This is a genomic window from Dyella agri (genome assembly GCF_044904705.1).
Classification (GTDB): domain Bacteria; phylum Pseudomonadota; class Gammaproteobacteria; order Xanthomonadales; family Rhodanobacteraceae; genus Rhodanobacter_A; species Rhodanobacter_A agri.
Genome location: NZ_JADIKL010000009.1, coordinates 1 through 111,501, shown reverse-complemented (window position 1 = coordinate 111,501; position 111,501 = coordinate 1). Strand labels below are relative to the sequence as shown.

The 111,501-nt window shown below is 67.4% G+C and carries 107 protein-coding genes, 1 rRNA gene and 2 pseudogenes (1 of these 110 only partly in view); 25 read left to right on the top strand and 85 right to left on the bottom strand.

Annotated elements, in window-relative coordinates:
* The 7 genes from ISP14_RS15500 to ISP14_RS15470 form a co-directional block, all read right to left on the bottom strand.
* On the bottom strand, positions 1–386 hold the 5' portion of the coding sequence (locus tag ISP14_RS15500; protein WP_404541506.1) for an OmpH family outer membrane protein. The gene continues 226 nt to the left of window position 1, outside the view; the window shows 386 of its 612 coding nt (coding positions 1–386); it begins with the start codon at positions 384–386; its stop codon lies beyond the left edge, outside the window.
* Between the two features lie 180 nt (positions 387–566).
* Positions 567–1,358, bottom strand: a complete 792-nt coding sequence (locus ISP14_RS15495) for a hypothetical protein (protein ID WP_404541504.1) — start codon at positions 1,356–1,358, stop codon at positions 567–569.
* A 142-nt stretch (positions 1,359–1,500) separates the two neighbouring features.
* Complete coding sequence (locus tag ISP14_RS15490; protein ID WP_404541502.1) at positions 1,501–1,926, bottom strand: hypothetical protein; 426 nt, start codon at positions 1,924–1,926, stop codon at positions 1,501–1,503.
* Between the two features lie 524 nt (positions 1,927–2,450).
* Positions 2,451–2,753 (bottom strand): hypothetical protein, encoded by a 303-nt coding sequence (locus tag ISP14_RS15485; RefSeq protein WP_404541500.1) that lies wholly within the window; start codon positions 2,751–2,753, stop codon positions 2,451–2,453.
* A gap of 154 nt (positions 2,754–2,907) precedes the next feature.
* On the bottom strand, positions 2,908–4,074 hold the full coding sequence (locus tag ISP14_RS15480; RefSeq protein ID WP_404541498.1) for a M23 family metallopeptidase: 1,167 nt from the start codon (positions 4,072–4,074) through the stop codon (positions 2,908–2,910).
* Between the two features lie 292 nt (positions 4,075–4,366).
* The gene (locus ISP14_RS15475) at positions 4,367–4,642 is read right to left on the bottom strand and encodes a hypothetical protein (protein ID WP_404541497.1); all 276 of its coding nucleotides are present in this window, start codon (positions 4,640–4,642) and stop codon (positions 4,367–4,369) included.
* Between the two features lie 701 nt (positions 4,643–5,343).
* Positions 5,344–5,529 (bottom strand): hypothetical protein, encoded by a 186-nt coding sequence (locus ISP14_RS15470; RefSeq protein ID WP_404541496.1) that lies wholly within the window; start codon positions 5,527–5,529, stop codon positions 5,344–5,346.
* A 1,260-nt stretch (positions 5,530–6,789) separates the two neighbouring features.
* Here ISP14_RS15470 and ISP14_RS15465 point away from each other — a divergent pair.
* The 3 genes from ISP14_RS15465 to ISP14_RS15455 all read left to right on the top strand — a co-directional run bounded on the left by ISP14_RS15465 (position 6,790) and on the right by ISP14_RS15455 (position 8,974).
* A complete protein-coding gene (locus tag ISP14_RS15465; RefSeq protein ID WP_404541494.1) occupies positions 6,790–7,578 on the top strand; it encodes a hypothetical protein in 789 nt (262 codons plus the stop codon).
* 120 nt (positions 7,579–7,698) lie between these two features.
* A complete protein-coding gene (locus ISP14_RS15460; protein WP_404541493.1) occupies positions 7,699–8,457 on the top strand; it encodes a DUF4349 domain-containing protein in 759 nt (252 codons plus the stop codon).
* A 106-nt stretch (positions 8,458–8,563) separates the two neighbouring features.
* A complete protein-coding gene (locus ISP14_RS15455; RefSeq protein WP_404541491.1) occupies positions 8,564–8,974 on the top strand; it encodes a GFA family protein in 411 nt (136 codons plus the stop codon).
* An 85-nt stretch (positions 8,975–9,059) separates the two neighbouring features.
* Here the strand turns inward: ISP14_RS15455 and ISP14_RS15450 are convergent, their stop codons facing one another.
* Positions 9,060–9,314, bottom strand: a complete 255-nt coding sequence (locus tag ISP14_RS15450) for a helix-turn-helix domain-containing protein (protein ID WP_404541489.1) — start codon at positions 9,312–9,314, stop codon at positions 9,060–9,062.
* Positions 9,315–9,520: 206 nt separating this feature from the next.
* Between ISP14_RS15450 and ISP14_RS15445 the strand changes: the two genes are divergently transcribed.
* The gene (locus ISP14_RS15445) at positions 9,521–9,994 is read left to right on the top strand and encodes a hypothetical protein (protein ID WP_404541487.1); all 474 of its coding nucleotides are present in this window, start codon (positions 9,521–9,523) and stop codon (positions 9,992–9,994) included.
* Positions 9,995–10,077: 83 nt separating this feature from the next.
* Here the strand turns inward: ISP14_RS15445 and ISP14_RS15440 are convergent, their stop codons facing one another.
* Complete coding sequence (locus tag ISP14_RS15440) at positions 10,078–11,004, bottom strand: LysR family transcriptional regulator (RefSeq protein WP_404541485.1); 927 nt, start codon at positions 11,002–11,004, stop codon at positions 10,078–10,080.
* Between the two features lie 86 nt (positions 11,005–11,090).
* On the opposite strand from ISP14_RS15440, the pseudogene ISP14_RS15435 reads away from it, so the two are divergent.
* From ISP14_RS15435 to ISP14_RS15415, 5 genes and pseudogenes are all read left to right on the top strand, one after another.
* A pseudogene (locus ISP14_RS15435) lies at positions 11,091–11,747 on the top strand (SDR family oxidoreductase); the annotation flags it as partial.
* 210 nt (positions 11,748–11,957) lie between these two features.
* Positions 11,958–12,371: a VOC family protein gene (locus ISP14_RS15430; RefSeq protein ID WP_404541483.1), complete on the top strand. Its 414-nt coding sequence runs from the start codon at positions 11,958–11,960 to the stop codon at positions 12,369–12,371.
* A 27-nt stretch (positions 12,372–12,398) separates the two neighbouring features.
* A complete protein-coding gene (locus ISP14_RS15425; RefSeq protein WP_404541481.1) occupies positions 12,399–13,241 on the top strand; it encodes an SDR family NAD(P)-dependent oxidoreductase in 843 nt (280 codons plus the stop codon).
* 438 nt (positions 13,242–13,679) lie between these two features.
* Positions 13,680–14,240: pseudogene (locus ISP14_RS15420) on the top strand (SDR family NAD(P)-dependent oxidoreductase); the annotation flags it as partial.
* Complete coding sequence (locus ISP14_RS15415; protein WP_404541531.1) at positions 14,206–14,556, top strand: SDR family oxidoreductase; 351 nt, start codon at positions 14,206–14,208, stop codon at positions 14,554–14,556. The pseudogene ISP14_RS15420 and the gene ISP14_RS15415, both read left to right, overlap by 35 nt.
* 71 nt (positions 14,557–14,627) lie before the next feature.
* Here ISP14_RS15415 and ISP14_RS15410 read toward each other — a convergent pair whose 3' ends face one another.
* The 5 genes from ISP14_RS15410 to ISP14_RS15390 all read right to left on the bottom strand — a co-directional run bounded on the left by ISP14_RS15410 (position 14,628) and on the right by ISP14_RS15390 (position 21,882).
* Entirely contained in the window at positions 14,628–17,120 is a 2,493-nt protein-coding gene (locus ISP14_RS15410; protein WP_404541479.1) for a CocE/NonD family hydrolase, read from the bottom strand.
* A complete protein-coding gene (locus ISP14_RS15405) occupies positions 17,014–17,889 on the bottom strand; it encodes a LytR/AlgR family response regulator transcription factor (RefSeq protein WP_404541477.1) in 876 nt (291 codons plus the stop codon). The genes ISP14_RS15410 and ISP14_RS15405 overlap by 107 nt, the downstream gene beginning before the upstream one ends.
* Positions 17,890–18,152: 263 nt before the next feature.
* Positions 18,153–18,899, bottom strand: a complete 747-nt coding sequence (locus ISP14_RS15400) for a TSCPD domain-containing protein (protein WP_404541475.1) — start codon at positions 18,897–18,899, stop codon at positions 18,153–18,155.
* Positions 18,900–19,089: 190 nt separating this feature from the next.
* Positions 19,090–19,674, bottom strand: coding sequence for a hypothetical protein (locus ISP14_RS15395; RefSeq protein ID WP_404541473.1), 585 nt, complete (start codon positions 19,672–19,674; stop codon positions 19,090–19,092).
* Between the two features lie 45 nt (positions 19,675–19,719).
* Complete coding sequence (locus tag ISP14_RS15390) at positions 19,720–21,882, bottom strand: adenosylcobalamin-dependent ribonucleoside-diphosphate reductase (RefSeq protein ID WP_404541471.1); 2,163 nt, start codon at positions 21,880–21,882, stop codon at positions 19,720–19,722.
* Between the two features lie 347 nt (positions 21,883–22,229).
* On the opposite strand from ISP14_RS15390, the gene ISP14_RS15385 reads away from it, so the two are divergent.
* The 5 genes from ISP14_RS15385 to ISP14_RS15365 all read left to right on the top strand — a co-directional run bounded on the left by ISP14_RS15385 (position 22,230) and on the right by ISP14_RS15365 (position 29,329).
* Complete coding sequence (locus ISP14_RS15385) at positions 22,230–23,612, top strand: DegQ family serine endoprotease (RefSeq protein ID WP_404541469.1); 1,383 nt, start codon at positions 22,230–22,232, stop codon at positions 23,610–23,612.
* A 350-nt stretch (positions 23,613–23,962) separates the two neighbouring features.
* A complete protein-coding gene (locus tag ISP14_RS15380; RefSeq protein WP_404541467.1) occupies positions 23,963–25,180 on the top strand; it encodes a LysM peptidoglycan-binding domain-containing protein in 1,218 nt (405 codons plus the stop codon).
* A gap of 4 nt (positions 25,181–25,184) precedes the next feature.
* A complete protein-coding gene (locus ISP14_RS15375) occupies positions 25,185–25,886 on the top strand; it encodes an HAD family hydrolase (protein WP_404541465.1) in 702 nt (233 codons plus the stop codon).
* A 91-nt stretch (positions 25,887–25,977) separates the two neighbouring features.
* Positions 25,978–27,360, top strand: a complete 1,383-nt coding sequence (locus tag ISP14_RS15370; RefSeq protein ID WP_404541464.1) for a leucyl aminopeptidase family protein — start codon at positions 25,978–25,980, stop codon at positions 27,358–27,360.
* Positions 27,361–27,517: 157 nt separating this feature from the next.
* Positions 27,518–29,329, top strand: coding sequence for a M1 family metallopeptidase (locus ISP14_RS15365; protein WP_404541463.1), 1,812 nt, complete (start codon positions 27,518–27,520; stop codon positions 29,327–29,329).
* Between the two features lie 48 nt (positions 29,330–29,377).
* Here the strand turns inward: ISP14_RS15365 and ISP14_RS15360 are convergent, their stop codons facing one another.
* The 13 genes from ISP14_RS15360 to ISP14_RS15300 all read right to left on the bottom strand — a co-directional run bounded on the left by ISP14_RS15360 (position 29,378) and on the right by ISP14_RS15300 (position 43,755).
* Positions 29,378–29,986, bottom strand: a complete 609-nt coding sequence (locus ISP14_RS15360; protein WP_404541460.1) for a DUF4126 domain-containing protein — start codon at positions 29,984–29,986, stop codon at positions 29,378–29,380.
* A 152-nt stretch (positions 29,987–30,138) separates the two neighbouring features.
* Positions 30,139–32,388: a carboxy terminal-processing peptidase gene (locus ISP14_RS15355; RefSeq protein ID WP_404541458.1), complete on the bottom strand. Its 2,250-nt coding sequence runs from the start codon at positions 32,386–32,388 to the stop codon at positions 30,139–30,141.
* 8 nt (positions 32,389–32,396) lie between these two features.
* On the bottom strand, positions 32,397–33,404 hold the full coding sequence (gene lipA, locus ISP14_RS15350) for a lipoyl synthase (RefSeq protein ID WP_404541456.1): 1,008 nt from the start codon (positions 33,402–33,404) through the stop codon (positions 32,397–32,399).
* A 9-nt stretch (positions 33,405–33,413) separates the two neighbouring features.
* A complete protein-coding gene (gene lipB, locus ISP14_RS15345; protein ID WP_404541455.1) occupies positions 33,414–34,082 on the bottom strand; it encodes a lipoyl(octanoyl) transferase LipB in 669 nt (222 codons plus the stop codon).
* Positions 34,083–34,165: 83 nt separating this feature from the next.
* Complete coding sequence (locus ISP14_RS15340) at positions 34,166–34,456, bottom strand: DUF493 family protein (protein ID WP_404541453.1); 291 nt, start codon at positions 34,454–34,456, stop codon at positions 34,166–34,168.
* Positions 34,456–35,721: a D-alanyl-D-alanine carboxypeptidase family protein gene (locus ISP14_RS15335; RefSeq protein ID WP_404541451.1), complete on the bottom strand. Its 1,266-nt coding sequence runs from the start codon at positions 35,719–35,721 to the stop codon at positions 34,456–34,458. The genes ISP14_RS15340 and ISP14_RS15335 overlap by 1 nt, the downstream gene beginning before the upstream one ends.
* 65 nt (positions 35,722–35,786) lie before the next feature.
* Positions 35,787–36,713, bottom strand: a complete 927-nt coding sequence (locus ISP14_RS15330) for a septal ring lytic transglycosylase RlpA family protein (protein WP_404541449.1) — start codon at positions 36,711–36,713, stop codon at positions 35,787–35,789.
* Entirely contained in the window at positions 36,710–37,717 is a 1,008-nt protein-coding gene (gene mltB / locus ISP14_RS15325; protein ID WP_404541447.1) for a lytic murein transglycosylase B, read from the bottom strand. The genes ISP14_RS15330 and mltB overlap by 4 nt, the downstream gene beginning before the upstream one ends.
* 91 nt (positions 37,718–37,808) lie before the next feature.
* Positions 37,809–38,930 carry a rod shape-determining protein RodA gene (gene rodA, locus ISP14_RS15320; protein ID WP_404541445.1) on the bottom strand — a complete coding sequence of 374 codons (1,122 nt, stop codon included), beginning with the start codon at positions 38,928–38,930 and terminating at the stop codon, positions 37,809–37,811.
* On the bottom strand, positions 38,927–40,930 hold the full coding sequence (mrdA, locus tag ISP14_RS15315; protein ID WP_404541443.1) for a penicillin-binding protein 2: 2,004 nt from the start codon (positions 40,928–40,930) through the stop codon (positions 38,927–38,929). The genes rodA and mrdA overlap by 4 nt, the downstream gene beginning before the upstream one ends.
* 10 nt (positions 40,931–40,940) lie before the next feature.
* The gene (gene mreD, locus ISP14_RS15310) at positions 40,941–41,426 is read right to left on the bottom strand and encodes a rod shape-determining protein MreD (protein WP_404541441.1); all 486 of its coding nucleotides are present in this window, start codon (positions 41,424–41,426) and stop codon (positions 40,941–40,943) included.
* Positions 41,423–42,418 (bottom strand): rod shape-determining protein MreC, encoded by a 996-nt coding sequence (gene mreC / locus ISP14_RS15305; protein WP_404541439.1) that lies wholly within the window; start codon positions 42,416–42,418, stop codon positions 41,423–41,425. Before mreC ends, mreD begins: the two co-directional genes overlap by 4 nt.
* Before the next feature lie 290 nt (positions 42,419–42,708).
* Positions 42,709–43,755, bottom strand: coding sequence for a rod shape-determining protein (locus ISP14_RS15300; RefSeq protein WP_367846076.1), 1,047 nt, complete (start codon positions 43,753–43,755; stop codon positions 42,709–42,711).
* Positions 43,756–44,025: 270 nt separating this feature from the next.
* On the opposite strand from ISP14_RS15300, the gene ISP14_RS15295 reads away from it, so the two are divergent.
* Positions 44,026–44,961, top strand: coding sequence for a carbohydrate kinase family protein (locus ISP14_RS15295; RefSeq protein WP_404541437.1), 936 nt, complete (start codon positions 44,026–44,028; stop codon positions 44,959–44,961).
* A 98-nt stretch (positions 44,962–45,059) separates the two neighbouring features.
* On the opposite strand, the gene glpK is transcribed toward ISP14_RS15295, so the two are convergent.
* The 12 genes from glpK to ISP14_RS15235 form a co-directional block, all read right to left on the bottom strand.
* Positions 45,060–46,559, bottom strand: coding sequence for a glycerol kinase GlpK (glpK, locus tag ISP14_RS15290; RefSeq protein WP_404541435.1), 1,500 nt, complete (start codon positions 46,557–46,559; stop codon positions 45,060–45,062).
* A 103-nt stretch (positions 46,560–46,662) separates the two neighbouring features.
* Entirely contained in the window at positions 46,663–47,013 is a 351-nt protein-coding gene (locus ISP14_RS15285; RefSeq protein ID WP_404541433.1) for an FxLYD domain-containing protein, read from the bottom strand.
* A 121-nt stretch (positions 47,014–47,134) separates the two neighbouring features.
* A complete protein-coding gene (locus tag ISP14_RS15280; RefSeq protein ID WP_404541530.1) occupies positions 47,135–47,434 on the bottom strand; it encodes an STAS domain-containing protein in 300 nt (99 codons plus the stop codon).
* A gap of 147 nt (positions 47,435–47,581) precedes the next feature.
* On the bottom strand, positions 47,582–48,760 hold the full coding sequence (locus ISP14_RS15275; protein WP_404541431.1) for a methyl-accepting chemotaxis protein: 1,179 nt from the start codon (positions 48,758–48,760) through the stop codon (positions 47,582–47,584).
* Positions 48,761–48,909: 149 nt separating this feature from the next.
* The gene (locus ISP14_RS15270; RefSeq protein WP_404541429.1) at positions 48,910–50,028 is read right to left on the bottom strand and encodes a protein-glutamate methylesterase/protein-glutamine glutaminase; all 1,119 of its coding nucleotides are present in this window, start codon (positions 50,026–50,028) and stop codon (positions 48,910–48,912) included.
* 70 nt (positions 50,029–50,098) lie between these two features.
* Positions 50,099–50,749, bottom strand: a complete 651-nt coding sequence (cheD, locus tag ISP14_RS15265; RefSeq protein WP_404541428.1) for a chemoreceptor glutamine deamidase CheD — start codon at positions 50,747–50,749, stop codon at positions 50,099–50,101.
* Positions 50,749–51,633 (bottom strand): CheR family methyltransferase, encoded by an 885-nt coding sequence (locus ISP14_RS15260; RefSeq protein ID WP_404541426.1) that lies wholly within the window; start codon positions 51,631–51,633, stop codon positions 50,749–50,751. The genes cheD and ISP14_RS15260 overlap by 1 nt, the downstream gene beginning before the upstream one ends.
* Positions 51,634–51,635: 2 nt before the next feature.
* Positions 51,636–53,357 carry a methyl-accepting chemotaxis protein gene (locus ISP14_RS15255; protein WP_404541424.1) on the bottom strand — a complete coding sequence of 574 codons (1,722 nt, stop codon included), beginning with the start codon at positions 53,355–53,357 and terminating at the stop codon, positions 51,636–51,638.
* Between the two features lie 13 nt (positions 53,358–53,370).
* Entirely contained in the window at positions 53,371–53,877 is a 507-nt protein-coding gene (locus tag ISP14_RS15250; RefSeq protein ID WP_404541422.1) for a chemotaxis protein CheW, read from the bottom strand.
* A 144-nt stretch (positions 53,878–54,021) separates the two neighbouring features.
* On the bottom strand, positions 54,022–56,025 hold the full coding sequence (locus tag ISP14_RS15245) for a chemotaxis protein CheA (protein WP_404541420.1): 2,004 nt from the start codon (positions 56,023–56,025) through the stop codon (positions 54,022–54,024).
* Between the two features lie 30 nt (positions 56,026–56,055).
* Positions 56,056–56,418, bottom strand: coding sequence for a response regulator (locus tag ISP14_RS15240; protein WP_404541418.1), 363 nt, complete (start codon positions 56,416–56,418; stop codon positions 56,056–56,058).
* Positions 56,419–56,431: 13 nt separating this feature from the next.
* A complete protein-coding gene (locus ISP14_RS15235) occupies positions 56,432–56,761 on the bottom strand; it encodes an STAS domain-containing protein (protein WP_404541416.1) in 330 nt (109 codons plus the stop codon).
* A 178-nt stretch (positions 56,762–56,939) separates the two neighbouring features.
* Here ISP14_RS15235 and fliK point away from each other — a divergent pair, with 178 nt between their 5' ends.
* Complete coding sequence (gene fliK / locus ISP14_RS15230; protein WP_404541413.1) at positions 56,940–58,082, top strand: flagellar hook-length control protein FliK; 1,143 nt, start codon at positions 56,940–56,942, stop codon at positions 58,080–58,082.
* Positions 58,079–58,339 carry a flagellar biosynthesis protein gene (locus ISP14_RS15225; protein WP_404541411.1) on the top strand — a complete coding sequence of 87 codons (261 nt, stop codon included), beginning with the start codon at positions 58,079–58,081 and terminating at the stop codon, positions 58,337–58,339. The genes fliK and ISP14_RS15225 overlap by 4 nt, the downstream gene beginning before the upstream one ends.
* Before the next feature lie 32 nt (positions 58,340–58,371).
* On the opposite strand, the gene ISP14_RS15220 is transcribed toward ISP14_RS15225, so the two are convergent.
* From ISP14_RS15220 to ISP14_RS15065, 32 genes are all read right to left on the bottom strand, one after another.
* Complete coding sequence (locus ISP14_RS15220; protein WP_404541410.1) at positions 58,372–58,722, bottom strand: DUF2802 domain-containing protein; 351 nt, start codon at positions 58,720–58,722, stop codon at positions 58,372–58,374.
* Positions 58,712–59,191 (bottom strand): chemotaxis protein CheW, encoded by a 480-nt coding sequence (locus ISP14_RS15215; RefSeq protein ID WP_404541408.1) that lies wholly within the window; start codon positions 59,189–59,191, stop codon positions 58,712–58,714. Before ISP14_RS15215 ends, ISP14_RS15220 begins: the two co-directional genes overlap by 11 nt.
* Positions 59,192–59,219: 28 nt before the next feature.
* Positions 59,220–60,236 (bottom strand): flagellar motor protein MotD, encoded by a 1,017-nt coding sequence (gene motD, locus ISP14_RS15210; protein WP_404541406.1) that lies wholly within the window; start codon positions 60,234–60,236, stop codon positions 59,220–59,222.
* Positions 60,233–60,973 (bottom strand): flagellar motor protein, encoded by a 741-nt coding sequence (locus ISP14_RS15205; RefSeq protein ID WP_404541404.1) that lies wholly within the window; start codon positions 60,971–60,973, stop codon positions 60,233–60,235. Before ISP14_RS15205 ends, motD begins: the two co-directional genes overlap by 4 nt.
* Positions 60,974–60,977: 4 nt before the next feature.
* On the bottom strand, positions 60,978–62,957 hold the full coding sequence (locus ISP14_RS15200) for a chemotaxis protein CheA (RefSeq protein WP_404541402.1): 1,980 nt from the start codon (positions 62,955–62,957) through the stop codon (positions 60,978–60,980).
* 276 nt (positions 62,958–63,233) lie between these two features.
* Positions 63,234–63,875 carry a protein phosphatase CheZ gene (locus ISP14_RS15195; RefSeq protein WP_404541400.1) on the bottom strand — a complete coding sequence of 214 codons (642 nt, stop codon included), beginning with the start codon at positions 63,873–63,875 and terminating at the stop codon, positions 63,234–63,236.
* Entirely contained in the window at positions 63,872–64,279 is a 408-nt protein-coding gene (gene cheY, locus ISP14_RS15190; protein WP_404541398.1) for a chemotaxis response regulator CheY, read from the bottom strand. The genes ISP14_RS15195 and cheY overlap by 4 nt, the downstream gene beginning before the upstream one ends.
* 60 nt (positions 64,280–64,339) lie before the next feature.
* On the bottom strand, positions 64,340–65,068 hold the full coding sequence (locus ISP14_RS15185) for an RNA polymerase sigma factor FliA (RefSeq protein WP_404541396.1): 729 nt from the start codon (positions 65,066–65,068) through the stop codon (positions 64,340–64,342).
* The gene (locus ISP14_RS15180) at positions 65,065–66,000 is read right to left on the bottom strand and encodes a MinD/ParA family ATP-binding protein (protein WP_404541528.1); all 936 of its coding nucleotides are present in this window, start codon (positions 65,998–66,000) and stop codon (positions 65,065–65,067) included. The genes ISP14_RS15185 and ISP14_RS15180 overlap by 4 nt, the downstream gene beginning before the upstream one ends.
* 14 nt (positions 66,001–66,014) lie before the next feature.
* A complete protein-coding gene (gene flhF / locus ISP14_RS15175) occupies positions 66,015–67,298 on the bottom strand; it encodes a flagellar biosynthesis protein FlhF (RefSeq protein WP_404541394.1) in 1,284 nt (427 codons plus the stop codon).
* A 124-nt stretch (positions 67,299–67,422) separates the two neighbouring features.
* Entirely contained in the window at positions 67,423–69,513 is a 2,091-nt protein-coding gene (gene flhA / locus ISP14_RS15170) for a flagellar biosynthesis protein FlhA (protein ID WP_404541392.1), read from the bottom strand.
* A gap of 19 nt (positions 69,514–69,532) precedes the next feature.
* Positions 69,533–70,666, bottom strand: a complete 1,134-nt coding sequence (gene flhB / locus ISP14_RS15165) for a flagellar biosynthesis protein FlhB (RefSeq protein ID WP_404541390.1) — start codon at positions 70,664–70,666, stop codon at positions 69,533–69,535.
* 3 nt (positions 70,667–70,669) lie between these two features.
* Positions 70,670–71,437, bottom strand: a complete 768-nt coding sequence (gene fliR / locus ISP14_RS15160) for a flagellar biosynthetic protein FliR (protein ID WP_404541388.1) — start codon at positions 71,435–71,437, stop codon at positions 70,670–70,672.
* A complete protein-coding gene (gene fliQ, locus ISP14_RS15155) occupies positions 71,437–71,706 on the bottom strand; it encodes a flagellar biosynthesis protein FliQ (RefSeq protein WP_404541386.1) in 270 nt (89 codons plus the stop codon). The genes fliR and fliQ overlap by 1 nt, the downstream gene beginning before the upstream one ends.
* A gap of 421 nt (positions 71,707–72,127) precedes the next feature.
* Positions 72,128–72,955, bottom strand: a complete 828-nt coding sequence (gene fliP, locus ISP14_RS15150) for a flagellar type III secretion system pore protein FliP (protein WP_404541384.1) — start codon at positions 72,953–72,955, stop codon at positions 72,128–72,130.
* Entirely contained in the window at positions 72,952–73,350 is a 399-nt protein-coding gene (gene fliO, locus ISP14_RS15145; RefSeq protein WP_404541382.1) for a flagellar biosynthetic protein FliO, read from the bottom strand. The genes fliP and fliO overlap by 4 nt, the downstream gene beginning before the upstream one ends.
* Before the next feature lie 11 nt (positions 73,351–73,361).
* Positions 73,362–73,709, bottom strand: a complete 348-nt coding sequence (fliN, locus tag ISP14_RS15140; protein WP_404541380.1) for a flagellar motor switch protein FliN — start codon at positions 73,707–73,709, stop codon at positions 73,362–73,364.
* A complete protein-coding gene (gene fliM / locus ISP14_RS15135) occupies positions 73,706–74,722 on the bottom strand; it encodes a flagellar motor switch protein FliM (RefSeq protein ID WP_404541378.1) in 1,017 nt (338 codons plus the stop codon). Before fliM ends, fliN begins: the two co-directional genes overlap by 4 nt.
* Before the next feature lie 16 nt (positions 74,723–74,738).
* Complete coding sequence (locus ISP14_RS15130; protein ID WP_404541376.1) at positions 74,739–75,272, bottom strand: flagellar basal body-associated FliL family protein; 534 nt, start codon at positions 75,270–75,272, stop codon at positions 74,739–74,741.
* Between the two features lie 203 nt (positions 75,273–75,475).
* Positions 75,476–76,669, bottom strand: a complete 1,194-nt coding sequence (locus ISP14_RS15125; protein WP_404541374.1) for a flagellar hook-length control protein FliK — start codon at positions 76,667–76,669, stop codon at positions 75,476–75,478.
* A gap of 47 nt (positions 76,670–76,716) precedes the next feature.
* Positions 76,717–77,142 (bottom strand): flagellar export protein FliJ, encoded by a 426-nt coding sequence (gene fliJ, locus ISP14_RS15120; protein ID WP_404541372.1) that lies wholly within the window; start codon positions 77,140–77,142, stop codon positions 76,717–76,719.
* The gene (fliI, locus tag ISP14_RS15115) at positions 77,139–78,506 is read right to left on the bottom strand and encodes a flagellar protein export ATPase FliI (RefSeq protein WP_404541370.1); all 1,368 of its coding nucleotides are present in this window, start codon (positions 78,504–78,506) and stop codon (positions 77,139–77,141) included. Before fliI ends, fliJ begins: the two co-directional genes overlap by 4 nt.
* Positions 78,503–79,132: a FliH/SctL family protein gene (locus ISP14_RS15110; RefSeq protein WP_404541368.1), complete on the bottom strand. Its 630-nt coding sequence runs from the start codon at positions 79,130–79,132 to the stop codon at positions 78,503–78,505. The genes fliI and ISP14_RS15110 overlap by 4 nt, the downstream gene beginning before the upstream one ends.
* Positions 79,132–80,148: a flagellar motor switch protein FliG gene (gene fliG / locus ISP14_RS15105; RefSeq protein WP_404541366.1), complete on the bottom strand. Its 1,017-nt coding sequence runs from the start codon at positions 80,146–80,148 to the stop codon at positions 79,132–79,134. The genes ISP14_RS15110 and fliG overlap by 1 nt, the downstream gene beginning before the upstream one ends.
* Entirely contained in the window at positions 80,138–81,835 is a 1,698-nt protein-coding gene (gene fliF, locus ISP14_RS15100; RefSeq protein WP_404541364.1) for a flagellar basal-body MS-ring/collar protein FliF, read from the bottom strand. The genes fliG and fliF overlap by 11 nt, the downstream gene beginning before the upstream one ends.
* A gap of 46 nt (positions 81,836–81,881) precedes the next feature.
* Complete coding sequence (gene fliE / locus ISP14_RS15095) at positions 81,882–82,208, bottom strand: flagellar hook-basal body complex protein FliE (RefSeq protein ID WP_404541363.1); 327 nt, start codon at positions 82,206–82,208, stop codon at positions 81,882–81,884.
* A 109-nt stretch (positions 82,209–82,317) separates the two neighbouring features.
* On the bottom strand, positions 82,318–83,751 hold the full coding sequence (locus ISP14_RS15090) for a sigma-54 dependent transcriptional regulator (RefSeq protein ID WP_404541361.1): 1,434 nt from the start codon (positions 83,749–83,751) through the stop codon (positions 82,318–82,320).
* 344 nt (positions 83,752–84,095) lie between these two features.
* The gene (locus ISP14_RS15085) at positions 84,096–84,650 is read right to left on the bottom strand and encodes a PilZ domain-containing protein (RefSeq protein WP_404541359.1); all 555 of its coding nucleotides are present in this window, start codon (positions 84,648–84,650) and stop codon (positions 84,096–84,098) included.
* Positions 84,651–84,804: 154 nt separating this feature from the next.
* Complete coding sequence (locus ISP14_RS15080) at positions 84,805–85,101, bottom strand: flagellar protein FliT (RefSeq protein WP_404541357.1); 297 nt, start codon at positions 85,099–85,101, stop codon at positions 84,805–84,807.
* Positions 85,098–85,520: a flagellar export chaperone FliS gene (fliS, locus tag ISP14_RS15075; RefSeq protein WP_404541355.1), complete on the bottom strand. Its 423-nt coding sequence runs from the start codon at positions 85,518–85,520 to the stop codon at positions 85,098–85,100. Before fliS ends, ISP14_RS15080 begins: the two co-directional genes overlap by 4 nt.
* A 13-nt stretch (positions 85,521–85,533) precedes the next feature.
* Complete coding sequence (gene fliD / locus ISP14_RS15070) at positions 85,534–86,991, bottom strand: flagellar filament capping protein FliD (protein ID WP_404541354.1); 1,458 nt, start codon at positions 86,989–86,991, stop codon at positions 85,534–85,536.
* Between the two features lie 185 nt (positions 86,992–87,176).
* Positions 87,177–88,367, bottom strand: coding sequence for a flagellin N-terminal helical domain-containing protein (locus tag ISP14_RS15065; RefSeq protein ID WP_404541352.1), 1,191 nt, complete (start codon positions 88,365–88,367; stop codon positions 87,177–87,179).
* Between the two features lie 349 nt (positions 88,368–88,716).
* On the opposite strand from ISP14_RS15065, the gene ISP14_RS15060 reads away from it, so the two are divergent.
* From ISP14_RS15060 to ISP14_RS15050, 3 genes are read left to right on the top strand one after another with little or no spacing between them, the layout of a single operon-like run.
* Positions 88,717–88,977: a hypothetical protein gene (locus ISP14_RS15060; RefSeq protein WP_404541350.1), complete on the top strand. Its 261-nt coding sequence runs from the start codon at positions 88,717–88,719 to the stop codon at positions 88,975–88,977.
* A gap of 43 nt (positions 88,978–89,020) precedes the next feature.
* The gene (locus ISP14_RS15055) at positions 89,021–92,557 is read left to right on the top strand and encodes a glycosyltransferase (RefSeq protein WP_404541348.1); all 3,537 of its coding nucleotides are present in this window, start codon (positions 89,021–89,023) and stop codon (positions 92,555–92,557) included.
* 26 nt (positions 92,558–92,583) lie between these two features.
* Positions 92,584–93,678, top strand: a complete 1,095-nt coding sequence (locus ISP14_RS15050) for a WbqC family protein (protein WP_404541346.1) — start codon at positions 92,584–92,586, stop codon at positions 93,676–93,678.
* Positions 93,679–93,835: 157 nt separating this feature from the next.
* Here ISP14_RS15050 and ISP14_RS15045 read toward each other — a convergent pair whose 3' ends face one another.
* The 13 genes from ISP14_RS15045 to ISP14_RS14985 all read right to left on the bottom strand — a co-directional run bounded on the left by ISP14_RS15045 (position 93,836) and on the right by ISP14_RS14985 (position 106,671).
* A complete protein-coding gene (locus tag ISP14_RS15045) occupies positions 93,836–94,522 on the bottom strand; it encodes a class I SAM-dependent methyltransferase (protein ID WP_404541344.1) in 687 nt (228 codons plus the stop codon).
* 269 nt (positions 94,523–94,791) lie between these two features.
* The gene (gene flgL / locus ISP14_RS15040) at positions 94,792–96,006 is read right to left on the bottom strand and encodes a flagellar hook-associated protein FlgL (protein ID WP_404541342.1); all 1,215 of its coding nucleotides are present in this window, start codon (positions 96,004–96,006) and stop codon (positions 94,792–94,794) included.
* Between the two features lie 10 nt (positions 96,007–96,016).
* Positions 96,017–97,909 carry a flagellar hook-associated protein FlgK gene (gene flgK / locus ISP14_RS15035; protein WP_404541340.1) on the bottom strand — a complete coding sequence of 631 codons (1,893 nt, stop codon included), beginning with the start codon at positions 97,907–97,909 and terminating at the stop codon, positions 96,017–96,019.
* A gap of 21 nt (positions 97,910–97,930) precedes the next feature.
* On the bottom strand, positions 97,931–98,962 hold the full coding sequence (gene flgJ, locus ISP14_RS15030) for a flagellar assembly peptidoglycan hydrolase FlgJ (protein ID WP_404541338.1): 1,032 nt from the start codon (positions 98,960–98,962) through the stop codon (positions 97,931–97,933).
* Between the two features lie 2 nt (positions 98,963–98,964).
* Positions 98,965–100,059 carry a flagellar basal body P-ring protein FlgI gene (locus ISP14_RS15025; RefSeq protein ID WP_404541336.1) on the bottom strand — a complete coding sequence of 365 codons (1,095 nt, stop codon included), beginning with the start codon at positions 100,057–100,059 and terminating at the stop codon, positions 98,965–98,967.
* Positions 100,060–100,275: 216 nt separating this feature from the next.
* Positions 100,276–100,941, bottom strand: a complete 666-nt coding sequence (flgH, locus tag ISP14_RS15020; RefSeq protein WP_404541334.1) for a flagellar basal body L-ring protein FlgH — start codon at positions 100,939–100,941, stop codon at positions 100,276–100,278.
* 11 nt (positions 100,942–100,952) lie between these two features.
* Positions 100,953–101,738 (bottom strand): flagellar basal-body rod protein FlgG, encoded by a 786-nt coding sequence (gene flgG / locus ISP14_RS15015; protein ID WP_404541332.1) that lies wholly within the window; start codon positions 101,736–101,738, stop codon positions 100,953–100,955.
* Positions 101,739–101,765: 27 nt separating this feature from the next.
* Complete coding sequence (gene flgF, locus ISP14_RS15010) at positions 101,766–102,506, bottom strand: flagellar basal-body rod protein FlgF (RefSeq protein WP_404541330.1); 741 nt, start codon at positions 102,504–102,506, stop codon at positions 101,766–101,768.
* A 284-nt stretch (positions 102,507–102,790) separates the two neighbouring features.
* Positions 102,791–104,011: a flagellar hook protein FlgE gene (flgE, locus tag ISP14_RS15005; RefSeq protein ID WP_404541328.1), complete on the bottom strand. Its 1,221-nt coding sequence runs from the start codon at positions 104,009–104,011 to the stop codon at positions 102,791–102,793.
* Positions 104,012–104,045: 34 nt separating this feature from the next.
* Positions 104,046–104,741 (bottom strand): flagellar hook assembly protein FlgD, encoded by a 696-nt coding sequence (locus ISP14_RS15000; protein ID WP_404541326.1) that lies wholly within the window; start codon positions 104,739–104,741, stop codon positions 104,046–104,048.
* A 10-nt stretch (positions 104,742–104,751) separates the two neighbouring features.
* Entirely contained in the window at positions 104,752–105,171 is a 420-nt protein-coding gene (gene flgC / locus ISP14_RS14995; RefSeq protein ID WP_404541324.1) for a flagellar basal body rod protein FlgC, read from the bottom strand.
* The gene (gene flgB, locus ISP14_RS14990) at positions 105,171–105,584 is read right to left on the bottom strand and encodes a flagellar basal body rod protein FlgB (RefSeq protein WP_404541321.1); all 414 of its coding nucleotides are present in this window, start codon (positions 105,582–105,584) and stop codon (positions 105,171–105,173) included. The genes flgC and flgB overlap by 1 nt, the downstream gene beginning before the upstream one ends.
* A 154-nt stretch (positions 105,585–105,738) precedes the next feature.
* Positions 105,739–106,671, bottom strand: a complete 933-nt coding sequence (locus ISP14_RS14985; protein ID WP_404541319.1) for a chemotaxis protein — start codon at positions 106,669–106,671, stop codon at positions 105,739–105,741.
* A 197-nt stretch (positions 106,672–106,868) separates the two neighbouring features.
* Between ISP14_RS14985 and ISP14_RS14980 the strand changes: the two genes are divergently transcribed.
* The 5 genes from ISP14_RS14980 (at position 106,869) to ISP14_RS14960 (ending at position 111,113) form a co-directional block, all read left to right on the top strand.
* The gene (locus ISP14_RS14980) at positions 106,869–108,173 is read left to right on the top strand and encodes a methyl-accepting chemotaxis protein (RefSeq protein ID WP_404541318.1); all 1,305 of its coding nucleotides are present in this window, start codon (positions 106,869–106,871) and stop codon (positions 108,171–108,173) included.
* On the top strand, positions 108,170–108,877 hold the full coding sequence (gene flgA, locus ISP14_RS14975) for a flagellar basal body P-ring formation chaperone FlgA (protein ID WP_404541316.1): 708 nt from the start codon (positions 108,170–108,172) through the stop codon (positions 108,875–108,877). Before ISP14_RS14980 ends, flgA begins: the two co-directional genes overlap by 4 nt.
* 98 nt (positions 108,878–108,975) lie before the next feature.
* Positions 108,976–109,299 (top strand): flagellar biosynthesis anti-sigma factor FlgM, encoded by a 324-nt coding sequence (gene flgM, locus ISP14_RS14970; RefSeq protein WP_404541315.1) that lies wholly within the window; start codon positions 108,976–108,978, stop codon positions 109,297–109,299.
* Entirely contained in the window at positions 109,296–109,742 is a 447-nt protein-coding gene (locus ISP14_RS14965; protein ID WP_404541313.1) for a flagella synthesis protein FlgN, read from the top strand. Before flgM ends, ISP14_RS14965 begins: the two co-directional genes overlap by 4 nt.
* Before the next feature lie 99 nt (positions 109,743–109,841).
* Entirely contained in the window at positions 109,842–111,113 is a 1,272-nt protein-coding gene (locus ISP14_RS14960) for an EAL and HDOD domain-containing protein (protein ID WP_404541311.1), read from the top strand.
* Positions 111,114–111,405: 292 nt separating this feature from the next.
* On the opposite strand, the gene rrf is transcribed toward ISP14_RS14960, so the two are convergent.
* A 5S ribosomal RNA gene (gene rrf, locus ISP14_RS14955) occupies positions 111,406–111,501 on the bottom strand; the annotation flags it as partial.

The following is a 111,501-nucleotide window of genomic DNA, read 5'->3' as shown; positions in this document are numbered from 1 at the left end:
ATGCGCTGATCGAGCTGGTTCACCTGCTCCTGGAACCCCTGCATGCGCTGTTGCAGGGCCTGGCCCTGCTGCTGGCGCTGCGCCTCGGTGAGCGACGCCGCCTTCTGCTGGAACGCCTGGACCTCGGCATCCAGCGGCTTGCGCTGGCCCTCCAGCTGCGTCTGCTGCTGCTGCGCCAGCAGCTTCAGGTGGTCGCTGGCCGACTGCCCCACCTTGGACTGTGCGAACACTGCCTCGCGCGAAAGCATGCACAGGCCCGGCACCGGGTTGCCGCCTAGCGTATTGGCGGCAGGCGCGGTGGCGGCATGCGCCGGCGTCACGGGGGCGACGGAAAGGCCAGCGGCGGCGGCCAGGGCAGCAACAAGCAGGGAACGGTGCATGTTCATGTGGGGGTATCCGATGGCTAGACTTGAAGGTTCCGCAGGCCCCAATGGCTAGCGGCGAATCGCCAGCATACTAGCGACAAGCTGTCTGCTGAATGGCTGCCGGGGTGGGGCGGCGCGGCGCTGAAAGGGTGTGAGCTCGTCTCCCTCCATGCATCCGGCGGGCCGCCCACCTAGCGCTCGCTACTCCTCCTGAAAGGCTGTACCGGGCAAGGCATCACAGGATTCCACCTGCCTGGGCCGGAAGTCGTCGCTGGTGGTGATCCAGTGATCGCCGAGCACCGACCCGTAGCACACCGCCGTTGAGACATGCGCCCTGGCCCGGTCCAGCGCCTGCCACTGGTCAAGCGACGGCCCCTGGGCCGGCTTCTCCATCTGCAGAAAATAGAAGTGCTCCTTGGCCGAGACGGCACGTCCGTTGATGCCGCCGGTGATCAGATTGGCTTTCATCGCAAGGACATCGCCAGCATCCTTGGCGCAGCAGTGGCGCAACAGGTCGGACGTGTCCTTGATGGGCGTCCCCTGATAGCTCACGGTGAATTTATCGATCAAGGCCGGGCCGATACCGGCATTGCTGACACCCAGCAGGACCACGGCTTTGCCGCTGCTGCTGACGTTGCTGGATTCGTGCTGCAGATACGGCCACGAGTTGGCCATGACCAGCTGCTTCATGGCGTGATGGTTCTGGATGGCGATGATCATCGACACGACAGAGAGCACCAGCGCACTCAAGGCCAACATCATGTCGACCAGGCTATGCCCGGATTTGTGCGCATGTGCGTGTGTTTCGGGTTCCAGTTCCATAACCAACCTTTGTATTCCCGTGGGCGCTGCCGCGGCATCGAATGCGGCCGATTGAAGCGCCCGATCATCGCGACCGGCGATGGCGCGCGCAAGAGCCGGAAGACCCTGCGCCAGGCAGTTCAAGTTGGTGGCATGAGGGGCGAAGCAGCCTCGCCGCAGCACGATTCGCACAAACTTGGCAGACCCTTCACAGGGCAGCCCATACGCGCCTGCCAGCCCAACCCTGGCGCCCCCGGGCACGGGTGGAGGCCCGCTATCACGGACAGCGTAAGTGTCGCCTGGATTGACGCCCGACCTAAGCTCTCCGTCCAGCCTAGTCGCCTGACAACCCACCGTCCTCAAATTTCAAGATCGTCGCCGAAACCGTCTGTTCCTTGGTGGCCTTAGTCTGCATGGAGGGATTCGATGGGTACTTCGTCCCGTTGAAGCGCAACAGAACCGGGCCAACGCCACGACTGGTTACCAGCAATGTTTTCCATCCGCGCCTTCTCTCGTCAACGAAGCCAATAGGTTCGCTGCTGATGGTGGACGACGACACCAGCGCGAAACCGCCAGGGGAGCCTCGAAAGACAAGGAGGGTGCAACCACCAGAACCGCAGTAATCACCCTTCAACAACACAAGTGCGTCCGCCTGACCATCTCCGTTCAGGTCGACTTGCGCGTATCGATACGCTGGCGTGCCGGATTCCTTCGTAAAGGCCCGGACCGCGGCATTGAGCTGGCTCGGGCTATCCGCCATGCAGCAAAGGCTACTTCCGAGAAGGACGCTAGACAGCAGGATGGCACGCAATCTCATCGATCCAAGGCCCCGGTATGAGAGTGGAAGGAAGGGCCTGCTTCGGGTCGAAAGCGGACATTGGCACCGATGCAATATGTCGCCGATTTCGCAACTAATTCAACCCGAAAACGGTTGCTCCCGCTCGTTCCCCGTGTCGAAAAAAGAATCCAGATAAGCCCGTGGTGGAAGATCACTTTCCCGAAGCAAGGAGAAGACCTCAACGCCCGAAGCATTCACGGGCTCAAATAGCGCAAATGCTTGTGAGCATCCCAAATACCTGTCCGAGCCTGCAGCGTAGGACGCGGCCTCTGCCTCAGCCATATCGATGGCTAGCTCAATGCTTTCGGCCTGCCATAGAGTGACCCTTTCCTCGTACAGGTATCTGAGTTTTTGGTCACTGCGAGGTCCCCAAAGAAAGATGCATCGAACGGAGAAAGAATCCATGACGTGACCTGCTCTTGACTGCTTTGGGTCGAAAACGGACCTCAGCGCCTGACCTTCATCGTAGGTGGTTTTCCATCGAGCAAGATGTCGGCTCCCCGGTACCCCTCCGGCGTGGCCTCCGCCGTCATTACCGCCTTGGCGCAATCCAACCAATCAGGGAACACAGCCCCATCCATCGGTTCCTTACCGCCACTTTCCGTATCCCAAAGCGAAAGATCACCCAGCATTGCACCGAGTAGTACCGGCTTGTCTCTCAATTCGTAGTGGAGCCTTAGATAGGCATGCATGACAAGAAATGCCTGCCTCAGCGTGACCTTCGTCTCCATTGATATGTTGGTCGACATACAGCCAATTCTCCCTATGAATGCCTTTCGCGGATGTCCGCTCCGGGTCGAAAGCGAACATGAGACGCCCGGCCACACCTATGCCTGAAGCCAGCCATCTGTCTGAGTCGGGTTCGCGATATCCCCTCCTCCGAAAGACAGAAGATCTACGCAGTCACTGATCAGGAAATTCAATCACCACATCGTTGAGCGGCATCTCGTCGTGCCGTGCATCGGCTGCGGGATGTGTCCATGGCTTGCCTTGACCAAACAGCTGCGCCTCCGATTCGGGTCCGAGGAAGGCGAAGTGGTCAAAAACATAAGGAACGCCTTCCGATCCCTCGAACGTCGGGGCATTGGATAGCTGAAAATGCAGGTGCGGGGCGGCGGAGTTTCCGGACTGACCAAGATGTGCGAGGACTTGTCCGCGACGGACCCGGTCACCGGGTTTGACCTTGATGCTGCCGCGCTGCAGGTGCGCGTAGCTCGCAAACACGCCGGGAGCGATCTCCAGCACGACGTAGTTCCCGAAGAGTCCATTCGCCGTCAGCGATGTCGGCTCGGGCTGGGGACTGAGTGGCCGATGTTCCGCCTCGTGATCGCGCGTACTGCGCACGACTCCGTCAGCTACAGCAAGGACGTCGGCTCCATAGCCGACCCAGTCGGCATAGGTGGACTTCTGGATATCGCGCACGCCATCACGCACGACATGGCCCGCGGAATCGACGCCCACCAGATCCAGCGCATACCGCTGCGGGATGGTGAGCTGCCCGTTGACGGCCACCAAGCTTCCCCAATGATGAGATTGAGCCGCGCCGGGCCCTTCGTGCGCCAACCAACGGCCACCATGCAGCGGCGGCGAGATCGCGATAGCCGGCTCATCACGAACCGGCACGATGGCACCGTCGAGCACCGACACCGCCCCCTTTTCAGTGGCGAACTCGATGTGATGACGCAGCGCGCGCGGTACCGCCGCACTTGGTGGCAGCGTGATCCAGACAAAAATAACGGCACGCTTGCCCGACGCAATCGATGCCTTCTTGCCCTCAGGTGCCACCGGCTTGATCGTGTTCGACAAGTCCTTCGCCGTGAGCACAAGCAACGGCGTTTCGGAAGCATCGCCGAAAACACTGAGACCACGTGGCGTCAACGAGCCAGTGTCTCCGTAGAAGTTGGTGACATGCAGTTCGTAGGCGAGATGCTTCAGGCCATCGGTGCCGACAACGGGGCTGGGTGCGAACGGCACACGAGCCTCTACGGGAGCGAAGTTCTCTTCGGCCCGGAGGGATGCGAGGCTCGATATCAACACCAGCAGGAAAACCACTGCCACTTTGTGAGTCACTCAAAAACCTCCCTGGCACGCGCATGGATGCGCGCGAGTCATAGTCCGATTCGCTCAAAGTCAAGCTGGGCTGAACACGACTGCCCCAGCTTGCCGCAGGGAAAGCCTGTGCGCAATTGCGCCTAACCGTTCTCACGCACTTCGAGAAACCCTCCGCGTGTGAGCAGATGCCACCGAACGCTCAGCGCGCGTTGACTAACACCGCAGATCTCGCCGCTGGCGCCGCCTTCGATTCCATCTGCGCTCCTTTCCGGCCTCGCTGGGAGTGTCCGCTTTGGGTCGAAAGCGGACCTTATGGTTCCGACGGTAGCAGGCCATTTGTCGCGAGCAAACGCGCCAGAACGTAGTGGCCAAAGGCCGCTAACTCATCTTCGGGTAGATCCAGCGAGGACAGCGCCGCTCGTTCGTAATCCTTGAACGTTACGAGGACTTCGTGCTGCCACGGCCCCGAGTCACCCGGCGTTAGATTCCTGACATCGTCCAGCACAACCCGCAGGCGGCCATCGGGGAGCTTCAACAGGCTACAAGCCACGCCGCGATCACCCCGCTTCTTGTCGCTGCTATCCACACAATCTCCTTGTCTATGGCAGGGTCCGCTACGGGTCGAAAGCGGACACCCGACAACTCGGCTAAACGACGTGCAGGGCGCCCCCCCCCCTTTGATCTCTACCGTGAAACGATTGCCTGCCGAAGGATTCCCTTGGCTCTCCAACGTTTGTAGAACTCAGATCGCAGCATTTTTCCCTCGATACTGTAGGGCAGTAGCAGCTTATTGGCCCTTGCGCCGTTCAGCGGGGAAAAATGACCGTCTCCTCCCGGCGCTAGATAGTTAACGATGACGCTTGCGCCGTCGCTCACGTTCTGCAGCAGTTTAGACAGGGATACGGCTGGCACTGCGCTCACTCTGCGATAGGCATCTAGCTCAAGTTCGTTGGGTGCCGGATCTGGGTCAGAGTAAAAGCAGACTTGGAGTCCAAAGTGTTGCAGGGTGTCAGCCATGCAAACGGCAAAAGACCCAAATTTGTCCGTATAAGAGCATCGTTGGATGACTTCATCAGGATCAGCAACGATCCCGTGTCGTGCCAAGACAAGCCAAACAGAAATTGGCCCACATGGTCCCGACAGCTCAGCCAGCTTCTCTGGTATCTGACCTACATCGATGGTCGGAAACCTCATCCAATCACCCCCTTGCGATGCGCTGGCCCGTTTCCGTCTGTGGCCGGCCCCGACGGTCATCACCATGACTTCCAGACATCCGGCAGCAGCGCGCTATTGCCGGAAAAGCTCAATGAGACCCCAGCTTATCAGTAGGACAAAATAGCCAAAGAACCGCCAGACGCCGACACCCAACAGCGGATCGCCGGTCAAGCTCGAGATGGGGCTGAATCGATCGACAAAATATTCTGGGTAGATCAGCAGGGCCGCCGCAACCAGGGGCATGAACAGGACATACATGGCCCCGCTCCCTGCGCGGTAAGCTCTAGATGACGCTGCCACTTCCAGATTAGGAATGACCAGGCTTAGATGAAAGGTCAGCCATAGCCAAGCCGCGACAACTGCTCCGCCGATCAATCGATGAATCATCTGCACCCCACCTGATGTGATGATCCTTGCGCAAGTGTGATGTCCGCTATGGGTCGAAAGCGGACCTAAGCCGAGCCGTCAGATGCCATCCTGAATGTGAATCTTACCGTTTTTTTGTCTTTCGAGACAAACCAGTGAGACCCGACGTTTCTGTAGGCCGGCTTGGCCTCAAAAACGAAATAGATGCTGTCGTCGCAATCCCTTCCTCTTGAAATTTCAACGCGATCCAACGGGAAACGTCCAGATTTCGCGAACGCTTGCTTTATGGTTGGCAGGGCAGCATCGGAAGCGACCTTCGTCATCTTAGTGCAGCCATCCACATCGGCCAGACACGGCATTGATATTATGGCAGCTAGCGCTATGAGAACTGGGTAACTGGTTACCTTCATGTAGCCCTCCCTCGTTGGCACGGGCACGTGTTTTCGGATCGAAAACTGTCCGCTTTGGGTCGAAAGCGGACATTACTCTCAATTACGGACCACCACGCTCCTGCCTCAAGAGGGTGCCATTTCTAGAATAGATAAACAGGCGAGCACTATCCGGTGCGCAGCAGCGGTAGCTTTTTCCGGGGGTCCCAAGGTAGGGCCACGCGAACACGGTCCACTCACTACCGATAAGCGCCGCGTCTAACTCGCACCCATCGGCCGATTGATCCACGGGATGGCAGAAGGCGAAAGAGTCCTTCTCCGCCAGGGCGACGATGTCGCGTTCCCGTGGTGGATTATGCATAGGCCTGACGCTTTCAGCAGGACGTGGAGCCGACCTCTCTTGTAATAGCTCAGCGGCGTCATGGTCCTTCGAGCGTCTATGCAAATCGCCCAAAGCAGCGAGCGTTCCAAACGCACAAACCCACAACAGAACGATCTTCCAGTTCATTCACCCCTTCTCCTGGCCTTTCGTGTGGCGCTCGAAGAACCTAGAGCTGCAATGTCCGCTCCGCGTCGAAAGCGGACCCGTCCAGAATATAACCGTAAGCGCCCCTCACACTCGTGCCCAGAACCAGCGGGTGTTCGGCGCTTGCCGGAATCGATGATCAACTTGACCGGAATCCGTGCATGGGCAACGCTGAGCCGGTTTGCTGTGCCCTTCCGTAGCCTTTAGCGGTCGCACCATCACGGAGAGGATCAAGCGATGCGTACTGCCAGCGTAGGGCATGCCGTGTTTGCGGTGACACTGATTGCCCTCGGCATCCTCGGCCTGATCGAGGGTGGATTCACCGTGATATGGCAGCCGGTGTTCGACCATGTGCCGGCCGCAAGGCTGCTGGGCTATCTCTGCGCCGCGGTGTCGCTGGCGTGCGGCCTCGGCTCGTTCTGGCCGCGCTCGACGTCGCTGGCTGCGCGCGTGCTGTTTTTCTACGCCGCGTCATGGATGCTGGTGTTCAAGCTGCCGCTGATCGCCCAGGCGCCGCTCACGGAAGGCTCGTATCAATATTGCGGCGAAATGGCGGTCGTCGTGGCGGGCGTATGGGTGCTGCATGCATGGTTCGCCACCGACGCCGACGGGCGCCGGCTCGGGTTCGCCGTCGGCGACCAGGGCCTGCGCATGGCGCGCGTGCTCTACGGCCTGGCCTTGATCGCCTTCGGCTTCTCGCACTACGCCTATCTCAATCTCACTGCCCCGCTGATTCCCTACTGGCTGCATGCACCGGTGTTCTGGGCCTACCTGACCGGTGGCGCCTATCTCGCCGCGGGCGCGGCGATCGTCTTCAACGTACTCGCCCGGCTGGCCGCCACCCTGTCGGCCATGATGATGGGCTTGTTCCTGCTGCTGATCTGGCTACCCATGGTCGTCGCCGGCCATATCAGCGCCTTCCATTGGGGCGAGACGTATGCGACCTGGGTGCTGACGGCCGCAGCGTGGGTGGTGGCGGACTCGTATCGTGGGGTGCGTTGGCTCGGGCTTGGCAAGAAGGCCTGACCCGTTAGCAACCCTGCGCCCCGGCCTGCAGGATCTTGCACAAGAGGCGCCCGGCCTGTCATCTTTCCTCGCAGTCCTTCAACGGACGAAGGGGGAATCATGCTCAGAACACGGCATTGCATGCTGTTGGTCGCGCTGGCGCTGACGGCCACGGGATGTTCGAAGAAGCAGGAGGTCGCGCCGCTGCCGATCGCCGGCGAAACGGCGAAAGCGGGGGCGAAACTTGCCTACGAGCATCACCTGAACATCGAGCTGCAGAATGAGCAGATTGCCCCACGCATGGCCGCCGTGCGCGAGGCCTGCGAATCGGCACGCTTTGGCGCCTGCAATCTTCTGAGCCTCAAGCAGGATGAGCACAGCGGTTCGCTGACACTGCGTGTAGTGCCCTCCGGCGTCGAACCCCTCAGCCACATCGCCAGCCAGAACGGCAAGCTGGCCTGGCGCGAAACGAAGGCGGAAGACCTCGCCGACGCGGTCAACGACAACGCGCAGAAACAGAAACGACTGGAAGCCTACGCCGCACAGATAGAACAGTTGTCCCAACGCAAGGACCTCTCAACGAGCGACCTCATTGCGCTGGGACACGAGCGCGCACAGATACAGGTGGAGCGCGAAAATCTCCAGGGTGTTGCTGCCCAGCAACAGAGACGCATCGACACCAACCTGCTGCAGCTGGATTTCGCCGATGAAGCCAACGACCACCGTCGTGGCTTCTCCCTCGGCGACTGGACCGATCAACTGCTCGACGGCCTCAGCGACGCCATGTCGATGCTGGCCTACGGCATTCCGTTCCTGCTGCTGGCTTTTCCGCTGGCACTGGGGTGGCGATGGATCTGGCGCCGGGTGACGCGAAAATCCCGGGGGCGCGACGCAGGCTAGGCGAAGTGTCCCTGATGTCTTTTCGCTTTCGTCGCGAGAGCGGATCATGAGCGGGCTGTACCCCAGGCATGACGCAAGGTCGAAAACGCGGATCAGCGGAGGCTCGATGCTCAGGACCTACACCGGAAGCTGCCACTGCGGCGCCATCCGCTTTGAAGCGGATCTCGATATCAGCACCGGCACCGGCAAGTGCAACTGCACGATCTGCACCAAGATGCGCCTGTGGTCGATCAATGCCCTTCCCGACGCGTTCCGCCTGCTGGCAGGCGAGCACGACCTCACGGACTACCGGGGACGCGGGAATTCGGTCGCGCACCACCAGTTCTGCAAGCACTGCGGCGTAAGGGCGTTCGAGTGGATCGACATGCCGAACATGAGCGGCAGCAAGTACTACAACATCAACGTCATGTGCCTGGACGGCGTCGATATCGACGAGCTGATGCTGGCGCCGGTGACGTATTACGACGGGCTCAACGACAGCTGGGACGAAAGGCCTGCCGAGACGCGGCATCTGTAGGAAGGGTGCGCTCTGTATGGGGCCCTACCCTGCCCCTATCGCAGCGTTTGCGCGGCGAAAATGCTTCTGACGCCCCTCCGGTTACCTACGATGCTGCCAGGCGCTTGAGCAGATCAGCGTCCAGCAGGTCTCGCAAAGGCATGCCAAGCGCCTCCGCGAGCAGCCCCATGTTGTCGATGGAGATGTTCCGCGCCCCGCGCTCCACCTCGGAAACGTAGGTGCGGCTAAGTCCTGCCTGTAGCGCCAGCGCCTCCTGCGACAAATCCCTCAGGCGCCTGACCTGACGAAGGTTTCGCGCAAACACAAGGCGTGGCGTGGCTTGGGCGGATGCTTTCCTCATAGGACAAGCATCCGTGCGGTCGGCGTTGACTACTACAAACTATACGAGTATAAATGCAAACTATAGTAGACATTGCGTCTTTAGCAAAAGACAAAATGACGCCTATCGACATAGTGCAACTCGCGGCAACGTCATCGCTTTATCCATCGCTACCGCATGCATGTTCGAGAGGCGTGGACGTCGGCGTAGCTCTATGGAGAGAAGGTATGGCGAGCGGAACGCAAACCTCGACACCAGCCAACGGCGATGCCGACGTTGCCGAAGAAATCTTCGGCGACGTCGAGGCCACTGCCACTGGCCTCAGCGAACTGCTCCACCACTTGCTGGGCAGCGGCACCCACACCCTGGCCGACGCCGGCCTGTCGCGTTTCTGCGCACGACGCCTGTCGGCGATACAGAGCGGCGCCGAAGCGCAGGCGCTGGAATGCCTGCATGGCTTGCAGGGCATGGCTCATGTGTTGGGCGTGGCGTTGGGGCATCCGCAGGCGGACTTGCCCGCGTCCGTGCTCACCGACGTCATCTGGCATTTCCACGGGCAACTGCACGCCATCGAGCGCTGGCGCGAGCTGGCGACGAACGCTGCTGGCATGCTCGATAACCGGCGCGCGGCAAGCGATATCGCTAACCGTTATGCGGCGTGGGCGCGTTCCATTGGCGAGTGGCCCGACGCGGGCCCGTGAGGAAACAGGAAGCCGGACAAAGGGGACATCGGCAACTAGGCCAACTTGATTCCCTACGTCCCTTTACCGCTGGTACGCCCCCGTCATAGTGCGCGAACCACTTGATCTATCAAGTCCACCAGCCAACGCAGACCGCTGTCCCCCTGATGCGATGTCTTCCAAAGTGCGCTGATCTGATGCGCCGGGGACTCGAACGGCAAAGGGCTGATGCTTAACCCTAGACTGCGGCTCCAGATGCGGGCGATATAGTCGGGTACTGTGACAAGCACGGGATTGTCCCGTGCAATGAATGGCTGCGTGGCAAAGTGCGGGTTGGAAAAAATCACCCGCCGGCGTTCGCCAAGCGCCTCCAGCCGCTCGTCGATGAACCCCCGCAACTCCCCTTTGAATGAAGTGAGCAGATGCGGGTAGGCGAGATACTCGCGCATGCTCAATGTTTCGCCTTGGACCCGTACCAGCTCCGGGTTGTAAAGGCAGACAAAGCGCCAATCCAACAAGGGGTGATACTGCTGCCATTGCGGGTAATGGTTGAAGACACCCAGGGCAATCTCGATGTCGTTGCGCTCGAACATCGAGGACACGCGGTGGCAGTCCGTATCCACGGTGATGAGTTGTATGCCTGGCGCTTCGGACCCGAGCACTTTCAGCAGCGACGGGAACAGCGTGACCGCGATCGCCTCGGAGACGCCTATGCGGAATGTCCTGCTGGCATGTTTCGCATCAAACGGCTGGTGAACCCGCATGGCGTGGTGAAGGCCGACCAGCAGCGAGTCGATCTGCTGCGATAGCTCCAGCGCACGAGGTGTCGGCTCCATGCCTTGGCGTCCACGCACGAACAGCTCGTCGCCGAATGCCGCGCGAAGTCGCTTGAGCGCACCGCTTACCGCGGGCTGGCCGAGAAAAAGCCGCTCCGCCGCGCGCGTGACGTGGCGTTCTTGCATGAGCGCCCGGAAGACCAGAAGCAAATTGAGATCGAACTGACGAAGATCATGCTCGATGATGGAGGCCATTACGACAAATGATTGGAGTGATAGTGGTCTTAGCATGCACCATTTCACCCATCGCCGCGGAAGCGGCATGAAGGTGAGACGATGCAATGAGCAGCGGCGCAGGCAGTGTCGTCGTACTTGGCGGCTCGTCGGGCATTGGGTTGGCTACCGTCAGGCGATTGGCCAGCACAGGCTATGAGGTCATCGCCACCGGTCGCGATGCGGAAAAGTTGCGCGCGGCGATGGCAGGGGTCGACGGGGCGGTGCGGTTCGAGGCGTTTGACGGAACCCAGCGTGAGTCACTGGATCGATTCTTCAGCAACATCGGCACCATCGACCATCTGGTGATCGCACTCAGCGGTGGCGATGGCGCAGGCAACTTCCAGGAGCTCGACTTGCTGGCCTTGCGCCGCGGCTTCGAAGCCAAGTTCTGGCCGCACGTGCAAGCGGCGCAAGCTGCCTTGCCGGCGCTGCGCAAAGGGGGCAGCGTAACGTTCCTGACGGCGATCTCGGCGCGGATCGCCAACCCGGGCACCAGCGGCCTGGCCGCCATCAATGGGGCGATCGAGGCCATGGTACCCGTGCTTGCCCGCGAGCTTGCCCCACCCGGGTCAACGCCGTCTCCCCCGGCGTGGTGGAGACCCCCTGGTGGAACGCCATGCCCGACGATGTGCGGCGGCAGTTCTTTGCCAGCCACGCGAGTGAGTTGCCAGTGGCCCGCGTCGGCCAACCGGATGACGTGGCTCAGGCCGTCGCCTTCCTCATAGGGAACGGTTACACCACCGGAAGCATCCTCGAATGCGATGGCGGCCTGCACTTGCTCTAACGCGGAGAGCGCACGATCAACGCCTTGCGTGATGCAACATGCCCCAGTCCTGGCATCCCCGGCGGCCCCTGTTCCTGGTGCGCATACCGCCGTCCGGCATCGACCTGAAAGCCGCCGTCCCTTCTGAACCAAAAACAAAGGATATGCAGTGAGCAAGAAGATTTTCATCAACCTTCCCGTGAGCGACCTGAAGCGGTCGAAGGCCTTCTATGAGGCCGTCGACGCGGTCAATAACCCCGCCTTCAGTGACGACACCGCAGCGTGCATGGTGCTCTCCGATACGATCTACGTGATGCTTCTTACGCACGACAAGTGGCGTCAGTTCACCGACAAGCGGATCACCGACGCACACGTGGATGCACAGGTGCTTCTGTGCCTGTCGGCGGACAGTCGTGAGGAGGTGAGCCGCCTGGTCGACAAGGCGAGCGCCTCCGGAGGAAAACCGGACCCTACTCCCGTGCAGGATTTTGGCTTCATGTATGGCCGAAGCTTCGAGGATCCGGATGGCCATATCTGGGAAGTGATGTGGATGGATTCCAGCGCCACGCCTCCCCACGACTGAGCGCTCCTGCAGACAGAACGAGGGTTGATGCGCGCCCATCAAGGCGGCTGGCCTCTGTTATTTAGCGACCAAACCGCCATGGCTTCCCACGATACCCGGGCCCTTGGGCCTTTCACTCCATTGAATGGCACCCGCGTTCTTTTGACAGGTGCCACCAGCGGCCTTGGCGCCGCCATGGCCCGGGCGCTCGCCCAGGCGGGCGCCCGGGTCATGGTCACCGGCCGCGACGAGGAACGCGCCGCAGCCGCCGCGAGAGCGCTGGGCTCAAACGCCATCCCGTGCCCACTGGATGTGCGCGACGAGCGCTCGGTCGCGGACTGCGTGGCCCTGGCTTGCGACGCGTGGGGCGGCATCGACGTGCTGGTGAACAACGCCGGTATCGGCATGCGCACGGTCAATCCCCGTTTCCTGTCGGAAGCGCAGCCGTTCTGGCAGGTGAGCTATGGCGGGTTTCGCGATGTGCTGGACACCAAGGTGATCGGCTGTTTCCTGATGGCGCGGGCGGTCGTTCCCCTCATGCTCCGCAACGGCGGCGGAAGAGTCGTCAACATCTCGATGAACGAGCAAACCATGACCCGTCGCGGTTTCGTCCCGTACGGGCCGGCAGGCGCCGGTGTCGAAGCCTTGTCGCGAGTGATGGCCGCGGATCTTGCAGGGAGTTCGGTGGCCGTGAATACGCTGCTTCCCGGTGGCAACGGTACGCTGACCGGGATGGTTCCTGACGATGTTCCTGCTGAGATACGAGCCCGGCTTCAGGATCCGGCCGTGATGGGGCCACCTATCGTCTGGCTTGCTTCAAGCCCTGCCTCCGGGGTGCATGATCAGCGCTTTATCGCAACCGAATTCAATGCGGCACTGGCTGCGCCGTGACAACGGGGCACGTGACCAGGCCGAACACGATGACCCGACCCTCTGGACGATCCTGGGCGACTCTCCAGCCATCGCAGGTCGGTTCTCTTCTGTTTGAAAAAATCTAAAGGAATTGGTTATGCGACAGCACCGTATATGCCTCGTGGCATGGTTCATATGCTCGTGCGCGGCGGCGCAAAGCGCCGTACCACCGCCAGCGAACACAGACAGCTTCCGGCAGCCTGCCCCTGCATCGACCACCAGCACCGGCTCAAACTATCGAAGCGTGCTCGGTGCTGCCTTCAAGGACGCCATGCGCGCCGGCGCCCATGGCCAGTCGACACCTTCGTCAGATGACAGCTTCTTGCAAAAGAACGGCGTAAGTGTCCGGGTCCATGGCGACAACGGCCATGGCGGCCCGGGCTCCATCGGCTGTACCTCCACCGGACCCACGGGTTCATGCCTCTAGGCGTTCACTCCAACCGTGCCGGGCCATCCGACACGCGCGTTGAGGCCAAGGCCACTTTGAAGTTGGCACGGTCCCATCCATGCCCACCGCTCGGCCCTGTCGCGGGCGAATCGATGTCGCCCCCTTCCACATCACTACGGAGAAACCGCATGCAAGTTGTCGATAACCGCCGGGAACACGTGCTTGTCGTCGGAGGCAGTTCCGGCATGGGTTTGTCATTGGCGGCGTCACTGCTGGCCGATGGCGCAAGGGTCACCCTTGCGGGGCGTGACCAGAGCCGCCTGGAGGCAGCGCGGCACAGCCTTGCTGACCAGGAAAGAGTGACCCTCGTGGCGGCCGATATCACGAACGAAGACGATGTCGTCCAGCTGTTTGCAAAAGCCGGCCCTCTCGATCACATCGTCACCACTGCAGCGACGCTGGATGGCGTCTATCGCCTGCTTCCAGAGCTCGAGATGTCCGCCATCCGCCGTGCGATCGACTCGAAGCTGATCGGCCCACTGCTGCTCGCGAAATATGGCGTGTCATCCCTGTCGCAACGCGGGTCCATCACCTTCACGGCCGGCCGCGCGAGGCTCCGTGGTTGCCGCCGTCAATGGTGCGCTCGCATCGCTGGCGTACGCATTGGCCGTGGAACTCGCCCCGATACGCGTGAACGTCGTCTCGCCCGGCTGGGTCGACTCTCCGATCTGGGCATCGGTGGCCGGGGACAAGAAAGCCGAGATGCTCGAAGCCATGGCGAATCGGCTTCCGGTGGGGCGCGTGGGTGAGCCGGCGGACATTGCACAGGCCATCCAGTTCCTGATGCGCAATGGCTTCACCACCGGTAGCGTGCTCCACGTCGATGGTGGCCACCGCCTGGTGTGACGGCGCCACACCAGGCTTGCGCTCTACGCCCCCGACTGGACCGTTGAACGGTCCTTGGCGAAGAAACGATGTCAGCGGTCGCGCGCGAACTCGAGGCTTCCGCGCGTACCGAGCTCAAGATAGCTGCCCGCCAGCCAGCGGATCCGCAAGGGCTCGCCCGCATCGGCTGTCGATTCGGTGCTCACGTCGCGGCCCGTGCCGTAATTGATCTGGGCCTGGGGCGTCTTGGGCACGCCGACCACAGCCACGATGCGGCTTCCCGCCGGGAGCAGACGCGCGGTCGCCATCTGGCTCTGGAATGCGAGGGTGACCGGCTGGCCGGGCTGCAGCACATGCCGGTGGGTGCGGTCCTGCATGTAGCTCGCCCGGCCGAGGTAGGAGGCCAGGTCGAGGTACTTGCCGTCGGGTGTCAACGCGTAGAAGTTGACCGCCAGATCGAAGTCGCACTTGTTGATGACGACCTCGAATCGCCCTTGAAACAAACCGTCGATCTCCAGCGCTTTCGTCAGCGTTTGTGTTTCGAACACCAGGGCGTTGCGGATGTCGGGCGCGCCCGCCGGTGGACGGAAGTCCGCATCGCTGCGATCGGCGAAGTTCACGACAAGCTCGGGCGGGAGGGACTGCTTGCCCGGCGCGTCATCGAACAGCAACCGATCGGCTTCGCGACGCCCGGTGAGATACAAGCGCCGGTAGCTGGTGGCCATATCGGCGAGCGTGGACACGTGCCGCCAGCTGTTCGCACCCATCACTTCGAAGTTGACCCGGTCGCTGAGCAGGTCGGGCAACGGGGCGCCGCGGAACACGTGCTCGAACCACTTCAGCCGCACATCCTGGAGATCGAGCAGCGCCGCCTTGTCGACGACATAGCCGTCGATCTCGGACAGCACGCCGGTCTGCATGGCGGTGTGATGGTAAGGGCCGATCAGCATCCGGTCGTCGGCCGACGGGCGATACGTGAGATGTTGCTGGAAGTAATACAGCGCGCCCACCATGCCGCCGTCGTAGTAGCCGGTTTCCACGAAGACTGGAATGTCGATGTCGGCGAACTCGCGGCCGTAGGGAATCAGGCGCTGCCAGTAGGCGTCGTAGGACGGGTGCTTCAGCCAGGTATCGAAGATCGGATTGGGTCTGCCGTCGATCTTGTCCAGGTCGCGATAAGGCTTGCCGCTGACATACCACTGGCGCTGGAGCGCGACCCAATGGGCGCGATCGTCGAAGGCCCGGTCGTCCAGACCCTTGCTGTCGGTGGTGTAGAACGGCCAGTAGTAGATGAAGCTCTGGAACACGTTGCCTTGCATCGGCGTATCGATGCCCGGGGCATTGGTGGCGTGGGTGGCGATCGCCTTCAGCGCCGGCGGATGGTGCTTGGCGGCGGCCCATTGGGTGAAGCCGTTGTAGCTGCCGCTGAACATGCCGACGCGGCCGTCGCTCCAAGCTTGGCGCGCCAGCCATGCGATCACCGTCGCCGCGTCTTCGCCATCGTGGACGTAGGGCACCACGGCACCGGGGCTGCGGCCTTTGCCTCGCGTATAGGCGACCACGCCGGCATAGCCATGGGCAGCCATTTTCTTGGCGTCGTCCATGCTCCAGTCATCGTTGGCATAGATCGTGAAATTCAGCAGGGCGGTCAGCTTGGTCGATTGGGCGGAGCGCGGACGCACGAGGATCGCGGCGATCTTCGCGCCATCCGGCGTCGGGATCAGGATCTGGTCGTCGACCAGGAACCGGCGTTGCGTATCGGCCTCGCGCAGCGGCTTCAAGGCGGGCACCAGGTAGGTCCATGCGGCCAATCCCTGGCGGGCCGCAATCAGGCTTGCGGCGGAAGGACAATCCGCCAGCCGCATCCCGGCGCAGGCCTTCTCCTGCTCCGCCACCTTGGCGCGCACGGCATCCAGGTCGACTTCGTACCAGGGGCCGACGTCCACGGCCTGGTCGTCCGGAAGGGAACCGTAGAGTTCGGAAAACGCGCGACGCAAGGCGGCGGAAGGCTCGCTGCCGTTCGCCTCGTAAGCTTTCGCACGCGCATAGGTCTGCCAGGGCACGACCGAGGGAACCAGCCTGGGCTCGCTGGACCGGTAGGCGGCAGCCAGGCGATCGAGCGTCGCCTCGGCGTCGGCATAGCGTCCGGCGGCGAGCTGCAGCCGGTAGAGCACGATCAGTTCGGCCGGCGTGGCAGCCGAGGCATGACTTGCGATCAGCGTCGCCGCGGTACCGGGCAGCGCGACCTCCGCGGACGGGGCCACGCTGGCATGAGCAGCGGTGGCGACGAGGCCCCAGGCAAGCAGGATGGGCAGGGCGAAGACTTTCATGCCGTTCTTTCTCCGGATCATTCGGGCCAATAGCGGTTCGTCCCGGGCCAGGGGCCAGGACGGTGCGATCGTTGCGGGATCCGGAAGGGAAAGGCGGAAAAATCGGCGAATGGACACTTCGCCACGGCGAACGGGAACGGCGAGATGGTCAGATGACCCGGTTGCGCAGCAGCTTCGCCCCGTCGCGGCTGGTCGAGATGGTCTGGCCGTTTTCCATATGCAGCAGCAGGCGCCCGCCGCCGGCCGGCTCGGCACGGGCAATGCGATGGGTGTTCACGATCCACGAGCGATGGACGCGGACATATTTCGCCGGATCGAGCGACTTGGCGAATTCCGCCAGCGTCACGCGGACCAGGTGCTTGCCGCTCTGCGTACGCACTTCGGCGTAGTCATCCGCACCACCGATGCTTACCACCGTATCCATGTCCAGCGGCCTGAGCTCGTCGCCTATCCGGACGAAATAGCGGGAGAGACTGCCGTCGGTGCGCGCCTCGGACTCCGCTGCAGAGGCACCCAGCGACCCGGCCCGCCCCTCCTCCGCGGCGCTGGTCGGGGACGTCGCGATTGCGGTAGCCGCACCGTCTCCAGCCGACGCACGGCGCAGCGCGAGGTGAGCCCGGTCCGGGACCTGCAGGTAGGACACGGCGGCGATCAAGGCGTAGGTCGTCACGTTCTCCAGCGATTGCCAGGCCGCTCCGCTCAGCGAGAAAGGACGCACCACAAAACCATCGGGACCAGCGCCGTTGAACAGGCCGAGCAGCACGATCAGCAACAGATACGAAAGCGCCGTGAACGCGGCGCACAGCAACAGATGGGCGACAAGCTGGGTTCCGGCCGGGCGCCCGACCAGGCGCTGCGCAACGATGCGGCGCACGGCCACCCCGAAGATGACCACGGGAATCGTATTGGCAGCTCCGCCCAGCAGGCAGCCCGCAAGGTCGAGCCCCATGGCCAGCCGGATCGTGACCGTATAGGCCACGAAGACGCCAACGATCGCCAGGACATCGAAAGTGCGCTGCCTCATTCCCCGCCCAGCCTTTGTTCCAGTGCCCATCAGTAAAAGAAAGCCTGCCTGCAAGGCAAGCAAGGCTCCGGAGTCTGGCCTTCCATCATCCGGGCATATATACGAACACGCCGCTTCGGGACAGCCGCGAAGCCATCCGGTGGCGAAGCGGCCAAGCGACTCAACCGTACAACCGCAACCGGGCCGCAGCCACTTTTACGAAGCGCAAATAACAAGAGCGGCATCGCTGCCGCTCTTGTTCGATCTTCATCGAATACCGCCGCTTACCCGCATTTGCTATACCCACAATTCAAGCAAGTCTGGCATCCATCCATCAGCACCAGCGCCTGCGTATTGCACTTGTGGCACAGCGTGGCGCCGGGCGGGAAGCTGCCGTTGGATTCGGCGCCTTCCGCCGCTGAAGCCAGGCTCACGTCAGCGTTTTTTTTTGCCCCAGCCGCCTCGTAGGCAGCCCGCTTCTCGGCGATCAACGCCCGCTGGCTGTCACTCATCTCCGGATCGTGGATGAGGCCGATGTTCTTCATGTGCTGCTCGATCACCGCGCCGATCTCGGCGACGATGCTGGGCATGTAGACGCCGCCGGCCTTGAAGTAGCCGCCGCGCGGGTCGAACACGGCCTTCAGCTCTTCCACGATGAAGGTGACGTCGCCGCCCTTGCGGAACACGGCGGAGAGGATGCGGGTGAGCGCCACGATCCACTGGAAGTGGTCCATGTTCTTCGAGTTGATGAAGATCTCGAAGGGGCGGCGCTGTTCGTGTTTGGTGCCGGCGTTGAGCACGATGTCGTTGATGGTGACGTACAACGCGTGCTCGAACAGCGGCGACTTGATCTTGAAGGTGGAGCCGATGAGCTGCTCGGGGCGCTCCAGGCTCTCGTGCATCTGGATGACTTCGGCTTGGCGCGGTTCGGCGGCCTTGGCCTTGATTTCGGGTGCGGCGGCCGGCGCAGCCTTGTCCTCGGGCTTGACGACGTTGTAGCCCTTGATCTTCTTTTCGATCTTGATCGCCATGGCGGGGTGTTCTTCTCTGGATGGATGGCGGCGCGCGCAGCTATGGATCCGGCCTGCAAATGATTTCCGCTGATGTCCTTCGACTTCGCTTTGCTACGCTCAGGACGAACGGTGCACTCGTGGTTTGCGGGTCGATCGACAAGAGAAAAACAGCCGGCCCGGCGCGTGGCCGGGCCGGCTGTTTCGGGACTTACTTCTTGCGGGCGGCCTTCTTGGCGGGCTTCTTCGCCGCCTTGACGCTCGCCTTCTTGCTGGCAGTGGACCTCTTGACCGCCTTGGCGGCCTTCTTCACGGCAGCCTTCTTGGCTGTCTTCTTGGGGGCGGCTTTCTTCGCCGTCTTTTTGCTGCTGACCTTCTTTGCGGCTTTCTTGGCGACTTTCTTCGCCTTGCCGGCAACCTTTTTCGCGGCCTTCTTCACCGCTTTCTTCGCGACCTTCTTCGCCGTCTTCTTGGCGGCTGCCTTCTTCACGGCCTTCTTCGCCGTCTTCTTGGCAGCGGCCTTCTTCACGGCCTTCTTCGCCGTCTTCTTGGCGGCGGCCTTCTTCACGGCTTTCTTCGCCGTCTTCTTGGCAGCTGCCTTCTTCTTGGCCGGAGCCTTCTTCGCCGCCGCCTTCTTCGCGGCAGGCTTCTTCGCAGCCTTCTTCTTGGCCGGCTTCTTCGCGGCCTTCTTCGGTGCTGCGGCCGGCGCAGCGGCGACCGGGGCAGCAACCACCGGCGCCGCAGGGGCGTCAGACATTACAGGATCTTTCACTTCGAATTCGATATCGATGGACATGCGAGTGTTCCCCTCCGGCGGTGATCGTTGCTTGGTGGATACGGGTCAGAATTTGCCGTAATACCCTTCCTTCAAGGCATCGAACAGGTTGGCCGCGGTGTGCAGCTCGCCGTCGTATTCCACTTCTTCATTGCCTCGAAGTTCGATAACGCTACCGTCTTCCAGTTCGAAGTGGTAGAGGGTGTTGGCAAGGTCGGCCTCCTTCACCAGCACGCCCTGGAAGGCGGCGGGGTTGAAGCGGAAGGTGGTGCAACCTTTCAGCCCCTGTTTGTAGGCGTAGAAGTAGATGTCCTTGAAGTCTTCGTAGGGGTAGTCGGTGGGGACGTTCGCGGTCTTGGAGATCGACGAATCGACCCACTTCTGCGCGGCGGCCTGGATGTCGACGTGCTGCTTCGGGCCGATGTCGTCGGCGGCCACGAAGTAATCCGGCAGCTTGGCTTGCGGATCGTCGGTGAACGGCATCGCGCTGGCGTTGATCAGCGCGCGGTAGGCGAGCAGCTCGTAGCTGTAGACCTCGACCTTTTCCTTGGTCTTGCGGCCTTCGCGGATCACGTTGCGCGAGTAGTGGTGGGCGAAGCTGGGCTCGATGCCGTTGCTGGCGTTGTTGGCCAGCGACAGCGAGATGGTGCCGGTCGGCGCGATCGAGCTGTGGTGGGTAAAGCGCGCGCCGGTTTCGGCGAGCTGCTCGACCAGGTTGGGCGCCACTTCGGCGACGCGCTGCATGTAGCGGCTGTACTTGGCGTGCAGCAGGCGGCCGGGGATGGCGTCGCCGACCTTCCAGCCGTCCTTCGCCATTTCCGGGCGGCGGCGCAGCATGTCGCCGGTGACGGTGTAGTCCTTGGCCAGGATCGGCGCGGGGCCCTTCTCCTTCGCCAGGTCCAGCGCGACTTCCCAGCCGGCCACCGCCATCTCGCGCGAGACGTCTTCGGTAAAGGCCACCGCCTCGGCGCTGCCGTAGCGGTGCTTGAGCATGGTGATGGTGGAGCCGAGGCCGAGGTAGCCCATGCCGTGGCGGCGCTTGCTCATGATCTCGTTGCGCTGCTGCTCCAGCGGCAGGCCGTTGATCTCGACCACGTTGTCGAGCATGCGGGTGAAGATCTTCACCACCTCGCGGTACTCGTCCCAGTCGAAACGCGCCTTCGGCCCGAACGGATCGCGCACGAAGGTGGTGAGGTTGATCGAGCCGAGCAGGCAGGAGCCGTACGGCGGCAGCGGCTGCTCGCCGCAGGGGTTGGTGGCGCGGATGTGCTCGCACCACCAGTTGTTGTTCATCTCGTTGACCTTGTCGATCAGGATGAACCCGGGCTCCGCGTAGTCGTACGTGGAGACCATGATCATGTCCCACAGGTGCCGCGCGCGGATGTGGCCGTAGATCTTGCAGGCGACCAGGCCGTCCTCGCGGTCCACGTAGTTCTCGTGGGTGGGCCACTCGCGCCACACCACCTTGGCGGCATCGTCGAGGTCGAGCTCGTCGCGCTCCTTCACGTGGATCGGGAACACCAGCGGCCAGTCCTGGTCGTGCTCCACCGCCTGCATGAAGCCGTCGGTGACCAGCAGCGAGAGGTTGAACTGGCGCAGGCGGCCGTCTTCGCGCTTGGCGCGGATGAATTCCTTCACGTCGGGATGGCTGACGTCGAACGTGCCCATCTGCGCGCCGCGGCGGCCGCCGGCGGACGAGACGGTGAAGCACATTTTGTCGTAGATATCCATGAAGGACAGCGGGCCGGAGGTGTAGGCACCTGCGCCCGACACGTACGCGCCGCGCGGGCGCAGCGTGCTGAACTCGTAGCCGATGCCGCAGCCGGCCTTCAGCGTGAGGCCGGCCTCGTGCACCTTCTCCAGGATGTCGTCCATCGAGTCGCGGATGGTGCCGGACACGGTGCAGTTGATCGTGGAAGTGGCGGGCTTGTGCTCCAGCGCGCCGGCGTTGGAGGTGATGCGGCCGGCGGGAATCGCGCCGCGGCGCAGCGCCCACAGGAAGCGCTCGTTCCAGTGCTCGCGCAGCTCGGGCGTGGCTTCCACTTCGGACAAGGCGCGCGCGACGCGCTGCCAGGTGCCGTCGATGTCGGCGTCCACCGGCGCACCCGACTTGGTACGCAGACGGTATTTCTTGTCCCAGATGTCCTGCGAAGCAGGTTGCAGCGGGATCGCCGCCGCGGCGTCGCGTTGCAATTCCGAACCCGTGGCGGGCGCACGTGCTGTGCTCATCGGCTTCCTGACCTCCCAGCGCGGCCTCGCGGCCGTTCTTGTCTGTTGCTGTTGATATCGATCCGTACCTCGGCAGCCATGCGGCGACGGGCGGATGCCGCAGCGACGCCATGCTGACCGCTTGCCGAACCCGCCCCCTGAAAGCTGCCTCGCCCCACCAGTGCTTGTCCGATCGCCAGCGAACGGACACAAGATGTTGTGGTTGCGAATAGATGGCAAGGTACCCCCGGGGAGGCCCGATGTAAAGTGGTGCGCGCATCCCCGACATCGCATCGGCCGCGGGGAACCACGACACCGCCCACGCAGTCAGAAAGCGCGCCGTTTCCGCATCCGGCAGGAGGAGTCCGATGTCATCCCGTCACCCGCGTTTTCCGCACTGGCCAGCCGCCGCACTGGCGGCGTTGCTGGGCGCCGCCCTGCCCGCTTCCGGCCGCGCCGCGATGCCGCCGGCGGTGGACGGCCAGGCGATGCCTTCGCTGGCGCCGATGCTGGAGCACGTCACGCCGGCGGTGGTGAACATCTCCAGCAAGACGCGGGTGCAGGTGCGCAATCCGTACTTCGACGATCCGACCTTCCGCCAGTTCTTCGGCCTGCCTGCGGTGCCGCGCGAGCGGGTGGAACAGAGCCTGGGCTCGGGCGTGATCGTCGACGCGGCGAAGGGCTATATCCTCACCAACAACCACGTGGTGGGCGGCGCCGACGACATCACGGTGACCTTGCAGGACGGCCGCACGCTGAAGGCGAAGCTGGTCGGCACCGACCCCGATACCGACGTGGCGGTGATCCAGATCAATGCGCCGAACCTGCAGGCGCTGCCGCTGGCCGACTCTGCCAAGTTGCGCGTCGGCGACTTCGTGGTGGCGGTGGGCGAACCGTTCGGGCTCAGCGAAACGGTGACCTCGGGCATCGTCTCCGCGCTGGGGCGTTCGGGGCTGGGCAACGCCGGCTACCAGAACTTCATCCAGACCGACGCCTCGATCAATCCCGGCAATTCCGGCGGCGCACTGGTGAACCTGCGCGGCCAGCTGGTCGGCATCAACACCATGATCTTCTCGCCGTCCGGCGGCAACGTGGGCATCGGCTTCGCCATCCCCAGCAACCTCGCCACCGGGGTGATGCAGCAGCTGATCGCGCACGGCAAGGTGGAACGCGGCACGCTGGGCCTGCAGTCGCAGGACATCACCCCGCGCATCGCACGCCTGCTGAACCTGACGCAGGACAAGGGCGTGGTGATCACCGGCGTCAACGCCGGCTCGCCCGCCGAACAAGCCGGCCTGCAACCCGGCGACGTGCTCACCGCGATCGACGGCAAGCCGCTGCGCGACGTCAACGAACTGCGCAACACCGAAGGCCTGTTGCCGGTGGGCAGCTCGGTGAAGCTCGGCGTGCTGCACGGCGGCAAGACGCGCGAGGTCACCGCGGTGCTGCGCCCCGAGAAACTCGCCAACCTCGACGGCGGCAAGCTCGATCCGCGCCTGGCCGGCGTGACCTTCAGCGAGCTGGGCCAGGCCGAACGCAGCCAAGGCATCTACGGCGTCGCGGTGGGCACGGTGCAGCCGAACAGCCGCGCCGCCACCGCCGGGCTCAATGCCGGCGACATCGTGATCGGCGTGGGCAACATGCGCATCACCGACCTGCGCATGCTGCGCGAGCTGGCCGGCGTGCGGCCGCGCCAGCTGGTGCTGGTGGTGGCCGACAGCGACGGCACGCACTACGTGCTGATCCAATGACCGGCGGCCGGGGAAGGCGCCGCCTTCCCCGCCCTGGCCCGCCGGGTCCGGCATGCACCCGGTCCCGGCCCTGCCCGCCCGCTGCCTGCGCGATGGGCCGGCGCGCGATCCGTCCTTGACTCGCCCGGCACCGGCCCGCCAGACGCAGTGGCGCCGCGCAGCATGACGAAACGCACCCGTACAGGCGTGCCTGCGTCGCACAAGCGCGTGAACCCGCTTGATGTTTTCTGTTCAGGCCGATGAAATATCCTGCGTTCATCCACCTCGTGCGTCGGCCGGGATCACGCGCCGCCACCTCCACCACCCTCACCACTTTCATCACCCATCCTTTGTCGGGGTTCTCCGTCATCATGTCCGTTCGTGCTGTCCGCCTGTTGTCCGCCCTCCTGCTCGGCGCCTGCCTTGTCGCACCCGCCGCCGCCAAGACCACCCATCACACCGCCCGTCACAAGGCCACCAAGAGCAAGGAGGCCGCGCTGATCTGGCGTGGCGACGTCACCACCGCCCACGGCGTGGTCACCGAAATGGCCAAGTTGTGGGAGAAGAGCGGCCACGGCCGCGTCGAGCTGCAGCCGTTCAACACCGCCTCGGGCATCGATGCCGTGGCCGCCGGCACCGCCGATCTCGCCGGCAGCGCGCGTCCCAGCGACGGCAGCCCCGAAGACAGCCACCTCACCTTCACCCCGGTGGCGTGGGACGGCCTGGTGATGATCACCAACCCGGCCAACCCGGTGCGCAGCCTCTCCCTGCGCCAGCTGCACGAGATCTACTTCGGCAAGATCACCAACTGGAAGGACGTGGGCGGCCGCGACGCGCCGATCGACCTGTACGCGGTGATCAGCCCCAACGACGGTGTGGAATACAGCCTGCGCACCCTGCTGTTCGGCCACGGCGAGCAGCAGATCTCCGCGCCGCGCCTGTACCTCAACACCAAGGCGCTGGAGGAAGGCGTCTCGCTCAATCCGAACGGCCTGGGCCTGTCCACGCTGAGCAACGTGACCGGCAATCCGAAGCTGCGCTCGATCCCGATCGACGGCGTGGCGCCCACCGTGGCGAACATCGCCGATGGCAGCTATCCGCTGTACATCCCGCTGTTCCTGGTGAGCAACCCGAACAGCCCGAAGGCGGCCCAGGTGCAGGCCTTCATGGACTTCCTGCAGACCGACCCGGCCAAGACCACGCTGCGTGACCATTCCGTGCTGCCGTACCAGGACGGCATCGGGCTGGTGGCGAAGGACGAGGAGCGCCGCAACAAGGTCTACGGCGCCTCGACCAACTCCTCGGCCAAGGCGCCGCTCGCCGCGCCGGGCGCCAGCTATGCCGCAGCCGCCGCCGTGGCGCCGACCTCGGAGCGCACGCTGGCTGCCCACACCGCGATGGAAAAGCGCGATGCCGATGCCAAGTCCTCCGCCGGCGGCGCCGGCAAGACCTACACCGTGACCAAGGGCGACACCTTGTCCGGCATCGCCAAGAAGAACGGCGTGACGGTGACCGACCTGCGCGACTGGAATCACCTGAAGAACGACAACATCAAGCTGGGCCAGTCGCTGCAGGTCAGCCGCGACTGACGCTGTGGTGATCCGCGCCGTCACGCTCGATCTCGACGACACCTTGTGGCCGGTGCTGCCGGCCCTGGAGCTGGCGGACCGGGCGGTGAACGACTACCTGCGCGAGCACTGGCCCGACGTGGCTCGCGCATGGCCGATCCCGGCCATGCGCGAGCTGCGCGCCCAGGTGGCGGCGACGCGACCCGACCTCGCCCACGACTTCAGCACCCAGCGCCGGCTCACCCAGCAGCAGGCCTTCGCCGCCTGCGGCATCGCCGATGCGCCGCTGGACACGCTGTGGGAGATCTACTTCGCCGCGCGCAACGCGGTGGAGCCCTGGCCCGACAGCGTGCCCGCGCTGCAACGCCTCGCCGCACGCTGGCCGCTGGCCAGCCTCACCAACGGCAATGCCGACCTCGCCCGCACCGGTGTGCAGGCGCATTTCGCGCATCACATCTGCTCGCGCGACGTGGGCACGGCGAAACCCGACCCGCGCATTTTCCTCGCTGCCGTCGCCCGCTTCGGCGTGGCGCCCGACGAGGTGTTGCACGTGGGCGACGACCCCGAGCTGGACGTGGCCGGTGCACGCCGCGCCGGCCTGCGCGCGGCCTGGATCAATCGCCACGGCGAGACCTGGCCCGCCACACTGGGCCCTGCGCCCGAACTCGAACTGCGCGACCTCGGCGAGCTCGCCGACTGGCTGGAAGCCCAGCAGCCCGGGCGGTAGCCGCCATCCTGGCCACAGGCCACGGCGTGACCCCACGGCGGCATCGGCGCATCATTGGCGTTTGCGCGCCACGCCCGCCGAAGGTAAAGCCATGTCCGCCCTGATCGACCGCTCGTCCGCTCCCCGCCACCTCGTTCCCATCGAAGCCACCGACGCCCGCCACCTGTCCGCGACGAGGCGGCGGCTGGATGCCGCGCAGCGCCGCTGGCTGGACACGAACGGTTTCGACGCCAGGCCCGGCAGCGCGATCCTGCTCGCCGACGCGCACGGCAAGCTTGCCCGCGTGCTGGTCGGCGTGGACGCGGCCGATCCGCTGGCCGCGCTCGCTGCGCTGCCGATGAGCCTGCCCGAAGGCGTCTACCAGCTCGCCGCCGACGGCGCGGCGCTCGACCCTGCACAGGCGGCGCTGGGCTGGGCGCTGGGCGCCTACCAGTTCACCCGCTACCGCAAGGCGAAGCGCGCGGCGGCCACGCTGGCGGTGGACGCCACCACGCTCGCCACCGTGCAGCCGCTGGTCGAAGCCACCGCGCTGGTACGCGACCTGGTCAACACGCCCACCGAGGACATGGGGCCCGAACAGCTCGGCAAGGCGATCAAGCACCTCGGCAAGACGCACAAGGCCAAGGTGCGCGACTGGGTCGGCGACGAACTGCTGAAGGCGAACTTCCCCACCATCCACGCGGTGGGACGCGCCAGCCATCGCGAGCCGCGGCTGGTCGAGCTGAGCTGGGGCAAGGCCGGGCATCCGAAACTGGTGATCGTGGGCAAGGGCGTGTGCTTCGACACCGGCGGCCTCGACCTCAAGGCGTCCGACGGCATGCGCTGGATGAAGAAGGACATGGGCGGCGCCGCGCATGCGATCGCGCTGGCCGGCCTGGTGATGCAGGCGAAGCTGCCGGTGCACCTCACCCTGCTGGTGCCCGCGGTGGAGAACGCGGTGAGCGGCAACGCGCTGCGCCCCGGCGAAATCGTCGTCACCCGCGCCGGCCACAGCGTGGAGATCGACAACACCGACGCCGAAGGCCGCCTGGTGCTGTGCGATGCGCTGGCCTACGGCGCCGAGCAGCAGCCCGAACTCATCATCGACTTTGCCACCCTCACCGGCGCCGCACGCGTCGCGCTGGGCCCCTACCTGCCTGCGCTGTTCGGCAACGACGACACGCTGGCCGAAGCCGCGCTGGCTGCGGGCAAGACCGTGGCCGACCCGCTGTGGCGACTGCCGCTGTGGCGTCCGTACCGCAAGATGCTCGATTCCTACCTCGCCGACTTCGCCAACGCCGGCCCCTCGCGCCACGCCGGCGCGATCACCGCCGCGCTGTATCTCGAACGCTTCGTGCCCGACGGCCTGCCCTGGCTGCACCTGGACACCTACGCCTGGAACGACGCCGACCGCCCCGGCCGGCCGCGCGGCGGCGAAGCGATGGGTTTGCGCGCGTTGTTCGCGCTGCTGCAACAGCGCTACCGCAAGGCCTGAGCGCATTCGAAAGCCCCTCTCCCTTTGGGAGAGGGGCTGGGGTGAGGGTTCGGCGATACCGCAGTGCTGCACAAGATCCACGCATGACTTCCGGCGATGTCACGCCGGGGCGCAAAGTGGCATCGTGGAGAATTGAACCCCCGCACAGGAATCGCCCATGCGCCCCTCCCTGCCAGCGCTCGGCTTCGCCATTGCCCTGAGCTGCATGCCCCCTGCCCAAGCCGGCTCTGCGACGGCGCCACCACCGGCACATGCCTCCTCGGCAACATCGCCCGCAGTCCTTTCCGTCGGCCGAAGCGCTGATTCCAAGGCGCAGCCACCGCTCACTGCACTGACCAAGGATTCCGGCACGCCGGAGCCGGCCGAACAGAAGCGCGTGCACTTCGACCACGCCGAGCTGCACATCGCGGTGCACCCTGACACGCAGAGCATCGACGGCAAGGCCACGCTCGACTTCAGCGTGCTGGAAACCACCGACGTGCTGCTGGTGGACCTGGATCGCAACCTGCCGGTGAGCGCGGTCAGCGTGGACGGGCAGCCGCTGCCCGCCAGCGCATGGCGCAATCCGGAGGGCCGCTTGCGCATCCAGCTGCCGCACGCGGTGGCCAAGGGCGGCAAGCTCAGCGCCACCATCGTCTACGGCGGCAAGCCGCACGTGGCGAAGATGGCACCGTGGGACGGCGGCTTCGTGTGGAGCCACACCAAGGATGGCCAGCCCTGGGTCGGCAGCGCGGTGGAAGGCGAAGGCTGCGACCTGTTCTGGCCCTGCGTGGACCAGCCCGACGGCAAGCCCGACCTGGTGGACCTCTACGTGACGGTGCCCAAGCCGCTGGCGGCGCCGGGCAACGGCGTGCTGATCGGCGTCAGCGACGAAGGCAACACGCGCACCTGGCACTGGCGCGCCAAGCACCCCACTACCTACGCCATCTCGATCAACGTGGGCCCGTACCAGGAGCTCAAGGGCGAGTACAAGAGCCGCTACGGCAACACCATCCCATTGCAGTACTGGTACATCGCCGGCGAGGAAGAAAAGGCGAAGCAGTTGTTCGCCGAGTTCCCGCACATGCTGGATTTCTTCGAAGCGAAGATCGGCCCCTACCCCTGGGGCGACGAGAAGATGGGCGTGGTGGAAACCCCTTACGAGGGCATGGAACACCAGACCATCAACGCCTACGGCAATCACTACGCGAAGGACGGCAACGGCTTCGACTGGCTGTTGCAGCACGAGTTCTCGCACGAGTGGTTCGGCAACCAGATGACCAACGCCAACTGGGACGACATGTGGCTGCATGAAGGCTTTGCCACGCTGATGCAGCCGCTGTATGCGCGCTACCTCGACGGCGATGCGGCCTACTACGCCTGGCTGGTCCGACTGCGCGAGATCATCGGGAATCGCTATCCGGTGGTGTCGGGCCAGCCCCGCACCGAGGAGGCGGTCTACGACGACAGTCGCGGCGGCCCCGGCCAGGACATCTACAACAAGGGCGCGATGATGCTGCAGACGCTGCATCACCTGATCGGCGACAAGGCGTTCTACGACAGCATCCGCGAACTGGTGTATGGCCGGCCCGATCCGAAACCGGGCAACTTCGTGCCGCAATACCGCACCACCGCCGACTACATGCGTATCGTGGACCAGGTGACCGGCAAGAAGCTGGACTGGTTCTTCAAGGTCTACCTGTACCAGGCCGCACTGCCCAAGCTCGACGTGCAGCGCCACGGCGACACGCTGGATCTGCGCTGGCAGGTGACCGGCGACCTGCCGTTCCCCATGCCGGTGGAGGTGCAGGTGGACGACGCCGTGCACACCGTGGCGATGGCCGACGGCCACGGCAGCCTCGCGGTGCCGGCCGACGCGCTGGTGACGATCGACCCGCACTCGGTGCTGCTGCGCGACGAGCCGCGCATCACCGAGTACCAGCAGTGGATGCGGCAGCAGCGCGCACAGCGCAAGGCCGCGCAGAAGTGATGCCTGCCGTGGGCCGCGACGCGGCCCACGGCAGCTGCCCCAGACCCGTCAACCGGCGCCGGACAGCCCGCCCCTGATCCGGCGCAGCCGCTGGAACAACGCGCGCAGCCCGCGCACCAGCTTCGGCAGCAGCCAGCACAGCAGCAGCACGAACAACGCGAGCAAAACCAGCATCGCGATCGGATGCCGCCACATCAGCCAGAGCCCGCCCAGCCAGGTGAGATCCTCGCCTGCGCTGGCGGTCCAGTTGCTTACCGGCTCGGGCGACGTGTTGATCAGCGCGCGGCCGCCGCTCTTCGCCAGGTGCGTGCCGGCGGTCAGCGCACCGCCGAGCAGGGCTGCCGCCAACTGCGTGGCCGCCCCCGAGTCGCGGAACACGCCCCACGCCAGCAGCATGCCCACCGGGATGCGGACGAAGGTGTGCAGCGCATCCCACACGCTGTCGAAGGCGGGGATCTTGTCGGCGAGGAATTCGCCCAGCGCCAGCACGCCGGACACCACCAGCACCCAGCTGTCGGTGAGCATCGCCAGGCCGGGCGGCAGGTGCACCCAGCCAAGCCGCCCCAGCATGCCGGCGGCGAACACCGTGGCGTACAGGCGGAACCCGCTGGCCCAGGCCAGGCCGCCAGCCAGCGCGAGGTTCGACAACGGGTCCATGGCACGCTCCCGGCGATCCGAAACCACGATTGGTGACACGCTCGCGCGCCGCCGCCGTGGCGTCAAGCGTTCTTTCCCGCAAGGGGAATACCCCGGAAACGACCAGGGGCGCCGTGGCGCCCCTGGTTGCTCGATCGGATGTGGCTGCGAACTCAGTGCGTCGCGGCAGCAGGCGCCGTGGCAGCAGGCTTGTCCGCGCCCGCCAGCACCGTGGCGAGGTAGTTGCTGCGGGGCGGCAGGATGCTGGCGGCCAGCTTGGGATTGGCCTTGAGCATGCCCACCGCGTCGGCCACGATGTGCGCGGCCTCGCGCAACTGGGCGTCGGGCGCCTTCTTGGCATCCTGTTCCTGCTTGAGCTCGCTCTTCAGGCTGCGCTCGCCGGGATCGAGGCCGTCGTCGAGCGCGCTGTCCTCGTCCTTCAGGTAGGCATCGCCGCCGTCGATCACCTTCTGGCGCGCGCGGAAGCTGGCCTGGGTCGCATCCAGCTGCTTGCGCTCGGCCTCGCGCTGGGCGAAGTTCAGCGACACCGAGGTCTTGTCGCGCATCGCCTTGTACTGCGCCAGCTCGTCCAGCATCAGCTTCCACGACGGCGACGTCGTCACGCGCGTGTCGTGCAGGCTTTCCAGCTGCGGCAGGTAGCCCTTCAGGTCACCCTCCGGCTTGTAGTTGGCCGGCGCGATGTGCGTCCACGGCAGTGCGTTGTCGTAGGTGGATTCGCCGAAGTCCTTGGCGTCGCCGTTCTGCGGGAAGCCGAGGTCCGGCGTCACGCCCTTGATCTGGGTGGAACCGCCGTTGATGCGGAAGAACTCCTGCACCGTCATCTTCAGCTCGCCGTACTGCGGCTTGCCGTCGGGGTTCTGGCTGAAGCGGTCGAGGTCGATCAGGGTCTGCACGGTGCCCTTGCCGAAGGTGGGCGTGCCGATGATCAGGCCGCGACCGTAGTCCTGGATCGCCGCAGAGAAAATCTCGGAGGCCGAAGCGGTGCCGCGGTTCACCAACACCGCCAGCGGGCCGTTCCACACCGGGTCGGTGTTGTCCGCACCCTGCACGTCGACCTGGCCGCGCGCGTCGCGCACCTGCACCACCGGGCCCTTGCCGGTGAACAGGCCGGTCATCGAGTCGGCCTCGGCCAGCGAGCCGCCGCCGTTGTTGCGCAGGTCCACGATCACGCCTTGCACGCCGGCAGCCTTCAGTTCGCCGAGCAGCTTGGCCACGTCGCGGGTGGCGCTGCGGTAATCCTTGTCACCCTCGCTGCGGGCGCCGAAGTCGGAGTAGAAGCTCGGCAGGTCGATCACGCCGATCTTGCGCACGACGCCGCCGTCCTTGACGTCGATGATCTTCTTCTTGGCCGCGCTTTCTTCGATGTTGACCTTCTTGCGCACCAGGCTGATCTGCTCGTGCTTGCCGTCCGGACCGGCATCGGCAGGCAGGACTTCCAGCCGCACGGTGGTGTCCTTCTTGCCGCGGATCAGGTTGACCACGTCGTCGAGGCGCCAGCCGATCACGTCGACGATCGGGCCGCTGTCGCCCTGTCCCACGCCCACGATGCGGTCGCCGGGCTTGAGCTTGGTCGACTTTTCCGCCGGGCCGCCGGGCACCAGGCTGAAGATCATGGTGTAGTCGTCGCGCGCCTGCAGCTGGGCGCCGATGCCTTCCAGCGAGAGCTTCATCTGGATCGCGAAGTTCTCCGCCTGGCGCGGGCTGAGGTAGTCGGTATGCGGATCGGTGGTTTCGGCATACGCGGTCATGAAGGTCTGGAACGCGTCTTCGCCGTCGAGCTGCTTCAGCCGATCGATGTAGTTGGTGTAGCGCTTGGTCAGCGTCTTGCGGATCTCGTCGTCGCCCTTACCGGCGAGCTTGAGCCGCAGCCAGTCGTTCATGGTGCGCTTGCGCCACAGATCGTTCAGCGCCGCGTCGTCCTTCGCCCAGCTGGCGTTCTTGCGATCGTAGTCGTAGCTCTCATTGCCGTTGAAGTCGAAGCCATCCTTGAGCAGCCCGCGCGCGTAGGTCATCCGCTCGACCGCGCGCTGCAGGAACTTGTTGTAGATGGTGAACGGGGCGCTGAGGTCCTGGTTCCAGACCGCGTCGTCGAGCTTGGTCTTGTACTGGTCGAACTGGTCGATGTCTTGCTGGGTGAAGAACACCTTGTCGCTGTCGAGCAGCTTCAGGTAGTCCTTGTAGATCTTCGCCGACATCGCGTCGTCGAGCGGCTGCGCGTCGTAGTGGAAACGGGTGAGGAAACGCGCCGACAACTGCGCCGACTGCGCCTGGATGGCGGTGGGCTGCAGCGGCCACACCGCTGCCTTGCGGTTGCCGCCGGCGCCGAGGTCGGCGGCCGATTGCGCGTACGTGCAGGTGACAGTCAAGGCCAGCAGCAGGGCCATCGCGGGACGGAAGGTCATGGGGGCTCTCAAAGGTCGGCGACACCGGCCGCATGGGCCTGCAGGTCGGCGTGGTAGGAGGAACGCACCAGCGGGCCGGACGCGACGTGATGGAAGCCCATCGCCTCGCCTTCCTTGCGCAGGTCGTCGAATTCTTCGGGCGTCCAGTAGCGCACCACCGGATGATGATGCGGCGTGGGCTGCAGGTACTGGCCGATGGTGATCATCTCGACATCGTGCGCGCGCAGGTCGCGCATGGTTTCCAGCACCTGCTCGCGCGTCTCGCCCAGGCCCAGCATGATGCCGGACTTGGTCGGCACGTCGGGGTGCTGCGCCTTGAAGCGCTTGAGCAGGTCCAGCGACCACTGGTAGTCGGCGCCCGGACGCACTTCGCGGTACAGGTGCGGCACGGTTTCCAGGTTGTGGTTGAACACGTCCGGCGGGAAGTCCTTGAGCACTTCCAGCGCGCGCTCCATGCGGCCCTTGCCGCGGAAGTCGGGGGTGAGGATCTCGATGCGGATGCTGGGGCTGGCGTGGCGCGTCGCGCGGATGCACGCGGCGAAGTGCTCGGCGCCGCCGTCGCGCAGGTCGTCGCGGTCCACCGAGGTGATCACCACGTACTTCAGGCGCATGTCGCGGATGGTCTCGGCCAGGCGCGCCGGCTCCAGCGGATCGGGCGCGGCCGGGCGGCCATGCGCCACGTCGCAGAACGAGCAGCGGCGCGTGCACACCTCGCCGAGGATCATGAAGGTGGCGGTGCCCTTGCTGAAGCACTCGTGGATGTTCGGACACGAGGCTTCCTCGCACACCGTCACCAGCGCGTTCTCGCGCAGGCGCGCCTTCAACTGCTGCACGGCGTTGCCCTGCGGCAGGCGCACGCGGATCCAGCTCGGCTTGCGCAGCGTCGGCACGGCGGTGTCGAAGCCGGCGCGGTTCAACGCGATCTTGTCGTTGCCCAGCTGTTTGTCGCCCGCGGGCGCACCGCTGACGACGCTGATCGGAATGGACTTGGCGGGGGAAGCAGAAATATCGCTCATGTACTCGGCTCAGACCGCCACGCGTGCGGGGAGTTCGGGGATCACGGGAGCGGCCGGTTCGGCGCGGAAACCGAACTGGCGGCAGAACTCCTGCACCAGCACGTCCTCCACGTCCGCCAACCGCGACGGGCCGCCCAAGTCTAGCACCTGGGTCACCGCCAAACCCTTGTAACCGCAAGGGTTGATGCGATGGAACGGTTCGAGGTTCATGTTCACGTTGAAGGCCAGGCCATGGAAGCTGCAGCCGCGGCGCACGCGCAGGCCCAACGCGGCCACCTTGGCCTCGGCCACGTAGACGCCCGGCGCACCCTCCCGGCGACCGGCGACGATGTTCCAGTGCGCCAGCGTATCGATGATGGCCTGCTCGATGCGGCCGACCAGCTCGCGCACGCCCACGCCGGTGCGGCGCAGGTCGATCAGCGGGTAGCCGACGATCTGGCCGGGGCCGTGGTAAGTCACCTGGCCGCCGCGGTCCACCGGAACCACCGGGATCTCGCCCGGCGCCAGCACGTGCTCCATCTTGCCGGCCTGGCCCAGGGTGAACACCGGGTCGTGCTCCAGCAGCCAGAACTCGTCGACCGTGTCGGCGGTGCGGTTGTCGGTGAACGCGCTCATCGCCTTCCACGTCGTCTCGTAGGGCTGGCGGCCGAGACGGCGGATCTTGAGCGGCAGTGACATGGCGAAACCTGGCGAAACGGGGAATGGAGTGGAAATGCGGCCGATCGCCGGCAAGCCAAGGGCGGCGAGCGGCCGCCGGCCGGTCACAGCGTGTAGCGGATATCCGGGTCGGCGCGCAGCGCGGCGTGCGCGCTGTCGTACTGCTCGCGGCTGTCGCAGCGGAAGCTCACGGTGACCGAGACGTAATTGCCGCTGCCGGAATGGCGGTGCCGCACGGTCTCGTGCAGCACCAGCAAACCGGCGCGCTCCAGCAGCTGCGGCACGCGGGTGGGCAGGCCGGCGCTGGCATTGCCCACCGCGGTGATCTCGAACTCGCCGGGGAACCGGAAGCCCTTGCCTTCCCGCTTTGCCTGACTGAAGTCGATCTCGTGCATTACTTCGCGTCCGCCGCCACGGCCGGCGCAGCTGCGTCGTCGGCCTTCTTGTTGCCGTGGAACCATAGCAGGATCGAGTCCCAAAGGCGCGAGAAGAAGCCGCCCTGGGGCGCGTCGTTCAGCGCGATCAGCGGCACGCTCTGGATCGGCTGGCCGTCCAGCGTGACGCGCAGCGTGCCCACCTGCTGGCCCTTCTTGAACGGGGCGATCAGGGTGGCGGGGATGTCCATGGTGGCCTTGAGCTTGTCGTACTGGCCGGTCTTCACCGTCACCAGCACGTTCTCGGCCACGCCGATCGGCAACTGGTTGGCCTCGCCCTTCCACAGCTTCGGCGTGGCCAGCGGCTTGCTGGCGTCGTACAGCTTGTGGGTCTCGTAGAAGCGGAAGCCGTAGTTGAGCAAGGCCAGCGAGGCGTCGGCGCGGCCCTTGTCGGTGCTGGCGCCCATCACCACCGCGATCATGCGCTCGTCGCCGCGCTGGGCCGAGGCGGCGAGGCAGAAGCCGGCGGCGGCGGTGTGGCCGGTCTTGATGCCGTCCACCGCCGGGTCGCGCCACAGCAGCGCATTGCGGTTCTGCTGCTTGATGCCGTTCCACTCGAACTCCTTGATCTTGGAGATCGCGTAGTCCACCGGGAAGTCGTGGATCAGCGCGCGCGACATGAGCGCGATGTCGCGCGCGGTGGAGTAGTGGTCGGCCACCGGGTAGCCGGAGGCGTTGGAGAAGTGCGAATTGGTCATGCCCAGCTGCTTGGCATAGGCATTCATCAGGTTCGCGAACGCATCCTCGGAGCCGGCGGTGTGCTCGGCCAGCGCAATCGCCGCGTCGTTGCCGGACTGGATGATCATGCCCTTCAGCAAGTCGTCCAGCTCCACCTGGCTGTTGAGCTTCAGGAAGCTGGTGGAGCCGTCGGTGCCGCCGCCGCCGCTGCGCCAGGCGTGCTCGCTGATGGCGACCTGGTCGTTCGCGTGAACGCGGCCGTTGGCGATCTCGGCGGAGACCACGTAGTCGGTCATCACCTTGGTCAGCGAGGCCGGCTCGCGACGCTCGTCGGGGTTCTTGGAGGCGAGGATCTGGCCGGTGGCGTAATCCATCAGCACCCAGCTCTGGCCGTCCACTTCCGGCGGCGGCGGCACCGGCATGGCCGGCACCGTCGGGCGCGGCACGGCCGCGGGATGCGGCGGCGGTGGCGGCGTCTGGGCAGCGGCGGTGCCAGCCACCAGCGCGGCGACGGCGAACGGAGTCAGGATGCTACGGAGAAAGCTCATCGTGGTAATCGGTCCGATTGGGTTGAACACGGCGCCAGCGGACGCCGTCAATGGAAAAACATCGCTCAGTCTACCGCGACCTGCGGCCGCGGCAGACCCATGCCTTCGATACGGGCGGTCACCTGATCGGCGCGGTCCACGCCGTCCAGCGGCCCCACCCGCACCCGGCGGATGGTGCGGCCGCTGACCTGAACCTCTTCCACCCGCACCGGTGCGAAGTTGGCCTGGCGCAGCTGCTGCGCCACCCGCTCGGCATTGGCCGGGTCGGAGAACGCGCCCACCTGCAGGTAGATGCCCGGCGACCCGGTGCCGGCTGTGACCGTCTGCGGCGGCGGCGGTTCCCCGCCGGGGGCGGACGGATCGATGCCCTGCACTTCGACCAGGCCGGTGCCCTTGGGCCAGACGCCGATACGCACCGCGGCGGCGTAGGACAGGTCGATGATGCGGTTCTCGTGGAACGGCCCGCGGTCGTTGATGCGCACCACCACGCTCTTGCCGTTCGAGAGGTTGGTCACCCGCGCGTAGCTCGGCAGCGGCAGCACCTTGCTGGCGGCGGTGAACTTGTACATGTCGTAGTCCTCGAGGCTCGATGTTTTGTAGCCGTGGAACTTGTTGCCGTAGAACGAGGCGATGCCGCGCTCGTCGTAGCCGCTCGCGCTGGGCAGCACGCGGTAGCTCTGCCCCAGCACGGTATAAGGCGACTTGTTGCCGTACAGCGAGCGCGACTCCGCCTTCGGCACCGGCTCCGGCAAGGTGGCGATGAAGGACGGCGGCGCCCCGGTCGGCGAGCTGTCGTTCTTGTCGCCGTAGCGGCGGTCCTGCGGCAAGCTGGTGTCGTCGCCGCGATGGAACCAGCCGCGGTGCGCCTCGCCCGCCGGAGCCGCTGAACCGGATGCGGAGGCGGACCCGGCGGGACGCGTGGCATGGCGACCGCCGCAGGCGGTCAGCGCCAGCGCCGCCGCCAACAGCGACAGGCCGCGCAGGAACCTCATTGCGCGCTATCCGCGCTGTGCACGCCGTCCATGATCGCCTGCGCCAGCTGGTGCACCGCCATCGCGTACATCGGGCTGCGGTTGTAGCGGGTGATCACGTAGAAGTTGTTGAAGGTAAACCACGGCTCCGGCCCGCCCGCGCCAGCCAGCGTCAGCAGGCTGGTCGGCTCGCCCGGGTTCATGTGCTGGAACGGCGCATAGCCCCAGGCCTCCAGCTGCTCCAGCGGCCATTGCGGCTGCGCCTGCCAGGTCAGCGGCTTGGCCGCGCCATCCGGCTGCGCGCGGGCCGCCACCGGGCCACCGTCGACCCAGCCGTGCTTGGCGAAATAGTTCGCCACGCTGGCGAGGATGTCAGGCAGCGAGTTCACCAGGTCGATGCGGCCATCGCCGTCCTGGTCCACCGCGAAGTCGCGGATGCTGTCCGGCATGAACTGGCCCCAGCCCTGGGCGCCGGCATAGGAGCCGGTGAGCGTATCGAGCGGGCCGGCGAGGTGGCTCTCCGGCAGCTCCAGCAAGGTCTTCAGCTGCTGGCGGAAATACGGCGCGCGCGGCGGATAGTGGAAGCCCAGCGTCACCAGCGCATCGAGCACCTTGTACTTGCCGGTGATGCGTCCGTAGAACGTCTCCACGCCGATGATCGCCACGATGTACTGCGGCGCCACCCCGTATTGCTTGCCGATGCTCTCCAGCAGCGCACGGTGTTCGCGGTAGAACGCCACGCCGTCGCCGATGCGCTTGTCGGTGAGGAAGATCGGCCGGTACGCGCTCCACGGCTTCGCCTCGGCCGGGCGGCTGATCGCGTCGAGGATGCCCTGCTGCAGCTTCGCCTGGTCGAGCAGCGCGTTCAGCGCCGCCGGGTCCTTGCCGGTGTCGCGGGCCACCTCTTGCACCAGCGCGGACTGGCCGGGATGCGTGTCCGCCAATGCCGGCGACGACGCGACGATCAACAGCAGGGCAAGCGGAAACAAGCTGCGGATACGGCGCGGCGCGGCATTCACGGGCATGGCTTATCGACTTCTGCAACGGCTGCGTCGAAGCGTAGCACGCACTTCGGCGCAAACCGTGGCACGCAAGGGTCGTGCGAGTGGCGGGGCTTCAGTCGTGCCGTTTGCGATGCGCGTGGATCGACATCAGCATGCCGAAGCCGGTCAACAAGGTGACGGCCGACGTGCCGCCGTAGCTCACCATCGGCATCGGCACGCCTACCACCGGCAGCATGCCGGAGACCATGCCGCCGTTGACGAACACGTAGACGAACAGGCTCATGCCGATCGCGCCGGCGAGCAGGCGCGAGTAGGTGTCGCGCGCCTCCATCGCGATCCACAGGCAGCGGCCGATGATGAAGGCGTACAGCGCCATCATCAGGCAGACACCGACCAGGCCGAATTCCTCGGAGAACACCGCGAAGATGAAGTCGGTGGTGTGCTCGGGCAGGAAATCCAGCCGCGACTGCGAGCTGTGCATCCAGCCCTTGCCGAACGCGCCGCCCGAGCCCACCGCGATCTGCGACTGGATGATGTGCCAGCCGTTGCCCAGCGGATCGGACTCGGGGTTGAGCAAGGTCAGCACACGGTCGCGCTGGTACTGGTGGATGACCGGCAGGTGCCAGATCACCGGCACCATCGCGGCCGCGCTGCCCAGAAGCAGGCCGATGCGCCACCACGCCATGCCGGAAAGGAACAGCGCGAACGCGCCGGCCGCCGCCACCAGCAGCGCCGTGCCCAGGTCCGGCTGCTTGGCGATCAGGCCAGCGGGGATCACGATCAACAGGCCCACCATCGCGATGTCCTTCCAGCCCGGCGGCAATTGGCGCGGGTGCAGGTACCAGGCCACCATCATCGGCATGGTGAGCTTGAGCAGCTCGGAGGGCTGGAAGCGCATCACGCCCAAATTGAGCCAGCGGTCGGCGCCGCGGCCTTCGCCCAGCACCGCCACCACCACCAGCAGGAAGGTGCTGCCGGCGTACAGCCACGGCGTCCAGTTGCGCAAGGCCGACGGCGGAATGCGCGAGATCAGCAGCAGCAGCCCGAAGCCCAGCGCGAAGCGCACCGCCTGCCCGCCCACCAGCGAGAAACTGCCGTCGGCAGCGCTGTACAAGGTGCCCAGCCCGGCCAGTGCAAGCAGCAGCAGGCCCACGGCCAGCGGCAGGTCGATCCGCGGCTTGGTCAGCACACGGTTCACCATGCGCCGCATCCGCACGTGCAGCATCTCGATCATGGCGGCGTCTCCTGCGTGGCCGCCTCGGCCGGCACGTCCTCCGGCACATCCTCCGGCTCGACCGAGCTGGCGGGTGCCGGCGCGGATGGCGGCACGCTGCCGGGCAGGGAAAGTTTGCCCTCCGGCGGCAGCGGCGTGTCCACCGGGGCGTCCGGCTGGGTGGCCAGCCAGGCGTCGAGGATCTTGCGCGCGATTGGGCCGGCCGAGGAAGCGCCCCAGGCGCCCTGCTCCAGCACCACCGCCACCGCGATGTGCGGATCTTCGGCCGGCGCGAACATTTCGAACCAGGCACGGTGGCGGCTGGCCAGGTAAGCGAGGTTCTTGTTCTCGTTGTAGGCGTCGGTGCGGCGCGAGAAACGCTCAGCCGTGCCGCTCTTGCCGGCGACGGTATACGGGAAGCCCCGACCCAGGCCATAGCCGGTGCCGCGCGGGTCGTTCACCACCATCTGCATGCCTTGCTCCACCGCCTGCCAGCTGGACTGGTTGGTGACCAGCGACGGCCCGCTGGGCGGATTGAGCAACGGCTGCTTCGGTGCGTCCACGCCGGTCTGGGTGGCCATCACCAGCCGCGGTGCGTACGGCACGCCGTGGCCGGCCAGGGTCGCCAGCGCATGCGCCAGCTGCAGCGGGGTCACCGTCCAATAGCCCTGGCCAATGCCGGCGATCACTGTCTCGCCGGGATACCACGACTGCTTGTAGTGCTTCGCCTTCCATTCGCGCGAGGGCAACACGCCACTGGACTCGCCGTCCAGGTCGATGCCGGTGGGCCTGCCGAAGCCGAACTTGCCCATCCATGCGCTGAAGCGGTCGATGCCCATGTCCAGCGACAGCTTGTAGAAGTAGGTGTTGACCGACCACATGATGGCCTTGCGCAGGTCCACCGTGCCGAAGCCACCACGGCGGTCGTCGCGGTAGCCGCGCGACTGGCCGGGGATGTAGAACGTGCCGTTGGAGAACACCGTGTCCTGCGGCGTGCGCAAGCCCAGTTCGAGTCCGCCCAGGCCCACGTAGGGCTTCACTGTGGAGCCCGGCGGGTACATGCCGCGCAGCGCGCGGTTCAGCATCGGCTTGTCCGGCGCGCTGGTCAGCGCGTCGTAGTCGGCGTGGCTGATGCCGTCGACGAACAGGTTGGGGTCGTAGGTGGGCACGCTGACCATCGCCAGCACCTGGCCGTTGCGCGGGTCGATCGCCACCGCCGCGCCGGCGCGGCCGTCGAAGGCCTGCTCGGCGGCCTTCTGGATGCGTGCGTCGATGCTGAGGTAGATGTTCCTGCCGGGCGTGGCCGGATGCGTCTGCAGCACACGCTGGGTGCGCCCGTCCGCATTGACCTCGACCAGCTCGTAGCCCGGCGTGCCGTGCAGCACATCCTCGTAGGAACGCTCGATGCCGATCCGGCCGACATGGGTGGTGCCCTTGTAGCGCACCGGATCGAGCCGGTTGAGGTCGTCCGCGTCGATGCGCGAGACGTAGCCGATCACGTGCGCGAACAGCCCGCCCATCGGATAGCGGCGGTTGAGGTAGGGCACCACGTCCACGCCGGGGAAGCGCCAGCGGTTCACCGCGAAGCGGTCGATCTCGTCCTCGGTGAGGCGCATCTTCAGCGGCACGCTCTCGAAGCGGCGGCTCTGCCTCAGCTGCTTATGGAAGGTGTCGAGGTCGTCCTGGCTGAGCGGGATGACCTGGCCCAGCTGCTCCAGCGTCGCCTTCATGTCGTCGACCTGCTCGGGCACCACCTCGAGCCGGAACGCGGGCACGTTGTTGGCCAGCAGCACGCCGTTGCGATCGTAGATCAGGCCGCGCGCGGGCGGGATCGGGATAGGCTTGACGCGGTTGTTCTGCGAGCGCGTGGCGAACTCGTCGTAGCGCTGCACCTGCAGAAACACGTAGCGCACGATCAGCCCGGCCAGGCCCAGCAGGATCAGCGCGAAGCCCGCCAGCGCGCGCCGGCGGAACAGCTCGCCCTCGCTCCGTGCATCCTTGATCGCGCGTCGCAGCTTCATCGGCCGGGCGTCACTGCAGGCGCATGCGCATGCGAAGGTCGTCCAGCAGCAGGAACAGGAACGGCCACAGCGCGGCACCCACGAACGGGGAAATCCACCAGCTCGCCGGCGGCACCGGCGCGCCGGACAGCACGCGCACGATCAGCAGCAGGATGCGGTCGTTCAGCAGCAAGGCCAGCACCGCCAGGGTCTGCTGCCACATCGGGAAGAAGCGCAGCCGCGAACGGAAGCGCAGCGCGATGAACACCAGCGCGGTCAGGCGCAGCGCCTGCTCGCCCAGCAATGCGCCGTCGAACAAGTCGGCCCCCAGGCCGAGCAGAAAGGCCAGGCCCAGGCCGACGCGATCCTCCGATTCCAGCGCCCAGTACAGCAGCACCAGCGCGGGCCAGTACGGCTTGAACGGCTCCAGCGGCGCCGGCAGCGGCACCAGCATCGACAACAGCGCGAAGAGCAACGTGCCGATGAACCACCACAGGGACAGGCGCTGGCGGTTCATGGCGTGCCTCCGGTCGTGCCCGCCGGCGCCGGGCGCTGGGTGGCCGCTGGCGCATGGGCCGCCGGCGCGCCGGTGGCGGCCGCACCCGGCGCAGGCGCCAGCGTCGCTGGCGGTCCGGCGGGTACCGCCGGCGCGGGCGGGCCATCGGGCTCGGCCTGGTCGTGCAGCAGCAGCACGTCGTCGCTGCGGTCGATGTCGGCGGCGGGCTGTACCTGCGCCATGCGGAACATGCCGGAGGCGGCGGGCGCCACCGCGGACACCTTGCCTACCGGAAAGCCCGGCGGGAAGCGGCCGCCGAGGCCGGAGGTGAGCAGCCGATCGCCCGCCCGCACGTCGGCGGACAGCGGGATGTTCGGCAGCACCAGGCCGCTGCCGTCGCGCGCGCCGTAGGCCACCGTGCGCAGGCCGGAGCGCTCCACCATCACCGGGATCGCGTGCGCCGGATCGGTCACCAGCATCACCACCGACGTGGTCGGCAGCACTTCGACCACCTGGCCCATCACGCCGTGCGCGTCGATCACCGGCTGTCCGGTTTTCACCCCGTCACGAGCGCCGAGGTTGAGCACCAGCCGCTGCTGGTAGGCGCCCAAGTCCACGCCCACCACACGCGCCAGCTGCACGTTGAGGTCCAGGCTGTGCTGGGTGTCCAGCAATTCCTTCAGGCGCTGGTTCTGCTCGGCCACGCCGGCCATGCGGTTGAGCCGTGCATTGGCCAGCAGCAAGTCCTCGCGCAGGCGCTGGTTCTGCTCGGTGAGCAGCTTGCGGTCGGCGAACGCTACGGTCAGGGTGCGCATGCCGGCACTGGGCAGGTTGGCCAGCCGGTACACCGGCTCGACCACCACCGACCCCGCATAGCGCAGCCGCCACAGCCAGCCGTTGCGATGGTCGAGCACCATCAGCACCATGGCCAGGGCAAGGTAGACGATCAGCCGCAGCGTGCCCGCGGCGTTGCCGGCGAACAGCGGCGAGGACTCATCGCGGGCGCGCGCCATCGCTAGAGCCTGCTCATGGTCTTCGAGCGTCCCGCGCCGGGAGCTGTTTGCGCGCAGGCCAAGGAAGAGAGAGGAAGTGGACGTCGGTCCACGACCGAACGATGACGCCGGCATGCGGGCAAACAGACCCGGCCCCAGAATTGATAGGTGCCGGGGTTGCCATCGAGTGGCCGCCATGCGGCAGCGCGCGGCTTGGCCTGCCAGCCAGGCAGGCCTGCGCCACGCCCTGCCACCTGACGGCCACTCGATGGCAACGCGGGGCACTCGAAGGCCACGAGCAGGCTCTCGACTTATTCGGGGGCGAAGAAGTCGCTGCCGTGCTGGTCGATCAGCTCCAGCGCTTTGCCGCCGCCACGCGCCACGCAGGTCAGCGGATCGTCCGCCACCTGCACGTGCAGGCCGGTTTCCTCGGAAATCAGGCGGTCCAGGTCGCGCAGCAATGCGCCGCCGCCGGTGAGCACGATGCCGCGCTCGGCCACGTCGGAACACAGCTCCGGCGGGGTCTGTTCCAGCGCCGACTTCACCGCGGCCACGATGCCGGCCAGCGGCTCGTGCAGCGCCTCGAGGATCTCGTTGGAGTTGATCGTGAACATGCGCGGCACGCCCTCGGCGAGGTTGCGGCCGGAGATCTCGATCTCCTTGACCTCGCTCTGCGGGAAGGCGCAGCCGATCTCCAGCTTGATCCGCTCGGCGGTGGATTCGCCGATCAAGGTGCCGTGGTTGCGGCGCACGTAATTGATGATCGCCTCGTCGAAGCGGTCGCCGCCCACGCGCACGGACTGCGAGTAGACGATGCCGTTCAGCGAGATCACGGCCACCTCGGAGGTGCCGCCGCCGATGTCCAGCACCATGGCGCCGCGCGCCTCGTGCACCGGGATGCCGGCGCCGATCGCGGCAGCCATCGGCTCCTCGATCAGGAACACGTCGCGGGCGCCGGCGCCTTCGGCCGACTCCTTGATCGCGCGGCGCTCCACCTGGGTGGAGCCGCAGGGCACGCAGACCAGCACGCGCGGGCTGGGCCGCAGCAGGCGCGACTTGTGCACCTGCTTGATGAAGTGCTGCAGCATCGCCTCGGTCATGGTGAAGTCGGCGATCACGCCGTCCTTCATCGGGCGCACCGTGGCGATGTTGCCCGGCGTGCGGCCCAGCATGCGCTTGGCGTCGCTGCCCACTGCCGCGATCGCGCGCGGGCCGCCCGGACCGCGATCCTGGCGCACCGCCACCACCGAGGGTTCGTTCAGCACGATGCCCTGTCCACGCACGTAGATCAGCGTATTGGCGGTACCGAGGTCGATCGAGACATCGTTGGAGAAGATCCCGCGAAACTTCTTGAACATTGGGGTCCGCCGCGCGCCGGGCTGAGTAAAAAATAAGCTGGCCAGTCTAGTCAGCGGGCTTCGCGCGCGCAACCGGAAAGACGTTAAGAAAGCCTTGTGCGACGCCGTTTGCCGCACATTTCGGCGCCCCGGATCGAGCGGACCGCGCCGAGCACGGTTCGCCATGAATGTCCGTTCACGATAGGATGCGATCCTTTGGCCGGATCCACCGGGTCCGGGTTTGTCGGTCGCGCCACGCGCGCCATCCTTCACCGGGGCACTCTCGCAACCATGTCTGCCGTCATCTGCGGATCGCTGGCCTACGACACCATCATGGTGTTCCAGGACCAGTTCAAGAACCACATCCTGCCCGACCAGATGCACATCCTGAATGTGTCCTTCCTGGTGCCGCGGATGCGCCGCGAGTTCGGCGGCTGCGCCGGCAACATCGCCTACAACCTCAAGCTGCTCGGCGGCGACCCGCTGCCGGTGGCCGCGGTGGGCCAGGACTTCGCGCCGTACCGCGCGCACATGGAGAAATGCGGCATCCCGTTGGACCGCGTGCGCGTGTTCGACGACCAGTTCACCCCGCAGTGCTTCATCACCACCGACCTGGACAACAACCAGATCACCGCCTTCCACCCCGGCGCGATGTCCAGCGCGCACGACAACCACGTGCGCGAGATCCCCGACATCGACATCGGTATCGTGGCGCCGGACGGCCGCGAGGCGATGCTGCAGCATGTGGACGAGTTCGCCGCGCGCGGCGTGCCCTTCATCTTCGACCCGGGCCAGGCGATGCCGCTGTTCAGCGGCGACGAGTTCCGCGCGATGATCGAAAAGGCGACCTACGTGATCGTCAACGACTACGAGTCGCAGCTGCTGCAGACGCGCACCGGCTGGAGCGCCGAGGACATCGCCTCCCGCGTGCAGGCCTACATCGTCACGCTGGGGCCGCGCGGCTCGCTGATCCACGCCGGCGGCACCACGCACGAGATCCCGCCGGCGCGCGAGCGCCAGGTCGTCGATCCCACCGGCTGCGGCGACGCGTACCGCGCCGGCCTGATCTTCGGCATCATGCGCGGCAAGGATTGGCCCACCGTGGGCCGCATGGCCTCGCTGATGGGCGCGCTCAAGGTCGAGCACCCCGGCACGCAGAACCAGCGCTTCGACTACGCGCAGTTCTCTGCCGAGTTCAAGCAACAGTTCGGCTACGCGCTGGACTGACCGGGTCGCCGTGTAGGAGCGCACCCTGTGCGCGAATGCTCTGGTGTTTGATCGAAGCCAGAAGCCATCGCGCACAGGGTGCGCTCCTACATCGGTTTTCAACCCGGCGTGAACGTGCAGGCGGCCTGCACGGCGGCCTGCCAGCCGCGGTAGCGCCGCTCGCGCTCCGCCGCCGGCATCCGCGGCTCGAAACGGCGCTCTACCCCCCACAGCTGCGCCAGCTGTTCGCGGCTCTCCCAGAAACCCAGCGCCAAGCCGGCCAGGTAGGCCGCGCCCAGCGCCGTGGTCTCCTGCACCCGCGGGCGCAGCAGCGGCACGTCCAGCATGTCGCTCTGGAACTGCGCGATGAAATCGTTGGCGATCGCGCCGCCGTCGCAGCGCAATTCCTTCAGCGGGATACCCGCGTCCGCCTCCATCGCCGCCAGCACGTCGCGCGACTGGTAGGCCATCGCCTCCAGTGCGGCGCGCACCAGGTGTTCGCGGCGGGTGCCGCGGGTGAGGCCGAACATCGCGCCGCGCACCTCGCTGCGCCAGTACGGCGCGCCCAGCCCCACGAAGGCCGGCACCAGGTAGACGCCATCGCTGGAGGCCACGCTCTCCGCCAGCGCCTGCGAATCGGCGGCGCGCTCCAGCACGTGCAGACCATCGCGCAGCCACTGCACCACCGCGCCGGCCACGAAGATGCTGCCTTCCAGCGCGTACTCGACGCGTCCGCCGATGTCCCAGGCGATCGTGGTCAGCAAGCCGTGCCGCGACGGCACCGCCTGCGCGCCCGTGTGCATCAACATGAAGCAGCCGGTGCCGTAGGTGTTCTTCGCCATGCCCGGTTCGAAGCAGGCCTGGCCGAACAGCGCGGCCTGCTGGTCGCCGGCGAGGCCGCCGATCGGCACCGCGGCGCCGAGGAAGCGCGCGGGATCGGTGTCGCCGACATGTTCGCTGCAGGCGCGCACCTCGGGCAGCATTGCGCGCGGCACGCCGAACAGGCGCAGCAACTCGTCGTCCCAGGCTCGGCGATGGATGTCGTACAGCAGAGTGCGCGCGGCATTGCTGGCGTCGGTGACGTGCAAGCGGCCGCCGCTGAGGTTCCACACCAGCCAGCTCTCGATCGTGCCGAACAGCAGCTCGCCACGCTCGGCACGCGCCTGCGCACCGTCCACGTGGTCGAGGATCCAGCGGATCTTGCTGGCGGAAAAATAGGCGTCGATCAGCAGGCCGGTCTTCGCGCGCACCATCGGCTCGCCGCCGTCCGCGCGCAGGCGTTCGCAGATGGCCATGCTTTGCCGCGACTGCCACACGATCGCGTTGTGCACCGGCTGGCCGCTGCGGCGGTCCCACACCACCGTGGTCTCGCGCTGGTTGGTGATGCCGATGCCGGCCAGGTCGCGCAATTCGACCTGGCTGCGCGTCAGCAGCTCGGTCACCGTCACCAGCACGCTGGCGAGGATCTCGCGCGGGTCGTGTTCGACCCAGCCGGGCTGCGGATAGATCTGCGCGAATTCGCGCTGCGCCATGCCCGCCACGCAGCCGTCCGCCCCGACCAGCATCGCGCGCGTGCTGGTGGTGCCCTGGTCCAGCGCCAGGATGTATCGCTTTGCCACGGAATACCTCGTGCACGAACGGCCGCACGAAGATTAGCAACGAAGACGGCGGCACGGCACGAGCGCCGCACCGCCGGTCATCGCGGCGAAGGCTCCCGGCGACTTACCAGGTGCGCACGTCCACCACGCTGGCGGTGAAGCTGCTCATGCCCGGCTGCGGGCGGAACATGCGGCCGACGTCGAAGCTCACCGTGTCGCCCGGGGCGATGTTGGAGGTGCCGGCCGGCCACGCCTGCTTGCTCTGCACCACGTTGCCGGCGGAATCCTTGATCTCGATGCGGATCTGCGCGGCCGAGGCGGCGGCGCAATGGTTGACCAGCTCGCCGCGCAGGCTGAGGCGGGCGCCGCCCGCACTGGGCTTGAAGTCCTTGATGGTGAAGTCGGTGGGCGCGCAGGCGGCATGCGCGGCCAGCGGGGCCAGCAGCAGGACGACGGAGGCGACGAAAGCTTTCATGGGAGACTCCAAGGACAATGGAAACCGTGGTACGGAAGGGCCCGTAGTCCCTTTCTTCGGCATCTCCGCGGAAAACTTTAACGTTTTGCGCCGCCGCTCCCTGCCGCCCCGCCGGCAACCGTCAATGCAGCACGAACAGCTTGTCGAAGCCGGCCACGCGCAAGGTGCTGCGCAGCTCGCCGGAGGCGTTGACGATGCGGATGTCGGCGCGGTCGGCGCCGGCGTGCTCGCGCAGCAGCAGCAGCATGCCCAGCGCCGAACTGTCCATGCCGGCGACTTCGCCCAGGTCGATCACATAGCTGCGCGCGGGCTTGCCGCCGCCGAGGCAGGCATCGTGGAAGTCGCGGTGGATGCTGAAATCGAAACGCTCGCCCAGCTGCAGGGTGAGGCAGTCGAGTTCGGGGTCGTGGTGGACAATCATGCTCATCGGGGCGGTTCCTGGGTCAGAACGGCGATCCACGGATGGATCGCACGCAAATCAGGCACAACGTGCCTGATTTGTCGGAGCCAAGTCCGGGCACGCACCGGACTTGAGCGAGCCGGGAAAGTGCATTCCCGGCGCATAAGGTCAGAACAGTTCGATTTCGCCGGCATCCATCGAGTTCTGCAGCGCCGGGCCGCGCGAACGCAGGCGCGCCTTCTCGCGCTGGATCGCCAGGCGACTGCGCACACGCTGCGAGCGCTCCGCCAGCGCATCGGCCTCGAGCGCGGTGCAGGCCAGCTCCTCGATGTCGCGGGTGCATTCGGTGGTGACGTCCTGCAGCTCGGTGAGCCGGGTGCGGGTCTGCGTGATCAGCTGGCGCAGGATGTCCTCGAACTGCAGCGAGCGCACGGTGGTGGAGACGTCGCTGCCGAGGCCGCGGCTGATCTCGACCACCTGGTCGGCCACCTTGCTGGTGCGCGCGTCGCTCTCGGTCACGTGCGCAGTCATCGCGTCGATGCCGCCCTTGGCCGACAACGCCACGTTGAGATCCTGCGAGGCCATCGCGCCGATCAGGCCGCGCAGCTGCTCCATCGCGGCGCGGGCGCGCTCGACGTGGTCGCCGATCCGCTCGTTGAGCTGGTTGGAGTTGCTGGCCAGGTTGCGGATCTCGCCAGCCACCACCGCGAAGCCGCGGCCGGACTCGCCCGCGCGCGCCGCCTCGATCGCGGCGTTCAGCGCCAGCAGGTTGGTCTCTTCCGCGATGGTGTTGACGTTGCGCAGCAGGCCGAACACAGCGTCCATTTCCTTCGCCATGCCGTCGATGCGGTAGACGATGCGCAGGCTCTCGCGCGACATCTGCACGATCACGCCGACGAAGTGCTCCAGCAGGTCGCCGGTGCGCGCGGCGAAGTCCTGCACCGACACGCCGCCGTCCTGCACATCGATGATCTGCTTGAGCAGCGACTGCTGCAGCGTGGTCTTGCTGGACAAGCCGTCGAAGCCGCCGCCCAGTTCGGACACGGCGTCGCGCAGCAGGTCCAGGCCCTGGTGCAGCTCGCGGGTGGCGTGGCCGAGCTCGTCGACCAGCGCGCTGCGCACGTCTTCCAGCGCCTCGCGCACCGGCTCGGCGCCGATGGGCGCCGCGACGACGGGCGCGGCCGGCGGTTCGGCGCGGGCGGTGATCGCCCATGCCGCCGTCACGGCAAGCACCAGCAACGGTGCCAGCCAGGCCGGATGCCACGCCAGCGTCAGCAAGAGGGCGATGGCGCTGGCGGCCCAGCCGACCAGCGGGCGTCGGGAAAGGAAGGCGGGAGTGAGTGACATGTTCCGTTATCCGTTAGAGCCTGATCAATGTCTCCGCATGGCCCGCGCCGGGAGCTGTTTGCGCGCGGACCAAGGAAGAACGAAGGAGTGGACGTCCGTCCACGACCGAGTGATGACGCGGGGATGCGGGTAAACAGACCCGGCGCGGGCTATGTGGAGACATTGAGCAGGCCCTCAGGCGCCGCCGGCGCCAGGGAATGGGTATGGCGGGCCAGCGCCAGCAGGCGCGCCGCGATGTGGTCGACCGGCAGCATTTCCGCCGCCGCGCCGAGTTTCCAGGCGGCGCCGGGCATGCCCCACACCACCGAGCTGGCCTCGTCCTGCACCAGGGTGGCGGCGCCGGCCTGGCGCAGTTCCAGCAAGCCGCGCGCACCGTCGTCGCCCATGCCGGTGAGCAGGGCGGCGATGGTGGCCGCACCGGCACTGGCCGCCAGCGAGCGGAACAGCACGTCGACGCTGGGGCGGTGCCGGTTCACCGGCGGGCCGTCGTGCAGGCGGCAGACGTACTTCGCGCCGTCCCACATCACCAGCAGGTGGTGGCTGCCCGGCGCGATGTAGGCATGGCCTTGCTGGATCGGCTGGCCGTCGCGCGCTTCGCATACGCGCATCGCCGAACAGCGGTCCATGCGCGCGGCGAACGGCCCGCTGAAGGCGGCTGGGATGTGCTGGGTCACCAGGATCGGCGGCGCGTCCGGCGGCATGGCCTCCAGCACTACGCGCACCGCCTCGGTGCCGCCGGTGGAGGCACCGATCGCGATGATCGGGCTGCCGCCGCGGCTGCCCGCGGTCTGCACCCGCGGCAGCACCGCGTCGGCGGAGAGCCGCGGCGCCACGTCCAGCTTGCGCACGGCAGTGCGCGCACGCGGTTTCGCGCGCGCCGCCTGCTTGACCTTGGCGCAGATCTCCAGCGCGCTGTCGCCGAAACTCGAGGCCAGGTCGCTGTTGGGTTTGGCCAGGAAATCCACCGCGCCGAGCTCCAGCGCGCGCAGCGTCACCTCGGCACCCTGGGTGGTCAGCGACGACACCATCACCACCGGCATCGGCCTGAGCCGCATCAGGTTTTCCAGGAAGGTCAGGCCGTCCATGCGCGGCATCTCGACGTCCAGGGTGAGCACGTCGGGATTCAGCTGCTTGATCTTCTCGCGGGCGATCAGCGGATCGGCCGCCGTGCCCACGACCTCGATCTCCCGGTCGCAGGCAAGCATGGCCGACATCAACTTGCGCACCAGCGCGGAATCGTCGACTACCAGTACGCGCACTCTTTCCATTGCTCACCTTGGCCATGCGGAACCGTCGCCGACGGCGATGGCCCGGTCGATGCCGCGCCGGCGCCCGGCGTCAGAACAGCTCGACCTCACCCTTTATCGGATCGTTTGCCAAACGCTTGAGGTAGCCGCGCTCGCCGGCCACCAGCGCCACGTCGTCGCCGCGCCGCAGCTGGCGCACCCGCACCCGGCCGCTGTGCGGGAAGAACTGCACCTGGCGCGGATACACATCGCCCAGGTCCTCCGCCACCAGCTGCAGCCGCTCGGCGGCGATGTAGCGGTGCACGAAGTCGATGTTGCGCTGGCCCACGTCGCTGAGCTGGGCCAGCACGCGGCCGCCGCCGAACACCTTGACCCTGAGGTCCGCGCGCTGCCCGCCGGCCTTCAGCACCGCGTTGATCAGCTGCTCCATCGCGTCGCTGCCGTAGCGCGCCGCGCGGCCCACGGTGGACGACCAGCCGTCGCTGGCACCCCTGGGCTCGGGCAGCATGAAATGGTTCATGCCACCGATGCCGCGGTTCGCATCGTGGATGCAGGCGGCCACGCAGGAACCGAGCACGGTGCTCACCAGCTCGTCCTGCGCGCTCACGTAGAACTCGCCCGGCAGCACCTTGACCACCATGCAGTTCTGGGTGGGATCCCAGAAGCGCCGCAGGTGCTCGAAGCCGGGCATGGCCTCGGGCAGCGTGGGCGTGGCCCGGCGTTCGGCCGTACGCACCAGCATCACGCGCGCTTCCGGTAGGCGGTGCGCCCGATCAGCTCGAACTCGTCGTTGATGCCGTGCAGCGACTCGGAGTGGCCCAGGAAAAGATGACCGCCCGCCGGCAGCAGCGCGGCGTAGCGGGTGAACAGCCGCTGCTTGGTCGGCTGGTCGAAATAGATCACCACGTTGCGGCAGAAGATCGCATCGAACGGCCCGCGCATCGGCCAGTCGTGCAGCAGGTTCAGCGGCTGTACGGTCACCAGCTCGCGCAGGCGCGGATGCACGCAGGCGTAGCCCTCGTATTCGCCGGCGCCACGCAGCATCCAGCGGCGCCGGCGCTCGTCGCTGATGCCGCCGAGCTTGTCCAGCGGATACACGCCGTTGCGTGCGGCTTCCAATGCCTGCGGCGACAGGTCGGTAGCGAGGATCTTCGCGTCCATGCCCGCCGCGCCATGCCGCTCCAGCGCCTCGGCCAGCACCATCGCCAGCGCATACGGCTCCTCGCCGGTGGAGCAGCCGGCCGACCAGATCCGCAGGCGGTCGCCGTCGCGGCGCTTGTGCGTGAGCCACTGCGGCAGCAGCTCCTGCTCCAGCAGCTCGTAATGGTGCGGCTCGCGGAAGAACGAGGTGACATTGGTGCTGATCGCGCTGGCCAGCTCGCCCAGCTCGCCGTGCGGGTCGTTGCGCAGCAGCGCGCAGTAGGCGGCGTAGTCGGGCAGCCCCAGCGCACGCAGACGTCGCGCCAGCCGCCCCTGCACCAGCTGGCGCTTGTGTTCGCCCAGCGCGATGCCGCAGTGCTCGTAGACGAAATCGCGCAGGAAGCGGAACTCGGCGTCGCCGAGCAGCGCCGCGCCGTCGCCCGCCGGGGCGGCGTTGTTCCTGATCGCCCCGGCGACGGCGCCCATGCTCAGAATTCCTTCCAGGCGCCGGCATCCGCCGGTTCGGCGGCGGCAGCGCGCGGCGGCGCCTTGCGCACGGCAGCGAACACCGCCTCGGTGGCCTTGGCCACTTCCTTCGCGCGCGCCGGCGGTACGTCCTCTTCCGCCGCGCCGTCGCCGCCGAGGCGGAAGAAGCCCACCTGGCCGGACAGCTCGGCTGCCTGCTCCTGCATGGCGCGGGCGGCGGCCGAGGCTTCCTCGACCAGCGCCGCGTTCTGCTGGGTCATCTCGTCCATCTGCATCACGGCGTTGTTGACCTGATCGATACCGGCCGACTGCTCCTGGCTGGCTGCGGCGATCTCCGCCACGATGTCGGTGACCTTCTTCACGCTCTCGACGATCTCGGCCAGCGCCTTGCCGGACTGGTTGACCAGCTCCGAGCCGCTGCGCACCTTCTCCTCGCTCTCGGCGATCAGGCTCTTGATCTCCTTCGCCGCGCCGGCGCTGCGCTGCGCCAGGTTGCGCACCTCGCTGGCCACCACCGCGAAGCCGCGGCCCTGTTCGCCGGCGCGCGCCGCTTCCACTGCAGCGTTCAGCGCCAGCAGGTTGGTCTGGAAGGCGATCTCCTGGATCAAGCCCACGATGTCGCCGATCTTGCGGCTGGACGTGTCGATCTCGGCCATCGCGGCGATCGCCTTGCCGGCGACTTCGCCGCCGTGTTCGGCTTGCTCGCGGGCACCGCGCGCCAGCTGGTTGGCGTGGCTGGCGTTCTCCGCGTTCTGCTTCACGGTAGAAGTCATCTCCTCCATCGACGAGGCGGTTTCTTCCAGGCTGGAAGCCTGTTCCTGCGTGCGCTGGCTGAGGTCGTCGTTGCCGCGCGCGATCTGCTGCGCCGCGCTGGACACCGCGTCGGAACCCTGGCGCACTTCGCCCACGATCGCACTGAGGCGCTCATCCATCGTGCGGAAGGCATCGAGCAGCCGGCCCAGCTCGTCGTGCCGCTTGACCTCGATGCCGTGGCCCAGCCGGCCTTCGGCGATGGCGTGCGCCACTTTCATCAGATGCGCCAGCGTGCCGCTGATCGAACGCACCAGCAGGGTCGCCACCAGCAGTGCGAAGATCAGGCCGGCGGACAGCGCAGCCAGCACCAGCGCCCGGATCACGCCGTAGCGGCCGAGCTGGGTCTGATAGAGCTGCTTCACTTCGTCGCCCTGCGCCCGGATCAGCTGGTTGAGCGCGTCCTGGCGCATCATCAGCTGCGGGCGCACCTGCATTTCCAGCAGATCGTGGGTGCTGTCGTCGTTCTGGCCCAGGGCGTCGTAGACGTCCTTCAGGTCGCTCATGTAGTCGGCCGTGGTGTCCTGGTAGGCCTTGTACTTCGCCGTGATGGCGGCGCTCATCGACCGCGCCGCCAGCTGTTTGTTGACCTCGGTGATCTGCTGCTCGAGCTGGCGGGATTCCGCGACCTTCTGCTTCACCTGGTCGGGCTTGCCGATCACGCTGGCCGCCTCGCCGAGCACGATGAAGTTCATCAGCGACTTGGAACGCAGCTCGCCCATCAGCTGCGCCGGCGCCATGCCTTCGTCGTAGGTCTTGCGCATGTTCTCGTTCTGCCAGGACATCACGCCGAGGCCGACCGCCGCGCCCGCCACCAGCATGATCGCGAGCAGCGCGAACGTGCCGACCAGGCGGGCCTTGACGGACAAGGTCGAAAACTTGACGAAACGCACAGCGAATTTCTTGATGTTCATCGTGATTCCCGGATCAGGCGGCAACTTCGACATTGCGGACGTCCGACAACGCGGCATCCAGCGTTTCAACGTCCTCCGGACGCATGAGCTTTTCCACGTCCAGCAGCATCACCATGCGTTCGGCATGGGTAGCCAGGCCTTTCAGGTAGCGGGTGTCGACGATCATGCCCATGTCCGGCACCGGACTGATGGCCGCCGGGTCGATGTCGACCACGTCGGACACCGCGTCCACCACGATGCCGAACAGGCGTTCGGCGACGGCCACCACGATCATCACCGTGTTGTCGCCGTAGCCTTCGCGTTCGAGCCTGAAACGCAGGCGCAGGTCCATCACCGGCACCACCGCGCCGCGCAGGTTCAGCACGCCGAGCACGTAGCCGGGTGTCTGCGGGATGCGGGTCACCCGGGTCCAGCCGCGGATTTCGCGCACCGACAAGATGTCGACGCCGTATTCCTCTCCCGCCAGGCTGAAGGTCAGCTGCTGCACGGCAGGTGCCGCGTGCGCGTTTTTTTCGTGCATGGATCGTCTACCCCGTGATGGGCGTCCGTGGACGCCCGGCCTCGATGCTGTATCGGCCCCGCCAGGAAGGACTTGAGCCTGCCGCGGCGGCCGCGAAGGCTCTGGTCGGGCGCCGCAGCGTGGCCGGCGCCCCTTCCCCTGGACTCAGGCGGCCTTGCTGTGCCGGCCCAGCCGCACCACGCCGCCCACGTCGACGATCAGCGCCACCGAGCCGTCGCTGACGATGGTGGCGCCGGACACGCCCTGCACCCGCTGGTAATGCTTCTCCAACGACTTGATCACCGCCTGCTGCTGGCCCAGCAGCTCGTCGACCAGCAAGCCCACGCGCTGGCCTTCGTCCTCGACCACCACCACGATGCCCTGGCCGATCTCGGTGACCGCGTCGGCACAGGCGAAGGCGCGGTGCAGGCGGATGATCGGCAGGTACTCGTCGCGGAAGCGGAACACCTCGCCGCCGCCGGCGGTGCGGCGCACGGCATCCGGCGGCAGGCGCAGCGATTCGACGATGGAAACCAGCGGCACGATGTAGCGCTCGCCGCCCACCGCGGTGACCAGGCCGTCGATGATCGCCAGCGTCAGCGGCAAGGCGATGGTGAACACGCTGCCCCGGCCGGCCACGCTTCTCACGCCGACGCTGCCGCCGAGGTCGCGCACGTTGCGGCGCACGACATCCATGCCCACGCCGCGGCCGGACAGGTCGGTGGCCTGGGCGGCGGTGGAGAAGCCGGGCTCGAAGATCAGCTCGGCGATCTCGTCCTCGCTCAGCGGCTGACCGGACGACACCAGCCCGCGCTCGACCGCCTTGGCGCGGATGCGCTCATGGTTGAGCCCGGCGCCGTCGTCGCTGATCCGCACGATGATGTTGCCGCCTTCGTGATGCGCGTCCAGGGTGAGCGTGCCGGTTTCCGGCTTGCCGGCGGCGCGGCGCTGCTCCGGCATCTCCAGGCCGTGGTCGATCGCGTTGCGCACCAGGTGCACCAACGGATCGCCGATTTTCTCCAGCACGGTCTTGTCCAGCTCGGTGTGCTCGCCGTGCAGCTCCAGCTTCACCTGCTTGCCGAGCTTGCGCTCCAGGTCGCGCACCAGGCGCGGGAAGCGGTTGAACACACTGCCGATCGGCAGCATGCGGATGCGCATCACGCTGTCCTGCAGTTCGCGCGTGTTGCGCTCCAGCTGGGCCAGCCCGTCGCGCAGCCGTTCCAGCTGCGACAGGTCGAAATTCGCGCCGATGTCGCTGAGCATCGACTGGGTGATCACCAGCTCACCCATCATGTCGATCAGCGCATCGACCTTGTCGATGCCTACGCGGATCGAGCCGCCGTCGGCCTGGCCGGCGCTGGCCGCCGCAGCGACCTCTCGCACCGGCGCCGGCGCGTCCGCCGCGGGCACGGCCACCGCGGCCGGCGTCGGCGCCACGGCTTCGGCGGCTGCCGCAGCCAACGGCGCGATGGCCAGCTCGCAGTCGCCGTCCAGCCACTCGAACACGGCGTCGAGATCGGCGCGCGCCACCGCGCCGTGCAGGCGCAGCTCCCAGCCCAGATAGCACTGCCCGGGATCGAGCGCGGCGAAATCCGCCGGCGCGGCGTCGCTCACGAAGGCGCGCAGCACCTCCAACCGGCCGAGCTGCTGCAGTTCGCGGAACAGGCGTAGCGGTTCGTTGCCGGTCTGCAACAGGTGCGGCAGCGCGACGAAACGGATGTCCCAGCCGGCGGACGGTGCAGCCTGCACCTTCGCCGCGGCGGCCGGCGACGCCGCCACGCCCTCGACCAGGTGCGCCAGCTCGGCGCGCAATGCCTCGCTGCCAGCGTCGGCGGCGGGCCGGCCCTGGCTGGTGCGATCGAGCATGGCGCGGAGGCAGTCGACCGAACGCAGCAGCAGATCGATCAGCCCGGCATCCACCGCCCGGCGTTCGCTGCGGACCTCCTCCAGCAACGATTCGGCGACATGGGTGAACGCGGCCACGTCGGCGAAGCCGAAGGTCGCAGCGCCGCCCTTGATGGAGTGCGCCGCGCGGAAGATGGTGTGCACCAGCTCGTGGTCGGTCGAACCCGAGTCCAGCGCCAGCAATGCCGCCTCCATCGCGTCGAGGCCTTCCAGGCTTTCCTCGAAGAAGGTCTTGTGGAACTGGGTCAGGTCGACCGTGGCCATCGGTGTTTCCCTTGGAGCCTGTAGGTGATCTCAGCCCAGCACGCGCTTGACGGTCGCCAGCAGCTGCTCGGGATCGAACGGCTTGACCAGCCAGCCGGTAGCGCCGGCGGCCTTGCCTTCCATCTTCTTCTCGGTGTGCGACTCGGTGGTGAGCATCAGGATCGGCACGCCCTTGTACTCGGGCTTCGCGCGCAGCGCGCGCACCATCGCGATGCCGTCCATCACCGGCATGTTGACGTCGGCAAGCACCAGGTCGAACGCGCTGCCGCCGGCCGCGTCCAGCGCCAGCTGGCCGTTCTCGGCCTCGGTCACCTCGTGTCCCGCGCCGCGCAAGGTGAAGGCCACCATGCCGCGCATCGAAGCCGAATCGTCTACTGCAAGAATCTTCGCCATGCTGCCACCTCGTTCAAGCCGGCCCGGCGGCCGGCAGTTCCAGAATCCGCGCCAGGCCGAGCAGCCCTGCCGCGTCGTTCAATGCTTCGCTCGCGCCACGCCAGGCCAGCGTGCTGCCGTGCTTGTCCAGCTCGCGGCGCAGCAGCAGCAGCAGTTGCAGCGCAGCGGTGTCCACGCGCTCCACCTGGCTGCCATCCAGCGCAACGCTGCCGCCCGGCAGCGCCGCCAGCAGTTCGGCATGCAACGCCGCCTGGGCGGCCATGCGGCAATCCGCCGGCAGCACCACCGTCGTCGCGCCGCCCGCCTGCTGTTTGTCCTGCCTTGCCGCCTGCTTGCCGGCCATGCCCGCCACTCCTGCGCGCCTGCTGGCGCCTACAGCGGGCTTATCGGCCGTCGTGGCGTACGCTTTAGCTTCCAGCTTCACCGCGACCCCGCAATACCGCCTCAAGTTTGTGCATAAGCGGCCGATGCCCTCCGGGACGACCCGTCCACGATGCACGCCATCCACGCGCAGGAGCCGAATGATCATCCAGCCGACCAGCCTTGCCGCCCTCACCTGGGCCGGCGCTGCCTCTGGCAGCGCAGCGCAGAGCTGGCGCATCGGCAGCGTGCTGTCGGCGCGACCGCTGGGCGTGAACCCGCAAGGGCTGCTGGTGCTGCAGATCGGCGGCTTGACGGTGGAAGCGGACGTGGCCGGCGGGCAGTTGCCCGCGCAGTTCCAGGTGCGCGTGCTGAGCCTGGGCGCACAGCCGTTGCTGGAAATGCTGTCGCCGCAACCCGACCCCACGCTGCAGCGGGGCCTGCGCGAGCGCCTGCCGCAGCAGAACGGCTACGCGCCGCTGCTGGCCACGCTAGCCGCCGTGGCGCAGCGGCCGATGCTGCGTCAGCTGCCGCCGGACCTGCGCGCCGCGCTCGCCGTGCTCGAACAGGCATTGCGCAGCCCGGCGGAGATCACTCGCGGCGAGGGTCTGCGCCTGGCGATCGAACGCAGCGGCCTGTTTCTCGAATCGTTGCTTGCCCAGCCACGCGGCAATCCGGCGCTGCTGCCGCAGGACGACTGGAAAGGGGCGCTGCTGCGCCTGGTCGCCCTGCTCGACCGCCGCGCGCCGGCACCGCCGACGCAGAACGGCGACGACATCGCACCGCCGCTGCTGCAACGCGGCCTGCAGGCGCAGCCGCGCGCGCCACTACCCGTGCCGGTCGCGGGCGACGACGTGGAGCCGCTGCTGGATCGCCTGCACGGCGACGTGCGCGCCGCACTGGCACGGATCGAGGTGGCCCAGCTGGAATCCGGCACCGGCCCGCTGCCGGCGTGGATGATCGAGATCCCGCTGCACGGCGAGGACGGCCGCGACGTGCTGCAACTGCAACTGGAATACGTCATCGACGCCAGCGACGGCGGCCGCGGCTGGAACCTGGGCTTCGCGCTCGACCTGCCCGCGCTGGGCGCGGTGCAAGGTGAACTGCAACTGCGCGAACCGCGCCTGTCGGTGCGGCTGTGGGCCGCCCGCGCCGATACCGTGCAACAGCTGGAACGCCAGTTCACCGCCTTGCGCCAGCGCCTGGCCGCCTGCGGCGTGCTGCTCGACCAGCTGAGCTGCCAGCTCGGCCTGCCGCAACCGACCGGCCGCTACAGCGCCGTGCTGCTGCAGGCCACCGCATGAACACGCCGCCTCCCGCGCGCCGGGTCAGCCTGCGCTTGTCCGGCCCCGGCGCCGGCGAGTCCAAGGCGCTGCCGCCCGAATCGCTGGAACAGCTGCGCGCGCGTGCGCAGGCACTGGGCCTGCCGCTGCATCCCGATCCGCAGATCGCCGCGCTGCTGGCCGGCCTGCGCCTGCGCGAAGACGTGCCGGCGTTGCTCTACGCTGCGGCCGCCTCGGTGCTGGCCACGATCTACGATGCGGCGGAGGAGCAGGGCTGAGCGCAGCAACGCGGAGCGCAGAAGCTGCGTTTCTACGCCGCCGGCGCGCGCATGGCGAGGATCAGCTTCGCCTCGTCGCGCGACAGCCCGCAGCACGCCACCAACTGCTCGATATCGGCGCCCTCGCGCGCCAGGCGTTTCGCCAGATCCCAGGAGCGTCCGGGCTGGGCCGGCCGCTCGACCTGGCCGAGTTGCCGCTCCAGCCGGCCTAGCGCCGTCACCAGCATCGAGGTCGGCACATCGGTGCCCGCGCCGGCCGCGTTCTGCCACAGCGCGTCGACGCGCCGCTGCAGGCGGCCGGACTGGCGCCACAGCCGCAACAACAGGATCGTCTGGCCCACGGCCAGCACCAGCAGCGCGATCACGCCGAACTCAAGTCGCATCGCCGTCTTCCTCGTCCAACCGGTAAAGGCGGCCGGCGTCGAGCAAGGCCACGAAGCCCTCCCGCCACGGCAGCACGCCGCTGACCGGATCATCGTCGCGGCTGGCCCGCCCCGGCGGCGGCGGTGCGATTTCCAGCCCGTCGCTGCACAACAGTTCGCCGACCGCGTCGACCTTGAGGCCAAGCGGCCTGCCGGCATGCGCCAGCATCACGATGCGCACTGCGAGCGGATCGGCCACAGGCTGCGCCGGCAACCCGAGCCGCCGCCGGCCATCCATCACCGGCACGATGCGTCCGCGCAGGTGCCGCACGCCAAGCAAGTCGTGGGCGGCGCCGGGCACCGGTGTCAGCTCATCGTCGCGGATCACTTCGCTGACGTCGGCCAGCCGCGCGGCATACAGCTGCGTGCCGATCCGGAACGACAGCCAGTGGCGATCCTTCGGCGCATTGCCGTCGGCAAGAGCGTTCATGCGAAGTCTCCCGGATCGTCGCAGCGGGTCATGGCATGGCCCTCGCGGTGCCGGGTACCGCCGTGTCCGCCGCGGCCTTGGCGACCCTGGCGGGTGCGCGCTTCGCTGCCTCGCCCGCCGGCGCGGCCGGATGCAAGGACTCGATCACCTGCACGGTGGGCAGCACGCCGGGCACCGGGGCTTCGGCGATGCCGCTGTGCTGGCCCAGTTCGCCGATGTCGCTGTGCTCGCGCGTGGGCGCCGAGCCATCGCCCATCACCACCACCAGCACGCGACGGTTCTCGTTGCGGCCTGCCGCGGTGTCGTTGTCGGCCACCGGATGCACCTCGCCCCAGCCGATGATGCCGAGCCGGTCCGCGGCGATGCCGCTGCCGACGAACAGGCGCGCTACGCTGCCCGCGCGCGCCGCCGACAGTTCCCAGTTCGAGGGATACAGCGCGGTGTTGATCGGCACGTCGTCGGTGAAACCCTCGACCCGCAGCGAATTGCCGAATCCCGCCAACACCGAGGCCAGGTTGTGCAGCACGCCCTGCGCTGGCGTGGACAGCTGCGCCACGCCGCTGGGAAACAGGATGTCGGTGCGGATCTCGATCTCCAGCCAGTGTTCCTTGTTGCGCACCGCCACTTGCTTGCGGTCGATCAGCGATTGCAACGCCTTGCGCACCTCGGCCTCGATGCGCCCGAGGTTCGCCGACCCGGCCTGATGGGCGATGTTGCGCCCATCGCCGCCTTGCATCGCCACCGGATGCGGCGGGATCGGCACGGCGATCGGCACCACCGAAGCACCCGACTGCCCGGCCGGCGCGGCGATCGCGGGATTGATGTTGTGCGGGCGGACGCGGGTCGGCGGCAACGGCGCGATGGCGTGGCTGGAGCCGTTGAACGCCTCGATCAGCGATTCGGACATCACCCGGAACTTGCCCTCGTTGACCACCGAGACGGCGTACATCACCACGAAGAACGCCAGCAGCAACGTCATCAGGTCGGCATAGGGGATCGCCCACGCCTCGTGGTTCACGTGGTCCTCGTGCTTGTGCCGCTTCATGCCACGTAGCCCTGCAGGCGCGATTCGATCTGACGCGGGTTGTCGCCCTGGGCGATCGACACCAGGCCTTCGATCAGGATCTCGCGCATCCGGGTCTGCTTGTTGATCAGGCTCTTCAGCCGTGCGGACATCGGCAGCATGAACAGGTTGGCCAGCGCCACGCCGTAGATGGTGGCGACGAAAGCCGCCGCGATACCGTGGCCGAGCTTGGACGGATCGGCAAGGTTCTGCATCACCGCCATCAAGCCCATCACCGCGCCGATGATGCCCAGCGTGGGCGAATAGATGCCGGCCATCTCGAATACCTTGGCGCCGGCCAGATCGATCGCTTCGCGCGTTTCCAGGTCCACCTCCAGCACGCCGCGGATCGCCTCCGGCTCGCCTCCGTCGACCAGCAGCTGCAAGCCCTTGCTGACGAACGGATCGGGCTCGGCCTCGATCTGCGGTTCCAGCCCGAGCAGGCCTTGCCGGCGCGAGATCTCGCTCCAGCCCACGATGCGGCTGATCAGGTCGGCCGGGCGGTGCTGCGGCGGACGGTAGACCATCGCCATCATCTTCAACGCGTGCTTGAGCACCTTGCCGTGGTTCTGCACCAGCAGCGCGGCCAGCGTGCCGAGGAACACGATCACGAACGCCGCGGGATTCCACAGCGCGTCCAGCGAGGAGCCCTTCAGGATGGTGCCGACGATGATGACCACGAAGGCCAGGATCGTGCCGATGATGCTGATCAGATCCATGACGTCAGCCGGTCCGTGCCAGGGGGAGAGGAGATTGCGCGGCGCCGTCGGCCAGGCCGGCCAGGTCCATCACCAGGGCCAGCCGTCCGTCACCGGTGACGGTAGCGCCGGCGACGCCCGGCACGCCGTCGAACAAGTGGCCGAGCGGTTTGACGATGACGTCCTCGCGGCCGAGCACCTCGTGCACCAGGCAGCCCAGCCGCTGGTGGCCGATGTGCAGCACCGCCACGTGGCGCACCGCCTCGGCCGCCACGCCGGTCCAGTCGACCATGTCGACCAGCGGCAGCGCGCGACCGCGATGGCGGGCGACCAGGCGTCCGTCGAGCAGGCAGTCCTGGCCCGCGGCGAGCTCGAACACCTCCTCCACGTTGCCCAGCGGCAGCGCGAGCAACCGGCCGCCCACGCGCACCATCAGCACGCGCAGCACCGCCAGGGTGAGCGGCACCGCCAGTTCCAGCTCGCTGCCGTGGCCCAGGCGCGAATGCACCTGCAAGGTGCCGCCGAGTTCGGCCACACGGGTCTTCACCACGTCCATGCCGACGCCGCGGCCGGAAACGTCCGACACCGTGGCGGCGGTGCTGAAGCCAGGGCGGAAGATCAGTTCGTAGCACTCGGCCTCGTTGAGCCGCGCGGCCTGCGCCGCGTCGATCACACCCTTCTCCACCGCTTTGCGGCGCAGGATTTCCGGGTCCATGCCGCGGCCGTCGTCGCGCACCGCGATCACGATGCGCTCGCCGCGCTGGCTGGCCGACAGGCATACCCGGCCCTTGCGCGGCTTGCCCGCACGCTCGCGCGCGTCAGGCGGCTCCAGGCCGTGGTCCAGCGCGTTGCGCAGCAGGTGGATCAGCGGATCGGCCAGCGCCTCGACCAGGCTGCGGTCGAGGTCGGTGCCCTCGCCTTCCAGCACCAGTTCGACCTCTTTGCCGAGCTGGCGGGCGAGGTCGCGCACGATGCGCGGGAAGCGCTGGAACAAGCGGCCCACCGGCTGCATGCGCATGCCCATCACCGCGCCTTGCAACTCGTCGGTGATCCGGTCCAGCTCGCCGGCCGCCTCCGTCAGCATCTCGCTGCCGAGGCGCGCGGCGAGGCTGAGCAGGCGGTTGCGCGCCAGCACCAGTTCGCCGGCGTGGTTGACCAGCACGTCCAGTCGCGTGGTATCCACGCGCACGGTGTTCTCGGCGACTGGCGCAGCGGGACGCGCAGCCGGCGCGGGTGCGGCGGCATTCGCCGGAGCCGGCGCGGGTGCTGCCACCGGCACGGCCGCCGCGCCGGGCTGGCCGCCCTTGCCGTGCAGCGTATCCAGCAGGGCTTCGAATTCGTCGTCGTCTATCGTCGCCGACTTGGCCGGCGGCAACGGCGCGGGTTCGACCGTACCCGGCGCGGCGCTGCCGTGCAGCGTGTCCAGCAGCGCCTCGAATTCGTCGTCGCCGATCGTCGCCGACTTGGCGGGCGGCAGCGGAGCGGGCTCGACCGTACCCGGCACGGCGCTGCCATACAAGCTGTCCAACAGGGCTTCGAACTCGCTGTCGTCGATAGTGCTGCCAACGGGTTCGGACGATGGCACCGGCACGGCCGCCGGCGCGGGCGCCGCAACGACCGCCGCTCCGCGCGGTAGCAGCGTCTGCAGCAACGCCGCCGGCGGCATCGCCAGCGGCGCGCCGGCGCCGAGCGCGGCCATCATCTCGCCGAGCAGGTCCAGCGTCTGCAGCAGCGCATCCATGTAGCCGGCATCGAGCAGCACGGCGCCGTTGCGCGCCTCGTTGAGCAAGTCCTCGGCGTGATGGCACAGCAGCACCATCGGCTCCAGCGCGAGGAAACCGGCGCCGCCCTTGACCGTGTGGAAGGCGCGGAACACGGCATTCAGCAGCTCGCTGTCGCCCGGCGCCGCTTCCAGCCCGACCAGCTGCTCGCCGAGGCGCTCGACGAGTTCGCCGGCCTCGACCAGAAAATCCTGGCGCAGCTCGTTGTCGAAATCCGCGTTCATCGTAGAGCCTGCTTATGCTCCCCAAGCGCCCCGCGCCGGGAGCTGTTTGCGCGCAGGCCAAGGAAGAACGAAGGAGTGGACGTCGGTCCACGACTGAGCGATGACGCAGGCATGCGGGCAAACAGACCCGGCCCTGCGGGTTGCCATCGAGTGGCCGCCATGCGGCAGCGCGCGGCTTGACCTGCCAGCCAGGCAGGCGCTGCGCCACGCACTACCACCTGGCGGCCACTCGATGACAACGCGGAGTGCTTGGGGAGCATAAGCAGGCTCTTGCTATTAGAAACCGAATTCGCTGAGCAGCCGGTCGGCGTCCTCCTGGCTGGTCACCTTGGCCACGTCGGCCGGCGCTTCAACACCGGCCAGCGCGCCGGTGAGGCGAACCAGTTCCAGCAGCGAGGATTCGACCGTGCCGATGAAGCTGGCGACCTTCTTGATGCGCTGGCCGGTAAGGTCCTGCCAGGACTGCGCCAGCACCATGTCGGCGAGGCCGTCGCGGCAGCTTCCGGCGAACGCCGCGGCTTCGCGCGCCAGCGCGGCGGCGGGCTCATCGCCCTCGGCCTGCTGCAGCACGTCCCAGGCGTTGTGTGCCAGCGCCTCGGCCTGCGGCCGCATGCGTTCGGCGAAATCGAGGCTTCGGTGTGCGGCGTTCGCGCTCATCTCCAGCGCGTCCTGCAGGTGCTGGCGCGCGTCGGCGACGATGCCGGGCACGCCTTCCTGCGCCAGCTCGCTGCCGAGGCGGCGCACGGCGCCGTGCAGTTCGCGGGCCAGCTGGCCCAGCGCGCGGAACAGGTGCTGCTCGCGCTGGCGCACCATCGTGTCCAGCGCCTGCTCGAAGGCGGGGCCTTCGGGGCTGTTCAGCAGGTCGCGCAGCTCGGGCGGCAGGCCGTCGTCGACGGCAAGGGGAAGGACGGCGTTCATGCGCTGGCTCCGGCTGCGGCGATCCGTTCGAAGATCTTGGTGAGCTTTTCCTTGAGGGTGACCGCGGTGAACGGCTTGACGATGTAGCCGTTCACGCCGGCCTGGGCGGCGGCGATGATCTGGTCGCGGTTGTTCTCGGCCGTCACCATCAGCACCGGCATGCCCTTCAGCGCGGCCTCGGCGCGGATCGCGCGCAGCAGGTCGATGCCGGTCATGTTCGGCATGTTCCAGTCGGTCACCACCAGGTCGAACGGCTGGCCGCGCAGCATCACCAGCGCGTTCTCGCCGTCGTCGGCCTCCTGGATCAAGGTGTTGGTGAAACCCAGCTCGACCAGCAGGTTCCTGACGATGCGCCGCATGGTGGAGAAATCGTCCACCACCAGGATTTTCATGTTCTTGTCCAACGTCTGCTCCGCGTGCGATGGGCCGGCGGCCGGCCCCGGGGATGGTGGGATGCGGTTTGCTCAGTCGCGCCAGCCGGCCAGCTGCGCGCGCAACCGGATCACGGCCTGGCCGTGGATCTGGCACACCCGCGACTCGCTCACGCCGAGCACGGCACCGATTTCCTTGAGGTTCAATTCCTGCTCGTAGTACAGCGACATCACCAGCTGCTCGCGCTCGGGCAACGCGGTGATGGCCTCGACCAGCGCCTCGCGCATGCCGTCGTGTTCGATGCCTTCGTCCGGCGCCAGGCTGTTCTCGTCTGCCACTTCGAGCACGCCGGTCTCTTCGCCATCGTCCGAGGCGGTGAGGCTGAGCAGGCGCGAGCAGGCCGCGTCGGCGAGCACCTGGTGGTACTCCTCCGCGCTGATGCCGAGCCGGCGCATCACCTCGGCGTCGTCCGCCTCGGCGCCGGTCTCGGCCTCGATCTGGCGTATCGTCTCGGCCACCTCGCGGGTCTTGCGATGCACCGAGCGCGGCGTCCAGTCGGCCTTGCGCAGTTCGTCCAGCATCGCGCCACGAATGCGGATGCCCGCAAACGTCTCGAAGCTGGCGCCCTTGTCGTGGGCAAAGTGGCGTGCCGCTTCCAGCAAACCGATCATTCCCGCCTGGATCAGGTCGCCCACGTCGACGCTGGCCGGCAACCGCCCCATCAGGTGATAGGCGATCCGTCGTACCAGCGGCGCGTGCCGACGTACCAGTTCGTCGGCACTCTCGCGGGAGAGTTGCAGATATTCCGAAGCCGCGCTCATCCCGGCATGCCTCCGACCGGAGCCGTCCGGCCACCGAAGAAGGAAATGCGGTCGAGACCCGCGCGCCCGGGCTCGACCCACTTATCGACCGCATCGGCCAATTTCTTGAATGCCCTGGCCGACGGGCTGGAAGGCCACAGTTCGACCACCGCCGCCTGGCGCCGGATGGCCTGGCGCAGGCGCTCGTCGTGCGGCACCCAGCCGCAGAATTCGATCGCCACGTCGAGGAAGCGGTCGCTGACCCGCGCCAGCTTCTGGTGCAGCAAGCGCGCGTCGCCCTCGTTGCGCGCCATGTTGGCGACCATGCGCAGGCGGCGCACGCCGAAGTCGCGGCTGAGCACCTTGGCCAGGCCGTAGGCGTCGGTCAGCGAGGCCGGCTCGTCGCATACCACCAGGATCACCTCCGCGGCGGCGGCGGCGAACATGGTGACGCTGTCGGACAGTCCCGCGGCTGTGTCCACCAGCAGGTATTCGGGTGGCCGCGCCAGTTCGTCGAAGGCGCGGATGATCCCCGCCAGCTCGCCGTGGCTCAGCCGCGCCAGCCGGCGCGCGCCGGAGCCGGCGGGCACCACCTGCAGGCCGCATGGCGCAGGCAGCAGCAATTCTTCCAGCGTGCATTCGCCGTCGAGCAGGTGGCCGATGTGGCGCGCCGGGGCGAGGCCGAGCATCACGTCGACGTTCGCCAGCCCGATGTCCGCGTCCAGCAGCATCACCTCGTGGCCGGCGCCTGCCAGCGCCACGCCGAGGTTCACCGCCACCGTGCTCTTGCCGACGCCGCCCTTGCCGCCGGCCACCGCGATCGTCTGGCAATGCCGGCGCGGGGTCGACACCGCGGTACGCAGCCCTTCGGCCTGGTGGCCGCCGCCCGCTTCCGCTACGGGCCGGCCGACCATCGCGGCCAGCATCTGCTTCAGTCCCGAAGCCTGGTTCATCGCGAGCGTCCCGTTCATGCTTCGGCCACCGCCCGGCCGAAGCGTTCGGCCATCACGTTGTCGTCGGGCGCTTCGCCCTTGAGCGATTGCGCGACGCGGCACACCAGCACGCGAGCGTCGGCGGTGGCGATGTCCTCGGGCACGCGCTGGCCGTCGGTGACGTAGTCCAGCGACAGCCGGTGGCGGATCAGCACCGACAGCGCACCGCCCAGCCTGGGTGCCTCGTCCAGCTTGGTGAGGATGCAGGCGTGCGGCTTCAGCGCACGATAGGCGAGCACCGCCTCCTCCAGCGACGGAGTCTGCGCGTTGGCCGCCAGCACCAGGCAGGAACGCAGCTCGCCGGCGTCGGCGAGGATCTCCAGCTGTTGCGCCAGCCGCGGATCGCTGCCGGCCATGCCGGCGGTATCGATCAGCACGGTGTGGCGGCCTTGCAGCATCTCCAGCACTTTGCGCAGGCTGCGCGCGTCGTAGGCCGGGTAGACCTGCACGCCGAGCAGGCGCCCGTAGTGTTCCAGCTGCGCGGCAGCGCCAATGCGGTAGTGGTCGGTGCTGACCAGCGCGACGCGCTCGGCGCCGTGGCGCATCACCGCCCGCGCAGCGAGTTTCGCAATGGTCGTGGTCTTGCCCACGCCGGTGGGGCCGACCAGCGCGATGACGCCACGCTCGGCGTCGCACAGGTGACGGCCGCTCACCGCCAGACTGCGGCTAAGCATGCCCAGCGGCAGGTAGCGCGCTTGTTCCGCGTTGATCTTCTCCGGCAGCTCGGCCACCAGCGTGCGTGCGACGTCGGCCTCGATGCCGAGCCGGGTCAGCTCGCGCAGGATCCGCGCGCGCAGCGGCTGGCGCCGCTCCATGTCGTTCCAGGCCAGGCTCGACAGCTGCAGCTCCAGCATCGCGCGCAAGTCGCCCAGTTCGCTGCGCAGCTGCGCGGTGTCGTGCGCGGTGCGCTCCATCAGCGGATGCACCGCCGCCGGCTCGGCCGCGACGGCGGGCGGCGCGACCGGGTGCAGGCGGCGCGGCGGCAGCTCGGGCGGCGCGATCGCCGGCTTCGCTGCTGCAGGCGCGACCGGTGCGGGTGCGGGTGCGGGTTCTGCCTTCGCTTCCGCTTTCGGCACCACCGGCGCGCCGTGCCTGGCGGCCTCGCGCACCAGTGCCTCGTCGTAATCGATCGCGGCGATCACCTCGATGCCCTCGGCCATCCGGCGCGTGGACAGGATCACCGCTTCCGGCCCCTGCTCCTCGCGCACTTCGCGCATGGCCTGGCGCATGTCGGGCGCCACGAAACGTTTGATCTTCATTGCTCGCTCCGCGCGTGGGATGCGGGATGGGAAATCCGGGGTTGGTCAAAAGCCGATGCACCGCAAACGCGCTGCGCCGCCGCCTTTTCCGAATGCCGACTCTCGAATTCCGTCATCCCGGTTCTCATCGCCCCAAGGCCTGCACCAGCCGCACCCGACGGTTGTCGGGCACCTCGTTGTAGGCCAGCACGTGCAGGTTTTGTGCCACGTGCCGGGTGAAGCGCGCGAGCCACGGCCGCAACGGCGGCGCGACCAGCAGCACCGCGGGTTCGCCGCTCATTTCCTGGCGCCGCGCGGCGTCGGCCACGCTCTGCTGCAGGCGGTCGGCGAGGCCCGGTTCCACCGCGGCGCCCGCCACGCCGCCGCCGGACATCGAGCCGAGCAGGATCTGCTCCAGCTCCGGCGCCAGTGTGATGACGGGGATCTCGGTGCCCAATCCGGCGATTTCCTGCACGATCTGCCGGCCCAGCGACACGCGTACCGCGGAGCTGAGAACGCCGGGATCCTGACTCTGCCCCGCGTGCTCCGCCAAGGATTCGACGATGCCGCGCATGTTGCGGATCGGCACCCGCTCGGCCAGCAGGTTTTGCAGCACCTTCACTACCACGCCCAGCGCCAGCCGCTTGGGCACCAGGTCCTCGACCAGCTTGGGCGCGCCCTGCGCCAGGCGGTCGAGCAGCTGCTGCACGTCCTGGTGGCTGAGCAGTTCGTGCGCGTGGCCCTGCAGGATGTGCGACAGATGGGTGGCGATCACCGTGGCCGGATCGACCACGGTGTAGCCGTAGCTCTGCGCCAGCTCGCGCTGGCCCAGCTCGATCCACACCGCCTCCAGCCCGAACGCCGGGTCCTGGGTGGCGATGCCTTGCACGGTGCCGTGCACCTGGCCGGGGTTGATCGCGAGCAGGCGCTCGGTGTGCACCTCGGCCTCGCCCATCGGCACGCCCATCAGCATGATGCGGTAGGTATTGGGGCCGAGGTCGAGGTTGTCGCGGATGTGTACCGCGGGAATCAGGAAGCCCAGCTCCTGCGACAGCTTGCGGCGCACCGACTTGATCCGCCCCATCAACTCGCCGGCCTGGTGCACGTCGACCAGCGGGATCAGCCGGTAGCCCACTTCCAGGCCCAGCGGATCGACCGTGGTCACGTCTTCCCAGCCCAGCTCCACGCGTTCGGCCGGCGCGGCGGTAGCAGGTGTTTCGGCGGGCGCGGCGGCCAGCTTCTCGCGCGTCTCGCGCTGGCGCTTGAGCAACAGCCAGGCCGCACCGCCGCAGACGCCGCCCAGCAGCAGGAAGGCGATGTTCGGCATGCCGGGGATCAGGCCCATCACGATGAGCACCACGGCCGCCACCGCCAGCGCGCGCGGCTGGCCGAACACCTGGCCGGCGAGCTGCCGCCCCATGTCCTGCGCCTTGGACACGCGGGTGACGATGATCGCGGTGGCCACCGACAGCATCAGCGCCGGCACCTGCGCCACCAGGCCATCGCCGATGGTGAGCAAGGTGTAGGTCTGCGCCGCTTCGCCGGCAGACAGGCCGTGCTGCATCACGCCGACGAAGAAGCCGCCGACGATGTTGATGATCAGGATCAGGATGCCCGCGGTGGCGTCGCCGCGCACGAACTTCGAGGCACCGTCCATCGAGCCGTAGAAATCCGCCTCCTCGCGCACTTCCTGGCGGCGTTCGCGCGCCTGTTCCTGGGTCAGCAGGCCGGCGTTGAGGTCGGCGTCGATCGCCATCTGCTTGCCGGGCATCGCGTCCAGGGTGAAGCGCGCGGTCACCTCGGACACGCGGGTGGCGCCCTTGGTGACCACCACGAAGTTGATGATGGTGATGATCGCGAACACCACCAGGCCCACCGCGAAGTTGCCGCCGATCACGAACTCGCCGAACGCCTCGATCACCTTGCCCGCGGCACCGGGGCCGTCGTGGCCGTGCAGCAGCACCACACGGGTGGAGGCGATGTTCAGCGCCAGGCGCAGCAGCGTGGCCATCAGCACCACGGTGGGGAACGCGGCGAACTCCAGCGGCCGCATCACGTAGACCACCGCCAGCAGGATCACCAGCGAGAGCGCGATGTTGAAGCTGAACAGCATGTCGAGCAGGAACGGCGGCAGCGGCAACATCATCATCGCCAGCATCACCAGCATCATCACCGGTGCGCCGGCGCCCCGTCGCGCCAGCTGCCTGAAACTGCCCAGTACCTGCGTGCCCGTCATGGATTTGACTCGTAAACGATTAGCGATAGGGACCCATCAGGTCGGGATCGACCTCGGGATTCGGCGCGGCCGGTGGCGTCTCGCCTTGCGCCGCAGCCTGCTTGAGCTGGTAGACGTAGACGAGCACCTGGGCCACCGCCACATACAGCGCAGCGGGGATTTCCTGGCCTAGCCTGGTGGTTGCATACAAAGCGCGTGCCAGCGGCGGCGCCTCGACCAGCGGAATGCGATGGCTGCCCGCCACCAGGCGGATCTGCTGGGCCAGCACATCGACCCCTTTGGCGATCACCCGCGGTGCGCCCGTGCGTCCTTCGTCGTAGCGCAGCGCCACCGCGAAGTGCGTGGGATTGACCACCACCACGTCGGCCTTGGGCAGTTCCTCCATCATGCGGCGGCGCGCCTGCGCCATCTGCACCTGGCGGATGCGGCCCTTGATCTCGGGGCTGCCCTCGCTCTCCTTCATCTCGTCCTTGATCTCTTGCCGGCTCATGCGCAGCTTCTTGGTGTGGTCGTACTTCTGGTACAGCGCATCGAGGCCGCCGAGCAGTGCCAGGATGCTGCCGAACCACAGCGCGGATTGACCCAGCAAACCCAGCGCCTGCGCGATACCCGCCGACACCGAGCCGCGCCCGGTGGCCTGCAGCGGGTCCTGCCAGTGGCGCAGCAGCAGCGCCAGCACGGCGCCGATGAACACGACCTTGAGCAGCGCCTTGCCCAGCTCCACCAGGCCGCGCAGCGCGAAGATGCGGCCCAGGCCCTTGATCGGGTCCAGCCGTTCGAACTTCGGTTCCAGCGCCTGGCCGCTGAAGCTGAGTCCACCCAGCAACAGCGGCGCGGCCAGCGCCGCCAGCAGCGTGGCCAGCGCCACCGGCGCGAACAGCGCCAGCGCCTCGTGCATCGCCGCGTGCAGCGCGCGCCCCGGCAGCGCATCGGAGAACAGCGCCTCGCGCGAATAGCCGAGGCCAAAACCGAAAATGTTGCGTGCATGCTCGAACGCACGCGGGCCGCCGGCCATCAATGCCGCGACGCCGGCCAGCACCACCGCCGCGCCGCTGAGGTCGCGCGATCGCGGGACCTCGCCTTTCTCACGCGACTCCTTGAGCCGCTTTTCTGTCGGTTGTTCGGTTTTTTCCTGGTCGCTGTCGTCACTCATCGCTCAAGCCCCGAGCAGATGGCGCATCAGGTCCCACGCATCGCTCTGCAAGGCATCGAACGCGCCGGGCAGGCTGCGCAAAGAGAGCCACAACGCGATGAAGCCGAGCGAGACGGTGATCGGGAAACCCACCGCGAACAGGTTCATCGACGGCGCCGCGCGGCTGATCGCGGCAAAGCCGATGTTCACCACCAGCAGCGAGGTCATCGCCGGCAAGGCCACGCGCACCGCGCCGCCGAACAGCTGCACCCCGAAAGCGAGTACCGCGTGCAAACCGTTGGCATCGATCGCGAAGCCGCCCGGTGACGCACCGTGGAAACCGTCCGCGAGCAGCGCGATCAGGCGCAAATGGCCGTCCATCGCCAGGAACAGCAAGGTCACCAGCACCAGGTAGAACTGTCCCAGCACGTTGGAATTGCCGCCGGCCTGCGGATCGACCACCTCGGCGAAGCCCAGGCTCATGCTCTGCCCGACCAGGCCGCCGCCGAACTGCACCGCGTCGAACACCAGCTTCAGCACGAAGCCCACCGCCGCACCGATCACGATCTGACCCGCCACGCCCAGCATGCCGGCGGCGCTGAGGATATCCACCGCGCCCGGCGCCAGCGGCGCCAGCACCATAGCGAGCACCAGCACCACGCCCAGACGCACCCGCATCGGCAACACCGAAGCGCCGAACACCGGCGCCACCAGGCACAGGCCGCTCACCCGCGCCAGCGCCCACAGGAAACGACCCAGCCACGTCGCCAGCCAGGCCAGGTCCAGCGTCATCACCGGACCACTCCCGGCAAGCTCTCGATCAGCTGCGTGGTGTAGTGCACCAGCAGCCGCAGCATCCACGGCCCCGCGATCAACGCCACCAGCGCCATCGCAATCAACTTGGGAATGAAGCTCAACGTCATCTCGTTGATCTGCGTGGCCGCCTGCACCACACCGATCAACAAACCCACCGCCAGTGCGGTGAGCAGCAGCGGCGCCGCCACCAGCATCGCCACGTAGAGCGCATGCTGGCCGATCTCCATGATGGATTCGGGGGTCATGCGCAGCCTCCGCGCGCGCTGGCCTTCGCAGCGGCAACGCCGCTGCGCACCGAGTGCGGGCCAGGATGGCCCGCCGCTTTACCCGGGGCCCCTGGGCGGCGGTGAGGCGGGGACGAAAAGGCCGCGCAGCGGGCGAGTCCATGGATGGACTCGACTTTTCGCGCGGGCAGGAGTCCGCTCGAAAAACCCGGCGCCGACTCACGGACTTGCCGGGCAGGACGCCCGGCAAGCGCCAACCGGGGTGTCGTTTCCTCTTGGTTACTTCTCCTTTGGACAAGCAAAGGAGAAGTAACTCGGGCGCCGAAGGCGCACGAAAGCTCTTCGCGAACAAACCCGCCAGCGGCAAACGCTCCCGCGAGCACCCACCCCTCACCCCAACCCGCTCCCCAAAGGGAAGAGGGAGTAGACGTCCGCGCGGCGCTCATGTGTAGAAGCTCCCCGCCAACGTCCCCAGCAACAACGTCCACCCATCCACCAGAACGAACAGCATGATCTTGAACGGCAACGAGATGATCGTCGGCGACACCATCATCATGCCCATCGACATCAGCACGCTGGCCACCACCAGATCGATGATCAGGAACGGAATGAACAGCAGGAAGCCCATCTGGAACGCGGTCTTCAGTTCCGAAGTGAGGAAGGCCGGCATCGCCACCTTGAACGGCACGTCGGCCTTGCTGGCGTAGGGCGGCTCGCCGGACAGCTTGGTGAACAGCGCGAGGTCCGCCTCGCGGGTCTGGTCGAGCATGAAACGCTTGAACGGCGCACTGGCTGCCGGCAGCGCCTGCTCGGCGCTGAGCTGGCCGTCCATGTACGGCTTCACGCCGTCGGCGTAGGCGCGGTTGAGCACCGGCGACATCACGAACAAGGTGAGGAACAGCGACAGTCCCATCAGCACCTGGTTCGGTGGCGTGGACTGCGTGCCCAGTGCCTGGCGCAGGAACCCCAGCACGATGATGATGCGGGTGAACGAAGTCATCATCAGCAGGATCGCCGGCAGCAGGGTCAGCACCGTGAGCAGTGCCAGCATCTGCAGCGACAGCGTCCAGTTCTTCGCGCCGCCCGGCGCGTCGTGCACGGTCAGCACGGGAATGCCCGCATTGCCCAGGCCCGCCGGACTGGCCGGCATCGACAGCGTCGGCGTGGACGCTGCGGCCGCGGCCTGTGGCGCGGCCGACGCGAACAGCGGCAACAGCAGCAGGGTGAGCACGAGCCAGCAGCGCGCGGCGAATGGGAAACGGCGGGTCACGGCTTTGATTTCCAGCGTGTCAGCAACTGCGCGATGTTGGGCACGGCCGGCAGCGGCGCCGGCGGCGCGGGTTCGACCGGTGCCGTGCCCTCGTACACATGCAGCGTGCGCATGCCGCCCGGACCCACGCCCACCAGCAAGCGCTTGCCGTCGGCATCGAGCAGCAGCACGCGGTCACGCGCGCCCACCGCCATCGCCTCCACGCAGCGGATACGCCGCCCGCCCGGACGGCTGCGCAGCTGCAGGCGCCGCGACAGCCAGCCGGCCACGAAGATCAGCGCGACCACCGCGACGAGGCTGAGCAGGACGCGCAGCAGTTCGCCGCCCATGTTCATGTCGGCCGCCGGCAGCGCCGCAGGCGCCAACGCGAGTCGGATCCTGAATCCCGAGTCCATCACGGCCGCCGTCACCGCAGCTTGCGCACGCGCTCGGCGGGGCTGATCACGTCGGTCAGGCGGATGCCGAACTTCTCGTTGATCACCACCACCTCGCCGTGGGCGACCAGGGTGCCGTTGACGAACACGTCCAGCGGCTCGCCGGCGGCGCGATCCAGTTCCACCACCGAGCCCTGGTTGAGCTGCAGCAAGTTGCGGATGCTGATGCGGGTGCGCCCGACCTCCATCGCCAAGGTCACCGGCACGTCCAGGATCATGTCGAGATTGACCTCGCCGGCGCCCGTGCTGCCGCCGCGCAGGGAATCGAACTCGACGCGCTCGCCGGCATCGGCGACGAAGGCTTCAGTGGACTGGTTCATGCGATTTCTTCTCGGCTGGACTGGTCGCCGGCGGTGCGCACTTCGCGCCGCCCGACCTGGGTGTGGAAACGGATGGCGTTGCGGCCGTTGGCCTGGCCGTAGCGGCCGCGGAACAGCGGCACGTCCTCGGCGTAGACGGTGGCCAGCTCGGGCAGGTGGATCGGCAGCACATCGCCGGGACGCAGGTGCAGGAACTCGCCCAGGGTCAGCTCGATGTCGAGCAGCTGCGAGCTCAGCGGCACCTCGGCGTCGAGCACTTCGTCGCGCAGCAATTCGGCCCAACGGTCGTCGCGGTCGACGCGGTCGCTCTGCACGCCGGCGTCGAGCAGGGTGCGGATCGGCTCGACCATCGCGTACGGCAGGGTCAGGTGGATCTCGCCGCCGCCACCGTCGAGCTCAACGTGGAAACGCGAGACCACCACCGTCTCGGTGGGGCTGACTATGTTGGCGAACTGCGGATTGATCTCCGAGCCCTGGTATTCGAACTGCAGCGCGAGCACCGGCGCCCAGGCCTCGACCATCGCCGTGAACAGCTCGCCCAGCATGATCTGGATCACGCGGTTCTCGGTGGCGGTGAAATCGCGACCTTCGATGCGCGCATGGAAACGGCCGTCGCCGCCGAAAAAATTATCGATCACGGTGAACACCAGGCGCGGCTCGAACACCACCAGCGCGGTGCCGCGCAGCGGCTTGATCCTCACCAGGTTCAGATTGGTGGGCACCACCAGGCTGTGCACGTACTCGGCGAACTTCAGCATCTTCACGCCCAGCACCGAGACCTCGCAGGTCTTGCGCAGCACGCTGAACACGCCCGTGCGGAAGAACCGCGCAAAGCGGTCGTTGACCATTTCCAGCGTGGGCAGGCGGCCACGCACGATGCGGTCCTGCTGGGTGAAGTCGTAGGAGATCACCGCGTCCGGCGGCAGCGGCTGGTCGCCGCCGGTCTCCACCGCGCCGTCGGTCACGCCATCGAGCAGCGCGTCGATCTCGTCCTGGGAAAGCAAGTCGCTCATGCGTGCGTCGCTCCCGTCACTGCATCACGAAGCTGGTGAAGTACAGCGCGTCGATGCCGGGCCGGCCCAACCGCGCCTGGACGATCTTGCGCACCGCGTCGAGCGCCTGCGCCTGCAGCTTCTCGCGGCCGGCGGCATTGCTGATGACCGAGTAATCCTGGTTGCTGAACAGCGACACCAGGGCGTCGCGGATGACCGGATCGGTGGATTTCGCCACGTCGATCGCCTGCGGGTCGTGCGACATCAGGGTCACCGCCACCTGCAGGTAGCGCAGCGAGTCCTGGTCGCGGAAATTCACCACGAAGGCCGGATCCATCGGCAGGTACAGCTCAGCCTTGGGTGTCGCGGCCTGTTCGCCCGCCTTGGCGTGGGCGGCCTTCTTCGCCTGCCAGAAATAGCCGCCGCCGGCCAGCACCAGCAGCGCCACGACGCCGATCAGCAACGGGCTGCGTCGCTTGCGTGCCGCCGGCGCGGTTTCAGTCTGTTCCTCGTTGGCCACGGAATCCTCGATCTGCCTGGTGGAGAGCCGCGCGGGGTTGCGCGCACACACTGCCAAAGCAATCCATGTGCCATGCCCGGAAAGCCTTGCGGCGAGCCGGTTTGCAGGTATCGGCGGGAAAGTCGGCCGAGACGGCGGCGCTTTCTTGACGCGCGCCGGAAGCCCGCCGCGACGCAATCGCGACGCGCGTCAGGGAACCGGAAACGACACGATGCGCCGCCGCCATCGCGGCGCTATCTTGCGGCGCGGCGCTGTCAGGCGAACGTATCGAGCAGGCCGACCCGGCTCGTCGCGACGGCCTGCACGGCGCCGTGCGCTTCGCCGATCTCGTCCGTCGCCGTTGCGGCGCGGCCCTCGCCGCGCCCCCGTTCGTCGCCACGATTCTGCTGCTGCCCTACCTCGGCGTGGCCGAGCGACAGGCCGTGCCGGGCCAGCATGTTGTCGAGCTGCGGCAGGCTCTGCTGCACGGCCGCGACGGCGGCCGGATGCTGCGCGCTGAACACCACGTCCACGCGGTTGTGGCTCACGCTGAGCTGCACGTCCAGCGAGCCCAGGTCCTGCGGATGCAGGCGGATCTTGGCTTGCTGGATATCCTGCTGGCCCAGCCACGCCACCTGCTGGCCGAGTTCGTCGGCGAAACCGGTGCTGCCGGGCGGCGACGACAGCTGCAGTTGCGGCAGCGTCGGCGTCGGCGCGGCAGGCGCCGGTGTCGCTGCCGGCGCGGTGGCCAGCGCCAATGCCTCCAAGCCGCGATCCTTGCGCGTATCGGCGGCGGCCGATGCCAGCGCGCGCATCGCGTCACCCGGCACGCCCACCAGGTTCGCGGTCGGCGTGGCGGCGACCGCCGCCGCGGCCGCCTGCTCGTCCAGGACCAGGCGCTGCGGCATTACCGCGGCCTTGGCCTGGCCCGATGCCGAACCGTCGGCGGCGACCGTGGCATCGTCCGTATCGGCCGATGCTGCCGGCATGCCACCCGTCACCTGGCCGAGCATGGCGAGCATCGCGCCGGCCAGCGTCGCGGCAGCCGTTTCGTCGGGTGTTTCAGTCTTCGACGGCGTAGCCGTTTTCGATGCGGCGCCTTCCGCGACGGGGTCCGTGCCGGCAGTGGCCGGCGCGCCCTGGGCGGCGGCCAAGGCCGCCTGGAGCAGCGTGGCGTCCGCCTGTCCCCGTGGCGCGGCGGCGGCCTGTGCGCCGGCAGCCGGCGTCGTGGGCGTAGCGGCTGTCGTCGACACACCGGACTCCTGCGCGGGCTTGGCCGCGGCCTGGGTGGAAGCAGCATCGTCCTGCGCAGGCTGGCTCGTGGGCGGTGCGTTCCTGGCCGCTTGCAGGTGCTGGTCGAACGGATTCGGCGCCGCCTCGCCGCGCGGCGCATTGGCTGAAACGGCGGCGACCGGATTGCTCGCGCTTGGCGCGGCAGGCATCGCGGGAAGTACGGCAGGCGGTGTCATGGCGGAAGAATTCCTTTGCCGGGGGACGGGCGCGGCATCGCGGCGCCTCAGCGCGGCCGGCGATGCTGCATGCGCTCGTCGATCTCGGCTTGTTCGTGCCGCTCTTCGGCGCGGCGTTCGTGTTCCTGGTGCTGCGCGACCACGCTGCCCAGCGCGCTCTCGCGTGCATGCGCCTGTTTCCAGTGGTCGCGCACCTGGTTCAGCCGGCGATGCTGGCGGTCGATCTCGGCGGCTTGCTGGGCGATCGCCTGGTCGATGCGCGCGACGAATTGCTGGCGGTTGAGCAAGGCGCTGACGCTGACCGCGCCCTCGCCTGCCGCCGCGTATTCGTTGCGGTAGCGCTCCAGCTCGCCGAGCTGGTGTTCGGCCTTCGCCAGCTGCTGTTGCTGCGTGGCCAGTTTCGCCAGCGCGTCCTCGGTCTTCTGGTGGGCCTGGTCCACCGCCGGTTGCAGGCGCTTGGAGCGCGAGTTCATGCAGTCACCTGTGCGGCAAGAGTGTCGAGCCGCGCGACGGCGGCTTCCAGCGTCATCGGTTCGTCGACTTCCTGCTGCAGGAAGCCGCGCAGTTGCGGCCACAGTTCGATGGCGAGGTCCACCTGCGGATCGGAGCCGCGCTGGTAGGCGCCCACCGCGATCAGGTCGCGCTGCTGGCGATACGCCGAGTAGACGCGGCGGAAACGCTGGGCCGCCTGCAGGTGTTCGCGCTCCACCACCGCCGGCATCACGCGGCTGATCGACGCCTCGATGTCGATGGCCGGGTAGTGGCCGGCCTCGGCCAGGTCGCGTGACAGCACGATGTGGCCGTCGAGGATCGCGCGGGCGGCATCGGCAATCGGATCGTGGCGATAGTCGTCACCTTCGGTGAGCACCGTGTAAAACGCAGTGATCGAACCGCGCCCCTCGGCGTCGTTGCCGGCGCGCTCGACCAGTGCGGGCAACATGGCAAACACCGAGGGCGGATAGCCCTTGGTGGCCGGCGGCTCGCCGATCGCCAGCGCGATCTCGCGCTGCGCCTGGGCGTAACGGGTGAGCGAATCCATCAGCAGCAGCACGCGCTGGCCGCGGTCGCGGAACCATTCGGCGATCGCGGTGGCGTATTGCGCACCGCGCAGGCGCTTGAGCGGCGGTGCGTCGGCGGGCGCGGCCACGATCACCGCGCGGCGCCGGCCTTCCTCGCCCAGCGTGTGTTCGACGAACTCCTTCACCTCGCGGCCGCGTTCGCCGATCAGGCCGACCACGACCACGTCGGCGTTGGTGTAGCGGGTCATCATGCCGAGCAAGGTGGACTTGCCCACGCCGGAGCCGGCGAACAGGCCCAGGCGCTGGCCGCGGCCCACGGTGAGCAGCGCGTTGATCGCGCGCACGCCCACATCCAGCGGCGCGTCGATCGGTTTGCGCGCCATCGGGTTGATCGGCTCGTTCTTGAGCGCCGCGTGCTCGTCGACATCGAGCGCGCCGAGGCCGTCCAGCGGCAAGCCGTCGGCGCCGACTACCCGGCCCAGCAGATGCGCCCCCACCGGCAAGCCGCCGCTGCGCGCGCAGGGACGCACCCGTGCATTCGGCAACACGCCATGCATGTCGCCCACCGGCATCAGCAGCAGGCGTTCGTCGGCGAAGCCGACCACTTCGGTTTCCAGCTTGCCGCCGTCGGCGGTGTCGACCAGGCAGCGCGCGCCTAGCGCGGCTTCGCAGCCTTCGGCCTCCAGGGTCAGGCCGACTACGCGGCGCAGGCTGCCTTCCACCGCCAGCGTGCGTGCCGTGGCCGCGCGGGCGGCCTGCCGCGCGAACTGGCGTTGCCAGCGTTCGCGTCGAGCGACCGGATCGGCAGCCGTGTTCATGCGTCGCCGCCGTCTGGCGCGGCGGCTTCGCCGAGCACGGCGTCGACCATCGCCGCCAGGCGGGTTTCCACCCGCGCATCGAGTCGCGAGTGCTCGCTTTCCAGCCGGCAGTCGCCACGCGCCAGCGTGGGGTCGGCCAGCAGTTGCCAGTGGCGCTCGGCCGAGCCCAGCTCCTGCAGCAGGGCCAGGTCTTGCGGATGCAGGTGCACGCGCAGTTCGCGGGTGGCCGCCGGCAGCGCGTTGGCCGCCTCGCGCACGGCGCGCGCGACGAGCTCGGGCGACAGCTGCAATTCGCGGGCGACTACCCGGCCGGCCACCACCATTGCCAGTCGCGCCAGTTCCTGGACGATCTGCTCGTCGAATACCTGCAGCGGGCGCGCTGCCGCCTCGTACACGGCGTCCAGCTGGGCCATGCGCTCGCGCAGCTCCTGCCGCGCCGCGGCCCGGCCCTCGGCGATGCCGGCGGCATGGCCTTCATCGCGTGCCTGCTGTTCGAGCGCCTCCAGTTCGTACACGGTCGGCTGCGGTGGCGCGGCGTCGGCGCGCGACACGTCCGGCGCGGCGCCGACTTCCGGCAACTCCCAGCGCCGGAAGTCCATCGCGGCGTCGTGGATCGCGGCTGCCATCAGACGTATTCATCCCCGCCGCCGCCCAGGCTGAGCTGGCCGGAGTCGGCCAGCTTCCTGGCCGCGGCCAGCACTTCCTTCTGCGCGGCGTCGACTTCGCTGAGTCGCACCGGACCCTTCACTTCCAGGTCGTCGCGCATCATGTCCGCGGCACGCTTGGACATGTTGGCGAAAATCTTCTCGCGGATCGCCGGCTCGGCGCCCTTCAGCGCGGTGATCAAGATGCCCGACGGCACTTCGCGCAACAGGGTCTGCATGCCGCGGTCGTCCAGCTCGGCGAGGTCTTCGAACACGAACATCAAGTCCTCGATGCGGCCGCCCAGCGCCTCGTCCTGGCTGCGGATCGCAGTCATCAGCTCGGCTTCGCGGCTGCTGTCCATCGCGTTGAGGATGTTGGCGGCGGCCTTGAGTCCACCCACGTTGGCGGACTTGAGTTTCTTGGTGTTGCCGTTGAACTGGCGCTCCATGATCTCGTCCAGTTCGTTCAGCGCATGCGGCTGCACGCCGTCGAGGGTGGCGATGCGCATCACCGCGTCGGAGCGCACGCGCTGCGGCAGGTAGCCGATCACTTCGGCCGCCTGGTCCGGTTCCAGGTGCGCCAGCACCAGCGCGATGATTTGCGGGTGCTCCTGGTTGATCATTTCGGCGATCGCGCGGCTCTCCATCCACTTCAGCGATTCCAGCCCCTTGCTGCTGCGGCCGAGCAGGATGCGGTCGATCAGGCCGCCGGCCTTGGTCTCGCCCAGCGCGTTGGTGAGGATCTTGCGGATGTATTCCTCGGTGCCCACGCCCAGCGCGGTCTGCCGCCCCATGTCTTCATTGAGCTTGTCCAGCACCTGCTCGACCTGTTCGCGCGACACGCTGGCGAGCGCCGCCATCGCGGTACCGACCGCCTGCACGTCGCGCGCGCTCAGGTGTTTCAGCACCTCGGCCGCATCCTGCTCGCCGAGCGTCAGCAGCAGGATCGCCGCGCGCTGGGCGCCGGTGACGGGCGCTTCGGAACGGTTAGTTGCCATCTTCGCCCACCCAGTTCCTGACCACCTGCGCCACTTGCTTGGAGTTTTCGCCCACCATCCGGCGGGCCTGGCCGATGCGCTGTTCGTAGGCCAGCGTAGGCGCCATATCGATACGGACCGGTTGGCTGCTTTCGCGCGGCTCGTCGTCGCCTATCCGTACGGACACGCTCGGCAGCGGCGTCGCGAAGGCTTCCCGCGCCGGCGCACTGCGCAGCAAGCCCTTGAGCAGCGGGCGCAACAGACCGAACGCCACCAGCAGCGCTACCAGCACGCCGAGGCCTTGCTTGATCAGGTCCAGCGCGCCGGGGCGTTCCCACAGCGGCGTCGCCGGCTGCGCATCCGGTGCGCCGTTGCGATGGAAGGCCTGGTTGATCACGCTGACGCTGTCGCCGCGTGCGGCGTCGAAACCCACGGCGTTCTTCACCAGGTCGGTGAGGTGCTGCAGTTCCTGCGCGGTGAAGGGCACGCTCTTGGCGTCGCCGTTGGCGCCGTTGGCGCCGCCCACCAGCTTGTCGTCCACCACCACTGCCACCGTGAGACGGGCCAGGCGGCCGGCCGGGTCGCTGACGTGGCTGATGGTGCGGTCCAGTTCGTAGTTGCGGGTGGCGCTGTTGGAGCTGTCGGTATCGCGGCTGCCGGTCACCGCGGTCGCGCTGCCCGGTTTGGCGGCCGCGCCGGCGTTCGGCTTGGCGGCCGTGGGCTGCGCCACGGTCTGCGGCGGCTGGTTGCTGAGTGCGCCGGGCACGCCGCCGCCAGCCTCGCCCGCGCCATGCTGTTCGCTGCTGACCTGCTCACTGCGCAACGCGGGATGATCGTGGCCGTAGGTCTCGCTGGCCTTCTCGGTCTGGCTGAAATCCAGGTCCGCGTTGACCTGCGCGCGCACGCGGCCGGGACCGGCCAGTGGCGTCAGCAGTTCTTCGATGCGCTGTGCATAGCCGTTCTCGATGCGCGTGGCCAGCCGCAGGCGATCGTCGCCCGCCGCATCAGGCGAGTCCGCATTGCTGCTGGTCAGCAGCCGCCCCTGCTGGTCGACCACCGAGACCTGGTTGGGATCGAGCCCCGGCACGCTGGATGCCACCAGGTGGACGATCGCCGCGACCTGTCCCGCATCGAGCTGGCGTCCCTGGTACAGCGTGAGCAATACCGAGGCGCTGGCGCCGTGGTTGTCGCGGATGAAGGCCGAAGGCTTGGGCATGGCCAGGTGCACGCGCGCGGCGCGCACCGATTGCAGCGACGCGATGGTGGCGCCGAGGTCGCTCTCCAGCATCTGCTGGTAGCGCGTGCGTTCGGCGAGGTCGCTCATGCCGAACGGCGAATCGCCGGCCGACTGCGTGTTGATCGCGGCGCTGCCCTGCGGCAAGCCCTTCGCCGCCAGCCGCAGCCGCAACGCGGCCAGGTCGGCGGCGGGCACCATGATCGAAGTGCCATCGTCGCCCAGCTTGTATGCGGAACTGGAAGCTTGCAGCTCCTGGGTGATCGCGGCGGCGTCTTTCTGGTCCAGCCCGGCGTACAGCAGGCCGTAGTTCGGGCCGCGCGACCACAGCACCACCGCCACGCCGAGCGCTACCGCCGCAGCCACCGCCACCAGCAGCGCGAGCTGGCGCGCCGCCGGATTGCGGGTGATCTGCTTGAGGGAGTCCAGGCGCACGCCGCTGTTGTCGGTCGTGGCGATGGCGTTGTCGGCCATGCGGCTGCTCGTCGGTCAGTATGGTTCGGTAATCGTGGCGCCGGCGTCAGACCGACATGTTCATGACGTCTTTGTAGGCGTCGACCAGCTTGCCCTGCACCGCCACCATCGTGCGCAGCGAGAGATCGGCCTTCTGCACTGCGATCATGGTGCGGCCGAGGTCGGCGCCGGGATCGCCGCGTTCGAAGCTGGCGGCCATCTGACCCGCCTGCATCTGGCTGTTGCCCACGGCGGCGATGGATTGCTTGAGCAGGCTGGAGAAATCCGAGGGCCCGCTGCTGGCCGGCGCCTGCACCGCGGTTTCCGGCATGCGCACCTGCGCCGTCATCTGGCGCATCTGGGCAAGCAGGTTGTTGACGTCGATCGTGCTCATGGCGCGGGATCCATGCCGATGGGTGGGAGACGAAATCCCGTCGCGTGACGGGTTTGAAGCTGTGAATGCACGAGCCGTGCCACGCATCGCGCGCGATGCGTGGCCGCTCTCACGCCGCCAGGCTGTTGTTGGCCTGCAGGCCGTACTTGCGCAGCTTCTCCACCAGCGTGGTGCGCTGCATGCGCAGCAGGCGCGCGGCGTGCGCCACCACACCGCCGGTGACGTCGAGCGCCTGGCGGATCAGCCCCACCTCGATGTCGGCCAGGTGGTCCTTCAGGTCGATACCGTCCTCGGGCAACAGGCGCTGCGCCTCATCCACCGGCTGCACGCCGATCGCAGCGGAGGGCACCAGCCCGTCTTCCATCATGGCCAGCAGGGCGGCGCCGTGCACTTCGTCGCCGGCGTGCGCGTGACGGTATTTCGACGGCAGTTCGCTGGCGCGCACCTCGCCGTGCGGGCACAGGATCGCCATGCGCTCGACCAGGTTGGCCAGCTCGCGCACGTTGCCCGGCCACGCGTGATCGCGCAGCGTCTGCATCGCGCCGGCGCTGAAGCGCGCCACGCCGAGGCCGCGGCGGGCCAGGCGCTGGTTGAATTCCTCGATCAGCAGCGGCAGGTCTTCCAGCCGCTCGCGCAGCGCCGGCAGCTCCAGCGGGAACACGGACAAACGGTAGAACAAGTCCTCGCGGAAGCGGCCTTCGGCGATCGACTGCTCCAGGTTGCGATGGGTGGCGGCGATGATGCGCACGTCGCAGCGCTGGGTGCGGGTACCGCCCACGCGTTCGTACACGCGCTCCTGCAGCACGCGCAGCAGCTTCACCTGCATCGGCAGGCTCATGTCGCCGATCTCGTCGAGGAACAGCGTGCCGCCCTCGGCCAGTTCGAAGCGGCCCTTGCGCGCGCTGATCGCGCCGGTGAACGCGCCCTTCTCGTGGCCGAACAGCTCGCTTTCCAGCAGCTCGGCCGGGATGGCGCCGCAGTTGATCGCCACGAACGGCTTGTCGCGGCGGCCGGAATGCTCGTGCACGGCGCGCGCCACCATTTCCTTGCCGGTGCCGGACTCACCCAGCACCAGCACGGTCGAATCGAACGGCGCCACCTGGCGGATCAGCGCATTGACGCGCAGCATCGGCGCCGAGTTGCCCACGAAGCGCAGCGCGGCGGGCTGGGTATCGGGCTGGCGCGCATGGATGCCGCGCAGCGCCTCGGCCACCTGTTCGTAGCGCAACGGGAACTCCAGCATGCCCACGCGCGCGGCGGACTGCGCCGCTGTCCTCGCATAGCGCACGGCGAGCGGCACGTCGGCCGCCACCAGCATCGGCACGCGATGCGCGGCGTCGCCAAGCAGGCCCAGCTGGCGCTCGGTCTCGGCTTCGTCGTCGACGCCGCCCACGTATACCGCGCGCCAATCGTGAATGGACTCGTCGGCTAGCTTGCAGTCCGCGGCGTGTCGCGGCCGGTAGCCCAGGAAATGAAGCGCCGACAGCACGGCGCTTGCACGTTCCGCATCAGGCTCGATAACGAGGAAATCGAATTTCTGCACACCCCTTCTCCTTACGCACAAATCGCAGCCCACGGCTTCCAGCGGGGCGCGCTGTTCGTCTGTGCCGACTTTCCGTCGCCGGCTCGATGAACCAAGAGCAACAAGGAGGCCAACTTTGGCGGCCGTGGCGACAGCAAAACGTCGCTCGTCGGATGAACCACGACGGCCGGACTGGGCGGCGTGCGCAAGAGTTTGCCGCAAACGCATGAAACGAAAGGTCTTTGCCAGGCGCCGGCTTCGTGACGAAGGCATCCGGAAGCACGTGACGGGCGTCGAAATTTTTTCAGCGGAAGTTGCGCAACTGTGATCGATATCACATGCGAAATGACAACTACGTCGGCGGCTCATCCAAGCTGCTGGCGCGCCTCTGCCACTTTGCGTCGGTGATGACGGAACACGAGGCGCTCAATCGCGTCACTTATCGCATCGCCCGGCGTCGCGAATTCCATGAAACCGCGACCGTCGTCGAACACGCGCACCACGCGCCCCACCAGTTCGAGCGGCAAGCTGCGGCAGGCATCGAAGTGCAGGCGCAGGCGCAAGCCATCGCCGGGCGGCAGCAGCGCGGCCGGCAGCAGGGCACCGACGGCATTGAAACGCAGCGCATGGCGCGGCGGCAGCGTGGCGGCGGGTGCCAGCAGCTGGTTCACGATTTCCACCAGCGCGGTGAGCTTGGCATCCATGCGCAGCATTTCCTGCATCAATGGATTGTCGTCGTCGCCGAAATCGGCGCGGCGCTCTTCCAGCGCCGCCAGGGTCGCCAAGGTGTTCGCGTTGCGTTCGGCCAGCCGCTGCAGCAGCTCGGCCGGCGGCGGCCAGGCCAGTGGCTCGCTGTCGGAGTGCAGATGCTCCTCGCTGCTCAGGCGTTGATCGAATTCGTCCCAGCTGCTGGCAGTCATGTCGGCTCCGCGTGGTGGTCCGGGCCGCTGGTCGGCCCATGGCTGGTGTTGCCGCGGCAACATGCTCGCCCGCTCGCCGCGGATCAAGCGGAAGCGCGGTCAAGGCATGCAAGCGTGGAACGAACCGCGTCGACTCGCCATCTATTCCCCCGGTTTACCGGGCCAGGTCGACGTAGGTGCGCAAGGCGTGGTGTGCGTAGCCGTGGCGACTCAGCGCATCAGCGACCTCGGCGCGCGCGCGCGCGGCCAGGTCCAGCATCTCTTCATTGCAAGCCAGCAGCTGCTGCAACAGCTCGCGGCTGCGCCTGTCGCGCGGATGGCTGGCACGCAGCAGCGGTTGGCGCTCCGCATCCAGCCGGGGCAAGCTGTCCCAGCGGCCGTCGCGGGCGGCCGTCAGCATCGAGCTGCTGACCGCCAGCGCGCGCTCCAGCAGGGTGTGCCCTGTGCTCATGCGACGTTGCCGGGGCGGCCGGCGAGGTAGGCATCGCGGATGCCGTTCCAGCCGTCGCGCACCGGTTCGAGCAGCCGGATGCATTCGGCCAGCGCCGGGTCGTCGTTGTTGAGCTGAGCGAACAGCAGTCGGCGGTTGATGTAGTCGTAGAGCGAGTCCAGCCGCTGGGTCAGCGTGGCGTCGGCCTCGTGGTTGAGGCTGGCGCGCAGCTCGCCGACGATCGCCACGGCCTTGGTGATCACGGCGCCCTTGGCGGGCACGTCGCCGTGGCGAAGCAGCGAGCGCGCCTGCGCGATGCGTTCGATCGCGCCGTCCAGCAGCATGGCGATCAGCTGGTGCGGGTCGGCGCCCTCCACGCGCCCTTCGGCGCGGGTCTGCTGATACATCGCGCTGGCCTGGCGCATATAAGTGTTCGTCATGAACAGGCCTCCATCACTTGTTCGAGGAATTGCTGTTCAACATCGCCTGCAGCGAACTGGTGAGGTAGCTGCTGGTGTTGTTGAGCGAAGACATCAGCGTGTCCAGCGCGGTGTACTGCTGGCGCAACTGGGTCGTGTAGACATTCATGCGCGCGGTCAGCGCCGTCGATTCCTGGCTCAGATTGGTGAGCTGGTTCTGGATGCTGGCGGTGCGCGTGGCGATGATGCCGTTGCTGGCGGTGAAGCCGTCCAGCGAGCTGTTGAGGCGGGTGGCATAGCCTTTGGGGCCGGCGAACAGGTCTTGCACCGCGCCCGGGTTGTTCTGCAGCGCCGTGTTCAAGGTGGCGCTGTTCAGGGCGAGCGTGCCGTCGGCATTGCGGGTCAGGCCCAGCGCTGCCAGCGAACCGATGCTGTTGCCCGGCACGTTGCTGCTCAGCACGCTGTTGATCTGGCGCTGTACCGACATCAGCGTGGTATCGCCCAGCAGTACGCCGGCCTGCTGGGAGCTCGGGTCGTAGCTGCTCAGCGTGCCCACGGTGGAGACGTAGCTGTTGTAAGCGCTGACGAAGGCGTTCACCGCGGTGGTTACGCCGCTGGTGTCCTGGCTCACGGTGAGGCTGGAAGAGCCGGTGGCGGTCAGGTTCAGGGTGACGCCGTTCAGCGCGCCGCTCACTGAATTGGTAGCGCTGGTCACCGCGATGCCGTCGATGCTCAGGCTGGCGTCGCTGGCCTCGTTGGCGCCGGCCGTGTTCAGTGCCGTCGCCAGCGATGACAGCCCGGTACTGCTGCCGGCGCCCGTGTTCACGGTGAAGGCGTTCGCCACGCCGGTCTTGGTGGAGGTCAGCAGCAGCTGCGCGCCATTGGCGCCGTTGACGACGGTGGCCTGCACGCCGGGATTACCGCTGGACTGGTTGATCGCCGTGGCGATGGTGCTGATCGAATCGGTCGCCGAGACATTGAGGTTCATCGTCTGGTTGCCGACGCTGACCGTCAAAGTTCCGGCGCCCACCGCACTGCCCGAGGCATAGGCGGCGCTGGACCGCTTCTGCGCCGTGGCCAGGTGGTTCACCACCAGGTTGTAATTGCCCGGCTGCGCATTGGGCAGTGTCGTGGCGGTGCCCACCGCGGTGTTTCCGAACGTGGCCGCGTAGCTGTTGAAGGTCAGGCTGCTGCCCAGCGTGCTCAGCGTGGATTGCAGCGAGCTCAGCGCACTGCCCAAACCGGTCAGTCCGGCTTCCTGTGCCTGCAGCTGCGTGGTCTGGTTGCTGATCTGCTGCGACGGCCCCGCCTGCTTGGCGTTGACCAGCGCAGTGATGATGGCGTTGACGTCCAGCCCCGAGCCGATGCCCGCCGAGCTGAGCAGGCCGCTGCCCGGACTGTTGGTGCTGCCGAGGCCGCTCGAGCTGCTGCCCGTAGCACCACCCGTGGTGGTGGGCGTCGTGGTGGTGCCTACGCCGGAGATGGAGGTCATGGGATTTTCCTTTCGTGATCCGACCCCGATCGAAGGGGATTCGAGCATCACAGGCAAAACTCACGCCAGCCGCATGGGCTTTGCCTGAAATCCTCGTGGCGACGGCGGCTCCGCTGCGGGAGCCGCCACCGCCTGGGGGAACCATTCGCGGCGCACCCGGCCCGCGAACGGTTCCCCCGCCGCCGTCACTGCAGCAGCTTCAGCGCCAGCTGCGGGTTGGAGTTGGCCTGGGCCAGCACCGAGATACCCGCCTGCTGCAACACCTGCGCCTTGCTCAGTGCCGCCGTCTCGGAGGCGAAGTCCGCGTCCTGGATGGTCGACTGCGAGGCCTTCAGGTTGGTGGACTGCGCCGCCACTGTGGCAATCGTGGACTGGAAGCGGTTCTGCACCGCACCCAGCTGGGCGGCGAAGTCGGCCACCGTCTTCAGCGCCGCGTCGACCTGGGTGATCAGGGCGTTGGAGCTGTTCACGGTCTGCACGTTGCCAGTCTGCAGCGAGCCCGACACGGTGATGCTGCCCGAGGCATTGCTGGTCGTGGTGGCGCCATTCACGTAGGCGCTGCTGTTGATCGCACCGGAGCTGACCGCGCCACTCGATGCCGCACCGCTGTCGGTCACCTGGAAGCTGCCGTTGGCGAACAGGCTGACGCCGCCCTTGCCGTCAACCGCGGCGCTGACGCCAGTGACGCCCGCGGCGTTGATCGCGTCGGCCAGGTCCTGCACGTTGCTGGCGGTGCCGGAAAGCGTGACCGAGGTGCCGTCGGTGCCCTTGATGGAGATCTTGCTCAGGTCCATCGTCGTGGCGTTGCCGCTGGCATCGACGAATGCGCCGCTCAGGTTGCCGGTTTCCACCTGGGCGATCGAGCCCATGGCCGACGCCTTCACGCTGGTCTGCAGGTTCACGCTGATGGTCTGGCCCACGTCGGCGCCGACCTGGAAGCTCTTGGTGCCCAGCGAGCCGTCCAGCACCTTGGAGCCGTTGAACGTGGTCTGGTTGGCGATGCGGGTGATTTCCGCCAGGCGCTGCTGCACTTCCTGGTCGATCGAGGAACGGTCCGAGGCGGTGTAGGTACCGTTGGCGGACTGCACGGCCAGGTCGCGGATCGCCTGCAGGTTGGCGGTGACCTGGTCCAGCGCGGAGCCGGCGGTCTGCGCCAGGTTGATCGCGTCCGAGGCGTTGGCGCTGGCCTGCGACAGGCCGCCGATCTGGGTGGTGTAGCGCTGCGCGATCGCGAAGCCCGCGGCGTTGTCGGCCGCGCTGTTGAGCTTGAGGCCCGAGGACAGGCGCTGCGTGGCGGTGGCCAGCGCACTCTGCGACTTGGTCAGGTTGTTCTGCGCGTTCAACGAAGAAACGTTGGTGTTGATGACCAGTGACATGGAATGTCTCCTAATAAGCGGTCTTGAAGCTGTCGGATACCTTCTCCGGCGGTGCTCCTAGACCGGAGTGCCAACCGCCTCAGGGGATGTTTCGGCGACGGCGCAGGCTTCTTGAGCCTTTTCCGGAAATTTCTTTGCCTTGGCACGAAATGTGCGCCACGCCCGTTTCTCCGGGCATCGAGCGCATGCCGCGCCGCGCGCTTGCGAACGCACGACTGGCGCGGTTGCGCGCCCGCGGACCAGCCTGACTGTTGGCACCAACCTTGCTGCTGTCGGCGCAAGGCTGCCCGACGACGGAAACCCGTCGATGGCGCGGGCGCCAGGACTCACTTCGCGAGGCGCAGGACACATGCAAGCGGCCACCATGCAGGACCAGGCAACCGGGCACGCCAGGACGATTCCTTTGGCGCGCGCGCAACGGCCGGACGCAGATGCCTTGCTTCCTTATCTTCGTCGTATCGGCGCCACACGCTGGCACACCTGTTTCGGTCCGCTGGCGAACGAGCCGGAACGCTTGCCCGGCCTGCCGATCCACCACGACGCCACCACGGCGCAGATCCGCCGCGCAAGCGGATCGCTGGCCGGCCGGTTCGCCGGCAAGCCGGCATGAACCCGCGGCAGACCAGCGACCATCCGGCAAGGACAGACAGACCATGAGCAACACGGACACCGCCCAGCTGCAGCGGCAATGCGAGCAGTTGCAGGGGCGCATCGCGTTCATGCGGCAATTCTTCGACGAACATGCGCTGCGCGAAAAGGCCCGGCTGCGCGCCGGCGATGCGGCGCGCCTCGCCCGCCTCCGCGACCGGCCGGACTACGAGGAAGCCTATGGCGAACAGCCGCTGGTCTCGGTCATCGTCCCCACGTACAACCGCGCCGAGCTGATCGTGGAGCGCACGCTTCCCAGCGTGCTGCGCCAGGATCATCCGCGCTGGGAGCTGCTCATCGTGGGCGACTGCATGGACGCCGCACAGGCGGCCATTCTGCGTGAGGCCGAACGGATCGATCCCCGCGTGCGCTTCCACAACCTGCGGCGGCGCGGCAGGTATCCGTCGACCAAGGGGCCGATGTGGTACGTGGCCGGCATCAAGCCGGTCAACTTCGGCCTGCGCCTCGCCCGTGGCGCATGGATCGCCCATCTGGACGACGACGACGAGTTCCTTCCCGACCATCTTTCGCGCCTGTTACGCACCGCGCGGGAGAACCGGGCCGAGTGGGCGCACGGGCGCGTCCGCTTTCTGGACGACCAGCGCAACGAGCAGTGCGTGGTGGGAAGCGCCGTGCCGCGCCTCAGCGAAATATCGCGCATCGGCAGCATCTACCATGCCGGGTTGAAGACCTTCCGATACAACCCCGGATGCTGGAAGTATTTCTATCCGGGCGACTGGGATCTGTGGGAACGCCTGCTCGACATGGGCGTGCGGCACGCGCACACCGAGGAAATCACCGCCATTCACCATGGCGACTATTTCCGCGCATCGGTGCTGGAACAACAGCAGGCGCCGGCCCTCCACTTCCGCCCGGTCAGGCCGGAGGAGCAATACCGCCACTGGCTCGCGCCCCAGCAGCTGTCCGACGGGCAAGCCGCCCTGGCGCAGGATCGCCAGCCACGCTGCCGGGTGCAGGTATGTGTGATCGATGCGGATGGCATCCCCGCCGACGTGCAGGCCAGCCTGGACAGCCTGGCCCGGCAACAGTACGAAGACCTGCAGATATGCGTGTTGTCGGACCGCGACGATGTCTATCGCGGGGAAACCTCGGCACGCCCCCTGCGCGGCGACTGGGTCGCGCGGTTCAATGAATTGGCCCGCACGGGCGACGCGGACTGGCTGCTGCCGCTGTTCGCCGGCGACGAACTGGCGCCGCATGCGCTGTTGTTGCTGGCCGAAAACGCCGGCATGCATCCGGAACAGAGCTGCTGCTATGTCGACGAGGATTCGCGCGGCCGCGAAGGCTACGAACAGCCGATCTTCAAGCCCGATCTGAACCTGGACATGTTGCGCAGCTATCCCTACCTGGGCCGCACCCTGGCCATGCGCAGGGAGTCGCTGCTTGCATTGAACGGGCTGGACGCCGGACACGGTCCGCTCGCCCACTACGACTTCGTGTTCCGCAGCATCGAACAGCTCGGACTGGAGTCGGTGGGGCATCTTGCCGAGGTGCTGTATCACGCGGGCCAGCCTTTCGCGCAATGGCTCGCGTCGGCGCCGGTGCGCGAACAGGCCCCTGCGATCGTCGGCGCCCACCTCGACCGGCTCGGCATCGCGCACGAGCTGTTGCCCGGCGCCTTCGGCGGCATCAGCCGCGTGCGCTACCTCTGCGACCGCCAGCCGCCGGTCTCGATCATCATCCCCACCCGCGACCAGTTGCCGATGCTCAACGGCCTGATCGACAGCCTGATCGCGAAGACCAGCTACCGGAACTACGAACTGCTGATCGTGGACAACGACAGCCGCGACCCGGCCGCCTGTGCCTACCTGGACGGTATCGAGCGGTTGAACAACCCGCAGCTGCGCGTGTTGCGCTGGCCGCATCCGTTCAACTACTCGGCGATCAACAATTTCGCCGCGGCGCAGGCGCGCGGCGAGTACCTGATCCTGCTCAACAACGACACCGCGGTGCTGCACGAGGACTGGATCGAGGCGCTGCTCAACCACGCGCAGCGACCCGAGGTGGGCATCGTCGGCGCCAAGCTGCATTACCCCGACGGGCGCATCCAGCACGCCGGCGTGGTGCTGGGCCTGCGCGGGCCGGCCGACCATCCCTTCATCGGCGAGGCGATGGACGCGCCCGGCTACATGCACCGCCTGCAGGTCGACCAGAACTACACCGTGGTCACCGCCGCCTGCCTGATGGTCCGCACGTCGGTGTACGAGGAAGTCGGCGGGCTGGACGAACAGGATTTCAAGGTTTCCTACAACGACGTCGACCTCTGCCTCAAGGTGAACCGCGCCGGCTACCTGACGGTGTGGACGCCGTATGCGCGCCTGATGCACGAAGGCAGCGTCAGCCAGAACAAGGTGGATACCAGCGCCCGGGAAGCCAAGCACGCGCGCTTCAAGGGCGAGCAGCAGGCGATGTACCGCAAGTGGATGCCGCTGCTGGCGCGCGACCCGGCCTACAACCGCAACCTCAGCCTGGCCGGCAACGGCTTCGAGCTGGACCAGGCCCGGTCGCTGGCCTGGCAACCCTTCGGGCAGCCGCTGTTGCCGCGCCTGTTCTGCGTGGCGGCCGACGCCAACGGCTGCGGCCATTACCGCATCAGGCAGCCTTTTTTCGCCATGCAGCGGGAAGGCCTGGCCGAAGGCATAGTCGCCCCGATGCACCTGGAACCGATCGCGATGGAGCGCTATGCGCCGTCCACCATCGTGCTGCAGCGCCAGCTCACCGACAGCCAGATCGAAACCCTGCGCGGCTACCGCGACTTCAGCCGGGCCTTCAAGGTCTACGAGCTGGACGACTACCTGCCCAACCTGCCGCTAAAAAGCGTGCATCGCGACGGCGTGCCCAAGGACATCCTGAAATCGCTGCGCAAGGCGGTGGCCCTGACCGACCGCTTCGTGGTGTCCACCGCGCCGCTGGCCGAACAGTTCGCCGACCTGCACAGCGACATCCGCGTGGTACCCAACCGTCTGCCGGTGGACTGGTGGGGCCAGCTGACCGCCCGGCGCCGCAAAGGCAGCAAGCCCCGCGTGGGCTGGGCCGGCGGCAGCAGCCACCGCGGCGATCTGGAATTGATCGCCGACGTGGTGCGCGAGCTGGCCGGCGAGGTTGAATGGGTGTTCTTCGGCATGTGCCCGGAGAAGCTGCGTCCGCATGTGCACGAGCACCATGAGGGCGTGGCGATCGACAAATACCCGGCGGCGCTGGCGGCGCTCGACCTCGACCTCGCGCTGGCGCCGCTGGAGGACAACCTGTTCAACGCCTGCAAGAGCAACCTGCGCCTGCTCGAATACGGCGCCTGCGGCTTCCCGGTGGTGTGCAGCGACATCGTCTGCTACCGCGGCGACCTGCCGGTGACGCGCGTGCGCAACCGTTTCAAGGAGTGGGTGGACGCGATCCGCATGCACACCGCCGACCTCGATGCCGCGGCGCGGATGGGCGACGCGCTGCGCGATGCGGTGCGCCGCGACTGTATGCTTATCGGCGACAACCTGGTCGCCTGGCGGGACGCCTGGCTGCCGGGTTAGCTCATCGCCGACCCTTTGCATCCAGGATGCAGCTCTTGATCGCAACACACGAGATCGTCTCCACCCTCGCGCCGCTGAATGGCGTGTTCTTCCATGTCGGAGACCTCGAGGAATACGCCAGAAAGGTGACAACGGCGGGGAAAAGCCTGGTGACGCGAGCGGAGGGCGCGGGCGAGCTGCAATCCTATGTGCTCTTCTACGACAACCAACCCGAGCTTTTCGTCTCCATGGTCTGGACCTGCCCGCGATGCCGCGGCCAGGGGCTGGCGGAGGCGTTGCTGCAGCGGCTGATCCGCTCGACCGGAAAAGACATCGTCCTGCACGTGCATCAGGACAATCCCGCCACGAAGCTCTACGAAAAGCTGGGCTTCGTCGACGAAGGCGGCACCGGCGCCACGCGCACCCTGCGCCTGCGGCGACGCGTGGCGATCATGCAGCCTTATGTCTTCCCGTACATTGGCTATTTCCACCTGGCGCAGGCCAGCGACCTGTTCGTTTTCTACGACGACGTGCAGTACACGACCAGGGGCTGGATCAACCGCAACAGGATTCTGCTCAATGGCACGGACCACCTGTTCACCGTGCCGGTGGCGGGAGCCAGCCAAAGCAAGACCATTGGCGAAACCATGCAGGCCTGCGACGCCGCATGGACGGACAGGTTTTACCGCACGCTGCAGCACGCCTATCGCAAAGCCCCCGAGTTCGCTCGCGCCATGGAACCCGTCATGGCGGCGTTTTCGACACCGGGCGACAGCATCGCGGATCTGGCCATCCGTTCGATCGAAGCAGTCCACGACTATCTCGGCCTACCGTTCCGCCACACCCGCTCCTCCGCGTGTGCGCCGGACACCCGCGGGCTGGAGCGTGCGGACCGGCTGATAGAAATCACCCGGGACCTTGGCTACGCCGCCTATGTCAATGCGCCCGGTGGGGCGACCCTGTACGAAAAGGGCTATTTCGCCGAACGCGGCGTCGAGCTCGGCTTCGTGGAGAGCGGGGAAGTCTCGTATCGCCAGTACGCGGCGGACAGCTTCGTACCGTCGCTGTCTATCATCGACGTGCTGATGTTCAACGACATCGCAACGGTCAAGGACCTGCTCCGGAGATACCACGTCGCGTGACGCGGCGCCAGCCCGCCGCGCCCGACGGGCGGAGCACTTCAACTACTGGATGCTTGCCGGCCACAACCTGGTCAGTTGGCATCGTGCGCGGCTACCCGATCGCTGACGTCTCCCCGTGCCGGCCTGGGCAAAGCTCAGGCCGGCCGGATCGGAAGGGTCACTTGCGCTGCAACAGGTAACTGTTCTCGTACCCGGGGACCACGCCGATAATGCGGAAATCGTTGAAATAGCCGCCCACCCTCAGCAGATCCACCGCAGGGCCGACCTCGGGTGAATAGCGATGGTCGCCGTAGTCGTCGAAAACGACGAAACCGCCGCTCACCACGCTAGGCGCATACAGAAGGAAATCGAGCAACACGTTGCGGCCTGCGTGTCCGCCGTCGATGTGCAAAAGCACGGTCCTGGGCGCTTCCGCGTAGACGCGATCCGCCACCCGTTCCGAATAGCCGCGGACCAGGGTGGCTTCCGGAAACAGCTTCCCGTGGTAGTAGCCCAGCTCGTCGGGCTGCTTCTCGAGTTCCATCGGGTCGATCCCGAAGATTCGCCGTTTCCGCCCGCATATCTGGCTCATGAAACACAGGGACTTGCCCTTCCATACCCCTATTTCGACGATGTCGCCCGGAATCTCCCCCATCAGCAGGCAGAGGTATCCGAGCAGCTTCACGTGGTCGTGAAACGACAGCTCCCTGCGCGGCATGGCCTGCTGCGCCGGCAGCTCGTTCTGCGCCTTCTCGAAGATGCTGCCGACCATGTCCCATATGTCGTCGACACCTTTCCGGACCCTGGCCTCGCTCAGGAGATTCTTGAGCGCGGGAAGATCGACGGCGGCAATGCTCGATGACATGGTGAATACACTCCTTACGCAAACTTGGGGAATGACATGGGTTCTGCCGCGACCGATCTTCGGCCCGGCTCGATCGACGCGGTGTTGCGGACCTGCATTGTCATGACCGCAGGCTCTTCATTGCGGCGAGCACGCCGGCAGCCAGCACGTTCGCCGGCGCGTCCCTGGCGACGCAGGCCCCGGCGGCGATCACTGCACTGTCGCCAGTAGGCCGCGGCCGGTCCAGGAAATGGCCAGCGCACCGCGGCGGCTGTGGCTCGCGCGGCACATCACTTCAGATAATCGAACAAGCTCATCCCCTGCACCTTCGCGAAGGTCTGCTGCGAGGCCTGCAGGGCGGTGGATTGCAGCATCAGCTTGCTGATCGCGCTGGCCATGTCAGTGTCCTGTACGCCGGACAAGGTGGTCTGGTAGGTCAGCGTGAGGTTGCTGTAGTTGCTCTGTTGCTGGGTAAGGCGGTTCAGCCGGCCACCCACGTCGGTCTGGGTGCTGGAGAGCTGGCCCTGCGCGCGATCGAGCGACTCGATCTGCCGGCTCATCGTGTTGTTGAGCTGCGTGTCGCCGCCGCTGCCGTTCAGCGCGTTGATCATGTTGGTCAACGTGCCGAATACGTCCTGGGTCTTGCCGGAGTTCACGCTCACGCTGTCGCCGGCGGCAGGCGTGCCGCTCAGCGCGATGGTCATGCCGTTGAAGCTGATGCTGCCGCCGTCCTGGTAGCTGCCACTGGCCACCACCGCATTGCCGTGGCTGGCATCGGTGGCGGTCCAGTTGCCGGCAGCATCGAAACTGATCGCGTAGTTCGCCGGGCCGGAGGCGGTGGCCGCCTTCCAGGCGTTGCTGTCGGTGACGCTGGTGGCGCCCACCAGCAAGGTGCCGGTGTTGCCGGCCGCCGCGCTCGCCACAAACGAACCATTGCCTGCCGGGATGTTCATGAACAGGCCGGCGCCCGCATCGCTGTTGGGGATGCGCAGGCCATTGCCGATCGTGGTCATCTGGTTGTCGCTGTTGCCGGCATAGCTCACCGAACCGTCGCTGTTGAGCGTGAACGGCGTGCTGGTGGTGCTGGTACCGGCGAACAGCGCATCGCCGCTGGCGTCGGTGGTATTGGCCAACTGCACCAGCTGCGCGCGGATCTGGGTGAGCTGGGTGGCCATGTCCTGGCGGTCCGATGCCGACAAGCTGCCGTTGATGCCTTGCACCGCCATCGAACGCGCCTGGTCAAGCAGCGAATTGAAGGAGCTGAGCGTGTTGCTCTCGGTGGAGAGCCGCGCATTCGCGTCGTTGATGTTGGAGGAGTACTGCGCGGTACTCGCTAGGATGTGGTTGAGCGACACCACCTGCGCGGCGCCGGACGGGTCGTCCGAAGCCAGGTTGATGCGCTGGCCGCTGCTCACCTGATTCTGCGTGGCGGCCAGCGACCCCTGCTGGTCGAGCATGGTGGTCAGCGACTGTTGGTACATCCAGCTGGTGGACAGGCGGATCATGAACAGGTCCTCAAGCTTGGATGGCAGAAATCAGGCTGGTGAACAGCGTCTGCGCGGTGGAGATCACCTGCGCCGAGGCCTGGTAGGCCTGCTGGTACTTGATGAGGTTGGCCGCTTCCTCGTCGAGGTTCACGCCGACCACGCTTTGCTGCGCGCTGGTCGCCTGGTTGTAGAGGCCGGTCTGGGTGGTCAGGTCGTTCGCCGCCGTGCTGCCGGCCAGGCCGATCTGGTTGGTCAGGCCGGCATAGGCGCCCACCACCGACGTCTGGCCGCCGTCGAGCACGCCGCTATCGGCGAGTCCGGCGAGATCGAGCGCGTTGCCGTTGTCGTTCAGGCCGTCGCTGTTCTTGGCCACGGTGAAGCTGTCGCCGCTGGCGGGCGTGCCGGAAAGGCTCAGGCTCCAGCCGTCGAACTGGATCGCCGTGCCGGCGGTGTACGTGCCGGTGGTGGTGTTGCCCGCCCCGTCGGTGACGGTGTAACTGCCGCCTGCGCCGAAGCTCACGCTGGCACCGGAGAACAGGTTCGCGTTGGTGCTGTCGGCCACGTTCACCGCGCTCACCGTGGCGCCGCCGCTGTTGGTGCTGCCGGCCGTGCCCTTCAGCGCCGTCGAGGCCGCGATGGCGGATGGGTCGCTGGTCGCTATGGCGAGGCCGCTGGCCGCGTTGCGCGTGGGCCGGATCTGGAAGCTGTCGCCGACCTGGGCGCCGGCGGACGCGCTGAAGGTCAGGCCTTCGGCCGACAGCGTGCCGTCGGCGTTGGCGGTCAGCGGTACCGAGCGCCCGCTGCTGGTGGCCAGCGCCCAACCGTTGACCGAGGGCGCGGTGCCGCTGCCGGTGTAGGTGAGCACGTAGTTGTCGGTGGTGAGCGCGCCGATGTTGCTCACGCTGGCGCCCACCGTGGCGCTGCCCTTGTTGCCGGTTGCGGCCGCGACCACCGGGCTGGGCACGTTGAACAGCGGACCGCCCTGGTTGCCGTTCAAGTCCAGGCCCTTGGCCTGCTGCGCGTTGACGGTCTGCGCCAGCGCCAGCGCGGCACGGCCCAGCTGGTTCTGCGCCGGATCGAGCGTGTTGCGCCGATAGGCCAGCAGCGCGCCCAGCGTGCCGCCGGAGAGGCGCGTGCTGATGTCGTGGCCGCTGGCGTCGAGCACGCTGGTGCTGGTGGCGTCGTAGGCGTCGCTGCCGACCTGGAAGCCGTAGGCATAGTTGCCGCTCACCAGCGTCTGGCCGGACGTGCTGTAGACGCTCAGCGTGCCGTCGGGCTGCAATGAGACGGAGATGCCGGTCACGCCGGCCAGCTGCTTGACCAGGCTGTCGCGCTGGTCGAGCAGGTCGTTGGGCTGGGTGTTGCCGGCCTGGCTGATGCTGGTGTTGAGCGCGGCGATCTGCTTGACCAGCGAGTTGACGTTGCCGACGGCGTCGGCGATCTGCGTATTGATCTGCGTGCGCTGCTGGTCGAGCTGCTGGCCGAAGGTATTAAAGGCCAGCGTCAGGGTCTGCGCATTGCCCAGCGCCGCCTGCCGTGCGGAAGGATCGCGCGGGGCGTTCGCCACCGCGTTGAAGCCGCCGTAGAAACTGTCCAGCGCAGATTGCAGGTTGCCGCTGTTCTGCAGCAGGCCGTTCAACGTGGTCGCCAGGTCGTTGGTGGTGGTGGCGCCCTGCAAGGCGCTGTTGGTGCTCCACAACGTCTGCGTGAGGTATTGGCTGTAGGCGCGCTGCACGCCGATCACGTCCACGCCGGTGCCCATGGTGTAGCGGCCAGTGTTCTGGCCCACCTGGTCCACCTGCACGGTGTTCTGGCGGCTGTAGCCGTCGGTGCCGGCGTTGGCGATGTTGTTGCCGGTGACCTTCAGGCCAAGCTGGGCGGCGTTGAGGCCGGAGACACCGATGCTGAACAGGCTGGACATGACCGGGATTCCTGGGATCGCTTATTCGTTCGGCACGCTGGCCGGATTCTTGAGCGCGGCCAGCGCATCGCGCATCTGCGGACTGCTGGCGATGGCGCTGATCTTCTCGGCATACGACGGGTCGGTGGCGTAACCGCCACGCACCAGGGCGCGGGCAAAGCCACGCACGTCGTCGCCGTGGCCGCGCGCGGCGGCGTAGCGGGGGTTGGAGGCGATCAGGTTGGCGTAGTCCTTGAACGACTGCGCCGGCGAATCGTAGGCACGGAACTGCGCGCGTCGACGTACCGCGACGCCGCCTTCGTATTCCAGCGTGGGCACGCCGACCTTGCGCCCGTCCCAGCTTTCGCCGGCCTTGATACCGAACAGGTTGAAGCTGGTGGAACCGTCGGCGCTGCGCGGCATGCGCTTGCCCCACTGGGTTTCCAGCGCGGCCTGGGCCAGCACGGTACGCACCGACAAGCCCAGTTTCTGCGCCGCGGCCTCGGCGTACGGCGCCAGTGCGCGCACGAACTCCTGTGCGTCCTGCGGCAACCATTTCATCGCGCTGCGGCCGACCTCGCGCCCGGCTTCCACCACGTTGGCGAGGCGGCGCTGGAACTGGTCGGCAGTAGCCGGCAATTGCGTGGGGTCGCCGATGCCGTCGGGGTCCGCTGCGGGATCGGCCGCCGTCGGCGTGCCGCTGCCGCCGACCGTGCCGATCGAGGCGCCAGCGCCAGCTGGCGTCGGGGTGGCCGTGCCGCCCAGTTGGCGGATCAGCATCTGCGCGATGCCGATGCCGTTGCCACCCTGGGACAAGCTCACCGAAAGCTGCTGGTCGAACAGGTCGCGGTAGGCCTTGCCGGCATCGCTGTCGCCCATCGCGTCGCCGAAGCTGTCGCTGGCCGCGCGCATGGACTTCAGCATCATCTGGGTAAACAGCGCCTCGAACTGCTTGGCCACCGCCGGCAGCGCTGCCTTGCCGTTCTGCTGCGCCTGCGCACGCAGCTGGTCGAACCCGGACAGATTGGTCCAGGTGCTCAGCGAGGCGTTGGCGGACAGCGCGGCGTCGGACATCGCTAGATGACCACGAGATCCGCGTGCAGCGCGCCGGCCTGCTTCAGTGCCTGCAAGATGGAGATCAGGTCGCTGGGCGATGCGCCGACCTGGTTCACCGCACGCACGATCGCGTCCAGGCTCACGCCCGGGCCGAACTTGAACATGTGTCCGCCCTCCTCGCTGACCTGCACGTTGCTGGAGGGCACCACCGTGGTCTGGCCGTTGCTGAAGGGCGCCGGCTGGCTGACCAGCGGTTGCTCGCTGATGGTGACCTGGATGGCGCCATGCGCCACCGCCGCCGCGGACACGCGCACGTCCGAACCGATCACCACGGTGCCGGTGCGCGAGTTCACCACGACGCGCGCGGGCGGCGCGCCCGGGGTCACGTCCAGATCCTGGATGGTGCCGAGCCAGGCCACCTTCTGGGTGGGGTCCTGCGGCACGCGCACTTCCACCGTGCCGCCGTCCACCGCGTGCGCGGTGCCGCTGCCGTAGGTGCGGTTGATCGTGCTGACGATGCGCGAGACGGTGGTGAAGTCCGGCGTGTTGAGGTTCAGGCGCAAATCGTCGCTGCCGGTGAACGCGGACGACACGCTGCGCTCCACGGTGGCGCCGTTCGGGATGCGCCCGCTGGCGGAGATGTTCTTCTCCACGCTGGAACCGCTCTTGCCCTGGGCGCTGATGCCGCCTACCACCACGCTGCCCTGGGCCACCGCGTAGACGTTGCCGTCGGCGCCGCGCAGCGGCGACATCAGCAGTTCACCGCCGCGGATGCTCTTGGCGTTGCCGATCGAGGCCACGGTGATGTCGATGGTCTGGCCCGGCTTGGCGAACGGCGGCAGCTCGGCGGTGATCGTCACCGCGGCGGCATTCTTCAGCTGCGGGCGCACGTTCGCCGGCACGTTGATACCGAACTGCTGCAGCATGTTCTCCAGGCTCTGGGTGGTGAACGGCGCCTGCGTGGTCTGGTCGCCGGAGCCGTCCAGGCCCACCACCAGGCCGTAGCCGATCAGCTGGTTGGAGCGCACGCCGCCGACCGAGGCGAGGTCGCGGATCTTGTCGGCGTGGGCGGGGGTGGCGAGCAGGGTGAAGAGTGCGAAAGCGACGCACGCCACTCCCTCTCCCCTTTGGGGAGAGGACTGGGGTGAGGGGCGGGGCTTGCGGAAGAGCTTGGAGAAACGAGCGAAGAGCGAAGCGAAAGCAGCACCTCGCGAGCGTGTCCCCTCTCCCCAACCCTCTCCCCGGAGGGGAGAGGGGGCGAACGTGCCGTGCGGGTTCGCACGCTCGTGCTGCAGGGCAGCCTGCGATGTCATGGGCCCGTGGAGTTTCATTTAGAAAGGCATCCACTTGGAGGTGAAGAAACGCGACAGCCAGCCCTGGGTGTTGGCGTCGGCCAGGGTGCCGCGGCCGGTGTAGGAGATCTTGGCGTCGGCGACCCGGGTGGACGGCACGGTGTTGTCCTGGCCGATGTCCTGCGGACGCACGATGCCGGTGATGCGGATCAGTTCCTGGCCCTGGTTGATGGTGAGCCACTTCTCGCCGCGCACCATCAGGCTGCCGTTGGCCAGGCGCTGCGCCACGGTGACGGTGATGTTGCCGGTGAGCTGGTTGCTCTGGCTGCTGGAGCCGCCGCCGTCGAAGCTGTGGTCGCTGTTGATGCCGACACTGGCCTTGTTGAAGGTGCGGCCGAGCAAGGAAGGCGCGCCGATGTTGTCCTTGTTGGTCTTGCTGGTGCTGGTGCTGGCCTTCTTCACCGCCTGGGTGTTTTCCACCAGCACGATGGTGAGGATGTCGCCGGTGCGGTGGGCGCGCGGGTCGGCGAACAGTTCCATGCCTTGTTCGTCGTGGTAGATCGAACCGTCGGCCACCGGTGCGGCAGCGGCGACCACCGGCGGCGTGGCGGCCCACTGCGCGTCGTCGCGCGGCTGCTGCATCACGCAGCCTGCGAGCAGCGCCAGGGCGCACGGCAACACGAAGGTAGAACGACGAACGGACATCACGGCATGCCTCAGGTCTTGTTGGTGATGGTCTGCAGCATGTCGTCCGCGGCGCTGATCGCCTTGGAGTTCATCTCGTAGGTGCGCTGGGTCTGGATCATGTCCACCATCGCCTCCACCACGTTGACGTTGGAGGATTCCAGCGAGCCCTGCAGCAGCGTGCCCATGCCGTTCAAGCCCGCCTGGCCGGCCTGCGGCGTGCCGCTGGACGCGGTTTCCAGGAACAAGTTCTGGCCCATAGCCTGCAGACCCGCCGGATTCACGAAGTCGGCGAGCTGGATGTTGCCGACCTGCTGCGGCGCCGCCTGCCCGGCGAGCGTCGCGCTGACCGTTCCGTCGGTGCCGATGGTGATGCTCTGCGCGCCCTGCGGCAGGGTGATCGCCGGTTCGATCGGATAACCGTCGGCGGTGACGACCTGGCCGTTGGCGTCGGTATGCAGCGAACCGTCGCGGGTGTAGGCGGTGGTGCCGTCGGGCATGGTCACCTGCAGGAAGCCGCGACCCTGGATCGCCACGTCCATCGCGTTGCCGGTCTGGCTGATCGCGCCCTGGGTGAACAGCTTCTCGTTGGCCACCACGCGCACGCCGGTACCCATCAGCAGGCCCGAGGGCGACTGCGTCTGCTCGGTGGTCTGCGCGCCGGGCTGGCTCAGGTTCTGATACATCAGATCCTGGAACGCCGGGCGCGAGGCCTTGAAGCCGGTGGTGCTGGCGTTGGCCAGGTTGTTGGAGATGGCGTCCAGGCTCGTCTGCTGCGCATCGAGGCCGGTCTTGGCGATCCAGAGGGAGGAGAACATGGCGTGGCTCCGCTAGAAGTGTCGGGTTCAGCTCGCCTGCAACAGCTTGAGGCTGGCGTCGGCGTTGTCTTCGCTGGTCTTGATCGAGCGCACCTGCATCTCGTACTGGCGCGACAGCGAAATCATCCGCACCAGTTCGGCTGAGGGATTGACGTTGCTGCCTTCCAGCGTCTGCGATGCCAGCTGCACGCCCGGATCGGCGTCGGCGCTGGCGCCAGCGGCCATGTGCAGCAGGCCGTCCGCGCCCTTGGCGAGCTGCGTGGGATCGGGGTTGACCAGCTTGATGCGGTCGATCTGGGTGAGCGTGTTCGGCCCCTGCCCCAGCGGCACGCTGGAGATGGTGCCGTCGTCGCCGACCACGATCTGCGCGCTGTCGGAGATGCTGATCGGTCCGCCGCTGCCGATCACCGGATTACCGGCGGCGTCGGTGAGCGTGCCGTCGGCAGTGAGCTGCAGGTTGCCGGCACGCGTGTAGGCTTCGCTGCCGTCCGGTGCCTGCACCGCGATCCAGCCCGATCCGCGCACCGCCACGTCCAGCGGACGTCCGGTCTGCTGCAGCGTGCCCTGGCTGTCGTCGCGGCCGAGGCTCTGCGCCACCGCGTTGATCCGGGTGGGGCTGCCCGGCCCCTGCACCGGCAAGTCGCGGAACGCGTCCAGCTCGCTCTTGAAGCCGGTGGTGTTGGCGTTGGCCAGGTTGTGGCTCACCACGTCCTGGGCCCGCATGATCTGCGTGGCCCCGGTCATGGCGATGTAGGCGGAACGGTCCATGGGCGGCTACCTCTTAGAGCCTGCTCACGATCCCCAAGCACCCCGCGCCGGAAGCTGTTTGCGCGCAGGCCAAGGAAGAACGAAAGAGTGGACGTCCGTCCACGACTGAGTGATGACGACGGCATGCGGGCAAACAGACCCGGCCCTTCGGGTTGCCATCGAGTGGCCACCAGGCGGCAGCGCGCGGCTTGACCTGCCAGCCAGGCAGGCCTGCGCCACGCTCTACCACCTGGCGACCACTCGATGACAACGCGGGGTGTTTGGGGGTCATGAGCAGGCTCTAGTTACCGCGACACGGCGTTGAACAGCGTGCTGGCCAGCGTGTTGTCGGTGGACAGCACCTGGGCGTTGGCCTGGTAGTTGCGCTGCGCCTGGATCATGTCGACCAGCTGCTGGGTGGTGTCGCTGGTGTTGGACTCCTCCAGCGCGCCGGACTGGATGGTGCCGTACTGGCCGCTGGCAGCCGTGCCCATCACCGCGGTGCCCGAATCGGTGCTGGACATCCAGCTGGCGCTGCCGAGCTGGCGCAGGCCCTGCAGGTTCTGGAAGTTGGCCATCGCCAGCTGGCCGATCTTGCTGCTCTGGCCGTTGGAATAGTTCGCGGTGACGATGCCCGCGTTGTCGATGTCGATCGAGGACAGCGCGCCCGCGGTGTAGCCGTCCTGGCTGATGGTGCCGGCGGCGTAGCCGGTGCCGTACTGGGTGGTCTTGCCGAAGTTGATCGACAGCGTCTGCGCATTCGCGCCGTTGCCGTAGTTCACCGGGTTGAAGCCGACGATGCCGTTGGCCGGCGTGGTCAGCGCACCGCTGCTGTCGAAGGTCAGCGCCTGCGTGCCGGCGTTGTTGCCATCCACGTACAGGTCCACGTTCCAGGCGTTGGTGCCGGTTTTCACGTAGTAGGCGGTGGCCTGGTGCGAGGAACCCAGGCTGTCGTACACGGTGAAGGTGGACGACTGGTTGAAGGTGGCCGGGTTGGTGGGGTCGAAGGCCAGCGGCGGCACGGTGGCGTCCGCCGGCAGGTTGGACGAAACCACCGCCGTGGTGGTGGGCTTGGCCGAGCTCTGCGCGGTGACCAGGTTCAGATTGGTGAGCGTGCTGGTGTCGAAGCTGTTGCTGGCGGTGCTGTACGGATAGACCTGCAGCGCGTGGTTGTCCTGGGTGACCACGTTGCCCGTCTGGTCCTGGTGGAACGCGCCGGCGCGCGTGTAGGCGTAGCCGTTGCCGGTGTTGACCACGAAGAAGCCGTTGCCGCTGATCGCCAGGTCCAGGCTGTTGCCGGTGGTCTGGATGTCGCCCTGGGCGAACTGCTGCGCCACGCTGGTCAGGCGCGCGCCGCTGCCCACCGCGGTGGCGCTGAGGTTGATGCCGGTGACCGCGTAGATGTCGGCGAATTCCGCACGCGAACCCTTGAAGCCGGTGGTGTTGGCATTGGCGATGTTGTTGGCGATGACGTTGAGGTCGGACTGGGCGCCGTTGATGCCGCTGAGAGCTTGGTTGAGTGCCATGGATGGTTCCTCGCTGGAAGGTTGTTGTCGGCGGTCAGTTGATCTGCGCGATCGCGCTGAGCGGCACGCCGCCCACGCCGTTTACCTGCACGTACGTACCCACGCTGCTGCCGCCGTAGCCCACGCCACTCACCGTGCCGTCTGCATACGTGGAAAGTGCGTTGCCGCTCTGGTCGGCGGCCGCGATGCTGTAGTCGCCCGCGGGCAGCGGGTTGCCGTTGTCGTCCGTGCCGTCCCAGTCGAAACGAGCCAGGCCGGACTGCTGCGCGCCCATGTCGAGCGTGCGCACTACCTTGCCGCTACTGTTCTTGATGACGAGCTGCACGTCGGAGGACGTGGCGGTGACGCCGACTGCGCCGTCCAGCGCGCTGCCCGCGTAGCTGAGATTCGCCGACGGCACCAGCACGTGGCGGCCCACCAGGCCGACCGAACCGAGCACCTGCGAGGATTGCAGGCCGCTGGTGATCTGGCTGGAGAGACTGTTGAGGCTGGTGTTGAGGTCCTGGGTGGAAGCCAGCTGGCTGAACTGCGCCAGCTGCGAGACGAACTGCGAGTTGTCCATCGGGTTGGTCGGATCCTGGGCCTGCAGCTGGGTGGTGAGCAGCTTCAGGAAGTCGGCCTGGTTCATCGTGTTGCCGAGCGCGGAGCTGGCCGCGGTGGCGCTGCCGGTAGCCGCGCCGCCGGTGGTGGTGCTGGTGGTGCCGACGTTGTTGGTCACGCTGGTAGTCATGGCAGGAAACTCACTGGCCGAGGGTCAAGGTCTTGAGCATCAGTTGCTTGGCGCTGTTCATCACTTCGACGTTGTTCTGGTACGAACGCGACGCCGAGATCATGTTGACCAGCTCGTCCACCGGGTTGACGTTGCTGGCGTAGACGTAGCCGTCGGCATTGGCCATCGGGTTGCCCGGCTCGTAGCGCTGGGGAATCGCGGCCTGGCTCTCGGTGACGCCGAGCACCTGCACGCCCTGGCTGCCATCGGCGTTGCCGCCGGACTGCTGCGCCTTTACCGCGGCGAACAGCGGCTCGCGCGAACGGTAGGCGCCCTCGGGCGTGCCGGACACGCTTTCGGCGTTGGCCAGGTTGCTGGCCACGGTATTGAGCCGCAACGACTGCGCGGCCATGCCGGAGCCGGCCACGTTGAAGATGGAAAAGAGCGACATCAGCTCTGCCCTCCGGTGATGGCGGTGCGCAGCATGTGGATCTGCGCGGTGATGAAGGAAAGGCTGGCCTGGTAGTGCACGCTGTTGGCGGCGAAATCGGCTTGTTCGATCTGGGCGTCGACGGTGTTGCCGTCCATGCTTGGCTGCGTCGGCACGCGGTAGGCCAGCGCCGCGGTACCCGTCGACGCGCCAGGCCCGGCGCCGATCTGCCCGGGCGTGGACGCCTGCAGCGGCAGGTTGCCGTCGGCGCCGCCGCCGGCCGCGGCCAGTGCCTTGCGGAAATCGATGTCGCGGGCGAGGTAGCCGGGGGTGTCGGCATTGGCCAGGTTGTTGGCCAGCACGTCGGCACGGCGCTGCCACAGGTCCAGCGCCTGGGTGTGGATGCCGAACAGGTTTTGCGGTGTGGGGCTCATCGTCTGCTCCGCGTGCGGTTGCCGCAGGGAGCTGGAGGCAAGTTGCATGCCACCACACCGGAACCCTTGCCACGACTGGGCTGGAAGGGTCCGCACCCTGGCGCCGCGTCGGCGTCGCCAGGGCAGAGTCGGTTTGTTGACGCCTCCCGGCGCCTCAGTCGGCCGGCGGCTCCGCCGGCAACAAGTCCAGCACCGCCTGCGCCAGCAGGTCCGGCTGGAACTTGGCGATGAAACGGTCGGCCTTGACTTCTTTCACCATCGCTTCGTTGAAGATGCCGCTGAGCGAGCTGTGCAGCACGACCTTCAATCGCCGCAGCTCCGGCGCCTCGCGGATCGCGCGGGTCAGCGCGTAGCCGTCCAGGCGCGGCATCTCGATATCGGAGACCACCAGCTTGACGCCCTCGGCCGGATCCGCGGCGGCCAGCTCATGCAGTCGATCGAGTGCCTCGCGGCCGTCCTGCGCCACCACGCACTCGATGTTCATCTGCCGGAACAGCTCGACCAGGCGGCGGCGGGCGATCAGCGAGTCGTCCGCCACCATCACGCGCCGTGGTGCCAGCGTGTGCGCGCCGGCGAGGCGCTGCATCTGCACGGATAGTTCGGCCGGCGCCGCGTCGATGCCGGCCAGCACCTGCTCCACGTCCACCACCGCCAATAGCGCGCCGTCCACGCGGGTCACCGCATTGACCCGCGCGCCGAAGCCCAGCGTGGCGGCGGGTGCCTCCAGCCGGTCGCCGTCACACTGCACCATGCGTTGCAGGTCGGCCACCAGGAAGCCCTGCACCGAGCGGCTGAACTCGGTAACCATCAGGTGTGCCGATGCCTCGTCGCGCAGTGGCGGGTAGCCGAGCGCGGCGGCCAGGTCGATCACCGGGATGGTCTGCCCGCGGTAGTCGCAACTGCCTGCCAGCAAGGCATGCGTGCCCGGCACGCGCTCCAGCGGCGGCCGGCGCATCACCTCGCGCACCTTGAATACGTTGATGCCGAACAGCTGCGCGTCGCCGAGCCGGAACAGCAGCATGGCCACCCGGTTGTGGCCGGCCAGCCGGGTATGTTGCTCGACCTTTTCCAGCAGCGTGCCGCCCATGCGGACTCCTCGCGAATGACCCGCCGCCGCAGCGGCCGTACGCGCAGGCTATCGACCGCATCGCGCCGCGCTTGAGCACGCGACCGCCCGGGAATGGAGTGGCATGCGGTTTGCTTCCTCAAGCCGCGGCGGTTTTGGACGATGCAGTCTCCTGCAAGAGCCCGCCGCCCCATCGACAATAAGGTGATGTTCGACCCATGAGCCTGATCTGGAATCAGCATCTCGCCCCTCTGGTGGAAGCCGCCGCTGCCGGCGACGAAGCACGGATCGCCGCACTCCGGCGTACCCATCCACGCGCCGCGCAGGCGCTGGCGCCGCTGCTTGCGCGTGTTGCCAGCCGGCCGCCCGCGGCCGTGGCCTTGCAAGCCGTGGAGCAGCAGAGCCTGGTGCTGGCCGCGGTGCAGCAGCTGGCTCGAGAACAAGCAGCGCTGGACAAGGCCAGCGAGGACGGTCGCGGCAGTGTCGATCGCTTGACGGATGGCAGCGCCGGTATCTCGACGGCACTGCGGCAGGTGGGCGCCGAGCTCGAACTGGCCAGCCAGGCCAGCGAGGCCGGCAGCGGCAACGTCAGCGAGCTCGACGGCCAGCTGCGCCTGTTGCGCAGCGCGCTGGCGGCGATGAACCGCAACCAGAGCAAGCTGGCCGAGCAGGTGGAACAGATCCGCAGGCTCACCGCCACCGTGCAGGAAATCGCCCATCAGACCAACCTGGTGGCGCTGAACGCGGCGATCGAGGCCGCGCGCGCCGGCGAGGCGGGCCGCGGTTTCGCCGTGGTCGCCGACGAGGTCAAGCAACTGGCGGAAAAAACCGCCGTCGCCACGGCCGAGATCGAGAGCGTCACCGGTTCGATCGGCGACTTTTCCACGCAATTGAACGGCGACGTGCAGCACAGCCTGCAGCAGTTGGAACGGGCGCAGAGTGGTGCGGCGCAATCGGGCGCCACCCTGGCAAGCGGCGGCCAGGCGCTGCGCGCGGCAGGCGACCGCGTCCACAAGCTGCAGCAGAACCACGATGCGCAGCATGCGCGCGCCACCAGCGTCCAGGCCGCGCTCGGCGCCATGCAGCGCCGCGCTGGCGAAGCGAGGCGGCAGTCCGACGCGCTGCAGCGCGCGGCGCTGCTTTCGCATCGGCTGGGACTGGACTGGCTGGAGGGCGTCAGCGGCAACGACACCGGCAGCCTGAGCCTGACCGTGCGCGAGGCATCCCTCAACCTGCGCCAGGCGGCCGAACTGGCCCTGCACGAACCTGCCGCGCTGGATCGGCGCTGGTTCGACACCCATGCGATCCGCCGCAGCGTCGAGCGGCTCGGCGCGCAGCGGCCGGATCATCCCGCCACGGCCGGTCTCACCGAAACCGGCATGCAGCTATGCGAACAGGGCAACCGCTTCATCGCGCTGCTATGCGACGGCGAAGCCGCGCAGGCCGCCGCGCTGTCGCGGCAGATCGAATCCGCCCGCGATGCCTTGCTGGGGCAACTCGACCTTGTGATGGCGGACGCGTGAGCCGGCGCCGCGTCAGCGCTGGCCGGCTGCTGGTACTGGCATGGCTGGGCCTGCCGGGCATCGGCCTGGCCGCCGCGCCTTCGCCCGACGCCGTGCGCGCCGTGGCCGAACAGGCCGTGCACGCCCGTTTCGACCTGCCCGGCAGCCGCGTCGTGGCGCAGGCAGCGCCGCTCGATCCGCGCCTGCGGCTGGCACCGTGCGGCGTGCCGCTGCGCGCCGTGCTGGCCGACGCCATCCGTCCCGCGCCGCGGCTGAGCGTCCCCGTGCAATGCCCGCAAGCCGACGGCTGGACGGTACGCGTGCAGGTACAACTGCAATTGTTCCGGGCCGTGCTGGTGACCAACCGTGCGCTGTTGCGCGGCGACGGCCTGCGCCCGGCGGACGTGCACGCCGAGCAGCGCGACGTGACCCGGCTCGGCTACGGCTATGTCGACAATCTCGACCAGGTCACTGGCCGCAGCCTCGCCCGCGCCTTGCCCAGCGGCAGCCTGCTCACCCCGGCCGCCCTGGCCGGTCGGCGCATGGTGAGCGCGGGCGACCACGTGCAGGTGATGGCCGACCTCGACGGCATCGTGGTGCGCGCCGACGGCGTGGCGCTGGGCAGCGGCGACAATGGCGCCCGCCTGCGCGTGCGCAACGAGAGCTCGGGCAAGGTGGTCGACGCCATGGTCCGCGCCCCCGGCGTGGTGCTTGCCCTGCCCTGACCCGCCATGCCTTCCACACCCGATTCCCAAGCCCTAAAGTTTCCGTACATCAGGCCGATGCAGCACTCACAGGGCCACTCCACAGTGAGAACGGACGCATGAACACGACAATTTCCAACAACGGCTTGCCGAAACTCCCGCAAGCCACCGGCCATGCGGGCAGCAGTCCGGCGACAGAGTCTCCCGCCGGCGCCGCAAACACCGGCGCAGCCGCCACCCGGGGCGATGACCAGCTCAAGCTGACCGACTCGGCCCGGGCGCTGCAGCAGGCAGCGCGCACCGATACCGCCGCGGTCGATCCGCAGCGGGTGGAGCGCGTGCGCCAGGCGCTGGCCGACGGCAGCTACAAGGTCGATGCTGGCCGCATCGCCGACCGCATGATCACCATGGATCGGCAGCTCGGCGGCACGGGCAAGGCATGAGCCCGCAGCTGCGGCAGGAGTTCGATGAGGCCCTCGCGGCCGTGCAGGGCGAAATGCGCCAGGCACTCGATCGACTCGTGCAGACGCTCGAGGCCGAACGTGCGGCACTCGACAGCGGCGACAGCGAAGCGCTCGGCCAGGCCGGTACGCATAAGCAGGCCTTGATGCAGCAGCTGGAGCAGCTGGACGCCGAGCGCCGCCAACTGGCGCGCGAACAGCCGCGCGCCGAGGCCGTGCCGGATCCGGCCTGGGCCGCCATCGTGCAGTCGCTGCGGCACTGCCATCAGCTCAATCAGCGCAATGGCGGCATCGTCAGCCAGCGCCTGCAGATGGTGCGTCAGGCCTTGGCGGTGCTGACCGGCGCGGACAACAGCAACGGACTCTATGACCGCAGCGGAGAGCTGCACGCCGGTGCGCGTTCGCGCCCGCTGGCAGCCGCATGATGTCGAGATGAGTCCATCGCCGCCCGCACCCGCATGGGCGTCTACTGCGTACCGTCAGCCGCGGCACGCTTCACCACCCTATGCGATGCCGGATCCAGCATGAACACCGTCCCCGCCAGTACCGTTCCCGCTGCTACCCCATCCACCGCCTATGAAGGCGTCGCGCCGCCGCTGCCGGTGATGCGCGTGCCGCTGCTCAATCGCGAGCGCGAGCTGTTCGCCTACGAAATCCTGTTCCATCACGAAAGCAGCGACCCGCAAGCTCTGTTGCGGGGCGCGCTGGGCATGATTACCGACGGCGCGCTGACCCGCCTGGTTCGCGGCAATCGCGCGTTCCTGAACCTGCCGGCCGAGTTGCTGCCGGAAGACGCCGACGTCTTGCTGCATCAGCCGCGCCTGGGCGTGGTGCTGCAACCGCACGTGGCCAACGATGCGGCGCTGATGAAGCGCCTGCAGCAGATGGCGCAGCGCGGCTGCCAGTTCATGCTGGACGTGGGCAGCCAGGATCTCGACAACAGCCTGCCGTTCGAAGCCCTGCTGCACATGGTGCAATTGGTCCGGCTGGACGCCAGCCAGCTGGCACCGGAACTGCTGGCGCAGCGCGCCCAACTGCTGCATGCGCGCGGCCTGCACGTGGTCGCCGGCCAGGTGAACGATCACCTCGCCTACGAGCGCTGCATGGAGCTGCCGCTGGGAGCGGTGCAGGGACGCTACCTGCTGGTGCCGCAACCGATGGCCGTTCCGGTGCTGACCGCCAACCGCCTGAGCATGTTGCGCCTGATGGGCGCTTTGCACGAAAGCAATCCGGGCCCGGTCGAGCTGGGCAACATCGTCCGCGACGACGCGGTGCTCAGCTACAAGCTGCTGAGCTGCGTCAATTCGGCCTACTTCGCGCTGCCGCGGCAACTGAAATCCGTGCAGCAGGCCGCGATCTTCTTCGGCGTCACCCGCATGCGCAACTGGGTCGACACCATGGCGATGTGCAGCATGGACGACCGCCCGCCCGAGCTGCTGCGCGCCGCGCTGATCCGCGCTCACATGTGCGAAGAACTGGCCCAGGGCATGCCGCACGGCCACGCCGAAATGGCCTTCACCGTCGGCCTGTTCTCGCTGCTGGACACCCTGATGTGCGCGCCGATGGAATTCCTGCTGCCGCAGCTGCGCCTGACACCCGAGATCAGCGACGCGCTGACCGGCCGCGGCGGTCCGTTCGCCTCGATCCTGCAGCAGGTTCTTGCCTGGGAGGCCAACGAGCTGACCAGCGCACAGATCCCTACGCAACGCATCCAACGCCTGGCGGCGATCTATCTCAACGCCACCCAGTGGGCCGATCAGGTCTACGCCAGCGCCAACGAGAAGAGCGTGCAGTAACAAAGCCTGTTGGCGAGTCCGGGCGGATGGCCGTGAAAGCACCGGCCATCGCTGTCGCCTGAAGCTGTCGCCAATAGCTGCGCTCCAGGATCCCGCAATCGATCCCGTGTGAGATTTAATCGCGATCGCCGTCATCGCGCGGCGGCTGTTCGCGCGCGGGTGAAGCCCGCATGCGTTCCGCACGCTGGGCCCGGCCTGTTTGTTGCCGGCGCCTGCAGGTAAAGCGCGATGTTTCTATCGCGCACAAGCAAACGCCCTCACCGATAACGGTGAGGGCGTTTAAGGATAAAGCCCCTGGCGGTGACCTACTCTTGCATGCGAGATGCACACTACCATCGGCGCGGCTGCGTTTCACTTCCGAGTTCGGGATGGGATCGGGTGGGACCAC

Excerpts from the sequence above, each read along its gene's own strand:
- lipA (WP_404541456.1), bottom strand. The coding sequence starts at position 33,404 with ATGAGCGATATTTCTGCTTCCCCCGCCAAGTCCATTCCGATCAGCGTC.
- flhA (WP_404541392.1), bottom strand. The coding sequence starts at position 69,513 with ATGACGGGCACGCAGGTACTGGGCAGTTTCAGGCAGCTGGCGCGACGG.
- ISP14_RS15370 (WP_404541464.1), top strand. The coding sequence starts at position 25,978 with ATGTCCGCCCTGATCGACCGCTCGTCCGCTCCCCGCCACCTCGTTCCC.
- ISP14_RS15055 (WP_404541348.1), top strand. The coding sequence starts at position 89,021 with ATGAGCAACACGGACACCGCCCAGCTGCAGCGGCAATGCGAGCAGTTG.
- ISP14_RS15085 (WP_404541359.1), bottom strand. The coding sequence starts at position 84,650 with ATGACTGCCAGCAGCTGGGACGAATTCGATCAACGCCTGAGCAGCGAG.
- flgC (WP_404541324.1), bottom strand. The coding sequence starts at position 105,171 with ATGTCGCTCTTTTCCATCTTCAACGTGGCCGGCTCCGGCATGGCCGCG.
- ISP14_RS15415 (WP_404541531.1), top strand. The coding sequence starts at position 14,206 with ATGGCGTGTCATCCCTGTCGCAACGCGGGTCCATCACCTTCACGGCCG.
- flgF (WP_404541330.1), bottom strand. The coding sequence starts at position 102,506 with ATGGACCGTTCCGCCTACATCGCCATGACCGGGGCCACGCAGATCATG.
- ISP14_RS15045 (WP_404541344.1), bottom strand. The coding sequence starts at position 94,522 with ATGTCATCGAGCATTGCCGCCGTCGATCTTCCCGCGCTCAAGAATCTC.
- ISP14_RS15125 (WP_404541374.1), bottom strand. The coding sequence starts at position 76,669 with ATGACACCGCCTGCCGTACTTCCCGCGATGCCTGCCGCGCCAAGCGCG.
- motD (WP_404541406.1), bottom strand. The coding sequence starts at position 60,236 with ATGAAGCGGCACAAGCACGAGGACCACGTGAACCACGAGGCGTGGGCG.
- ISP14_RS15335 (WP_404541451.1), bottom strand. The coding sequence starts at position 35,721 with ATGAGCTTTCTCCGTAGCATCCTGACTCCGTTCGCCGTCGCCGCGCTG.
- ISP14_RS15455 (WP_404541491.1), top strand. The coding sequence starts at position 8,564 with ATGCTCAGGACCTACACCGGAAGCTGCCACTGCGGCGCCATCCGCTTT.
- flgL (WP_404541342.1), bottom strand. The coding sequence starts at position 96,006 with ATGATCCGCCTGTCCACCAGCTGGATGTACCAACAGTCGCTGACCACC.
- flgB (WP_404541321.1), bottom strand. The coding sequence starts at position 105,584 with ATGAGCCCCACACCGCAAAACCTGTTCGGCATCCACACCCAGGCGCTG.
- ISP14_RS15360 (WP_404541460.1), bottom strand. The coding sequence starts at position 29,986 with ATGGACCCGTTGTCGAACCTCGCGCTGGCTGGCGGCCTGGCCTGGGCC.
- ISP14_RS15450 (WP_404541489.1), bottom strand. The coding sequence starts at position 9,314 with ATGAGGAAAGCATCCGCCCAAGCCACGCCACGCCTTGTGTTTGCGCGA.
- ISP14_RS15365 (WP_404541463.1), top strand. The coding sequence starts at position 27,518 with ATGCGCCCCTCCCTGCCAGCGCTCGGCTTCGCCATTGCCCTGAGCTGC.
- ISP14_RS15250 (WP_404541422.1), bottom strand. The coding sequence starts at position 53,877 with ATGCACGAAAAAAACGCGCACGCGGCACCTGCCGTGCAGCAGCTGACC.
- ISP14_RS15205 (WP_404541404.1), bottom strand. The coding sequence starts at position 60,973 with ATGGATCTGATCAGCATCATCGGCACGATCCTGGCCTTCGTGGTCATC.
- ISP14_RS15220 (WP_404541410.1), bottom strand. The coding sequence starts at position 58,722 with ATGCGACTTGAGTTCGGCGTGATCGCGCTGCTGGTGCTGGCCGTGGGC.
- ISP14_RS15380 (WP_404541467.1), top strand. The coding sequence starts at position 23,963 with ATGTCCGTTCGTGCTGTCCGCCTGTTGTCCGCCCTCCTGCTCGGCGCC.
- ISP14_RS15195 (WP_404541400.1), bottom strand. The coding sequence starts at position 63,875 with ATGAACGCCGTCCTTCCCCTTGCCGTCGACGACGGCCTGCCGCCCGAG.
- mreD (WP_404541441.1), bottom strand. The coding sequence starts at position 41,426 with ATGAACCGCCAGCGCCTGTCCCTGTGGTGGTTCATCGGCACGTTGCTC.
- flgK (WP_404541340.1), bottom strand. The coding sequence starts at position 97,909 with ATGTCCAGCCTGTTCAGCATCGGTGTCTCCGGCCTCAACGCCGCCCAG.
- fliE (WP_404541363.1), bottom strand. The coding sequence starts at position 82,208 with ATGAGCACGATCGACGTCAACAACCTGCTTGCCCAGATGCGCCAGATG.
- ISP14_RS15110 (WP_404541368.1), bottom strand. The coding sequence starts at position 79,132 with ATGGCAGCCGCGATCCACGACGCCGCGATGGACTTCCGGCGCTGGGAG.
- flgM (WP_404541315.1), top strand. The coding sequence starts at position 108,976 with ATGAACACGACAATTTCCAACAACGGCTTGCCGAAACTCCCGCAAGCC.
- fliD (WP_404541354.1), bottom strand. The coding sequence starts at position 86,991 with ATGACCTCCATCTCCGGCGTAGGCACCACCACGACGCCCACCACCACG.
- flgJ (WP_404541338.1), bottom strand. The coding sequence starts at position 98,962 with ATGTCCGACGCCGCGCTGTCCGCCAACGCCTCGCTGAGCACCTGGACC.
- ISP14_RS15065 (WP_404541352.1), bottom strand. The coding sequence starts at position 88,367 with ATGTCACTGGTCATCAACACCAACGTTTCTTCGTTGAACGCGCAGAAC.
- ISP14_RS15470 (WP_404541496.1), bottom strand. The coding sequence starts at position 5,529 with ATGTATGTCCTGTTCATGCCCCTGGTTGCGGCGGCCCTGCTGATCTAC.
- ISP14_RS15385 (WP_404541469.1), top strand. The coding sequence starts at position 22,230 with ATGTCATCCCGTCACCCGCGTTTTCCGCACTGGCCAGCCGCCGCACTG.
- fliF (WP_404541364.1), bottom strand. The coding sequence starts at position 81,835 with ATGGCCGACAACGCCATCGCCACGACCGACAACAGCGGCGTGCGCCTG.
- ISP14_RS15485 (WP_404541500.1), bottom strand. The coding sequence starts at position 2,753 with ATGTCGACCAACATATCAATGGAGACGAAGGTCACGCTGAGGCAGGCA.
- ISP14_RS15235 (WP_404541416.1), bottom strand. The coding sequence starts at position 56,761 with ATGGCCGGCAAGCAGGCGGCAAGGCAGGACAAACAGCAGGCGGGCGGC.
- rodA (WP_404541445.1), bottom strand. The coding sequence starts at position 38,930 with ATGATCGAGATGCTGCACGTGCGGATGCGGCGCATGGTGAACCGTGTG.
- ISP14_RS15340 (WP_404541453.1), bottom strand. The coding sequence starts at position 34,456 with ATGCACGAGATCGACTTCAGTCAGGCAAAGCGGGAAGGCAAGGGCTTC.
- fliS (WP_404541355.1), bottom strand. The coding sequence starts at position 85,520 with ATGACGAACACTTATATGCGCCAGGCCAGCGCGATGTATCAGCAGACC.
- fliM (WP_404541378.1), bottom strand. The coding sequence starts at position 74,722 with ATGAGCGACTTGCTTTCCCAGGACGAGATCGACGCGCTGCTCGATGGC.
- mltB (WP_404541447.1), bottom strand. The coding sequence starts at position 37,717 with ATGCCCGTGAATGCCGCGCCGCGCCGTATCCGCAGCTTGTTTCCGCTT.
- ISP14_RS14980 (WP_404541318.1), top strand. The coding sequence starts at position 106,869 with ATGAGCCTGATCTGGAATCAGCATCTCGCCCCTCTGGTGGAAGCCGCC.
- mrdA (WP_404541443.1), bottom strand. The coding sequence starts at position 40,930 with ATGAAGCTGCGACGCGCGATCAAGGATGCACGGAGCGAGGGCGAGCTG.
- flgG (WP_404541332.1), bottom strand. The coding sequence starts at position 101,738 with ATGTTCTCCTCCCTCTGGATCGCCAAGACCGGCCTCGATGCGCAGCAG.
- cheD (WP_404541428.1), bottom strand. The coding sequence starts at position 50,749 with ATGCTGGTGCGTACGGCCGAACGCCGGGCCACGCCCACGCTGCCCGAG.
- flgE (WP_404541328.1), bottom strand. The coding sequence starts at position 104,011 with ATGGCACTCAACCAAGCTCTCAGCGGCATCAACGGCGCCCAGTCCGAC.
- ISP14_RS15300 (WP_367846076.1), bottom strand. The coding sequence starts at position 43,755 with ATGTTCAAGAAGTTTCGCGGGATCTTCTCCAACGATGTCTCGATCGAC.
- ISP14_RS15255 (WP_404541424.1), bottom strand. The coding sequence starts at position 53,357 with ATGAACATCAAGAAATTCGCTGTGCGTTTCGTCAAGTTTTCGACCTTG.
- ISP14_RS15225 (WP_404541411.1), top strand. The coding sequence starts at position 58,079 with ATGAACACGCCGCCTCCCGCGCGCCGGGTCAGCCTGCGCTTGTCCGGC.
- ISP14_RS15330 (WP_404541449.1), bottom strand. The coding sequence starts at position 36,713 with ATGAGGTTCCTGCGCGGCCTGTCGCTGTTGGCGGCGGCGCTGGCGCTG.
- ISP14_RS15445 (WP_404541487.1), top strand. The coding sequence starts at position 9,521 with ATGGCGAGCGGAACGCAAACCTCGACACCAGCCAACGGCGATGCCGAC.
- flhB (WP_404541390.1), bottom strand. The coding sequence starts at position 70,666 with ATGAGTGACGACAGCGACCAGGAAAAAACCGAACAACCGACAGAAAAG.
- ISP14_RS15275 (WP_404541431.1), bottom strand. The coding sequence starts at position 48,760 with ATGTCACTCACTCCCGCCTTCCTTTCCCGACGCCCGCTGGTCGGCTGG.
- fliN (WP_404541380.1), bottom strand. The coding sequence starts at position 73,709 with ATGAACCAGTCCACTGAAGCCTTCGTCGCCGATGCCGGCGAGCGCGTC.
- ISP14_RS15260 (WP_404541426.1), bottom strand. The coding sequence starts at position 51,633 with ATGGGCGCCGTCGCCGGGGCGATCAGGAACAACGCCGCCCCGGCGGGC.
- ISP14_RS15185 (WP_404541396.1), bottom strand. The coding sequence starts at position 65,068 with ATGAGCGCGGCTTCGGAATATCTGCAACTCTCCCGCGAGAGTGCCGAC.
- ISP14_RS15080 (WP_404541357.1), bottom strand. The coding sequence starts at position 85,101 with ATGAGCACAGGGCACACCCTGCTGGAGCGCGCGCTGGCGGTCAGCAGC.
- ISP14_RS15285 (WP_404541433.1), bottom strand. The coding sequence starts at position 47,013 with ATGAAAGCTTTCGTCGCCTCCGTCGTCCTGCTGCTGGCCCCGCTGGCC.
- ISP14_RS15180 (WP_404541528.1), bottom strand. The coding sequence starts at position 66,000 with ATGAACCAGGCTTCGGGACTGAAGCAGATGCTGGCCGCGATGGTCGGC.
- ISP14_RS15215 (WP_404541408.1), bottom strand. The coding sequence starts at position 59,191 with ATGAACGCTCTTGCCGACGGCAATGCGCCGAAGGATCGCCACTGGCTG.
- ISP14_RS14985 (WP_404541319.1), bottom strand. The coding sequence starts at position 106,671 with ATGGGCGGCACGCTGCTGGAAAAGGTCGAGCAACATACCCGGCTGGCC.
- ISP14_RS15270 (WP_404541429.1), bottom strand. The coding sequence starts at position 50,028 with ATGGAAAGAGTGCGCGTACTGGTAGTCGACGATTCCGCGCTGGTGCGC.
- ISP14_RS15465 (WP_404541494.1), top strand. The coding sequence starts at position 6,790 with ATGCGTACTGCCAGCGTAGGGCATGCCGTGTTTGCGGTGACACTGATT.
- ISP14_RS15395 (WP_404541473.1), bottom strand. The coding sequence starts at position 19,674 with ATGTCCATCGATATCGAATTCGAAGTGAAAGATCCTGTAATGTCTGAC.
- ISP14_RS15280 (WP_404541530.1), bottom strand. The coding sequence starts at position 47,434 with ATGATTGTCCACCACGACCCCGAACTCGACTGCCTCACCCTGCAGCTG.
- mreC (WP_404541439.1), bottom strand. The coding sequence starts at position 42,418 with ATGGCGCGCGCCCGCGATGAGTCCTCGCCGCTGTTCGCCGGCAACGCC.
- ISP14_RS15240 (WP_404541418.1), bottom strand. The coding sequence starts at position 56,418 with ATGGCGAAGATTCTTGCAGTAGACGATTCGGCTTCGATGCGCGGCATG.
- ISP14_RS15460 (WP_404541493.1), top strand. The coding sequence starts at position 7,699 with ATGCTGTTGGTCGCGCTGGCGCTGACGGCCACGGGATGTTCGAAGAAG.
- ISP14_RS15490 (WP_404541502.1), bottom strand. The coding sequence starts at position 1,926 with ATGGCGGATAGCCCGAGCCAGCTCAATGCCGCGGTCCGGGCCTTTACG.
- fliO (WP_404541382.1), bottom strand. The coding sequence starts at position 73,350 with ATGGACTCGGGATTCAGGATCCGACTCGCGTTGGCGCCTGCGGCGCTG.
- ISP14_RS15245 (WP_404541420.1), bottom strand. The coding sequence starts at position 56,025 with ATGGCCACGGTCGACCTGACCCAGTTCCACAAGACCTTCTTCGAGGAA.
- fliI (WP_404541370.1), bottom strand. The coding sequence starts at position 78,506 with ATGAACACGGCTGCCGATCCGGTCGCTCGACGCGAACGCTGGCAACGC.
- ISP14_RS15425 (WP_404541481.1), top strand. The coding sequence starts at position 12,399 with ATGCGCGCCCATCAAGGCGGCTGGCCTCTGTTATTTAGCGACCAAACC.
- lipB (WP_404541455.1), bottom strand. The coding sequence starts at position 34,082 with ATGTCACTGCCGCTCAAGATCCGCCGTCTCGGCCGCCAGCCCTACGAG.
- ISP14_RS14960 (WP_404541311.1), top strand. The coding sequence starts at position 109,842 with ATGAACACCGTCCCCGCCAGTACCGTTCCCGCTGCTACCCCATCCACC.
- ISP14_RS15355 (WP_404541458.1), bottom strand. The coding sequence starts at position 32,388 with ATGACCTTCCGTCCCGCGATGGCCCTGCTGCTGGCCTTGACTGTCACC.
- ISP14_RS15295 (WP_404541437.1), top strand. The coding sequence starts at position 44,026 with ATGTCTGCCGTCATCTGCGGATCGCTGGCCTACGACACCATCATGGTG.
- flgH (WP_404541334.1), bottom strand. The coding sequence starts at position 100,941 with ATGTCCGTTCGTCGTTCTACCTTCGTGTTGCCGTGCGCCCTGGCGCTG.
- ISP14_RS15390 (WP_404541471.1), bottom strand. The coding sequence starts at position 21,882 with ATGAGCACAGCACGTGCGCCCGCCACGGGTTCGGAATTGCAACGCGAC.
- fliR (WP_404541388.1), bottom strand. The coding sequence starts at position 71,437 with ATGACGCTGGACCTGGCCTGGCTGGCGACGTGGCTGGGTCGTTTCCTG.
- flhF (WP_404541394.1), bottom strand. The coding sequence starts at position 67,298 with ATGAAGATCAAACGTTTCGTGGCGCCCGACATGCGCCAGGCCATGCGC.
- ISP14_RS15060 (WP_404541350.1), top strand. The coding sequence starts at position 88,717 with ATGCAAGCGGCCACCATGCAGGACCAGGCAACCGGGCACGCCAGGACG.
- ISP14_RS15200 (WP_404541402.1), bottom strand. The coding sequence starts at position 62,957 with ATGAACGCGGATTTCGACAACGAGCTGCGCCAGGATTTTCTGGTCGAG.
- fliG (WP_404541366.1), bottom strand. The coding sequence starts at position 80,148 with ATGGCAACTAACCGTTCCGAAGCGCCCGTCACCGGCGCCCAGCGCGCG.
- fliK (WP_404541413.1), top strand. The coding sequence starts at position 56,940 with ATGATCATCCAGCCGACCAGCCTTGCCGCCCTCACCTGGGCCGGCGCT.
- ISP14_RS15050 (WP_404541346.1), top strand. The coding sequence starts at position 92,584 with ATGCAGCTCTTGATCGCAACACACGAGATCGTCTCCACCCTCGCGCCG.
- fliJ (WP_404541372.1), bottom strand. The coding sequence starts at position 77,142 with ATGAACTCGCGCTCCAAGCGCCTGCAACCGGCGGTGGACCAGGCCCAC.
- ISP14_RS15000 (WP_404541326.1), bottom strand. The coding sequence starts at position 104,741 with ATGACTACCAGCGTGACCAACAACGTCGGCACCACCAGCACCACCACC.
- ISP14_RS14965 (WP_404541313.1), top strand. The coding sequence starts at position 109,296 with ATGAGCCCGCAGCTGCGGCAGGAGTTCGATGAGGCCCTCGCGGCCGTG.
- fliQ (WP_404541386.1), bottom strand. The coding sequence starts at position 71,706 with ATGACCCCCGAATCCATCATGGAGATCGGCCAGCATGCGCTCTACGTG.
- ISP14_RS15400 (WP_404541475.1), bottom strand. The coding sequence starts at position 18,899 with ATGGCGATCAAGATCGAAAAGAAGATCAAGGGCTACAACGTCGTCAAG.
- ISP14_RS15405 (WP_404541477.1), bottom strand. The coding sequence starts at position 17,889 with ATGAGGCAGCGCACTTTCGATGTCCTGGCGATCGTTGGCGTCTTCGTG.
- ISP14_RS15440 (WP_404541485.1), bottom strand. The coding sequence starts at position 11,004 with ATGGCCTCCATCATCGAGCATGATCTTCGTCAGTTCGATCTCAATTTG.